Annotated in this window: 107 protein-coding genes and 1 tRNA gene (1 of these 108 running past the window's edge); 62 read left to right on the top strand and 46 right to left on the bottom strand. The window is 39.0% G+C overall.

Annotation, left to right across the window (positions count from 1 at the left end):
- From murD to EWU23_RS12405, 12 genes are all read right to left on the bottom strand, one after another.
- On the bottom strand, positions 1-122 hold the beginning of the coding sequence (murD, locus tag EWU23_RS12460; protein WP_166232685.1) for a UDP-N-acetylmuramoyl-L-alanine--D-glutamate ligase. It extends 1,213 nt beyond the left edge of the window; the window shows 122 of its 1,335 coding nt (coding positions 1-122); the start codon lies at positions 120-122; its stop codon lies beyond the left edge, outside the window.
- Between the two features lie 259 nt (positions 123-381).
- Positions 382-1,215: a translation elongation factor Ts gene (gene tsf / locus EWU23_RS12455; protein ID WP_166232683.1), complete on the bottom strand. Its 834-nt coding sequence runs from the start codon at positions 1,213-1,215 to the stop codon at positions 382-384.
- 13 nt (positions 1,216-1,228) lie between these two features.
- Positions 1,229-2,038, bottom strand: a complete 810-nt coding sequence (rpsB, locus tag EWU23_RS12450) for a 30S ribosomal protein S2 (protein WP_166232681.1) — start codon at positions 2,036-2,038, stop codon at positions 1,229-1,231.
- A gap of 81 nt (positions 2,039-2,119) precedes the next feature.
- Positions 2,120-2,509 carry a 30S ribosomal protein S9 gene (gene rpsI / locus EWU23_RS12445; protein WP_109322236.1) on the bottom strand — a complete coding sequence of 130 codons (390 nt, stop codon included), beginning with the start codon at positions 2,507-2,509 and terminating at the stop codon, positions 2,120-2,122.
- Between the two features lie 39 nt (positions 2,510-2,548).
- Positions 2,549-2,992 carry a 50S ribosomal protein L13 gene (rplM, locus tag EWU23_RS12440; protein ID WP_166232679.1) on the bottom strand — a complete coding sequence of 148 codons (444 nt, stop codon included), beginning with the start codon at positions 2,990-2,992 and terminating at the stop codon, positions 2,549-2,551.
- Between the two features lie 227 nt (positions 2,993-3,219).
- A complete protein-coding gene (gene accC, locus EWU23_RS12435) occupies positions 3,220-4,563 on the bottom strand; it encodes an acetyl-CoA carboxylase biotin carboxylase subunit (RefSeq protein WP_166232677.1) in 1,344 nt (447 codons plus the stop codon).
- A 48-nt stretch (positions 4,564-4,611) separates the two neighbouring features.
- Positions 4,612-5,067: an acetyl-CoA carboxylase biotin carboxyl carrier protein gene (gene accB / locus EWU23_RS12430; protein ID WP_166232675.1), complete on the bottom strand. Its 456-nt coding sequence runs from the start codon at positions 5,065-5,067 to the stop codon at positions 4,612-4,614.
- 67 nt (positions 5,068-5,134) lie between these two features.
- Positions 5,135-5,698 (bottom strand): elongation factor P, encoded by a 564-nt coding sequence (efp, locus tag EWU23_RS12425; RefSeq protein ID WP_166232673.1) that lies wholly within the window; start codon positions 5,696-5,698, stop codon positions 5,135-5,137.
- 15 nt (positions 5,699-5,713) lie between these two features.
- On the bottom strand, positions 5,714-6,715 hold the full coding sequence (locus tag EWU23_RS12420) for a beta-ketoacyl-ACP synthase III (RefSeq protein ID WP_166232671.1): 1,002 nt from the start codon (positions 6,713-6,715) through the stop codon (positions 5,714-5,716).
- Positions 6,716-6,739: 24 nt separating this feature from the next.
- A complete protein-coding gene (plsX, locus tag EWU23_RS12415) occupies positions 6,740-7,684 on the bottom strand; it encodes a phosphate acyltransferase PlsX (RefSeq protein WP_166232669.1) in 945 nt (314 codons plus the stop codon).
- A 128-nt stretch (positions 7,685-7,812) separates the two neighbouring features.
- Complete coding sequence (rpmF, locus tag EWU23_RS12410; RefSeq protein ID WP_109322243.1) at positions 7,813-8,001, bottom strand: 50S ribosomal protein L32; 189 nt, start codon at positions 7,999-8,001, stop codon at positions 7,813-7,815.
- A 22-nt stretch (positions 8,002-8,023) separates the two neighbouring features.
- Positions 8,024-8,599 carry a YceD family protein gene (locus EWU23_RS12405; RefSeq protein WP_166232667.1) on the bottom strand — a complete coding sequence of 192 codons (576 nt, stop codon included), beginning with the start codon at positions 8,597-8,599 and terminating at the stop codon, positions 8,024-8,026.
- A 62-nt stretch (positions 8,600-8,661) separates the two neighbouring features.
- Between EWU23_RS12405 and EWU23_RS12400 the strand changes: the two genes are divergently transcribed.
- Together EWU23_RS12400 and EWU23_RS12395 are read left to right on the top strand one after the other, a co-directional pair.
- Positions 8,662-9,297, top strand: coding sequence for a phosphatase PAP2 family protein (locus EWU23_RS12400; protein ID WP_166232665.1), 636 nt, complete (start codon positions 8,662-8,664; stop codon positions 9,295-9,297).
- Complete coding sequence (locus tag EWU23_RS12395; RefSeq protein ID WP_166232663.1) at positions 9,275-10,933, top strand: glycosyltransferase family 39 protein; 1,659 nt, start codon at positions 9,275-9,277, stop codon at positions 10,931-10,933. The genes EWU23_RS12400 and EWU23_RS12395 overlap by 23 nt, the downstream gene beginning before the upstream one ends.
- Here the strand turns inward: EWU23_RS12395 and EWU23_RS12390 are convergent, their stop codons facing one another.
- Entirely contained in the window at positions 10,934-11,353 is a 420-nt protein-coding gene (locus EWU23_RS12390) for a nucleoside-diphosphate kinase (RefSeq protein ID WP_166232661.1), read from the bottom strand.
- 72 nt (positions 11,354-11,425) lie between these two features.
- On the opposite strand from EWU23_RS12390, the gene EWU23_RS12385 reads away from it, so the two are divergent.
- The 10 genes from EWU23_RS12385 (at position 11,426) to EWU23_RS12340 (ending at position 21,886) form a co-directional block, all read left to right on the top strand.
- Positions 11,426-12,454, top strand: a complete 1,029-nt coding sequence (locus tag EWU23_RS12385) for a DHH family phosphoesterase (RefSeq protein ID WP_166232659.1) — start codon at positions 11,426-11,428, stop codon at positions 12,452-12,454.
- Between the two features lie 52 nt (positions 12,455-12,506).
- On the top strand, positions 12,507-13,370 hold the full coding sequence (locus EWU23_RS12380; protein WP_166232657.1) for an FKBP-type peptidyl-prolyl cis-trans isomerase: 864 nt from the start codon (positions 12,507-12,509) through the stop codon (positions 13,368-13,370).
- A gap of 118 nt (positions 13,371-13,488) precedes the next feature.
- Positions 13,489-14,343: an FKBP-type peptidyl-prolyl cis-trans isomerase gene (locus tag EWU23_RS12375; protein ID WP_166232655.1), complete on the top strand. Its 855-nt coding sequence runs from the start codon at positions 13,489-13,491 to the stop codon at positions 14,341-14,343.
- A gap of 5 nt (positions 14,344-14,348) precedes the next feature.
- The gene (locus EWU23_RS12370; protein ID WP_166232653.1) at positions 14,349-15,245 is read left to right on the top strand and encodes an FKBP-type peptidyl-prolyl cis-trans isomerase; all 897 of its coding nucleotides are present in this window, start codon (positions 14,349-14,351) and stop codon (positions 15,243-15,245) included.
- Positions 15,246-15,249: 4 nt separating this feature from the next.
- Positions 15,250-15,849: an RdgB/HAM1 family non-canonical purine NTP pyrophosphatase gene (gene rdgB, locus EWU23_RS12365; protein WP_166232651.1), complete on the top strand. Its 600-nt coding sequence runs from the start codon at positions 15,250-15,252 to the stop codon at positions 15,847-15,849.
- Positions 15,850-15,923: 74 nt separating this feature from the next.
- The gene (locus EWU23_RS12360; protein WP_166232649.1) at positions 15,924-18,446 is read left to right on the top strand and encodes a DUF5686 and carboxypeptidase-like regulatory domain-containing protein; all 2,523 of its coding nucleotides are present in this window, start codon (positions 15,924-15,926) and stop codon (positions 18,444-18,446) included.
- A 134-nt stretch (positions 18,447-18,580) separates the two neighbouring features.
- Positions 18,581-19,225, top strand: coding sequence for a glycerol-3-phosphate 1-O-acyltransferase PlsY (gene plsY, locus EWU23_RS12355; RefSeq protein ID WP_166232647.1), 645 nt, complete (start codon positions 18,581-18,583; stop codon positions 19,223-19,225).
- 54 nt (positions 19,226-19,279) lie between these two features.
- Entirely contained in the window at positions 19,280-20,653 is a 1,374-nt protein-coding gene (locus tag EWU23_RS12350) for a dipeptidase (protein ID WP_166232645.1), read from the top strand.
- Entirely contained in the window at positions 20,653-21,480 is an 828-nt protein-coding gene (gene murQ / locus EWU23_RS12345) for an N-acetylmuramic acid 6-phosphate etherase (protein ID WP_166232643.1), read from the top strand. The genes EWU23_RS12350 and murQ overlap by 1 nt, the downstream gene beginning before the upstream one ends.
- An 85-nt stretch (positions 21,481-21,565) precedes the next feature.
- The gene (locus EWU23_RS12340; RefSeq protein ID WP_166232641.1) at positions 21,566-21,886 is read left to right on the top strand and encodes a c-type cytochrome; all 321 of its coding nucleotides are present in this window, start codon (positions 21,566-21,568) and stop codon (positions 21,884-21,886) included.
- Positions 21,887-21,937: 51 nt separating this feature from the next.
- Here EWU23_RS12340 and EWU23_RS12335 read toward each other — a convergent pair whose 3' ends face one another.
- Together EWU23_RS12335 and yihA are read right to left on the bottom strand one after the other, a co-directional pair.
- Entirely contained in the window at positions 21,938-22,450 is a 513-nt protein-coding gene (locus tag EWU23_RS12335) for a DUF5606 family protein (protein ID WP_166232639.1), read from the bottom strand.
- Positions 22,451-22,479: 29 nt separating this feature from the next.
- Positions 22,480-23,097 (bottom strand): ribosome biogenesis GTP-binding protein YihA/YsxC, encoded by a 618-nt coding sequence (gene yihA, locus EWU23_RS12330; RefSeq protein ID WP_166232637.1) that lies wholly within the window; start codon positions 23,095-23,097, stop codon positions 22,480-22,482.
- Positions 23,098-23,704: 607 nt separating this feature from the next.
- Here yihA and EWU23_RS14180 point away from each other — a divergent pair.
- Entirely contained in the window at positions 23,705-23,839 is a 135-nt protein-coding gene (locus EWU23_RS14180) for a hypothetical protein (protein WP_262886095.1), read from the top strand.
- 373 nt (positions 23,840-24,212) lie between these two features.
- On the top strand, positions 24,213-25,244 hold the full coding sequence (gene hemE, locus EWU23_RS12325) for a uroporphyrinogen decarboxylase (RefSeq protein WP_166232635.1): 1,032 nt from the start codon (positions 24,213-24,215) through the stop codon (positions 25,242-25,244).
- A 398-nt stretch (positions 25,245-25,642) separates the two neighbouring features.
- On the opposite strand, the gene guaB is transcribed toward hemE, so the two are convergent.
- On the bottom strand, positions 25,643-27,112 hold the full coding sequence (guaB, locus tag EWU23_RS12320) for an IMP dehydrogenase (RefSeq protein ID WP_166232633.1): 1,470 nt from the start codon (positions 27,110-27,112) through the stop codon (positions 25,643-25,645).
- Between the two features lie 96 nt (positions 27,113-27,208).
- Between guaB and EWU23_RS12315 the strand changes: the two genes are divergently transcribed.
- From EWU23_RS12315 to EWU23_RS12250, 14 genes are all read left to right on the top strand, one after another.
- The gene (locus tag EWU23_RS12315) at positions 27,209-28,213 is read left to right on the top strand and encodes an FAD:protein FMN transferase (RefSeq protein WP_166232631.1); all 1,005 of its coding nucleotides are present in this window, start codon (positions 27,209-27,211) and stop codon (positions 28,211-28,213) included.
- 13 nt (positions 28,214-28,226) lie between these two features.
- A complete protein-coding gene (locus EWU23_RS12310) occupies positions 28,227-29,189 on the top strand; it encodes a formylglycine-generating enzyme family protein (protein WP_166232629.1) in 963 nt (320 codons plus the stop codon).
- Between the two features lie 22 nt (positions 29,190-29,211).
- The gene (locus tag EWU23_RS12305) at positions 29,212-30,561 is read left to right on the top strand and encodes a Gfo/Idh/MocA family protein (protein WP_166232626.1); all 1,350 of its coding nucleotides are present in this window, start codon (positions 29,212-29,214) and stop codon (positions 30,559-30,561) included.
- Positions 30,562-30,626: 65 nt separating this feature from the next.
- Complete coding sequence (locus EWU23_RS12300; protein WP_109322263.1) at positions 30,627-30,995, top strand: NADH-quinone oxidoreductase subunit A; 369 nt, start codon at positions 30,627-30,629, stop codon at positions 30,993-30,995.
- Between the two features lie 49 nt (positions 30,996-31,044).
- A complete protein-coding gene (locus tag EWU23_RS12295; protein ID WP_109322264.1) occupies positions 31,045-31,593 on the top strand; it encodes an NADH-quinone oxidoreductase subunit B in 549 nt (182 codons plus the stop codon).
- Positions 31,594-31,604: 11 nt separating this feature from the next.
- A complete protein-coding gene (locus tag EWU23_RS12290; RefSeq protein WP_166232624.1) occupies positions 31,605-32,114 on the top strand; it encodes an NADH-quinone oxidoreductase subunit C in 510 nt (169 codons plus the stop codon).
- Positions 32,115-32,135: 21 nt separating this feature from the next.
- Entirely contained in the window at positions 32,136-33,371 is a 1,236-nt protein-coding gene (locus EWU23_RS12285) for an NADH-quinone oxidoreductase subunit D (RefSeq protein ID WP_166232623.1), read from the top strand.
- 3 nt (positions 33,372-33,374) lie between these two features.
- Positions 33,375-33,869: an NADH-quinone oxidoreductase subunit NuoE family protein gene (locus tag EWU23_RS12280; protein WP_166232621.1), complete on the top strand. Its 495-nt coding sequence runs from the start codon at positions 33,375-33,377 to the stop codon at positions 33,867-33,869.
- A 6-nt stretch (positions 33,870-33,875) separates the two neighbouring features.
- Positions 33,876-35,216: an NADH-quinone oxidoreductase subunit NuoF gene (gene nuoF / locus EWU23_RS12275; protein ID WP_166232619.1), complete on the top strand. Its 1,341-nt coding sequence runs from the start codon at positions 33,876-33,878 to the stop codon at positions 35,214-35,216.
- A complete protein-coding gene (locus EWU23_RS12270; protein ID WP_166232616.1) occupies positions 35,216-36,379 on the top strand; it encodes a glycosyltransferase in 1,164 nt (387 codons plus the stop codon). The genes nuoF and EWU23_RS12270 overlap by 1 nt, the downstream gene beginning before the upstream one ends.
- A 40-nt stretch (positions 36,380-36,419) precedes the next feature.
- Complete coding sequence (locus tag EWU23_RS12265; protein ID WP_166232614.1) at positions 36,420-37,451, top strand: 2Fe-2S iron-sulfur cluster-binding protein; 1,032 nt, start codon at positions 36,420-36,422, stop codon at positions 37,449-37,451.
- Positions 37,452-37,453: 2 nt separating this feature from the next.
- Entirely contained in the window at positions 37,454-38,578 is a 1,125-nt protein-coding gene (gene nuoH / locus EWU23_RS12260; protein ID WP_166232612.1) for an NADH-quinone oxidoreductase subunit NuoH, read from the top strand.
- A 4-nt stretch (positions 38,579-38,582) separates the two neighbouring features.
- Positions 38,583-39,101, top strand: a complete 519-nt coding sequence (locus tag EWU23_RS12255; protein ID WP_166232610.1) for a NuoI/complex I 23 kDa subunit family protein — start codon at positions 38,583-38,585, stop codon at positions 39,099-39,101.
- Positions 39,102-39,109: 8 nt separating this feature from the next.
- Positions 39,110-39,625: an NADH-quinone oxidoreductase subunit J family protein gene (locus tag EWU23_RS12250; RefSeq protein ID WP_166232608.1), complete on the top strand. Its 516-nt coding sequence runs from the start codon at positions 39,110-39,112 to the stop codon at positions 39,623-39,625.
- Positions 39,626-39,720: 95 nt separating this feature from the next.
- Here the strand turns inward: EWU23_RS12250 and EWU23_RS12245 are convergent, their stop codons facing one another.
- Complete coding sequence (locus EWU23_RS12245; protein WP_166232606.1) at positions 39,721-40,395, bottom strand: hypothetical protein; 675 nt, start codon at positions 40,393-40,395, stop codon at positions 39,721-39,723.
- A 231-nt stretch (positions 40,396-40,626) separates the two neighbouring features.
- Between EWU23_RS12245 and EWU23_RS12240 the strand changes: the two genes are divergently transcribed.
- Positions 40,627-41,688, top strand: coding sequence for a sensor histidine kinase (locus tag EWU23_RS12240; protein WP_166232604.1), 1,062 nt, complete (start codon positions 40,627-40,629; stop codon positions 41,686-41,688).
- 3 nt (positions 41,689-41,691) lie between these two features.
- Positions 41,692-42,435 (top strand): LytR/AlgR family response regulator transcription factor, encoded by a 744-nt coding sequence (locus tag EWU23_RS12235; RefSeq protein ID WP_166232602.1) that lies wholly within the window; start codon positions 41,692-41,694, stop codon positions 42,433-42,435.
- Here EWU23_RS12235 and EWU23_RS12230 read toward each other — a convergent pair whose 3' ends face one another.
- From EWU23_RS12230 to EWU23_RS12195, 8 genes are all read right to left on the bottom strand, one after another.
- A complete protein-coding gene (locus EWU23_RS12230) occupies positions 42,436-44,445 on the bottom strand; it encodes a TonB-dependent receptor (protein WP_166232600.1) in 2,010 nt (669 codons plus the stop codon).
- A complete protein-coding gene (locus EWU23_RS12225) occupies positions 44,445-45,209 on the bottom strand; it encodes a hypothetical protein (RefSeq protein ID WP_166232598.1) in 765 nt (254 codons plus the stop codon). Before EWU23_RS12225 ends, EWU23_RS12230 begins: the two co-directional genes overlap by 1 nt.
- 22 nt (positions 45,210-45,231) lie before the next feature.
- The gene (locus EWU23_RS12220; RefSeq protein WP_166232596.1) at positions 45,232-45,996 is read right to left on the bottom strand and encodes a glycosyltransferase family 2 protein; all 765 of its coding nucleotides are present in this window, start codon (positions 45,994-45,996) and stop codon (positions 45,232-45,234) included.
- A 1-nt stretch (position 45,997) separates the two neighbouring features.
- A complete protein-coding gene (locus tag EWU23_RS12215; RefSeq protein WP_166232594.1) occupies positions 45,998-47,269 on the bottom strand; it encodes a glycosyltransferase in 1,272 nt (423 codons plus the stop codon).
- Entirely contained in the window at positions 47,266-48,369 is a 1,104-nt protein-coding gene (gene wecB / locus EWU23_RS12210) for a non-hydrolyzing UDP-N-acetylglucosamine 2-epimerase (protein ID WP_166232592.1), read from the bottom strand. The genes EWU23_RS12215 and wecB overlap by 4 nt, the downstream gene beginning before the upstream one ends.
- 27 nt (positions 48,370-48,396) lie before the next feature.
- Entirely contained in the window at positions 48,397-49,620 is a 1,224-nt protein-coding gene (locus EWU23_RS12205) for a glycosyltransferase family 4 protein (RefSeq protein WP_166232590.1), read from the bottom strand.
- Entirely contained in the window at positions 49,617-51,113 is a 1,497-nt protein-coding gene (locus EWU23_RS12200; protein WP_166232588.1) for a polysaccharide biosynthesis C-terminal domain-containing protein, read from the bottom strand. Before EWU23_RS12200 ends, EWU23_RS12205 begins: the two co-directional genes overlap by 4 nt.
- Before the next feature lie 61 nt (positions 51,114-51,174).
- Positions 51,175-52,278, bottom strand: a complete 1,104-nt coding sequence (locus EWU23_RS12195; protein WP_166232586.1) for a glycosyltransferase — start codon at positions 52,276-52,278, stop codon at positions 51,175-51,177.
- A gap of 108 nt (positions 52,279-52,386) precedes the next feature.
- Between EWU23_RS12195 and EWU23_RS12190 the strand changes: the two genes are divergently transcribed.
- Positions 52,387-53,319 (top strand): NAD-dependent epimerase/dehydratase family protein, encoded by a 933-nt coding sequence (locus tag EWU23_RS12190; protein WP_166232584.1) that lies wholly within the window; start codon positions 52,387-52,389, stop codon positions 53,317-53,319.
- A gap of 481 nt (positions 53,320-53,800) precedes the next feature.
- Here EWU23_RS12190 and EWU23_RS12185 read toward each other — a convergent pair whose 3' ends face one another.
- Together EWU23_RS12185 and EWU23_RS12180 are read right to left on the bottom strand one after the other, a co-directional pair.
- Positions 53,801-54,502, bottom strand: a complete 702-nt coding sequence (locus EWU23_RS12185; protein WP_166232582.1) for a class I SAM-dependent methyltransferase — start codon at positions 54,500-54,502, stop codon at positions 53,801-53,803.
- A gap of 2 nt (positions 54,503-54,504) precedes the next feature.
- Positions 54,505-55,617, bottom strand: a complete 1,113-nt coding sequence (locus tag EWU23_RS12180; protein ID WP_166232580.1) for a hypothetical protein — start codon at positions 55,615-55,617, stop codon at positions 54,505-54,507.
- 93 nt (positions 55,618-55,710) lie between these two features.
- On the opposite strand from EWU23_RS12180, the gene EWU23_RS12175 reads away from it, so the two are divergent.
- From EWU23_RS12175 to EWU23_RS12150, 6 genes are read left to right on the top strand one after another with little or no spacing between them, the layout of a single operon-like run.
- Positions 55,711-56,952 (top strand): M16 family metallopeptidase, encoded by a 1,242-nt coding sequence (locus EWU23_RS12175; RefSeq protein WP_166232578.1) that lies wholly within the window; start codon positions 55,711-55,713, stop codon positions 56,950-56,952.
- A 2-nt stretch (positions 56,953-56,954) separates the two neighbouring features.
- Positions 56,955-57,434 (top strand): 2-C-methyl-D-erythritol 2,4-cyclodiphosphate synthase, encoded by a 480-nt coding sequence (gene ispF, locus EWU23_RS12170; protein ID WP_166232576.1) that lies wholly within the window; start codon positions 56,955-56,957, stop codon positions 57,432-57,434.
- A gap of 3 nt (positions 57,435-57,437) precedes the next feature.
- Positions 57,438-59,687: a RelA/SpoT family protein gene (locus tag EWU23_RS12165; RefSeq protein WP_166232574.1), complete on the top strand. Its 2,250-nt coding sequence runs from the start codon at positions 57,438-57,440 to the stop codon at positions 59,685-59,687.
- 49 nt (positions 59,688-59,736) lie between these two features.
- On the top strand, positions 59,737-60,222 hold the full coding sequence (locus EWU23_RS12160; RefSeq protein ID WP_109322291.1) for a Fur family transcriptional regulator: 486 nt from the start codon (positions 59,737-59,739) through the stop codon (positions 60,220-60,222).
- Between the two features lie 21 nt (positions 60,223-60,243).
- The gene (locus EWU23_RS12155; protein WP_166232572.1) at positions 60,244-61,524 is read left to right on the top strand and encodes an adenylosuccinate synthase; all 1,281 of its coding nucleotides are present in this window, start codon (positions 60,244-60,246) and stop codon (positions 61,522-61,524) included.
- Positions 61,525-61,528: 4 nt separating this feature from the next.
- Positions 61,529-62,176 carry a hypothetical protein gene (locus EWU23_RS12150; RefSeq protein WP_166232570.1) on the top strand — a complete coding sequence of 216 codons (648 nt, stop codon included), beginning with the start codon at positions 61,529-61,531 and terminating at the stop codon, positions 62,174-62,176.
- Between the two features lie 65 nt (positions 62,177-62,241).
- On the opposite strand, the gene tsaD is transcribed toward EWU23_RS12150, so the two are convergent.
- Positions 62,242-63,243: a tRNA (adenosine(37)-N6)-threonylcarbamoyltransferase complex transferase subunit TsaD gene (gene tsaD / locus EWU23_RS12145; RefSeq protein WP_166232568.1), complete on the bottom strand. Its 1,002-nt coding sequence runs from the start codon at positions 63,241-63,243 to the stop codon at positions 62,242-62,244.
- Positions 63,244-63,312: 69 nt separating this feature from the next.
- On the opposite strand from tsaD, the gene EWU23_RS12140 reads away from it, so the two are divergent.
- The 3 genes from EWU23_RS12140 to EWU23_RS12130 all read left to right on the top strand — a co-directional run bounded on the left by EWU23_RS12140 (position 63,313) and on the right by EWU23_RS12130 (position 70,226).
- Entirely contained in the window at positions 63,313-67,776 is a 4,464-nt protein-coding gene (locus tag EWU23_RS12140; RefSeq protein WP_166232566.1) for a translocation/assembly module TamB domain-containing protein, read from the top strand.
- A gap of 588 nt (positions 67,777-68,364) precedes the next feature.
- Positions 68,365-69,510 carry a hypothetical protein gene (locus EWU23_RS12135; RefSeq protein ID WP_166232564.1) on the top strand — a complete coding sequence of 382 codons (1,146 nt, stop codon included), beginning with the start codon at positions 68,365-68,367 and terminating at the stop codon, positions 69,508-69,510.
- A 344-nt stretch (positions 69,511-69,854) separates the two neighbouring features.
- A complete protein-coding gene (locus tag EWU23_RS12130) occupies positions 69,855-70,226 on the top strand; it encodes a CPBP family intramembrane glutamic endopeptidase (protein WP_205753176.1) in 372 nt (123 codons plus the stop codon).
- Positions 70,227-70,539: 313 nt separating this feature from the next.
- Here EWU23_RS12130 and EWU23_RS12125 read toward each other — a convergent pair whose 3' ends face one another.
- Entirely contained in the window at positions 70,540-71,481 is a 942-nt protein-coding gene (locus EWU23_RS12125) for a hypothetical protein (RefSeq protein ID WP_166232560.1), read from the bottom strand.
- A gap of 111 nt (positions 71,482-71,592) precedes the next feature.
- Here EWU23_RS12125 and nadB point away from each other — a divergent pair, with 111 nt between their 5' ends.
- Positions 71,593-73,176 carry an L-aspartate oxidase gene (gene nadB / locus EWU23_RS12120; RefSeq protein ID WP_166232558.1) on the top strand — a complete coding sequence of 528 codons (1,584 nt, stop codon included), beginning with the start codon at positions 71,593-71,595 and terminating at the stop codon, positions 73,174-73,176.
- Here nadB and udk read toward each other — a convergent pair.
- Complete coding sequence (gene udk / locus EWU23_RS12115) at positions 73,162-73,791, bottom strand: uridine kinase (RefSeq protein WP_166232556.1); 630 nt, start codon at positions 73,789-73,791, stop codon at positions 73,162-73,164. The two genes, nadB and udk, sit on opposite strands and share 15 nt — an antisense overlap.
- Before the next feature lie 67 nt (positions 73,792-73,858).
- Positions 73,859-74,395 carry a class I SAM-dependent methyltransferase gene (locus tag EWU23_RS12110; RefSeq protein ID WP_166232554.1) on the bottom strand — a complete coding sequence of 179 codons (537 nt, stop codon included), beginning with the start codon at positions 74,393-74,395 and terminating at the stop codon, positions 73,859-73,861.
- A gap of 784 nt (positions 74,396-75,179) precedes the next feature.
- On the opposite strand from EWU23_RS12110, the gene EWU23_RS12105 reads away from it, so the two are divergent.
- The 7 genes from EWU23_RS12105 (at position 75,180) to EWU23_RS12080 (ending at position 79,108) form a co-directional block, all read left to right on the top strand.
- Complete coding sequence (locus EWU23_RS12105; protein ID WP_166232552.1) at positions 75,180-75,683, top strand: gamma carbonic anhydrase family protein; 504 nt, start codon at positions 75,180-75,182, stop codon at positions 75,681-75,683.
- Positions 75,680-76,156 (top strand): SixA phosphatase family protein, encoded by a 477-nt coding sequence (locus tag EWU23_RS12100; protein ID WP_166232550.1) that lies wholly within the window; start codon positions 75,680-75,682, stop codon positions 76,154-76,156. Before EWU23_RS12105 ends, EWU23_RS12100 begins: the two co-directional genes overlap by 4 nt.
- A complete protein-coding gene (locus EWU23_RS14175; RefSeq protein WP_262495135.1) occupies positions 76,156-76,287 on the top strand; it encodes a hypothetical protein in 132 nt (43 codons plus the stop codon). The genes EWU23_RS12100 and EWU23_RS14175 overlap by 1 nt, the downstream gene beginning before the upstream one ends.
- Positions 76,288-76,440: 153 nt before the next feature.
- A complete protein-coding gene (locus tag EWU23_RS12095; RefSeq protein WP_166232547.1) occupies positions 76,441-77,010 on the top strand; it encodes an SHOCT domain-containing protein in 570 nt (189 codons plus the stop codon).
- Between the two features lie 64 nt (positions 77,011-77,074).
- Entirely contained in the window at positions 77,075-77,317 is a 243-nt protein-coding gene (locus tag EWU23_RS12090) for a hypothetical protein (RefSeq protein ID WP_166232545.1), read from the top strand.
- Between the two features lie 142 nt (positions 77,318-77,459).
- Positions 77,460-78,050 (top strand): hypothetical protein, encoded by a 591-nt coding sequence (locus EWU23_RS12085; protein ID WP_166232543.1) that lies wholly within the window; start codon positions 77,460-77,462, stop codon positions 78,048-78,050.
- Between the two features lie 116 nt (positions 78,051-78,166).
- A complete protein-coding gene (locus EWU23_RS12080) occupies positions 78,167-79,108 on the top strand; it encodes an SPFH domain-containing protein (RefSeq protein WP_166232541.1) in 942 nt (313 codons plus the stop codon).
- A gap of 17 nt (positions 79,109-79,125) precedes the next feature.
- Here EWU23_RS12080 and EWU23_RS12075 read toward each other — a convergent pair whose 3' ends face one another.
- From EWU23_RS12075 to EWU23_RS12045, 7 genes are all read right to left on the bottom strand, one after another.
- Positions 79,126-79,644: a YfiT family bacillithiol transferase gene (locus EWU23_RS12075; protein ID WP_166232539.1), complete on the bottom strand. Its 519-nt coding sequence runs from the start codon at positions 79,642-79,644 to the stop codon at positions 79,126-79,128.
- Positions 79,645-79,648: 4 nt separating this feature from the next.
- On the bottom strand, positions 79,649-81,367 hold the full coding sequence (locus tag EWU23_RS12070; RefSeq protein WP_166232537.1) for a D-alanine--D-alanine ligase family protein: 1,719 nt from the start codon (positions 81,365-81,367) through the stop codon (positions 79,649-79,651).
- Positions 81,368-81,372: 5 nt separating this feature from the next.
- A complete protein-coding gene (locus EWU23_RS12065; RefSeq protein ID WP_166232535.1) occupies positions 81,373-81,627 on the bottom strand; it encodes a NifU family protein in 255 nt (84 codons plus the stop codon).
- 3 nt (positions 81,628-81,630) lie between these two features.
- Positions 81,631-82,713, bottom strand: a complete 1,083-nt coding sequence (locus tag EWU23_RS12060) for an Mrp/NBP35 family ATP-binding protein (RefSeq protein ID WP_166232533.1) — start codon at positions 82,711-82,713, stop codon at positions 81,631-81,633.
- A 63-nt stretch (positions 82,714-82,776) separates the two neighbouring features.
- Positions 82,777-83,748, bottom strand: a complete 972-nt coding sequence (locus tag EWU23_RS12055; RefSeq protein WP_166232531.1) for a GSCFA domain-containing protein — start codon at positions 83,746-83,748, stop codon at positions 82,777-82,779.
- 6 nt (positions 83,749-83,754) lie between these two features.
- Complete coding sequence (locus EWU23_RS12050) at positions 83,755-85,527, bottom strand: DUF885 domain-containing protein (RefSeq protein WP_166232529.1); 1,773 nt, start codon at positions 85,525-85,527, stop codon at positions 83,755-83,757.
- Between the two features lie 29 nt (positions 85,528-85,556).
- On the bottom strand, positions 85,557-87,314 hold the full coding sequence (locus EWU23_RS12045; protein ID WP_166232527.1) for a DUF885 domain-containing protein: 1,758 nt from the start codon (positions 87,312-87,314) through the stop codon (positions 85,557-85,559).
- 259 nt (positions 87,315-87,573) lie between these two features.
- Here EWU23_RS12045 and EWU23_RS12040 point away from each other — a divergent pair, with 259 nt between their 5' ends.
- Entirely contained in the window at positions 87,574-90,213 is a 2,640-nt protein-coding gene (locus tag EWU23_RS12040) for an MGH1-like glycoside hydrolase domain-containing protein (RefSeq protein ID WP_166232525.1), read from the top strand.
- Complete coding sequence (locus EWU23_RS12035) at positions 90,206-90,679, top strand: RidA family protein (protein ID WP_166232523.1); 474 nt, start codon at positions 90,206-90,208, stop codon at positions 90,677-90,679. Before EWU23_RS12040 ends, EWU23_RS12035 begins: the two co-directional genes overlap by 8 nt.
- 162 nt (positions 90,680-90,841) lie before the next feature.
- On the opposite strand, the gene nadA is transcribed toward EWU23_RS12035, so the two are convergent.
- Positions 90,842-91,828, bottom strand: a complete 987-nt coding sequence (gene nadA, locus EWU23_RS12030) for a quinolinate synthase NadA (protein WP_166232521.1) — start codon at positions 91,826-91,828, stop codon at positions 90,842-90,844.
- Positions 91,825-92,685 carry a carboxylating nicotinate-nucleotide diphosphorylase gene (gene nadC / locus EWU23_RS12025; RefSeq protein ID WP_205753175.1) on the bottom strand — a complete coding sequence of 287 codons (861 nt, stop codon included), beginning with the start codon at positions 92,683-92,685 and terminating at the stop codon, positions 91,825-91,827. Before nadC ends, nadA begins: the two co-directional genes overlap by 4 nt.
- A gap of 93 nt (positions 92,686-92,778) precedes the next feature.
- Here nadC and EWU23_RS12020 point away from each other — a divergent pair, with 93 nt between their 5' ends.
- From EWU23_RS12020 to EWU23_RS12005, 4 genes are all read left to right on the top strand, one after another.
- The gene (locus EWU23_RS12020) at positions 92,779-93,132 is read left to right on the top strand and encodes a hypothetical protein (protein ID WP_166232519.1); all 354 of its coding nucleotides are present in this window, start codon (positions 92,779-92,781) and stop codon (positions 93,130-93,132) included.
- 60 nt (positions 93,133-93,192) lie between these two features.
- Positions 93,193-96,120 carry a protein translocase subunit SecDF gene (gene secDF / locus EWU23_RS12015; RefSeq protein WP_166232517.1) on the top strand — a complete coding sequence of 976 codons (2,928 nt, stop codon included), beginning with the start codon at positions 93,193-93,195 and terminating at the stop codon, positions 96,118-96,120.
- Between the two features lie 65 nt (positions 96,121-96,185).
- Positions 96,186-97,664, top strand: coding sequence for an APC family permease (locus EWU23_RS12010; protein ID WP_166232515.1), 1,479 nt, complete (start codon positions 96,186-96,188; stop codon positions 97,662-97,664).
- Between the two features lie 87 nt (positions 97,665-97,751).
- On the top strand, positions 97,752-99,344 hold the full coding sequence (locus EWU23_RS12005; RefSeq protein WP_166232513.1) for a peptide chain release factor 3: 1,593 nt from the start codon (positions 97,752-97,754) through the stop codon (positions 99,342-99,344).
- A 187-nt stretch (positions 99,345-99,531) separates the two neighbouring features.
- Here the strand turns inward: EWU23_RS12005 and EWU23_RS12000 are convergent, their stop codons facing one another.
- Positions 99,532-101,286: a phospho-sugar mutase gene (locus tag EWU23_RS12000; RefSeq protein ID WP_166232511.1), complete on the bottom strand. Its 1,755-nt coding sequence runs from the start codon at positions 101,284-101,286 to the stop codon at positions 99,532-99,534.
- Positions 101,287-101,393: 107 nt separating this feature from the next.
- Between EWU23_RS12000 and EWU23_RS11995 the strand changes: the two genes are divergently transcribed.
- Entirely contained in the window at positions 101,394-103,178 is a 1,785-nt protein-coding gene (locus EWU23_RS11995; RefSeq protein ID WP_166232509.1) for a hypothetical protein, read from the top strand.
- On the opposite strand, the gene dapF is transcribed toward EWU23_RS11995, so the two are convergent.
- On the bottom strand, positions 103,165-103,938 hold the full coding sequence (gene dapF / locus EWU23_RS11990) for a diaminopimelate epimerase (protein WP_166232507.1): 774 nt from the start codon (positions 103,936-103,938) through the stop codon (positions 103,165-103,167). The two genes, EWU23_RS11995 and dapF, sit on opposite strands and share 14 nt — an antisense overlap.
- 119 nt (positions 103,939-104,057) lie before the next feature.
- Positions 104,058-104,576, bottom strand: a complete 519-nt coding sequence (locus EWU23_RS11985) for a DinB family protein (RefSeq protein WP_166232505.1) — start codon at positions 104,574-104,576, stop codon at positions 104,058-104,060.
- A gap of 74 nt (positions 104,577-104,650) precedes the next feature.
- Here EWU23_RS11985 and EWU23_RS11980 point away from each other — a divergent pair.
- The 6 genes from EWU23_RS11980 (at position 104,651) to EWU23_RS11955 (ending at position 111,708) form a co-directional block, all read left to right on the top strand.
- A tRNA-Asp gene (locus EWU23_RS11980) sits at positions 104,651-104,727 on the top strand.
- A 525-nt stretch (positions 104,728-105,252) separates the two neighbouring features.
- Positions 105,253-105,711, top strand: coding sequence for a 5-fold beta-flower protein (locus tag EWU23_RS11975; RefSeq protein WP_166232503.1), 459 nt, complete (start codon positions 105,253-105,255; stop codon positions 105,709-105,711).
- A gap of 910 nt (positions 105,712-106,621) precedes the next feature.
- The gene (locus tag EWU23_RS11970; protein WP_166232501.1) at positions 106,622-107,125 is read left to right on the top strand and encodes a DUF3347 domain-containing protein; all 504 of its coding nucleotides are present in this window, start codon (positions 106,622-106,624) and stop codon (positions 107,123-107,125) included.
- A gap of 14 nt (positions 107,126-107,139) precedes the next feature.
- Positions 107,140-109,368 carry a multicopper oxidase domain-containing protein gene (locus EWU23_RS11965; RefSeq protein WP_166232499.1) on the top strand — a complete coding sequence of 743 codons (2,229 nt, stop codon included), beginning with the start codon at positions 107,140-107,142 and terminating at the stop codon, positions 109,366-109,368.
- Between the two features lie 793 nt (positions 109,369-110,161).
- A complete protein-coding gene (locus EWU23_RS11960; protein ID WP_166232497.1) occupies positions 110,162-110,437 on the top strand; it encodes a helix-turn-helix domain-containing protein in 276 nt (91 codons plus the stop codon).
- A 2-nt stretch (positions 110,438-110,439) separates the two neighbouring features.
- A complete protein-coding gene (locus EWU23_RS11955) occupies positions 110,440-111,708 on the top strand; it encodes a type II toxin-antitoxin system HipA family toxin (protein ID WP_166232495.1) in 1,269 nt (422 codons plus the stop codon).
- Positions 111,709-111,787: 79 nt separating this feature from the next.
- On the opposite strand, the gene EWU23_RS11950 is transcribed toward EWU23_RS11955, so the two are convergent.
- Both EWU23_RS11950 and EWU23_RS11945 read right to left on the bottom strand, forming a co-directional pair.
- Positions 111,788-112,909, bottom strand: a complete 1,122-nt coding sequence (locus tag EWU23_RS11950; protein ID WP_166232493.1) for an AbiH family protein — start codon at positions 112,907-112,909, stop codon at positions 111,788-111,790.
- A 294-nt stretch (positions 112,910-113,203) separates the two neighbouring features.
- Complete coding sequence (locus tag EWU23_RS11945; protein WP_205753174.1) at positions 113,204-113,932, bottom strand: NUDIX hydrolase; 729 nt, start codon at positions 113,930-113,932, stop codon at positions 113,204-113,206.
- A gap of 200 nt (positions 113,933-114,132) precedes the next feature.
- Between EWU23_RS11945 and EWU23_RS11940 the strand changes: the two genes are divergently transcribed.
- Entirely contained in the window at positions 114,133-114,510 is a 378-nt protein-coding gene (locus EWU23_RS11940) for a hypothetical protein (RefSeq protein WP_166232489.1), read from the top strand.
- 45 nt (positions 114,511-114,555) lie between these two features.
- Here the strand turns inward: EWU23_RS11940 and EWU23_RS11935 are convergent, their stop codons facing one another.
- Positions 114,556-115,116, bottom strand: coding sequence for a hypothetical protein (locus EWU23_RS11935; protein ID WP_166232487.1), 561 nt, complete (start codon positions 115,114-115,116; stop codon positions 114,556-114,558).
- Positions 115,117-115,343 lie beyond the last annotated feature (227 nt).

Below are 115,343 nucleotides of genomic sequence, written 5' to 3'. Positions count from 1 at the left end.
TGTTGGTATTCGGGTTTTAATTGCCCCTGGTCAGATAAAAATACGTCGAAGCCTTCATGTTTGGCCAACAGGGCAGCCCCCACGCCACTTTCACCTCCGCCTAGGACTACGATTTTTGACATTCGCTTAAAAAAGAAAGGAAAATTAAAGATATAAACTAATACAAGTTAGAAAATGTCTCGGACTAATGAAAATGCTAGAGCTGACTTCTGGGATAAAAATTGTCATTTTTTTAAATCAGGCAATTCAACGAATTTTGAAGATTCAGCTGGATAAACGTTGAGTAGAATGATGTGTTAATCAATCATTTTTTATGGTAGTAGAGGACAAAAAAAGACCAGCTAATGCAGCTGGTCTTTTGATATTTCGACTGGATTGGAATTAAGCCAAAGCCACACGTTTGAAAGTTGAGATAGTCAAACCTTTTTGAGTTTGCTCTAACAACTGACGAATGTTGATCGAAGAATCTTTCACGAATTGTTGGTTCAATAAAGTAGATTCTCTGTAGAATTTCTCCAATTTACCTACGGCAATTTTCTCCAACATCGCTTCAGGCTTACCTTCTTGACGAGCTTGATCTTTTCCGATTTCGATTTCGCGTTGAATAGTTTCTGCATCAACACCATCTTTATCTAAAGCTACAGGCTTCATCGCAGTGATTTGCATCGCGATATCTTTACCTACTTCTGTTACGTCTGTTCCTTCAACACCTTCAAATGCTACTAAAACACCGATTTTGTTGTTGGAGTGGATGTAAGAAACAATTTTCTCTGCATCAATGTTTTCATAGGCAGCTAGGGTGATTTTTTCACCAATTTTACCTGTTAGTTCAATGATGTGACCTTCTACTGAACGACCATCAGAAAGGGGTTCAGCTAAAAGAGCAGAAGCACTAGGAGCATGTGATTTCACAGCAGCTTCTAAAATGCTTTGAGCTAAGTTATTGAAATCGGGTACTTTAGAAACAGGTTCAGTTTCACAAGCTAATGCGATTAATTTACCATTGGAATGATCGGCTGAAAGAGCTACGAGTACTACTCCCTCGTTGGTTGCATTTTCAGCACGTTTTGCGGCTACCTTTTGACCAGCTTTGCGAAGAAAATCAATGGCTGCTTCAAAATCGCCATCGGCTTCTGTCAAGGCTTTTTTGCAATCCATCATTCCGGCGCCAGTCATTTGGCGTAATTTATTAACGTCTGCGGCTGTAATTGACATTTTATGAATATGTTTATTCTTGTTCTGCTTCTTTTTCGTACTTAGCGGCTACTTTAGCTGCTTCTTGTGATTCCTCATCAGCAATACGCTTAGATTCTTCTTCTTCAGCTAAACGAGCGTCGTCTTTATCTTGTTTTCTTTCAGCTAAACCTTCTTCGATGGCTTTACCAATAGCAGCTGTAATAACCGCGATTGACTTGTAAGCATCATCATTAGCAGGGATAGGGAAATCAACTAAATCTGGGTTGGAGTTGGTATCGCACATAGCGAAAACTGGGATACCCAATTTTTTAGCTTCTTCTACTGCGATGTGCTCACGCTTCACGTCAACAACAAAAAGAGCAGCTGGAAGACGAGTTAATTCAGTGATACCACCTAATACACGCTTCAATTTCTCTTCTTCACGAGTCATCATTAAACGCTCGCGCTTAGCAAGAGTTTTAACGATTACTTCGTCTTTCAACATTTTGTCGATGCTAGACATCTTCTTGATGGACTTACGTACCGTCGCGAAGTTTGTCAACATACCACCTAACCAACGATCCGTTACGTAAGGCATTTTTAATTTATCTGCTTCAGCAGATACCACTTCTTGAGCTTGCTTTTTAGTAGCAACGAACATGATCTTACGACCAGAACGAACGATAGCACGCATGGCTGCAGTAGCTTCGTCTAAACAAGAAAGAGTTTTATTAAGATCGATGATGTGAATCCCGTTCTTCTCCATGAAGATGTAAGGAGCCATTTTAGGGTCCCACTTACGGGTAAGGTGTCCAAAGTGTACACCTGCATCTAATAATTCATTGTAGCTTAATTGTGCCATTTTTTGAGTTTAAGAATGAGGAAAAATGAAAATGTGGAAAAGGCATCGGCAACAGACAAGCCCTTTCCACGCAATTTGGGATTAACGCTTAGAGAATTGGAATCTCTTACGCGCCTTTCTTCTACCTGGTTTCTTACGTTCTACCATGCGTGGATCACGCGTTAGGAAACCTTCTTTTTTCAAAGGGGAACGTAATTCCGAGTCTTGCGTTTGCAATGCACGAGAAATAGCTAAGCGTAAAGCTTCAGCTTGGCCTTTGATTCCACCACCATCTACGTTAGCGGTTACGTCAAAAGAACCTAATGTGTTGGTTAATGCGAAAGGCTGATTAACGACAATCTGAAGAATTTCAGATGGGAAGTAATCAGTCATCGTACGGCCGTTGATTTTAATCTGGCCTTTACCAGGGGTCATTGAAATACGGGCGATTGCCGTCTTTCTTCTACCGATTTTGCTTGTTAATTCTGCCATTTGATTGAGGATTGACCTATTTTTGGGTCATATTGTCCGTTAAAACTTTATTTCTTTTGGTTGTTGAGCTGCATGTGGGTGCTCGGTACCAGCATATACAAATAGGTTAGTGAATAATTCACGTCCTAAACGATTTTTTGGTAACATACCTTTCACCGCAGATTCTATCACACCGCGTGGGTTCTTAACTAACACCTCACGTGGAGTAGCAAAACGCTGTCCACCTGGATATCCTGTGTGACGGATGTACACCTTGTCAGTCATTTTCTTTCCTGTCAAGCGAACTTTCTCCGCATTAATCACAATGACATTATCACCACAATCTACGTGTGGAGTAAATGAAGGCTTGTGTTTGCCACGAATAATTTTTGCGATTTCAGAACATAAACGTCCTAAAATTTGATTTTCAGCATCTACCACCACCCAGTCTTTCTGTACTGTAGCCTTATTGGCGGAGATGGTTTTGTAACTTAAAGTATCCACTATAGTGTTGTTTAACTGTTGAATCGCACCATCAAGACCACGGAATTTGTCTTAAGGATTTGATTATGACCTATTTTGCAACTAAACGGGCATTCAATCGAAAAATGGGAGTGCAAATTTAGAAATTCAAAGACTAATATCCAAGCGACATCTCAAAAAATAATAATATATGTACATAAACAAAAAAGGAGGCACATGCCTCCTTCCTTGAATGACTATTTTCGATCTTATAGATCGCTTAAATCAAAGCTGTCCATAAAGGCAGTCGTGAATTTACCTGATTGAAAACCAGGGTCATCCATCAATTTGATATGGAATGGAATCGTCGTTTTAATTCCTTCAATGACAAACTCTTGTAAAGCCCGTTTCATACGTAACAAGACCTCTTCTCTACTTTGGCCGCTTACAATAACCTTCGCAATCATGGAGTCATAATTGGGAGGAATGGTATAGCCCGAGTAAACATGTGAGTCAATACGTACGCCATGTCCACCAGGTAAATGTAAATTGGTGATTTTACCAGGTGATGGACGGAAGCCATTGGCTGGATCTTCCGCATTAATTCGGCATTCCAAGGCAAATAATTTCGGAAAATAGTTTTGACCCGTAATAGGAATTCCTGCCGCTACTTTGATTTGTTCTTTGATTAAGTCGAAATCCGTTACTTCTTCCGTAATCGGGTGTTCTACTTGAATACGTGTATTCATTTCCATGAAATAGAAGTCGCCATTTTTGTCCACTAAAAACTCAATGGTTCCAGCGCCTTCATATTTAATTGCAGTAGCACCAGCCACAGCAGCGGCTCCCATACGCGTACGTAAATCATCTGTCAAAGCGGGTGAAGGTGTTTCTTCACATAGTTTTTGGTGACGACGTTGGATGGAACAATCACGTTCAGATAAGTGACAAACCGTTCCGAATTTATCTCCAACTACTTGAATTTCAATATGACGAGGTTCCTCCACAAATTTCTCCATGTACATGCCATCGTTACCGAAAGCTGCAGCAGCTTCCATTTTGGCATCATCCCAAAGCTTAGCAAATTCCGATTCTTCACGGATGATACGCATTCCTCGTCCACCGCCTCCCGCCGTAGCTTTGATGATGACCGGATATTTAATTATTTTGGCTAATTCAATTGCTTCTTCAACGGTATCTAATAAACCATCAGAACCCGGAATAACAGGGACACCTGCCTTTTTCATGGTATCTTTGGCCGTAGCTTTATCTCCCATGGAATTGATCATTTCAGCGGATGCACCGATGAACTTGATTCCATGTTCTTCACAAATGCGAGAAAATTCGGCATTTTCTGATAGAAAGCCATAACCTGGGTGAATCGCATCAGCACCAGTAACTTCTGCCGCTGAAATAATGGCTGGAATACTTAAGTAAGATTGTTTACTGGGTGGGGGGCCAATACAAACCGCCTCATCCGCAAAACGAACATGCAAGCTGTCGCGATCTGCGGTGGAAAATACAGCCACCGTTTTGATGCCCATTTCCTTGCAGGTACGAATGATACGAAGGGCTATCTCCCCACGATTCGCAATGAGTATTTTTTTAAACATAGTAATTCTTTTTTGGCGCGCTCCTACCTCGCATGAGGCGAGCGTTCATTATGCTTTTTCTACTAAGAAAAGGGGTTGGTCAAATTCAACAGGTGTGGCATTATCCACTAAAATTTTCACGATTTTACCCGATACTTCCGCATCGATCTCGTTGAATAATTTCATAGCCTCAATCATGCAAACTGTTTTACCAGGTTCGATGCTTGATCCAACTTCTACATAATTACCTTTATCTGGCCCAGGAGCTAAATAAAAGGTTCCAATCATGGGTGATTTAACGGTGTATAAATTGTCTGCCACTGGAGCTGGTGCTGCAGGTGCAGCCGCAGCTACCGCAGCCACTGGTGCTAGTGCAGGCGCTGGAGTATGTACAACGTGTACGCTTGGAGCAGCTTCTCCGTGTTTTTTAACAGAAACTTTTAATCCTTCAGTTTCAATACTTACTTCTGCTAGAGGTGATTTAGCGATATAATCCAGTAATCGCTGTATTTCTTTGGTGTCCATTCTTGATAGTATTAGGTTTACCTGCTTGTACTTATGGTACAAATGTAATAAAAATGAGATAAGCTGTTTATTTTACTCGTTCCGCATACGCGTAAGTACGTGTATCTACTTTGATCACTTCGTCTTGTTCAATAAATATAGGTACGGTGATGGTCGCGCCTGTCTCTACTGTAGCGGGTTTTTTAGGAGAGTTAGCTGTATCTCCACGAACACCTGGTTCCGTGTAAGTTACTTTTAATTCAACGAATGGAGGTAATTCACATGAAATAGCCTCATCATTCTCGGTGTTAATTAAAATTTCTACTTCTTGACCTTCTTTCATCAAATCTGCCATCACCACCAAATTGTCGTTTAACAAGATTTGCTCAAATGATTCATTGTCCATGAAGTTATATCCATATTCATCTTTGTAGATGAATTGAAATTTTCTTCTTTCAACTCGTACTGGGTATATAGTGACTCCTGAGTTGAAGGTATTGTCAATCACTTTACCTGAAGTTAAGGATCTCAATTTCGTACGAACGAAAGCAGGACCTTTACCTGGTTTTACGTGTAAAAATTCGACAATGGAAAATAAGTCATCATTGTATTTGATCACCATTCCATTTTTAATATCTGCTGTAGTTGCCATGTATATAATGTGAAATTATTTCGGATCGTAAGCCCACTTCACATAAGCTGAAGCCCATGTAAAGCCTCCACCGAAAGCTGCTAAAATTAAATTATCTCCTTTTTTTAATTGGTTTTCATAATCCCAAAGGCATAATGGAATAGTTGCTGCCGTGGTATTACCATAGCGCTGTATATTCAACATCACCTTGTCTTCCCCAATGTTCATGCGATTTGCTGTGGCATCGATGATACGCTTATTGGCCTGATGAGGAACCAAAAAGGCAATGTCATCCCCTGTCAAATGGTTTCTTTCCATGATTTCCTCTGATATATCAGCCATGCGGGTAACCGCAAATTTGAAAACAGATTGACCTTCTTGACGAATATAATGTAGTTTTTGGTCGATGGTCTCATGAGTAGGAGGGTAGGCACTTCCCCCACCTTTTTGCATTAAGCTCTCACATCCTTCACCATCCGATTTTAAAATAAAATCCTGTACTCCCGTTCCATCTTCTGTAGGCTCCAACATCACCGCACCAGCACCATCTCCAAAAAGGATACACGTGGTACGATCCGCATAGTCTACGATGGCCGACATTTTATCGGCACCTACCACAATGACTTTCTTATAGCGACCTGATTCGATGAAAGCGGTACCTGTTCCTAAGGCATTTAAAAAACCAGAACAAGCCGCAGCTAAATCGAAGGAAGCAGTCTCACGGATACCCACTGATTTACAAATCAGGTTGGCACAGGAAGGGAAGAAATAATCAGGAGTGACGGTGGCACAAATCAGTAAATCAACATCCTCAGGTTTCGTGTTTGTTTTCTTCAAAAGGTCCGTAACTGCTTTGGCTCCCATATAGGAAGTACCTAAGCCTTCGCCTTTCAGAATTCTACGTTCTTTGATTCCTGTACGAGTGGTAATCCATTCGTCGTTAGTTTCTACTAACTTTTCTAATTCTTCGTTGGTCAGCACATAGTCTGGTACATATCCTGCTACTCCGGTAATGGCTGCGTTTATTTTATGGGTCATGTTTCTTTAACCTAAATCTTTTTTTTATTTGTTCTCGATGATGCCCTTGATTTTCTCGCAGACTTTCGATTCCACAACGGACTTACAAAGTCCAATCATATTTTTAATGGCTATTGGACTGGATGCACCATGTGCGATGATTACATTGCCATTGATTCCAATGATAGGACTACCTCCGTATTTTTCGTAATTGGTGTTTTCGACAAATTCATTGGTCATCCCTTGGTCCTTCATGATGTTATAGATGGATTCACCCATTTTTAACATGATGTTTCCCGTAAAACCGTCCGTCACAATGACGTCTGCTTTTCCCTTGAAGAAATCTTTTCCTTCAATATTACCGATAAAATTAATGCTGGTGTTCGCTTTTAATAAAGCATGGGTCGCTTGGGCTAAAATAGAACCTTTTTGTTCTTCTTCCCCAATGTTGATGAGTCCTACTCGAGGAGATTTGATACCTGTAGTGGCTTCGAAATACACAGAGCCTAATAAGGCAAATTGTTCCAACATTTCTGGTTTACAATCTGCATTGGCTCCAATGTCCAACATGACAGCGTATTTGCCATCTGTTTGAGGAACAAAACCTGCGATAGCGGGTCTTTGGATACCTTCAATGGTTTTCACGGAGAACAAAGAACCTACCATCATGGCGCCAGTATTACCTGCCGAAGCAAAGACATCCGCTTTGCCCTCCTTTAAAAGACCAAACCCAATTCCGATGGAGGAATTGGGTTTTTGGGATAAAGCTCGAGTTGGGTGCTCACCCATTTCAATCACTTGATCTGCGTGAATGATCTGAATTTGCGTTCCCACATATTGATGTTCATCCAAAATGGATTGGATGGTATCTTGGGGACCTACTGCTAGAATTATTTCATTATTGGAAAGACTGGGAAGCGCTAAAAGGATACCCTCTAATACTGCTTTTGGAGCAAAATCTCCACCCATCACGTCGACCGCTATTTTCATCTAATTATGTTTAATTACTAAAGCTTGAGGCAAAAATAGTATTAAATTTAGTCAAAAAATAGCATTTTAACGGGATATTTTCACTTGTAGCAAAAATAAGTTCTTTTCCTTGATAAAGAGAAATAAGACTAAGAAGAATAACCTTCTACGATCATCTTTCCTTTATAGAATAAGTTTCCTTCGTGAACATGTGCACGGTGGAATAAATGAGTTTCTCCAGTTTGGCTATCCACAGATAATTGTCTTGGAGTGCTAAAATCGTGAGAACGTCTTTTGTCACGGCGTGTGGTTGAAATCTTTCTTTTAGGATGTGCCATTGTATGTAAATTGAATTAATTTCTAATTATTGTCTGTTAATTTTTTTAATGCTGCCCAGCGCGGGTCCATACTTTCTTCCTCTGTTTTAGGGATGTCCGTATCTTTTGCGGTGGTATATAAAAATTCATTTTCAGCTGATTCATCTTCCGGTTTAACAAACCGAGGATGCAATTTTTTCATAGGTACTTGTAAGGCTATGAAATCATATAAATCCTGCGATAAATCAAGTTTTGGCTCTTTCCTGTCAATTAAAAACAGATTGTTGCCCAAGTCTTCAAAATGATCCCCGTATTTGTAAATTAACTTTTCCTGAATATCAATGGGGAATTCAAATTCCTCATTGGATCGATCACAAATTAAATTCAAATGGCCTTTGATTTTCATCAAAACCTGAATCATCGTAGCAGATTTATGTAACTCTATTTCTGCCTGAAACTTGCCTTTTTGTACCCATTCCTGCTCAAAAGCCTTTAAAAAATCATCTCCGCCCTCAAAGCTATATCGGTACGATTTGTCTTCTAGGGAAATGATGGGTATCTGATAGGCATCCAATACTTTCATTGTCTCTCGGGTAAAAAGGATTGCAAAATTAGTCATTTTTTTGGAAACAGCAAGGCTATGCTGGAACAATTTGATAAAATCTTACGACCTTTGAATTCATGAATCAAATACCTGCTTCTATCCAATCGTTTATCCGTACTTGGCTGTTCTTCGAAGTCATTGTTTGGATATATGCGCTAGCATTTACTCGTTTTGATCAAATACGCTGGATTAACGAATTTCACCTACCCATTTGGGATCTAGTATTTCGTTTTTTCACCAGTTTAGCCGAAGTCTTTCTGCCTTTATTCTTTGCTGTATTTTTATTCTTTAAACAAAGAAAATGGGTTTTACCTTATTTAGGCTCTTACTTGCTTTCCACCTTGATTACCCAAGCGCTGAAGCATTTTGTCTTTGCTGGGAGCTTGAGACCATTCGCCTATTTTCGAAATGAAAGTTATGACTGGTATACCGTACCTGGAGTATTTATCAATGAATTTAACAGCATGCCATCAGGACATACCGCTGCGGCTTGGTTTATGTTTTTCTGGATGGCTTTAGCTGCCCGAACGGCTCGTTGGGGTATTTTCCTGGCCTGCTTGGCCTCGGGAGTAGCCCTATCTCGGATCTATCTTTTTCAACATTTCCCCATTGATACCGCCGTCGGGGCGATCATCGGTGTGCTGAGTTCTGCCCCCGTGTATTATTTGACCATCTTTAAAAAATCGGCTAATGAGTCCATTCCTTCTGCGTAAACCTTATCTTTTTTGGTTCGTCCTAGGCGCCTTGGTGTATATTCCATTTTTAGGGGCTAGCCATTTATTTGACTGGGATGAAATCAATTTTGCGGAGTCTGCCAGAGAAATGATCAAAACTGGAGACTACCTCAGCGTCCAAATTAATTTTATGCCTTTTTGGGAGAAGCCGCCCTTATTTATATGGCTACAAGCCTTGAGTTTTCAGTTCTTCGGTACTTTTACGGAGAAGGCTTGGACCAGCATGGAATTTGCTGCTCGTTTTCCTAATGCCCTCATTGGTATAGCCACGCTCTTGACTTTGTATCGCTTAGGGGCCAAGCATTTTTCGCCCAAAATGGGACATTTGTGGGCTTTTTCCTACCTCGCTGCCATCACCCCACATGTCTATGCTAGTTCAGGAATCATTGACCCTTTATTTAATCTGTTGATTTTCTTGGGGGTTTATTATTTAATTCAGTCCTTCTGGAAAAATTTTGCGGGTAAAGAATTAGTCATTTCTGCCGTTTTTATTGGATTCGCTTTATTAACCAAAGGACCTGTAGCCTTGTTGATATGGGGATTAACCGCTGTGGTTTATTTTTTACTTCATCGAAAAGAATGGAGCCGACTAGCAGCTTGGTTGAAAGCAATGACTTGGGTAAGTCTCATTGCGATTCTTTTCTTTGCTTCTTGGTATGGAATTATCGCTTTGAAATTCGGCTCGGGAATCATTTCTGACTTTTTTGCGTATCAAATTCGCCTATTAACTACGGGTGATGCGGGTCATGGCCAACCTTTTTATTACCATGCTCTGGTATTATTAGTAGGATGTTTTCCTATTTCCATTTGGGCCATCAGTCCACTGGTCTCGCGGAAATCGGAAGCGAATTTAGCCACGCAGGAAGAGCGAGATTTAAGTGTTTGGTTTCGAATCTTATTTTGGGTGGTTTTGATTTTATTCAGTTTGGTTAAGACCAAAATCGTGCATTATTCCTCCATGTGTTGGATTCCCTTGAGCTTTTTTTCAGCCAGAGTTTTGTACGATTGGGAATTGGGCTTTAGCACTTGGAAAAAATGGTACAGCATTGGACTTCTGGTTATCGGTCTACTGTTCTCCTTCATCTTATCTTTAGTGCCTTATATTGGATCCCATTCTTTTGAATTTATTCCTTTGATTCAAGATGCATTTGTGCAGGGGAATTTGCAGGCACCTGTGTATTGGTCAGGTTTTGAGATTTTGATAGGAATTGTATTTGCTTTGGCTATTATCTATTGGATTGCTAGCAAAGGAGCTGTATCTCCCAAGCGCATGTATGGGTTGATGATTACTGGCATAGCCATTGTTATGATGTATATGGCTTTGGTGGTACCCAAAATTGAAGGCTATACACAGGCTACGGTAATCGACTTTTATGAATCCAAGGTGGGGCAAAAAGTGTATATCGAAACCGTTGGTTTCAAATCATTCGCTCAGCTATTGTATTTCCAAAAATCGAGTGCTTCCCCTGATGGAGAAACACTCTTACGGATTCAACGCGTGGATAGACCCACCTACTTTGTTATGAAAAATGATGTGGATGATGCATTGAAATATCATCCTAATATCACTTTCATGAAAGAAGAAAATGGATTTCTATTTTATAAACACAAATAACTAGGCTAATTCTTTTTCCGTAAAGAAAAATGCTCCTTCAATAGCGGCGTTCTCATCTGAATCAGAACCATGGATGGCATTGGATTCCAATGATCTGGCAAATTGTTTGCGAATGGTGCCTTCCGCTGCTTGAGCAGGGTTGGTGGCACCAATGAGTTGGCGGAAATCTTCTACCGCATTTTCCTTTTCTAAGACCAAAGGAATGATGGCTCCCGAACACATGTAATCACACAAACTTTGAAAGAAAGGTCGCTCCGCATGAACGGCATAAAATTTACCAGCTTCTTCACTACTTAATTGTACTTTTTTAAGAGCGATGATTTTAAATCCAGCCGCTTCAATTTGCTGAATGATGGGTCCTGTGAATCCATCAGCAACAGCATCTGGTTTAATCATGGTAAAGGTGCGATTTGTAGGCATAGTAAAATTTTTATTCAAATTTATCTTTAACTTTGCGAACGCCCAAATTTATTATGGCGCATTATCAATTTTATGTCTTCCATTTCGGCGCTTCAAGCACAATTAACCTCTGGTACTAAGGCAGTCATCACGACGCACTTTAATCCTGATTCAGATGCCATCGGTTCATCACTAGCCTGGCAAAATTATTTAATGCAGCTTGGCATGGACGTGAGCGTCATTGTGCCTTCTGCGGTTTCAGCTAACTTGAAATGGATGCCTGGAGCAGAGCATATTCTCAATTTTGAAGATACTCTACATAAAGTTCAAATAGAGGCCTTGTTGAGGGAGGCTGCATTCGTTTTTTGTTTGGATTTTTCAGGTATGCAACGTTTGCATGGCTTAAGTCATTGGATTAAAGCGGCTCGTGGAACAAAAGTGGTGATAGATCATCATTTGAATCCAGAAGATTTTGCGGATTACTATTACCATCGAACCACTGCTGCCTCTACCTGCGAACTGATTTTTGATTTAATTCAAGAGTGGGGAGATGATGTTCGCATCAATGAAGCCATGGGTTCATGCCTCTATTCGGGTATCATGACCGACACCGGTTCTTTTCGCCACCCGAATACCACGGCACACGTACATGAGGTCGTAGCTCAGCTCATTCAAAAGGGGGTCAATACCAATGCCATACATCGTAACATATTTGATTCTGCCAGTATAGATCGCTTACGTTTTTTAGGACATATATTGGCGAATCGATTGGATTATTTGCCAGCGTACCATTTGTCATTGATGTGGATTACCGAGGAAGATCAAAAACAATTTAATTCACAGGCAGGAGATACGGAGGGAATCGTGAATTATGGTTTGCAGATTGCGGGAGCCATTTGGGCTATCTTATTGATACAGCGGCCGGATGGCATCAAATTGTCGTTCCGTTCCATCGAACCATTTGCCGTAAATGAGTTTGCATCCAGGTATTTTGAAGGGGGTGGTCATAAAAATGCCTCAGGTGGTCGATTTTCTTCTAGCTCCATCGAGGGAGCGAAGGAAAAATTGGAAGAAGTGTTACCTTTGTACCTTTCTGAAATAAATCGAGTTAAAAATTTATAAACGAATCAATCTAAAACAATCCATAACAGACTTCGGTCTCAACAAAACAATCATGCGTAAACAACTCATTGGTCTTTTATCAGCAGTCGTATTTTTGTCTGCATGTAATCAAAACAAAGTCGAGGTTATCGATGGCGTAAAAATTCAATTTCACAGTCATGACGACAAAGCCAAAAAACTGAAAGATGGTGACATCATTACTTTTGGATTAGTGATTAAAAATTCAACGGATTCTGTTTTACAGGATACATATAAAGAAGGAAAACCAGGCAAAGGAATGATCCAAGCGCCTAATAATGCCCCTGGTTCTTTCAAAGGTACTTTTGAAAATGGGTTACGTTTATTGGCATTAGGTGATAGTGCTACTATTTTAGTTCCTATTGATAGTTTAACAAAAAATATTCAAGCTCCACTTCCTCCTTTCTTGAAGCCAGGTTCTGATTTGAAATACACGGTGAAAGTATTGAAAGTACAGTCTCGTGCTGAATTTGAAAAAGAAATGGAAAAAGAAGCTGCTGTTAACAAGCAAGCTGCTGTTGGAAAATTGGCGCAAGAGCCTAAGGTGATTGCTGACTATGTAGCTAAATCGGGTAAGACATTCCAAAAATCGGCTTCAGGTTTATATTATTCAATTCTAAGCCCGGGTGCTGGTGCTTCGGCTAAAATGGGTGAGACTTGGACCGTGAATTACCGTGGTTCTTTCTTAGACGGAAAAGAATTTGATAAAGGTAGTGCTGCTGAAATGCCATTAGGTCAAATGATTCCAGGGTTTAATGAAGCATTAACTTTATTGAAAAAAGGAGGAAAAGGCGTATTTGTGATTCCATCGGCTTTAGGTTACGGAGATCAAGAGCGTGGCCCTATTCCGGCTAACTCTATATTGGTATTTGAAGTTGAGTTATTGAACAAAAAATAAATTTTAAGGGGATTTCGGTCCCCTTTTTTCTTTTTCCATACGAATCCGAAGGCTTATTCGTTTACGTGTGGAATAAAATCGAGTGAATTAGTGAATGTATATGATGATGGTCAATCGAATGTTTGTTAGAATTAGTGCTTTTTTGGCTTTGACTTTGGGTTTGGGGGCTTGTTTAAGCAATGTGGAATTGGTGGATGAAATTAGAGCGAAGGAAAATCAAGCTCAAATAGCTTCTTATTTTTCTAAACAAGGCCAAAGCCCGATTGCCATGGAAAATGGGGCCTATTATGTGGTTACCAAGAGTAATCCCGTAGGCGAGTTAGCGACCAAAGGAGATACGCTTTCGGTGCATTATGAATTTGCTAACTTGGTGACAGGACAAATTTTGGATAGCACAAATCGTAAATTGAATTCGCCTTATGTCTATCGCTATGGTTTTACCAATCCGGTATTTAGTCGTTTAATGGCTTTTGTTCGTGAAGGCGAGCAAGCCGTGATGGCCTTGCCAGGGACGGCTCAAGATTTCCCTGGACTTCCGGCCTATACGCCCATGAAAGTCACTATTAAATACTATAAGGTTCGTTCACAAACGGATAATATCAATGAGTTTATTGCTGAGCGTGGATATAATGTGACAGAAACTACGGAAGAAGGTTTACGCTTTATCCAGTTAGCGAAAGGAACAGGGGATATTCCTGCCACAGGAAAAGTAGTTAAAATTAAATATACAGGTCGTTTCTTGAACGGGTTTGCCTTTGATGGTAATATGTTGAAAACGGATAGCCTTTCCGTTACCATCGGAGGGACACAAACTGTACAAGGTTTTCAAAAAGGGATAGAAAAAATGCGTTTAGGTGAAAAAGCGATTTTAGTGTTTCCTTCCACTTTGGGATATGGTCAATCGGGTTCAGGAAGCATTCCAGGTTATACACCTTTGATGTTTGAAGTTTATTTAGCCAAAATTAATGAGTAGTTACCATGAATAGAAGTACATTTTACCTAAGTTTATTTTTCATCGTTGCACTTTTCGGATTTTCAAGTTGCAATTTCAATGCAATAGACCAACAAGTTGAAAATAACGAAAGTGATATTCAAAAATACATTGCGAGTAATAAGTTAAATGCCCAAAAGACACCTGAAGGCATGTATTATTCCATTCTATCTGCCGGTACTACTGGTAAACAAGCCAATTATACCGACTTAGTTAAGTTTCACTATGTGATGACTTTATTAAATGGATCTAAAGTGGATTCTACTTCTCGTATCTTAAATCAGTCACGGGGCTATGTAATAGGAAGTTTTGAAAGTATTTTTACCCTTCCTCTGCGGTACATGAAAGAAGGCGATAAAGGCGTTTTTATTTTACCAGCTAATTTAGCCTTTGGTGGAAGTTCTTATGGCAATGGGTTAATTCCAGCATTTTCTGTCATTAAAATTGATATTGAATTAATTTCTATTCAAACGGAAAATCAGGTGATCGAAGAAATGAAGAAAACCTATAACGTTAATAATCCTGAAGTGACCGCTACAGGTTTGATCTTCCAAAAAACCATTTCCAATCCTACGGGAAAAGCTTTGACTCCTACTCAGTCCTATTTGGTGAATTATACGGGTCGATTAGGGTATAGCTACTTAAAATTAGACGCCGCAGGCAAGGTTCTTTATGATCCTATTTTTGATTCTCGTACAGGTGCATCCATGTTGGTAGGTGCGGGCCAGTTAATCGCTGGTTTTGATGAGGGAATCATGAAGTTGAAAATGGGTGAAAAGGCCATTATCATTTTGCCTTCTAAATTAGGTTATGGTGCTAACAACCAAGGATCGATTCCTGCCAACTCGCCTTTGTGTTTTGAAATAGAGGTTCCTATTCAATAATTTCATGCTGCCCATATTGTATCTAGCTACACAAAATCTCCATAAAGTGGAAGAGATTGCGGCCTTGTTGAATGGGCAGTTTGAGGTTAGGACAGTTCAAGATTTAGGCTTAGCCGAAGAAATCCCAGAGACAGGAAGCACTTTGGAAGAGAATTCCATGTTGAAAGCTCAATTCATCGCCAATCGCTATCAAGTTACTTGCTTATCCGATGATTCAGGTTTAGAGGTAGAAGCATTAGGGGGAGCTCCAGGTGTTTATTCAGCCAGGTATGCAGGGGAGCCTAAAAATGACCAAAGAAATCTAGATTTGCTGTTACAAAATTTGAGTACAGAAAATCACCGAAAAGCCCGATTTGTGACAGTTTTAACCTATCATACCCAAGGTGAGTATGTTCAGTTTGAGGGTGAAATTCAGGGCAATATTACCCTAGAAGCTAGAGGGACATCAGGTTTTGGGTATGATCCCGTCTTTCAACCCGAAGGCTCTACTAGGACATTTGCTGAAATGACCTTAGCTGAAAAAAATCAAATGGCTCATCGAGCCCGTGCTTTGCAAAAATTCAAAAGATTTGTCGACGAAATTGGAAAATCTCACGACAAATAGTGGTATTGTTCCAATCAATCTGTATTTTTGTTTAAGTGTGCTAATTAGCTTTAACCTTGTTCAACGGTAGATTAATGAATTGGAAAAGTCGTGTTTTTTTGGCTCTACTAATTCTGTTGGTGGGTGTACATTGGGCTCAAGCTCAATATGTGATCAAAGGTAGAGTAACTGATGCTTCTAATGGAGATCCAGTACCCTTCGCCTCGGTAGGCTTGGTGGGTCTAAATTTAGGGACAACCACTAATTTTCAAGGAGAATATACCTTTCATTCCAAAGTGTTGACGGATTCCCTTTTTGTGTCCTTTGTTGGATATAAAAAACGGGTCAAATTCATTGACAAAAAGAAAGCATTTCAAGAAGTTGATTTTCAAATGGATCCTGCCCAAAGGGCCTTGCAAGAGGTTATTGTGTACTCAGGAGAGAATCCAGCCTTTAAAATATTGCGTCAAGTGGTTAAGCAACGTGACGTGAATGATCGTAATAAATTATCAGCCTACGAGTATGATTCTTATACCAAAATGGAATTGGATGTGGATAACATCTCAGAGAAATTGAGGAATTCAAAAATCATGAGGGAGATTGAATCTTCCATCAAAAAGTTCGAGAAAGAAGCCGGAGAAGATGGAAAGCCTGTTATTCCGACTTACATTTCCGAATCCATTAGTAAATTTTATTATCGGGAGTCTCCAAAACGGAAGAAGGAGAAAATCATCAAGACCAATATAAAGGGTGTTGGTGTACAGGATGGAGGCTTTATTTCCCAATTGGTAGGCGGGAACTTGATTGCCAATTATAATTTTTACCAAAATTATGTGCCCTTTTTTGGTAAAGATTTTGCCAGCCCTATAGGGGATAATTGGAAAGGAAATTACAAGTTTTTTCTGGGGGATACTGTAAATGTCGACGGTCATGTTTGCTATCAGTTGGATTTTGATCCAAAAAATGCGCAGGACCTTGTTTTTACTGGTCAAATGTGGATAGATACCACCAGTTTTGCTTTGGTTCAAATAGATGCAGCCATCGACAAGCAGGCAAATTTGAATTTCATTGATAAGATTAAAATATCTCAGGAATTAGAGCAGGTGACAGATGGGGCTTGGTTGCCTTCCCGTACCCGTTTTTTAATTGATATTGAAGAGCTGACTAAAGGCTCGGCTGGAATGTTGTTGAAGATGTATATTTCCAATAAAGGTTTTGTCGTGAATCGACCTAAACCTTTGGAATTTTACGATTTAACCTCCGAAGTAGCCGAGGATGCCAAGGAGCCTGATCCTGAGTTTTGGAAATATGCTCGCTACGAGCCATTAAGTCGGCAAGATTTAACGGCCTTTGCTTTGATTGATTCGGTGAAGAATCTACCAATCGTTCGGACCTATGTGGAAATTGCGGAGATAGCTTTAAGTGGTTATAAGAAATTCAATGATATTGAAGTGGGGCCTTATTTGAGCAGTATTGCTGTGAATCGATTGGAAGGAGCTCGTTTTAGATTGGGGTTTCGAACAAACTCTAATTTTGATAAGCATTGGATTTTACGAGGCAATGTGGGTTTTGGAACTAGAGATTTAGTTCCAAAATATTCGATCGAAGTCAATTATCTGTTTTCAAAGGCCAAGTGGACCATAGCTGGTTTGAGACATTCCTATGATATAGAACGGGTCGGTTTAACTCCCGAGTTGATTGGAGATAATCGCTTATTTTATGCATTCACTCGTTGGGGGGCCTTTTCTGGAGCCTTTTTTAGAAGAGAAAGTGAAGCCTTTTTCAGTACAGAAGTGACCAAAGGATTGAGTTTTACAGCTCAAATGAATACACGTTCTTTTGATCCATTATTTAGATTCCAATATCGTTTGAACCCTGAGTTAGGGAATGCTTCTCCGGTACAGGATTATTACCAGGAATCCTTCGTCACCTTAGAGGCTAGATTTGCCAAAGGAGAGACCTTTATTATGAATGGTAATGAGCGTATTACTCTGGCTACCAAACGAATTCCTGTGGTGACATTCCGCTATCAGCGTGGATTCAAAGGCTTTTTGGGAGGCGATTTTAATTATGAACGTTTTACGTTGAAAGCCTATCAAACATTTAGACTAGGAACCTTTGGTCGGTCTGATTATACACTTTCTTTGGGGTATACACCATCCAATTTACCTGCACCCTTATTATTTCCTCATTTAGGCAATGAGACCTTGTTTTTTGTGAGAAGTGCCTTCTCTACCATGAATTATTTTGAGTTTGTGAGTGATCAATTCGTCTCCTTGCAATACAATCATAATTTTGAAGGTTTATTGTTCAATCGAATACCATTAATCAAGAAATTGAAATGGCGATTTATTGCCAGCGGGAATTTATTGTGGGGGAGTCAAAGAAAGGAAAATAAGGACATCATGAAGGATGTTAATAATCCATTGAAATCAAAGTTTTTAGATATGTATTCCTTTGATTCTTTAAACCCCAATGTACCCTATGCGGAAGTGGGTTATGGGATCGATAATATTTTTAAATTATTCAGGATTCAAGCATTCCATCGACTGTCATATATGGATCATGGTTCACCCAAAGCTTTTCGCTTGATGGCCTCGGTTAATTTCTCATTTTAGGCTTTTTTGGTATATTATTAAGATGAAAATTTAAACATTTCAAGAATGTTTTTAATCTTCTTGATTTTGGGTTTAAGCCCCCCTATATTTGGGTTCAGCGCCTTTTTTAAATTATGGTGACCTTTAATATTATTATGATTTTAATTCTCATTGGACTTTGTTTATTGAGCTATATTTTGGGCTCAATTCCAACGGCCATTTGGTATGGTGAAGCCTATCATGGGGTAGATATCCGTACCTTAGGAAGTGGGAATGCTGGCGCCACAAATACATTTCGAGTGCTAGGTAAAAAGGCGGGTAGTATCGTGCTATTTGTGGATGCCTTTAAAGGTTTTTTAGCGACTTCCCTTTCGACTTTTTTGTTTTACCTTCATTTGATTGATTGGCAAACCTGTGTGTCATTAAAAATCGTATTTGGTTTTTTGGCTGTCTTGGGTCATTTATTACCTGTCTTTTGTGATTTTAAGGGAGGAAAGGGAGTCGCTACTTTGATGGGGATGGTTTTGGCCTTACATCCAGAAGCCGCCCTAGTCAGTATAGCTGTGTTTTTATTGGTATTCTATCTTTCTAATTACGTCTCTTTAGGGTCCATGGTGGCTTCTTTGGTTTTTCCATTCTTGATGGTCTTTAAGGTCTTTGGAGATGAATTCCCTATTTTGATATACTTTGGTTTTATTGTCGCCTTTTTGGTGATTTTTATGCACCGTAAGAATATTGCCCGCATCCTTCAAGGAACAGAAAATCGGATGTATCTAATCCCTCGAAAGAAACAATCCTAAGTCGTTTTTTTTTATCTTTGTGTGTGGATGATTTAATCCCATTCGCCTTTTGATATGAAAAAAACACAAGCTTATATTCAAGCTAATCAACAACGATTTTTAGAAGAATTACTCGATTTATTACGTATTCCATCCATTTCTGCGGACCCTACTTATGCGGGTGATGTACGAAGAGCAGCGGAATTTATAGCCAATAATTTACGCCAATCCGGTGCGGAGCATGTTCGCTTGGAAGAAACGGCCGGTTTTCCCGTAGTTTATGGAGAAAAAATCATTGATACTAAGGCTCCCACCGTATTGGTTTATGGGCACTATGATGTGCAGCCAGCGGATCCTTTGGATTTATGGGAAAGTCCTCCTTTTGAGCCAGTTATAAAAGACGAAATTATTTATGCCCGTGGGTCATGTGACGATAAAGGTCAGGTTTTCATGCACGTGAAGGCCTTTGAAGCCATGTTAGCCACGGACTCTTTACCCTGTAATATCAAGTTTATGATTGAAGGGGAAGAAGAGATAGGGTCCAATAATTTGGCCATTTTTGTTGCTAATAATAAGGAGTTGCTTCAAGCGGATGTTATTTTGATTTCAGATACATCCATCATAGCTAATGATGTTCCATCCATAGATGTAGGTTTACGAGGATTAAGTTATTTAGAAGTAACGGTGCAAGGCCCCAACCGCGACTTACATTCAGGCGTTTATGGCGGAGCAGTAGCTAATCCGATCAATATACTTTGTGAGATGATTTCATCCATGCACGATGAATTTAATCAAATCACCATACCAGGTTTTTACGAAGCAGTTCAGGAATTGAGCGCCTCAGATAGAGCAGCTATGGCGCAGACTCCATTTGATTTGGAGGCATATCAAAAGGATTTGGGAATAGCTTCTGTACATGGAGAAAAAGGGTATTCGACTTTAGAAAGAGCATCTATTCGTCCTACATTGGATGTTAACGGAATTTGGGGTGGATACATAGGAGAAGGAGCTAAAACCGTATTGCCATCTTTGGCTCATGCCAAGATTTCCATGCGTTTGGTACCTAATCAAAGTTCAGAAAAAATCACACAGTTATTTACGGAGCATTTTAAGTCCATTGCTCCCAAAGGCGTGAAGGTGACTGTTACGCCGCATCATGGAGGTGAGGCCTATGTGATGCCTACGGATACAATCGCCTTTCAAGCGGCTTCCAAAGCCCTAACAGAGACATTTGGTAAGGAACCCGTGCCGACACGCGGCGGGGGAAGTATACCAGTACCTACTGTTTTTGAAAGGGAATTGGGAATTAAGTCGGTTTTGATGGGATTTGGTTTAGATTCGGATGCGATACATTCACCCAATGAGCATTTTGGTTTGTTTAATTTTTACAAAGGGATAGAAACAATTCCTCACTTTTTTAAACATTTTTACGCACTTTCTACGAAATAATGGCCGAGAATTTAAGTAAGCTAGCAACCGAATCTGACTCCAATTATTTGGATTTGGATAAACAATCCGTGGATACGATTCTACGACAAATCAATGCCGAAGATAAGACAGTACCCTATTCGGTAGAAAAGGTGATTCCTCAAATAGAAAAAGTAGTAGAGCAAGTAGTGGCTCGTATGGAAAAGGGGGGAAGGTTATTTTATATTGGTGCCGGTACTAGTGGTCGATTGGGAGTCGTAGATGCCTCAGAGTGTCCGCCAACCTATGGAGTTCCCCATGATTGGGTGATAGGCTTGATTGCGGGAGGAGATGGAGCTATTCGGAAGGCAGTAGAAAATGCTGAAGATGACGAACAACAGGCTTGGTTGGATATGAAAGCCTATGATATTGATAAAAACGATGTGGTGATTGGTATTGCAGCTTCGGGTAGGACTCCCTATGTCATTGGAGGTTTGCGAGATGCCAATGCCCATGGTGTTTTAACGGCATGTATTGTATGTAATGCAGGAAGTGCCATTGCCCAAGTGGCTCAATATCCGATTGAAGTGGTGGTAGGGTCCGAATATGTCACTGGAAGTACCCGTATGAAATCAGGAACGGCACAGAAATTGGTATTGAACATGATTTCAACGGCTGTTATGATTCGTTTGGGAAGGGTAAGAGGAAATAAAATGGTGGATATGGCGTTAAGTAACCACAAATTGGTATTACGAGCCATTCGGATGGTGAAGGAAGCCACAGGTGTATCGGAAGATAAAGCTTCGGAATTGTTGGATCAACATGGAAGTGTTAGAGCCGCGGTGGATGCATTTCACGCTTCTATTTAATAAAAAGGGAGAAATATGCGTAGGAGCATATAGAAAATAACGTTTTAATCCCTTATTTTGCGTTTAATTAAAACATTCAATCAAAATGAAAAAAATATCTAAATTTATTTTGGCTGTAACATTAGGAACATTTGCATTCCAAGCCAATGCCGAGGATTTTCCTGCTGATATCAAGCCATTAATGCAAAAATATACTTGCTTTGCTTGCCATAAGGTAGATGCGCGTTTAGTTGGACCCGCTTACATGGATGTAGCTAAGAAAAAGTATAGCAATGCAAAAATTGTTGAATTAATTGCGAATCCAAAGCCTGAGAATTGGCCAGGTTACCCACCGATGATGGCATTGAAAAATGTGCCCAAAGCGGATGCGATGAAAATTGCTTCTTGGATCAACTCATTGAAATAAAAAAAAATCCCGAGTTAATCGGGATTTTTTTTTGATTATAGATAAAGCGACTTATTTAGTCGCTTTTGCTTTTTTAGGAGCTTTAGCTACTTTTTCTTCTTTCGCCACTTTGGGTGCTTTAGCTACTTTTTCAGCCTTGGGTTCTTCTGCAGCAGGGGCTGTTTGGAACATATCAGGTGTATTGTTGACTAAAATCAAATACCAAGAAAGGATTTTTTTGATATCCGAGGCATACACTCGATCGGAATCGTAGTTTGGGACGATACTGGCTAATAAACCAAATAATTCCGAATCACTGGCCTTTTTAGGTTCAATATTCAATGAACCTTGACAAACGGAATGAATCAATTGAAATAAGTCACCTAATGGCAAAGTGCTGTCTTGGTGATCATCTAGGTAAAGGGAAATATCTTTTAAAACCGAGATACGTGTTTGACCGCTAACAACCGACTTTTGCTTTAGAGCATCTAATGTTTCTACAATAACCCCAGTACGTGTGGGTTTTAATACTCTAAATAATCCGCTTTTGCCTGAGATGTGGGCAATTTCATTTAATAATTCCATGTGTGATGTTTAATTCGGTCGCAAAAATATTAAGATTTCCTTGATTTATAGGGAGATGAGTCAATTAATTCCTGAATGCTGGCCAAGATTTCTTCTCTTCCCTGGTGTTTTTCGGCAGAAGTGATGAACAATCTTGGCAAAGCTTCCCAAGATTGCAGTAAGAAATCTTGGTAATGTTTGAAATTATCATCCACCTGTTTTTGAGATAATTTATCAGCCTTAGTGAACACTAGGTAAAAGGGGATTTGCTCTTCCGCCATTCTTTCCATGAAGGCAATATCCACCGGTTGCGGCTTCAACCGTAAGTCGACCAGCAAAAATAAACATGTTAGGCTTTTACGGTTGATCAGATAATCCAAAATCATTTTTTCGAATTCCTTTCTTTTTTCTTTACTCACTTGAGCGTATCCATAACCGGGTAAATCCACTAAATACCAGTTGTCATTAATCAAAAAGTGATTGATTAATTGCGTTTTACCTGGAGTTTGAGAGGTTTTAGCTAGTTTTTTATGAAAGGTGATGGAGTTGATTAAGGAAGATTTACCCACATTAGAACGGCCAATGAAGGCAAATTCGGGGAATTTGTCGGGTGGACATTTTAAGTAATCGGTATTACTCGTGATGAATTGTGCACTAATTACTTGCATAGGGTAAAAATTAAAGAGCTACAAAGATACGAGGTTATTAGTAGTTATTAGGGATTAGATATTATTTACGGCCTCGTGAAATCAATAATTTCGAAATCCTAGTCAAGGAAGTTGACCGTGCTGTATCACTCTATAATCGAGAAAAGCCTAAGTAATTGATGTTCCGTAAAATTGAATAGTTTAGTGATTTATTTACTAACTACATTTTTTTACTAATACTTTCTTTTTTTCATAAAAAGAAAATCCTAGTGAAATGATGAAACAATAAAATTTTGGTTTATTCAGTTTCCTTTTATTATTAACATTGTTAGAATAATGCTTTTCATGGTATTTCTTTTTTTTCATAAAAAAAGAAACAAAAAAAACAGAAGGGATACGGTTAATCCAAGACGAATTCTGCTTTGCAGAACCGATTGTCACTCCGCTTACGCACATGGCCTATGCGCTGGGTCAAATATCGGCCTTCCGCTTCGCTCCAATCTTTCGTTGGGATTAACCTAGAAATGAAGAATGTCGAATTTTCTTAAGAAAGAGAACCCCGTCGTCCAGCTCCAGCGAAATGTGATGAACGCAGGGGTAGACGAGGTTTTGACCCTGAGCATGGGCGATGCGCGTTGGCGTCAAAAATATAGGCGATAGCGGAGAGAATCACATTTCGCTGGAGCTGGACGACAAAAAAGAAGTTTTTTTGTTTCTTTTTTTTTCAAAAAAAGAAAATCCTAGTGAAATGATGAAACAATAAAGGTTTGGCTTATTTTGTTTCCTTTTATCAGTATCATTGTTGGAATAATACTTTTCATGGTATTTCTTTTTTTATAAAAAAGAAACAAAAAAACGGAAGGAATACGGTTAATCCAAGAAGAATTCAGCTTTGCGGAACCGATTGTCACTTCGCTTACGGCTTTAATCTTTGACGATTACGCACATGGCCTATGCGCTGGGTCAAATATCCGCCTTCCGCTTCGCTCCAATCTTTCGTTGGGATTAACCTAATTAAGAAACATGTAGAATCCAAAAATAGACAAAACGGTCAACGTCATTCAGGCATTCACAATTTATAATTTACCATTTATCATTTAGCATTTCTTCCCTACCTTTGTGGCTAGAATAATCATATGGAAGTTTTACGAAATGATCGCCTGATTAGGGCTGCAAAAGGATTACCTGTTGATAGAATCCCTGTATGGGTGATGCGTCAAGCGGGAAGGATTTTACCTGAATATCGAGAAGTGAGGGCCAAAGCAGGTTCTTTCATTGGTTTGGCTACGCATCCAGAATGGGCAGCCGAGGTGACAATTCAGCCAGTAGATCGATTCGACGTAGATGCTGCCATCATATTTTCGGATATATTGGTTGTGCCTGAAGCCATGGGTTTACCCTATGTCATGGAAGAGCAAAAAGGTCCTATTTTTCCTCGGGTTATTCGCTCTCAGGCAGATGTAGCAGCTTTGAAAACGGCCATTCCTGAAGAAGATTTAGCTTATGTATTGGATGCTATCAAAATAGTCAAGCGGGACTTAGCAGGCAAAATACCTTTAATAGGCTTTGCGGGAGCCCCGTTTACTATATTTTGTTACATGGTGGAAGGCAAAGGCTCAAAAACGTTTTCCCAGGCTAAGAAAATGTTATATGCTGATCCAGCATTAGCTCACGCTTTATTGCAAAAGATAACGGATTCGACCATTGCCTATTTGAAAGCTCAAGTGGCAGTAGGAGCCAATTTGATTCAGGTATTTGATTCATGGGCAGGTATATTGTCTCCGGCCCAGTATAGTGCTTTTTCTACTCCATACCTCAAGCAAATTTGTGATGCTTTGACGGAGGTTCCTGTTACCTTATTTGCTAAAGGAGCATTTTTTGCTAGAGAGGAAATGGCTCAATTAAACTGTGCTACCATAGGATTGGATTGGAATATGGATATTCAGGAATCTAGAAAGCTGGTCGGGCCCAATAGAACCCTTCAGGGTAATTTAGATCCATGTGCTCTTTATGGAGATTTTAAAACGGTGGAAACTGAGACGAAAAAGATGATTGATCAATTTGGCACTCAGCGTTATATTGCCAATTTAGGCCATGGTGTTTATCCCGATATTCACCCAGATAAGGTGAAATGTTTTGTGGATACGGTACATAATTATCCTGTATAAGAGTTAGGCTATATACCTTCAAAGAAAAAAGCTCTGGATTTAAATCCAGAGCTTGTTGTTTATTCCAGGCGATCAAGGATTTAAACCATCTACCATAGGGTACAGAATTTCAGTTATTTTCTATTAACAAGCTCTGGATTTAAATCCAGAGCTTGTTGTTTATTCCAGGCGATCAAGGATTTAAACCATCTACCATAGGGTACAGAATTTCAGTTATTTTCTATTAACAAGCTCTGGATTTAAATCCAGAGCTTGTTGTTTATTTAATGCGATCAAGGATTTAAACCATCTACCATAGGGTACAGAATTTCAGTTATTTTCTATTATTAAGCTCTGGATTTAAATCCAGAGCTTGTTTGATTATGACAATCATGGTTTTAAATCCAGAGCTTGTTGTTTTATTTAGCACTATAGTTTGGTGCTTCCTTGGAAATGCTAACATCATGTGGGTGACTTTCTTTCACTCCTGCAGAAGTGATTTTGACAAATTTTGCTTGTTGCATATCAGTGATGGTCCCTGCTCCACAATAGCCCATTCCTGCTTTCAAACCACCCACCATTTGGTATAAAATTTCAGTCACCGAACCTTTAAATGGTACACGGCCAACGATTCCTTCCGGAACTAATTTTTTAATATCATCTTCCGCATCTTGGAAATAGCGATCCTTAGACCCATCTTCCATGGCTTCTAATGAACCCATTCCGCGGTAAGATTTAAATTTACGTCCTTCCAAAATAATCATTTCACCTGGGGCCTCATCGGTACCAGCTAATAATGAACCAATCATCACGGTACTAGCTCCACCTGCGATGGCTTTGGCTATATCTCCAGAAAAACGAATTCCTCCATCTGCTATTAAAGGGACATTGTAAGGTTCTAAGGCCTTTGCCGCCTCGTAAACTGCCGTTAATTGGGGCATTCCCACACCCGCAATAATACGTGTTGTGCAAATACTTCCTGGTCCCACACCTACCTTTACGGCATCGGCTCCTGCTTCTGCTAAAGCTTTAGCCGCTTCGCCAGTGGCAATATTTCCAACAATCACATCCAAGCTTGGGTATGAAGTTTTCACTGCTTTTAAGGCATCTATCACTCCTTTGGAATGTCCATGGGCGGTATCAATACTGATAACGTCTACGCCTACTTGAACTAAAGCTTGAACACGATCTAGTAAATCATGTGTTACTCCCACGGCTGCACCTACCCGTAAGCGTCCCAAAGGATCTTTGGATGCTAAAGGGTGGCTTTTGCGTTTTAAAATATCTTTATACGTAATTAATCCAATCAATCGACCATTCTTGTCGATGATGGGTAATTTTTCAATTTTATGCTCTTGTAAAATACTTTCAGCCGCTTCCATGCTGATTCCTTCATTGGCTGTAATCAGGTTCACCTTAGTCATGATTTCATGTACCGGTCTGGCCGTTTCTTTTTGGAAACGTAAATCCCGGTTTGTCAAAATCCCTACTAAAATTCCTTGTGTATTAATGACTGGTATACCCCCGATTTTGAATTCCTTCATGATGCGCTGTGCGTCACCTAAAGTTTGAGTATCATGTAAGGTGATCGGATCAATGATCATTCCTGATTCGGAGCGCTTCACTTTACGAACTTGCGCTGCTTGCTGCTGAATCGTCATGTTTTTATGAATGATTCCGATACCTCCTTCTTGCGCCAAAGCGATCGCTAAATCGGCTTCCGTCACAGTATCCATGGCGGCAGAAACAATCGGGATATTCAAACTGATGTTTTTGGTCAATCTAGTTTGAGTCTTCACATCACGTGGTAAGACTTCAGAATAGGCAGGAAGCAACAGGACGTCGTCGTAGGTAAGTGCTTCGAAAAGAAATTTGGATGAATCAAGCATGGCAAATAAATTGAATGGGAATTGGATTTATCGGATGAAGGCGAACCGTACCCTTATTTGCCAGACAAAATTACAATAATTTTTCGTAATATTTGAATGATGAATAAAAAATCCCTTCTCATCACGGTCTGTTTACTTTGTTGTGGCTTTTTAACCCAAGCCCAATGGATCAAATACCGATTTGAAACTGCCCGAATGGGATCTCCATTTCGCATTATTGTTTCTTGCCAAGATTCTGTGGGTTTATCTCAAACTATTCAAAAGGCCCAAGCTTTGGCGGAGAATTTGGAAATGCAACTGAGTGATTATCAGGCAAATTCTGATTTAAGTCAGGTGAATCACAGGGCTGGCACAGGTCAATTTTATACCATTCAAGAACCCTTTCGCGCTATTTTGAAAGAATCTTTGTTGGCCTATCGCCAGAGTGGAGGCGACCTCAATATATTCATTGGGAGATTAGTGGCAGCCTGGAGAATTGCTCGCAAGACCCAATTAATGCCAGAACAGGAATTGCTTCAAAAATGGGTGAAGGCATTGCAAAGTCCTTGTTTGGAATTTAATGCCGATAGTAGTGCTATTCGATTGCTCAATTCTGCCTGTCAATTGGATGTAGGATCGATAGGAAAAGGTTTTGTAGCCCAACGAGTTTTGGATTATTTAGTGAAATCCGGATATCCATATGCTTTGGTCGATGCAGGAGGTAAAGTAAGTGCTAGCCAAGTGAATCCGCAGGGAGATGCTTGGAAAGTGGGTTTGGAATTGCCTAATTCCAAAAAAGTATCGACCGATTTTTTGGAAATCAAACATCAGTCGATTGCCAGTTCTGGTAAAACATATCAACAAGTAGAAATTGCCGGTAAAAATTATTCTCATGTCCTAGATCCCCAAACTGGTATAGGTTTAGAACATGCTCGTTCGGCTACTGCCATAGCACCTGATGGAGCCAGAGCCGATTGGATAGCGACAGCCGCCACCATCATGGAATTGGAGGAATTAAAAGTCATGCTTCAACGCTTTCCCCAAGTGCAGGTTCTTGTATGGGAATACCAAAGAGGGAAATTGGAAATATTATTGAATCATGGTATCTTGAAAGTCGAATAGAATTAATGCAAGAATGAATAGAAAAATACATGTAATAGTACTTGCCTGCTGTGTTGGGATATGTCAGATAGGATGGGGGCAAACATTAAAATCTTACCGACAAGTCATCCCTAATTCTACTGTGGCTTTTGATATGCAGGCCATCCCTTCAGGAACCTTGTTTTTGGGTAGCCCTAATGCTGAAGTGGGTAGAAATGCCGATGAGGGTCCCCAACAAAAAATCAATTTGGAAGCTTTTTGGATGGGAAAAACTGAAGTGACCTATGATGAATACCAATTGTTTTTTGAGGAAGATCGTGATCCAGCACCTAAGCCAGCCAAAGAAGGCCCAGATGCCATTACTCGCCCTAGTCCTCCCTACATTGATTTTACTTTAGGTATGGGTAAAGTGGGAGGTTATCCTGCCAACTCCATGCAGCATTTCGCTGCTCTCATGTATTGTAAATGGTTATATGCCAAAACCCAAATATTTTACCGTTTGCCTACGGAAGCAGAATGGGAATATGCTTGTAAGGCTGGCGGCAAAGGCGCTTATTCTTCCCTGAATGTAAATGAAAAACTAGAGGATTATGCTTGGATTGCTACTAATTCGGGAGATAAGTATCACTTGGTGGCCCAGAAGAAACCCAATGCCTGGGGATTGTATGATATGTTAGGAAATGTCCATGAATGGGTATTGGATCAGTATGAACCGACCTATTCAAGCAATAAACAAGCTCATCATGCGATCTTTAAGGATAAATATGCTGATGCCGTGGTGAGAGGTGGCAGTTATCGAGATGAGGTCAAAATGGCCAGAAGCGCGAGTAGGTTAGCCGCGGACCCAGTTTGGAACAGAAGAGATCCACAAGAACCTAAGAGTAAATGGTGGAATGCCGATGCGCCTTTTGTGGGCTTCCGGATCATGCGACCTGTTAAGCAACCCAGTCCTGAAGAAGTTCGGGCCTTTTTTGATCAGTATTTAAAAGATTATTAACCTTCAAAATATACCTAATAACATGAAAAATTCACGTAGAGAATTTATAGTGCAGTCGAGCCTTGGAGCTGGAGCACTACTAGCCGCCCCGCTAGTTGCCCAAGCTAACCCTAGAGTAAGTTTCAGTCAGAGTAATGTGGGTGATACCTTAAAAGTAGCCTTGATTGGATGTGGTGGTAGAGGTACAGGAGCTATTATTCAGGCTTTAAGTACGAAAGAAAATATTCAATTGGTAGCTATGGCTGATGCTTTCAAAGATCGATTGGATGATTGCTATAAAAGTGTCATGAATTCCCGGGCCAAAGATACTTCTGCCAAAGCCGTTCAGGTAAATCAGAAAGTCAATGTACCTGAAGATCATAAATTTGTTGGTTTTGATGGCTACAAACAAGCCATGGCATTGGCAGATGTGGTGATTTTAACGACGCCTCCAGGTTTTCGTCCCTATCATTTTGAGGAGGCGGTTCGCTTAGGTAAGCAGATATTCATGGAAAAACCGGTGGCAACTGATCCTGCGGGTATCCAACGGGTGTTAGCTGCTGCGAAAATAGCCAAAGAGAAAAAATTGAATGTGGTGGTGGGTTTACAGCGTCACTATCAAAATTCGTACCGTGATTTGATGAAACGGGTGCAGGATGGTCAAATTGGTGATGTGGTTTCGGCCTCATGTTGGTGGAATAATGATGGAGTTTGGGTTAAGCCTCGTAAGGAGGGTCAGACAGAAATGGAATATCAAATGAGAAACTGGTATTACTTTAACTGGATTTGCGGTGACCATATTACGGAACAGCATATTCACAATATTGATGTGATCAACTGGGCGAAAAACGGGTATCCCGTACGAGCTAGAGGAACAGGTGGTAGAGAAGTGAGAAAAGGAAAAGAGTATGGCGAGATTTTTGATCACCATATCGTTGAATTTGAATATGCTGATGGAACGATATTGAATAGTCAATGCCGTCATATTCCAGGAACCTGGACTAAAGTAGATGAGCATTTGATTGGAACCAAGGGTAAAGTGCTTTTTGATTCAGCTAAAATTTTGGATTTAAAGGGGAATGTGAATTATGCTTTTGATAAAAAGACAAAAGAGAATAATCCATATCAAACTGAGCATGATGAATTGTGGGCTACTGTGGCAGCGGGAGAATACAAATTTGCAGATGCTGAAAATGGGGCATATTCCACTATGACTTCTATTTTAGGAAGGATGGCTACCTATTCTGGACAGATTATTGAATGGGACAAAGCAATTAACTCAGGTATTAATATTGCACCGAGCCGCTTTGCTTGGGATGCAGATATGCCATTGAAGCCAGATGCGAATGGTTTGTACCCAGTAGCAGTGCCAGGAAAAACCAAGTATTTTTAATAAAATAATCTTCAAAATTAGATTTTAGTGAGTAAATTGCCGCTTCAAATTTAGCGAAGTACAAGATGAACTATCAACCTCAAGATTTTTTACCCATTTTCGTTCAATTAGCAGCGGCTTTGGCTTTTATCGTACTGGTTATGGTCCTTACGCATGCTTTAGGTCCCAAACGCCATTCTGCGAAAAAAGATGATTCATTTGAGTGTGGTATTGAGTCCATCGGAGATGCGCGTACACCTATTTCGGTGAAGTATTTCTTGGTGGCTATCTTGTTTGTTTTGTTTGATTTGGAGATTGTATTTATGTACCCTTGGGCAGTGAATTTTAAGCAATTGGCATGGAACGGTTTTTATGAAATGATCGTCTTCATGGGCTTATTATTAGCTGGATTTATCTACGTAATTAAAAAAGGTATTTTAACCTGGGAAAAATAAACTTTTAGCTTTTTGCTTGGTTTATTTTTAATAGAAAAGAAGATTATATATGAGTGATGCAAAAATTAATATCGTAGAAGCGCCGGCAGGTTTAGAGGGTCAGGGATTTTTTGCTACCAGTTTAGATTCATTAGTAGGGATGGCTAGAGCGAATTCGCTCTGGCCATTACCTTTTGCTACATCTTGCTGCGGTATTGAATTCATGTCAACCATGGCTTCTCACTATGACATTGGTCGTTTTGGTGCAGAGCGTTTAAGTTTTTCTGCGCGCCAAGCCGATGTGTTGATGGTCATGGGTACGATAGCTAAGAAAATGGCTCCTGTAGTGAAGCAAGTGTATTTGCAAATGGCTGAGCCTCGTTGGGTTTTATCCGTGGGCGCTTGTGCTTGTTCTGGAGGTATTTTTGATACTTACTCGGTATTGCAAGGAATTGATCGCATCATTCCTGTGGATGTATATGTGCCAGGCTGTCCCCCACGTCCAGAGCAAATTTTGGATGGTTTTATGCAAATTCAGGAGCTGGCAAAAAATGAGTCTATTCGTCGTAGAAACCAACCCGAGTATAAGGCTTTGTTGGAATCTTATGGTATTGAATAAGTAAATCGAGCATGGAAAACGTGAGTAATCAACAAATTATAGATGCCTTACAAGGGCAATTCGGTGAAGAGGCCATGTATGGAATCGCTGAATCCCATGGAATCTTACAAGTAACTACTGAAGTGGAACACATCGTTCCGATGCTTCATTTTCTATACCAACATCCGGTATTGAAATTTCAATTTTTGACAGATTTAGGTGGAATTCATTTCCCTGAGGCGAAAGGACAAGAATTGGGAGTTATATATCATTTGCACAGCTTAGAGAACAATGTGCGTTTGTGGATCAAAATTTATGTACCTATTGAAAAGCCAGAAGTTCCTACCGTGACAGGTTTGTTTGCTACCGCCAACTGGATGGAGCGTGAAGCCTTTGATTTTTACGGCATTATTTTTGAAGGTCACCCGAATTTGATCCGTATTTTGAACGTAGAGGACATGGATTACCATCCGATGCGTAAGGAATATCCATTGGAGGATGCCACCCGTCACGATAAAATAGATGAATTATTTGGTAGATAAACTACCTTCAACGAGCGAAACATGTCTGAAGTAGCATTAGTAAATAACCCCAACGTAGGTCTAGATAAGACGCCTAAAAGCGGTCCTTATGTGAACGAGTTGACCACCCTGAACTTAGGGCCTACACACCCAGCCACGCATGGTATTTTTCAAAATATCTTGACGATGGACGGGGAAACCATTGTGGATGCAGAACAAACGGTGGGATATATTCACCGCGCATTTGAAAAGATTGCAGAACGTCGTCCATTCTATCAAATTACCACCTTAACTGACCGTATGAATTACTGTTCAGCACCAATCAACAATATGGGCTGGCACATGACGGTAGAGAAATTATTAGGGATTGAAGTTCCTAAACGGGCACAATACATTCGTGTCATCATGATGGAGTTGGCTCGTTTGGCTGATCATATTATTTGTAACTCTATCTTAGCAGTAGATACGGGAGCTTTGACAGGTTTCTTGTATGTATACCAATGGAGAGAGTTTATTTATGAAATTTATGAAGAGCTTTGTGGGGCTCGTTTAACGACCAATATGGGTCGCTTTGGTGGTATGGAAAGGGATTTGAGCCCTGTAGCCATCGAGAAAATCAAGAAATTATTGGCCGAATTACCAGCTGCTTTGAAAGAATTTGAAAGTATGGTGGTTCGCAACCGCATATTCATGGATCGTACTCAAAACGTGGGCGCTATTTCAGCGGAACGTGCTTTGAACTACGGTTTTACAGGCCCTAATTTACGAGCCGCTGGTGTGGATTATGATGTTCGGTCATTAAATCCATATTCGTCCTATGAGGATTTTGATTTTGAAATTCCGGTAGGCACCAAAGGAGATACGTACGATCGTTTTTTAGTTCGTGAAGAGGAAATGTGGCAGAGTTTGCGCATCATTCAGCAGGCGATGGATAATTTGCCTGAAGGACCTTATCATGCAGATGCACCGCACTATTACTTGCCACCTAAGCAAGAGGTTTACCGAAATATGGAAGCATTGATTTACCATTTCAAAATTGTGATGGGAGAAATAGATGCACCGGTAGGTGAGGTCTACCACTCGGTAGAGGGAGGTAATGGAGAATTAGGATTCTATTTGGTTTCGGATGGAGGACGTACACCGTATCGTTTGAAATTCCGTAGACCGGGATATATATATTACCAAGCATTCCCAGAGATGATCAAAGGTTCGACCTTATCTGATGCCATTGTGACAATGTCATCGATGAACGTGATTGCAGGTGAGTTAGATACATAATACATGGAAGGTAAGAATAACATAGTTTTTCCAGCAGAAACGCTGGATTTAGTGAAGAAAATCATCGCTCGTTACCCAGAAGGGAAACAGAAATCGGCACTTTTGCCCATTTTACATGTAGCCCAAGCTGAATGGAAATGGTGCAGTTCAGAAGTGATGGATTATGTGGCTTCTTTGTTGTCCATAAAGCCTATTGAGGTGTATGAAGTGGCTAGTTTTTATACCATGTTCCATTTGGAACCAGTAGGAGAACATGTCATTGAGTATTGCCGGACGGGCCCTTGTTGCTTGATGGGTGGAGTAGAAGTATATGACCACTTAAAAAAGCGTTTGGGCGTGGAAACAGGAGGAACTTCCGCTGATGGCAAGTTCACGGTGAAAGAAGTGGAGTGTTTGGCAGCTTGTGGCTGGGGACCTGTATTTCAGATTCGTGAGAAGTTTTACATGCACTTGACCAAGGAGAAGGTAGATCAAATCATTGATGAATTAGGAAAATAAGCGAGGATGAAGATATTAACCGAACATATTGAGGTACCAGGAATAGAAACGATTGATGTGTATCGTAAGCATGGTGGGTACCAAGCGGTAGAAAAAGCATTGAAAAAAATGACTCCTGATGAAGTTACTGAAGAAGTAAAAAAATCGGGATTGCGTGGTCGTGGAGGTGCAGGATTCCCTGTCGGAATGAAGTGGTCATTTTTGGCGAAACCAGAAGGCGTGCCTCGTTATTTGGTATGTAATGCCGATGAATCCGAGCCAGGTACGTTCAAAGATCATTATTTGATGTGGAAATCACCTCATACCTTAATCGAAGGAATGATTGTTTCTAGCTTTGCATTGGGTGCTAATACATCTTACATCTACGTTCGTGGAGAGTTGATGTATGTGATTCATATTTTAGAAAAAGCCATCCAAGAAGCTTATGATAAAGGTTTATTGGGTAAAAATATTTTAGGCTCAGGCTATGATTTGGACTTATATGTTCAGTCCGGCGGTGGTGCTTATATCTGTGGTGAGGAAACAGCTTTATTGGAGTCTTTGGAAGGTAAACGAGGTAATCCTCGTAATAAGCCTCCATTCCCAGCGGTGAAAGGTCTGTGGCAATGCCCTACCGTGGTAAACAATGTGGAGTCTATTGCAGCTACTTCATGGATTGTGAATAACGGTGGTGATGCGTATGCGCAGATTGGCGTAGGAAGAAGTACAGGTACTAAATTGATTTCAGCTTCAGGGCATATTCGCAAGCCTGGGGTGTATGAAATTCCATTAGGAATTACCGTGGAGGATTTCATTTATTCCGATGAATGGTGTGGTGGTATTCGGGATGGGCATAAATTAAAAGCCGTAGTGGCAGGAGGTTCTTCGGTGCCTATTTTGCCTGCGGAGATGATTTTAACCACTGCCACAGGTGAAAAGCGATTGATGACTTATGAGTCTTTATCAGATGGTGGATTTGCTACAGGAACGATGTTAGGTTCAGGAGGATTTATCGTGATGGATGAAACGACTTGCATTGTGCATAATACCTTGACCTTTGCCCGTTTTTATCACCATGAATCTTGTGGCCAATGTTCTCCTTGTAGAGAAGGTACGGGCTGGATGGATAAAGTCATCAAGCGTATAGAATTAGGCCAAGGCCGAAAAGAAGATATTGATTTGTTAGTGGATGTGGCTAAGAAAATTGAAGGGAATACCATTTGTCCATTAGGTGATGCGGCTGCTTGGCCAGTATCAGCGGCAATTCGTCATTTTAGAGATGAGTTTGAATGGCATATTGAACATCCTGAATTAGCGACTCAACCCGGTGCTGTTTACATGCGTCCAGGTGCTAGCTGGTCTAATTAATGATGGGAGCCAAAATTCTTTTTGTAGGGCATGATGCCAACCGTGCAGGAGCACAATTGGTTTTATTGCATTGGCTTAAGGAAAATGCGGCGAATGGTCATAAAGGCTATTTGTTATTAGAAAAGGGAGGAGATTTACTAGCCAGCTACCGTAAGTATGCGGAAGTTTGGGTTTGGAGGAGAGAGCATAACAAGTCTAGAAATATATTTAAGAAAATACCTTTTCTCAAAAGAGAGGAAAGTTCACCAGATCGGGAACCCAACAAAGCAGAAATTCAGTCGATGTTGAGCGAATTTCGCCAACAAAAGTTTGATTTGATTTTAGGAAATACGGTGGCATCATTATCCTTGATGCAACAGTTAACTTCCTTAAAAATAGCTTTTGGCGCTTATGTACATGAATTGAAATTTTCTTGCGAGACCTATGCCTCGGAAAAAGATATGCAGTTTTTGGCACAAAAAGTGAAGCATGTGTATGCGGTTTCAGAACAAGTGAGGTTATTATTGAAGGAGAAATACGAGATTCCAAGCGATAAATTGGCCCTTTTGCCTCCGGTAGCTGAATTGGCAAAAGCTAAATCAAGCTCTTCCGAGCAAGTTCGGGAACAGTTGAATATCCCTGCTTCAAGTCCTATGGTTTTGGGCTGTGGATTGGCAGAATGGAGAAAAGGAACGGATGTGTTTATTCGAGTAGCCAGACAGGTGATTCGTTTGAAACCTGAGGTTCATTTTGTCTGGTTAGGCATGGGTGATAACCTGTATTCGGCGGAGCTCATAGAAGAGAAAGAGAAATGGGATGTGGGTGCACAAGTGCATTTAATTCCTGCCAAAGCAGATACTAGAGCCTATTTTGAGGCCATGGATTTGTTTTTCCTATCTTCTCGCGAAGATCCTTTTCCTTTGGTGATGTTAGAAGCGGGCCACCAAGCGAAACCTGTGTTAGGGTTTCAGGAGAGTGGAGGCATTGCTGACTTCACACAGGGTTTAGCGGACTTGTTAGTGGATTATATGGATGAAGGCCAAATGGCTGATTTAATCATACATTGGCTGAAAGCCTCGGAGACTGATCGAACAGCCATAGGTGAAAAATTGAAAATTAGATCTACCCAATATACCGTGAAAGCGTTTATGGAGCGATGGGCTGAACTAGAAAAAGATCTTTAATTGAACATGGATCAAGGGCCAAAACCCTTAAAAATAGAAAATGAAAGTAACAATTGATAACATCACTTTAGAGGTAGAACCAGGTACTACCATCATGCAGGCAGCAAGGATGATTGGTCCAGAGATTGCTCCGCCTGCTATGTGTTACTATGAGCCTTTGAAAGGAACAGGGGGTAAATGCCGCGGTTGCTTAGTGAAAGTAACGGCTGGTTCTGAAAAGGACCCTCGTCCTATGCCTAAATTAGTTCCTTCTTGTATCACAACGGTTCAAGATGGAATGATTGTGGAAAATACCATCAATGAGCAGGTATTGGAGACTAGAAAAGGTATTGTGGAGTTTTTATTGTTAAATCACCCATTGGATTGCCCTGTTTGTGATCAAGCTGGAGAATGTCATTTACAAGATTTCTCTTTCGAGCATGGAGTTTCTTCCACGCGTACAGTCGAAGATAGAAATACGTTTGAGCCTGTAGATTTAGGCCCTTACATCAAACTGAACATGAATCGTTGTATTCTATGTTACCGTTGTGTGTATGCCGCAGATCAGTTGACCGAAGGCCGTGTCCATGGTGTAATGCACCGTGGTGACCACGCAGAGATTAGTACCTACATTGAAAAGGCTATTGACAATGATTTTTCGGGAAATGTAATTGATGTGTGCCCAGTAGGAGCATTAACGGATAGAACCTACCGATTCAAGAGTCGTGTTTGGTTCTCCAAACCTGAAGATGCGCATTGCGACTGCGACAAATGCTCTGGAAATGTGACTTTATGGTATCGGGGAGATGAAGTGATACGGGTAACGGGACGTAAAAATGAGTGGGGAGAAGTGAAGGAATTCATTTGTAATACTTGTCGTTTCGAGCGTAAAAAAACCTCGGATTGGGTGATTGAAGGACCCACTAAAATAGCGCGTCATTCGGTTATTTCAGCCAATAAATACGGAGCTAATTTGATTCAACCATCCTTCTCAATCAAACAAGCGGCTTTGGCTTATAAGCTGATTGATGATGATCGTGATCGTAGTTTTTTACCTGCTAAAAAGAGTCTTCCCAGTTCAGAAAAGAAATAATTATGGAATTACTTAATACCGTTTTTATAGCAAAAGCCATTATTGTAGGAGTCGTATTTGCGATTACCTTGGGGATTGCTGCTTATTCAACTTATTTTGAACGAAAGATTGCCGCGTTCATGCAGGACCGTATTGGTCCAGATCGTGCAGGACCTTTTGGTATTTTGCAGCCTTTGGCAGATGCCGTGAAGATGTTCATGAAGGAAGATTTTATTCCAGCAAATTCCAATAAATGGTTGTTCATCGCTGGACCTTGTTTATCCATGCTAACTGCCTTGATGACCTCAGCGGTGGTTCCTTTTGGTGATTCGGTAACCATTGGAGGAGCTACTTTTGATTTACAAGGTATTGATGTGAACATCGGTATTTTGTGGGTATTCGGAATAGTATCTTTAGGGGTTTATGGCATCATGATTGGTGGCTGGGCTTCTAATAATAAATTTGCTCTTTTAGGAGCTATTCGTGCTGCATCTCAAAACATTTCTTATGAATTGGCCATGGGAATGGCCATCATCACTATTTTGATGATTACGGGTTCTTTATCGACAAAACAGATTGTAGAAGTGCAACAAAATGGACATTGGAATATTTTCTATCAGCCTTTAGGATTCCTAATTTTTATTATTTGTGCCTTTGCTGAGTGTAATCGTACGCCATTTGATTTACCAGAATGTGAGACAGAATTAATTGGGGGCTACCATACCGAGTATTCATCCATGAAATTAGGGTTTTACTTATTTGCTGAGTATATCAACATGTTCATTTCAGGAGCGGTGATGGCAACTTTATATTTTGGGGGTTATGATTATCCAGGCGTCGAGTTCGTTACTCAGCAGTTTGGAAGTAATGTGGCCAGTTTTGTGGGTGTGGGTGCTTTGATTGGCAAGTCCTTAGGTTTTGTATTTGTATTCATGTGGGTACGTTGGACCATCCCAAGATTCCGTTATGACCAATTGATGAACTTAGGTTGGACAGGTTTGATTCCATTAGCCATGTACAATGTGGTTGTCACAGGCTTTGGTATTTTGGTAGGAAAACCATTTATGGTATCCATCGCTGGATTGGTGGTGTTAATCGCGGCTTTGTTCGTGTATGATCAATTATTAGTAAAGAAAAAAATAGCTTAGGTATATGAAATTAAGCAATAAAACCAAGGTGTTGGAGCAAGGGGAAATGACCCTAGCTGAGCGCATGTACTTACCTGCCATTGTAGGGGGTATGGCCACTACCTTAAAACACTTCTTTTCGAAGCCTGTAACAATTCGTTATCCTGAGCAAACACGCTATTTAGGTCCAGTGTACCGTGGCCAACATATTTTAAAGCGTGATGAGGCAGGAGCAGAGCGTTGTACCGCTTGTGGACTTTGCGCTGTGGCTTGTCCAGCGGAAGCTATTTCTATGGTAGCAGAGGAAAGAAAAGCAGGAGAGGAAACGTTATACCGAGAGGAGAAATATGCCAAAGTATATGAGGTCAATATGCTGCGTTGTATTTTCTGTGGCTTATGTGAAGAAGCTTGTCCTAAAGAGGCTATTTTCTTACGGCATGACACGATGGTACCCGTATTCCATCAACGTGATGAGGTAATTTGGGGTAAAGATAAATTAGTTGAAAAAATGGATCATCGCTATTTACGCGATGGTTGGAAATAAATAGGATTATGGAGATTTCTAATATTTGGTACTTTTTATCGGCCTTGACTTTATTGAGTGCGCTGATGGTGATTATTTCTAAAAATCCCATCCACAGCGTCTTATATTTAGTATTTACCTTTTTCTGTATTTCAGCTCATTATGTTTTGCTGAACGCTCAGTTTTTGATGGCGGTAAACATCATCGTCTATGCAGGAGCCATCATGGTATTATTCTTGTTTGTGATTATGATGTTTGATTTAAAGAAAAACATACCTGAATCCAAGAGTTCATTAACCAAATTAGCGGGTTCCGTAGTGGCAGGGACCTTATTGGTGATCCTTATTGCGATCATTCGTAAAAATACCATTCCTGGTCCTGCCTTGGAGAAATTTAACTCACAGACAGGTATGGTCGAAAACCTAGGTCAAGTACTATACGGAGAGTTTTTACTTCCATTTGAATTGGTTTCGATCTTGTTCTTTGTAGCCATGGTAGGTGCAGTGCTGTTAGGTAAAAGGGAAGCAGGAGAGAGAAACTTTTAAGAAATATATTGACACTGAGTCAACCTATTTTAGGACGGGACACACGATAAAAAAAGGCGAACCATTGGTTCGCCTTTTTTTGTACAGAGAGCAGATTATTTTTTACTGGGAATCTTATGATTAAAGAATCCCACTTTTAATCCTATTTGACCCGAAAGTCCAGATAGTTCTGGTAGCTCGTCATTTCCAATTGCTAATCGGTAATTAGCTCCAGCAAATAAACGAATGTATTTATGCACATTTAATTCAGCATTGATTCCAGGTTGTAAGCCAAAAGCATTTCGTCCATTTCTCCAATAAAAATTATCAAATCGTCCACCCGAGCCAGACATGCTAGCTAAGATAGTTTCGTCTTGATACCGAATTACTCCAATCATCAACGGAAAACTTAAATGAACTAATTTATTTGCATTGGGTGTGTAAGCCAAGGATAAAGCGGAGAAATTTTGTCTTAAATCATTGGAATAAATTTCATTTCTGTGGCGCATACTTCCTAAAAAGCTAGCACCAATTTCCCATTTGTTGTTGAGATGCAAGGCCAATATACCACCTTGCTGAGGGCCCAATTGTCCAAATTGGACAAGGGGTGAAAAGGATAAACCAAAACTTTTAATTTTAGGAGAGGAGCCTCCTTTAAATAAAGTTTTGCTTTCGGATGCATCTTTGCTTTCTTTTCTATCTTGTGCAGATAGAGTTGTTTGAGCCAAGACAATATTTGATAGGAATAGGGAGAAACAGAATAGTAAGGGGCGGATTGAATAAAGTTTCATATAATGGTGGTTTGTAATGATGGAACGAAAGTAGAAAGCATTTTTGATCTAAAATTTTATATTCGATTAGCCTAGATGAAAGGAGGATGTATACCCCTATTTTGTCGATAAGTGTGGATATTTTCTTTAGAAGTCGAAATTCGTTTATTCGTCGATGCATTTTACTTGGTAGAAGAGTGGATTTCTAATTTGATGCAGATTGGCTAGCTTTGTAAGGAATATATCACGATTATGTGGAAGGCTTTATTACAACCTAAATCTCAACGAACTTTTAAAATACTCTTCAACCTCATTTTATGGGGCTTGTGGATAGGTTTACCCTTATTAAGTCCTGTGCACCAGTCGCACTCCAATGATCATCCTCACCCGCATCAAAACCCGGAATTCACAGAGCATATTTGGGTGGAAATTTGCACCGTAGTGCCCTTGTTCTATACCATTACTTTAGTGTTGATACCCGTTGTATTTAGGCAAGGCGGCGTGTTCTCCTACATCGTATCCGTTATTTTATTAGTGATTTCCTTTTGGTTTATTCAGTATTTCGTCATGGCTTATGTATTGCCTTTTGACGATAGGGCTTTGGAATGGCCAACTTTGAAGGGCTTTTTTCCTTTGATCATGATTACTGGAATTGCCTCTACTTATGGTTTGTTATTGGAATTCATTACCATTGAAGCGAGAAATGAAGAGTCGAAAAATGAGCAAATGAAGTCGGAATTATCTTTTCTACGGTCTCAAATTTCCCCCCATTTTATCTTCAATGTGTTAAATAGTATCGTGTATTTGATACGTACCAAAGCCGATAAACAAGCCGAGGATGTCACTATTCGGTTGTCGAATTTAATGCGCTATATGTTGTATGATTCGGATCAATCCATGATACCATTGAACAAGGAATTGGAGTACTTAAAGAATTACATTGATTTGCAAAAAATGCGTTTTGATGATGATGTGAAGATTGAGTTTGAGGTAATTGGAAAAGTGAATAATTGCATCATTGAACCGATGCTATTGATTCCTTTTGTAGAAAATGCTTTTAAACATGGGGTTGGATTTGTGGTTGACCCTGTAATCAAAATTAGTTTTGGGATTGAAGATGGTATTTTGGATTTTAAAGTAGAAAATAAAAAAGGAGATCATGATCCCAATGTAAAGGATGAGAGTTCAGGCATAGGTTTGAAAAATGTTCGTCGACGTTTGGAATTACTCTATCAAGGAAGACATGTGTTAGTCATTGAGGATTTAGAAAAGGACTTTAAAGTTGGACTAAGGTTGAAATTGCATAAATTATAAGCTATGGAAAAGTTACATTGTATTGTTGTCGATGATGAAAACATGGGCAGAAAGTTATTGGAAGAGAATGTCAGACAATTGCCTTTCTTGCATTTGGTGGCATCATGCAAAAATGCCTTTGAAGCGATGGAAGTTTTACAAACGCAAACCGTTGATTTAATCTTTCTGGATATCCAAATGCCGGGTATGTTAGGTACTCAGTTTTTACAAACATTGAAAGAAAAGCCTTTAACCATACTTGTCACAGCCTATGATCATTATGCCGTGGAGAGTTATGAGTTGGACGTGGTCGATTATTTGATGAAACCAGTTAGTATTGAGCGATTTAGTTTAGCAGCGCATAAGGCTTTGGAGTTATTTCAAAGTAAGAAAAGTAAATTAGAAACTAGTCCTAAAGCTGCCAGTCCCGAGCTTCCTCAAGAGGATTTCTTTTTTGTGAATGTAGAGTATGCTTTGGTTCGTATTTCTATCCCTCAAATCACGCATATCGAAGGATTGAAAGACTACGTGAAAATCTATTTGGAAGGTGAGAAAAGGCCTATCTTGACGAAGCTAACCATGAAGTCCATTGAAGCAAAAGTGGCCAATCATCAATTTATGCGCGTTCACAAGTCCTTTATTGTCAACATGAGGAAAATTGAGTCCATCAAACAGCAACGAATCAAAATAGGTACTTTTGAGATACCTGTAAGTGATTCACATGCTAGTGAATTAATGGAGAAGTTGAATTTTACTCGTCCGTCTTAATTAAAAGAAGTTCAATGTAAGGCCTCCTGAGAAATTTCTTCCAGGTGATGCATTGTAATACCTGGCACCTATCGCATTTAAGTCGGGCCCAGCGCTGTACTTTTCATTTCCGATGTTATCAGCGGCTAGCCATAATTCCCAGGTGTATTTAGTCCTGTTTTTTCGGTAGGAGATCTTACTATTCCAAACTCGACTGGAAGGAAGGATGTCTGTATTGGCGTCGTTCAGATATACATAGTCAGTCATTAAGAATTGCTGATTCCAGCTTAAACCGGGTAATAATTTCCAAACAAAAAGTAGGGATTGTTGGAATGGACTGGTTCCTGTTAAGAAATTGCCGTTAAAACTTTTTCCTGCGCTACTGTAATCGGTGAATCTAAAGTTTTGCCAAGTGGTCGCAGAAAGTACTTGCAGGTAAGAGGATGCAGTCCATTGTAAACTTAATTCCATCCCTTGTTGGGTCGTTTTTCCTACATTGTCATAAAAATCAGCTCCGTCGGCGGCTCTTCTCAATACAATGGTTTCGTCCAAATTGAATTGGTATAGACTTAGATCCCAAGTTAAATTAGAGGAAGGAATCCATCCTCGATAACTAAGTTCATAATTCCAGCCTTTTTCTGCTCTCAACGAACGATTGATGACATTGGTTGAAGGTCTGATTTCAGCTATGCTAGGAGGAGAAAATCCATGAGCTACTTTGGCTACAATATGCTGATTAGCTCCCAATTTTCTTACAATGGCTAATCTTGGAGAAAAAATACCTTCGCTGGATTGGAATTCGGTCCAGAGTTTATTGTAACTACCTGCTAAAGTAAAAGCCCAGTTTTTTATGCCATCATATTCCAACTGGGTGAAAATACCACCTTGTTGTACCCGGGTATTTTGCTCAAATTGTAAGGTATCTTTCACTCCTTTTCGATTGCCATAAGTTCGGCTATCAAATTGCCCCACTTGAAATTCATATCCCAAATCCCAAGTAAATTGTCCTTTTCCAGCTGCTTGTTTATAATGAATGACACCTCGGTTATTTAGGTTGGGCTCTTCCCTAAACTCATAATTTCGAATGGTTGGGTTTTCTATGCTATTCACTTGGACTGCGTGAATCGCATCCCAAGCCCAGTTCGAATTCCAAGCATTGGAGATATGAGCACCTACAAAATAACTTTTCAACTTAAACGTAGCCATTTGTTCTACGGCTCCTTTGTTGATTCCTGCCGCTGGCCTGGCTTGAGTAGGGTTTTCTTGGTATTGCTTTAAGGTTAATCCACCTGGAGTTTGATAGGCTAAATCTCCATAATAGGCAATTAAATTAATCGCACCTGTGGTACCAAAACTTTTATTCCACTCATAAGAAAACCATTGCTTTTTCATGGCAGATTGATCTCGGTATCCTTTTTGTTGCCAAAATGAGGTATAAAAGCGGTGGGAGCTTGTTGGCTTTCCCAATCGGATATCCCACGATTGTTTGTATCCACCTAAGGAATGAACAATTTCTTGATGCTGAACTGAAGGGGCACGGTATGCCTGACTAGAAAGTAGCAAGACACCACCAGTTCCTGCTCCATAAAGACCACCGCTAGGTCCTTTGGAAACTACCACTTGTTGAAATTGCTCAGGATCTAATAAGGAAAAATAGGAATTATTTCCCGCATCAGTAAAGGACATTTGGTTCCAATATATTTTTACGTTTCGGACTCCAAAGGGAGCACGAAGCGAGCTACCGCGGATGGCTAAACGATAACTACCTGGTGAGCGTTCTTCCATACGAATACCTGCTTGGGAATTTAATGCGGGTAAAAAACTTAGGGCATTGCCTACTAGAAGTTTACTGGAATCTAGTAGTACAATGGCATCTGGAGAGCGAAGTGGATTGCGTTTCTTTTCAAAGGCTTGAACTTCTACATTCGCTAATGTTTTATTCGAAAATTCATCCTTGGTTTGTGACCAAGCAAGTGTAGGGATAAGCAAAAAAATACAAATCCTGGTGATAGAAGCAATGAGTAATTTCATTAAAAATAATAGGTAAGGTAGGCAGAAAGAAAATGTACGCTCGAAGCAGGGATCGATTTAGAATTTGGATTCGAGGAAGAGCCCAAGTTAAGCAATTCATACATGAATGTTGCCCCGATTTGTTGGCGTTTATATTCTATTTTTCCTTTGAATGAAAAGTCATTTTCCGTACTTAAGGTTTGAAAGGGGACACCGACATATCGACCAAACAAAGTTACTTCCCGAATGATAGGTTCAAATACTTGTGCAGAAAAAGTGAAGGCATTTTTACCAGGAATTTTTACTCCAAAACCTGCAGTAATGCCATGTAAGCTGTATTTTTCTTCTTCAATGTATTTATAGGAAGGAGTAGAAATTTTTCTAGCCAAAGATTTGCTATAAATACTCAGCATGGGATAGAAGAATGGATCTACTTTTTTGGCTTTATGTTGCCATTTTATGCCTAATTCAGCTTCACCACCTCGGTAGGCAGATTCTAAATCATTTAAATTAGTTGGGGCATTTTGCGGTTCAATAAAGCTATAATTGGCTAAGTCTACAGGAGAATGATGCGTGTTTCCATAGGTTTTTAAGCGAAGGAAAAATAGTTTATTGGAATTGGGCTTTTGAAAGGTGATTTGAGTGGAGAAATCAATGGTTTGTTGATTTTCATACCACATGACATAGCTACTTCCCACACTGGTTTCTAATTTGAACTTTTGCCCCCAACTGATGGGTCCGGAAAAAAGTAAAAATAGTAGTAGTAAGTAGCTTAGTTTTTTCATATTCCTGTAAAATTAAAAAAGATTACCAGTATTTACCTCTTTTTTGCCAGGTAAAAAGTAGGCCTCTAGTGATGATAATCAGGTGGTTAAAGCAAGTGGTAAAAAAACCAAAATGCTTACTTAGTATTTGAAATCTTTCTTTCCAAGTCGTTTTTAGATTTTTAACGGAAGCTCCACCCATTAAATACCGACAAATGGGATATTGGGTCTTTTGGATATGCTGAGCCAATTTCAAACAATTGATTTCCCAATCAATATCGGAACTCATCCGATAGTCCATGGAAAAAGCTGGGGCTAGCTCCCTTTTTGCAATGAAAGATTGATGGCAAACCAGCATTCCTTTGTCAAAATCTTTCCAAGTCAAGTGCTCGGGAAGAGGATGAGGACTAACTTCCGAACGTAAGCCAATAGCCTTTCCAGCAGGATTCACAAATATGGCATCTCCATATAGTACGTCGGGATTATTTTTTAAGTCGATGAGTATTTGTCTAAGGGTATCTGGACCAGCAAAAGTGTCACCTGCATTTAAAAAATACAGGTATTTGCCTGTGGCCAATTTCATTCCTTTGTTCATGGCATCATATATGCCTTTATCTGGCTCAGATACAATATAGGCTATCTGCGTGGCATAAGCTTGTACTAGCTCCAAGGTGCGATCACGGGAGCCCCCATCCATGATGATGACTTCAAAGTCCTGCTCATCCTGAGAAAAAATGCTGCGTAAAGTATTTTCAATGTAGGCTTCCGCTTGGTAAGTGACCGTGATGATACTGAGAAGTTTCGACATACTATAGGCAAGTTTGATAGAACAGTAGGTGTTTTTGTGCAATGATAGAGGCCTCGTAATGAGATGCTACTTTTTTTCTTGCCTCCAGGCCTAGGGCTTGGGAACGTGGAAGTATATAAGAAATACCCTGGCAAAGGTCTGCTGCTTGAAGTTTCTGAGCTACATATCCATTGCTTTGATGATCAATCATTTCGGGGATTCCACCCACTTGAAAACCTAGACACGGAGTTCCACAAGCCATGGCTTCCATGATGGTATTAGGTAAGTTTTCTTCTAAAGAAGGGGTAATAAACATATCAGAGGCCTGATAAGCCAAAATCATAGTTGCCACATCTTGCACCTTGCCTAAGGTATGGATGTGCAATGCCAAAGATTGCATGATATCTGGATCTGAAATTTCACCTACAATCAAAAGTTCGGTTTGTTGTGCTAAGTCAGGATGCTCTTCCGCCCATTGTTGTAAAGCGGTTTTTAAATAAGAAAAGCCTTTTTCAGGGGCAGAAACACGCATGGCTACAAACAATAAATACTGTTTATCGGGATGGAGTCCCAAAGAAATTTTGGCTTGAGTAGCATCACCCGGTTGGAAGATTTCTATGTCAATGGCGTTGGCGATAGTTTTTATGTTGGCGCCCTGTAAAATACTACTTGATTTAGCCCGATTACCCAGCCAATCAGAGCAAGTGATGATATGTAAATTGGGATAATGAAACTGCTTGAATTTTTGGACCCATAATTGATTTGACAAATCCTGAGGTTCTGGTTTAGCTAAAAACTTACAATTTCCACAAGCCTGTTCATAGCCTAGGCAAGTTCCACTATGATGACATCCACCCGTGAATGTCCACATGTCGTGCAGTGTCCAGAAAACGGGCTTATTCAACAGCAAGAGTTTTTCTATTGTATGAATGGAGAGAAATCCGAAATTGACCCAATGTACATGAATGATATCAGCCTCTTGGACGGCTGGGTGCTGGGATATATCTTGGCCAAAAATGCCAGGATTAAATAGGAATCGAATGGATTTATCTCGTTCAAATCTGGCAAAATAGAGTCTTTCTGCCACGAACCGAAGGAAGGCCAGCCACTTTTTCCAAGGAGAGGAAGCGAGAGAAATACTAGCATCTTCACCCGACTTCTCTTGAACTAACAGTTTAACGTGATGCCCTGCTTTCTCTAAAGCATCACGGAGTCGACCGCAGGCAATCGCCGCTCCACCATTGTGATTATGGTAAGAGAGTAAAACGATTTTCAAGGGTCTATCTAGGCTCATGAATGAGGGAACAATTGGTGAATAATGGCGGCAATTCTGTCGGCTGTATTTCCATCCCAAAGAGGAGGTACTTCCCCTTTTTTGACTTCACCATTCAAAATGGCAAGTAAGGCGGCATAGGTTTTTTTAGGATCTAAATCTGCCAATAATTGGTTGGTTCCTAAAGTAACGGTGATCGGCCTTTCTGTACTATCTCGGAATGTTAAGCAAGGAATACCTAAGTAAGTAGTTTCTTCTTGGATTCCCCCCGAATCCGTTAAGATAGCGGAGGCATTGGACATCAATTGAATGAATTCCAAATAACCCAAAGGCTCCGTTAATATTAAATTCGGAATTTGATTCAGTCGATTCGTTAACTGAAATTTATCGATATGGGCTCTCGTTCTTGGGTGGATAGGGAATACCACCTTGGTTTGAGAAGTACTTAATTCTAATAATTCCAAGATGGAATGAAGCCCTTGTTCGGTATCTACATTGGCTGGACGGTGCATGGTCACCACGATAAATTGCTTGGGTTGAACCTGCAAATCCACCATAATGGTACTCTGTTTGGCCTTTTCACGGTAGCGCTCTAGGGAATCTATCATGACATTTCCCACAAAGAATACTTTTTCGGGAGCCACACCTTCATGTTTAAGGTGTTGCATGCCACTCTCTTCTGTGACAAAAAGGTAATTAGCTACGGAGTCCGTTAAAATTCGATTAATCTCTTCAGGCATTTTGCGGTCGCCACTGCGTAAACCAGCTTCTACATGGGCGATAGGGATATCCATTTTGATGGCCACCAAGGTGCATGCTAGGGTAGAGGTTACATCGCCCACCACAATAATCAAATCCGGTTTTTCGGCTTGAACGATGGGTTCAAAAGCCAACATGATTTTGGCGGTAACTTCAGATTGTGTACCACCTCCAATACCTAAGAAAAAGTCGGGTTTAGGAAGTTCTAATTGAGTGAAAAATACATCACTCATTTTGGCATCAAAATGCTGACCAGTATGTACAATTTTGGATTCCCAACCTTCCATTTGTTGGATGGCACGGTGTAGAGGTGCTACTTTCATGAAATTAGGTCTGGCACCTACTATTTGTAATACTTTCATTTTTTTGTTGTGTATTAGATGAATTTCTTACCGCTTATTTTGATGATTGATGGCAAATTTAAAAGCCTCCATATAATTAGTTAAAACCGTATGGATATTGATTTCTTGTTCAATAATCTTTTTGGAAGCTAATCCCATGGCTGTGATTTTTTCGGGATTTTGGAATAAGTCAGCGATCACTTCCACTAGGCTTTTCAATGAACCGGATTCAAAATATCGACCATTGATGCCTTCCTTGACTAACCTTTTTTCTGTGCCATCGGCCACCGAACAAACCACGGGCTTGCCAAAACACATGGCCTCATTGATGGATAAACCTCCCATGCCTGCCAGGACATAAATGCCAGATGCTAAGGTGATTTTACCTAATTCTTGCATATCATATATTCCTCCCCAAAAGTGAATATACTCATTTGCATCTAAGCTTTCGGCCAGTTGTTTTAGGGAGACTAATTCAGGGCCATCACCTACAATGTGCAATTCTGTCTGTGGAAATTGAGCCTTAAGTTGTACTGTTGCATGAATTAATAAGTCGACCTGCTTCCACTTCACTAACCTGCCTACATGCAATAATCGATATGGATGCATTTCCGGTAATCCTTCCTTTTCTATGGCCGCGTATTGCTGGGCTATGTAATCGGTATCTGGAGAATTGGCGGTTACAAAGACTTTTTCTGTGGGTACCCCATAGCTAGCATGGATTTGCTTGGCTTCATCTAAATAATTGATGTGGGCATCTACCAGATTAACAAAACGTTTCCGACTTTCCCTCACCATCCAATATTTTAAGTAAGCAAGGGGCGATGGACTTTTCTGATGTTGTTGGTTATTTTCGGTAATTCCTCCTCCCCGTAAATAGTAATCAATGGCTTCAGGGTAGCTTGGAACCTGAAAAGGAATTTCTTTGGAAATCAGCGCTACATGTTGCTGGCGTAAAAAGCGATACCAAGTGGGATAAAAAACATAAGCCAGTTGGTATGGCCAATTGACCATCAATACATCAGGTTTTTCTTGAAGAATTAAATCCTTTAAGCTCTTAAAGAACTTTTTACCATAGTACGTTGTGTACTCTTCCGCATAAATCACTTTGAATTCTATGCCACTTTTACTTTCAAATACCCCTGCACCTAAGGTGGCACCATTGCCTGATGGAACTACGACCACTACCTCCACGCCAAATTCATGCTGAAGTTTATTCAGCACCAAATTATAATAATGAGGAAGGCCTCCGGCCAAGGACATTAATTTCATTTTTTCCAATAATTTTTAATCAATTGGTTTATATCTGGAGATAAATTAAATTTCCAGGCGGCCAATAAAAACAAGGTACTAACACTGATGGTCTTTAAGCTTAAGTTGAAAAACCAGCTCATCCATTTTCCCCCACCAATGATAGGTAACTGATTGACTAACAGGTAAATAATTCCGCTAACCACTAGAATACCTAAGGTGCGTATTTCAAAGGGTTGTAGGCCCATTTTGGCCCAAATGAACAGGTATTTGAGGGCATTGTAAATAAATAAAGCCAATAGGCTAGCAAAGGCTGCCCCATTAAATGAATAAAGTGGGATAAATATTAGATTTCCAATAACCACAATGCTCGCCAAAATGATGTAAAAAAGTAAGTCGTAGCGGTAAAATTTGGAATTAATTAAAATTTCCGAATTTAAGCCTGTGCCCATGTCTATGATTTTACTAATACCCACCATCAAGACAACCCACTTTCCTGTTTCATATACCTCACTTCTAGGGATGATTTGGTAGATTTGATCCAGATTAACCCATACCAATAGAAATAAAAAGCAACCCACTAAGAGTAAGTTCAAAGACGATTTCTTGTAAATTTCTTCTATTTGGCTGCTATCATTGCGCTTCCAAGCTTGGGCTAGTAAAGGGGTAGAAATAGCTGCAATGACATTCCTCGGAATCGCAATCATCAAAGCCATTCGGGAGTTGATGTCAAAAATGGCTGTGGTACCTAAACCTCCAGCGTAGGCAGGTAACATGATTTTTTCTACATGTTGAATCAAGGTAAAACTAGCACCTGCCAATATAACCCAAGCCCCGTAGCCCATCATTTCTTTGAAAATAGGTTTTCTCAAAAAGGAAAAATCCATTTTGGTATAAAAACGTTTTAACTGTTTAATGTAGAGTAAAAGCGCCACAACGGCTAGGATATAGGAAACGGTAATACCTTGAACTAATTGATGGAAATTTAGAAAGCCCCATCCATAAGCCACAATCAACAAGGCATTGGCGATTCGTAAATAGAGCTCTCGAATGATGGCTGGTACTACGATGCGTAAATGTACTCGGGCATAGGATTCTAATACACTCATGTATAGAAAACTAGCCGTTAAGGGTATGATGTAATAAAAATAAGTCGGGAGTAAAGGAGAGTTTTCAGCATAAAATTGATTGAAAACTCCCCTAAGCGCGATATAGCCCAAACTAAATAAGCTCAGTCCTACCAATGGAGAAAGCAGCAAAAAAGTAAAAAAACCACCATGCTGATTTTCCGGATTATCGAAATGAGGAAAAAAGCGAACGGCAATATGGGGTATACCAAAATGGGTAAAAGAGGAAAAAATCAAGGGAATGCTGACTAAAGCACCGGCTATCAAACCAACCTCGGCTTGGCTAAGAAATTTATTGTAGAGAAAAATGACATTGAACGTCCCGATGGCCGTACCTAAGTAGGTAACAATTGAGCCTTTTAAACTTTGTCGGATGACGATCCCCATGCGATTTTTTTAGAATAATCAACAAATTTACACAATTGCCTTCATTGAACGAATTCAAATTTTAGGACAATAATTGTTTGATGCTTTGACTTAATTTCCCCACTTCATAATGCTCCTGCATATGCTTTCTTGCGGCTATTCCCATTTGTTGACATAATTCAGCATCCGAAGCCAAGCGAATCAAGGCATTTCCCATGGCTTCTACATCATGCTCATCCACTAAAATACCTGTTACTTCTTCTATTACAGCTTCTGGAATTCCGGCATGTCGGGTAGATATAATGGCCAAACCCGTGGCTGATGCTTCTAAAATGGCTACTGGTGTACCCTCAGAATCTCCAGAAGGGGTAACAATGGAATGCTGGATGAAGGTGTCAGATGCTTGCAATAAAGGCAAATATTCCGCTGGCGATTTAGCTCCTAAAAAATGGATGTTCTTTTCCAGATGCTGAGCTGAGACATAGTCTTTGGCTTCTTGCCATAGTGGACCATCGCCGACCATATTGAATTGAGCGTCAGGAAATTGTTTCAGCAGTATTTCAAAGGATTTGATGCTTAGCAAAGAGCCTTTTTTGGCTGCAAAGCGCGCTACTGAAATGAGCTGGAAAGCAGCAGATTTTTTCTTTTGGCTTGCTGGGTAAAATTGATTCAGATCTACCCCACAAGGAATGACATGTAGATTGGGCAAAGGCCCACAGATCTTTTCCAAGGTCGGTTTCATGGCAGAGGCTACCACAATAATGGCCTTGGCTTTAGGTAATATCTGGACATACCTAGCACCGTAGTCTTCCAAGGTTTTGGTTTCATTGGCATCAAAACCTAAAAAGACAATTCCAAAGGGAATATTTTCGGCCTGACAAGCTTCAAAAATATGTGTACCTAATGGGCCATAATTGGCTAAAAATGCTTCTATTTGATTATTTTGGAGGTATTTTCTTAGGAAATACGTGTAAATCTTTTGGTATAAATCAGGTAAAAGTCGACGGAGACTACCTCTAACCACAAGCTGATTCAAAGGGAAGGGGTAAATGGAGCCACCGTTGTACAATCGACTCGGCTGCCAACCTTCATATAGAACCGTGTGTGGTTGAAGCTGTTTGATTTGCTCATCAATGAAGGTTTCAGAATAAGAAAAGTAATTGGATCGAGCAATAAGAAGCTTCATCGAATGGGGTTCGAGGTGAATGAATTAACGAAAATACGAAATTATTTTAAAGCCTTCCCGACTAGGTTAATCAAATCTTAGCTCTATTTTTGCAAGGCATTTACAGGTATGGAAAAAATATTACTCATTGGTGGAGCAGGCTTTTTAGGATTGAATTGGATTCAATTTCTAGAAAATCAAGTGGCTAGCCGAGATGTAGCATTGACCGTCCTATCGAGGCATCATCATGCCGACTTAGCTCTATTTCCTCAGGTGAAATTTATACAAGGAGATTATGGTGACCTCGATGTATTGAATCGTTTATTTCAGGAAGAAAAGTTTACTCAGGTTTTTCATTTTGCTAGTACCATTGTTCCTGCCACTTCTACCCAAAATGTATCTGAAGATCTAGAGGCCAATTTGAATCCTACGATTCAACTATTGGAGGTAATGAAGCAACATGATTGTCGCTTCTTAGTTTATTTTTCTTCTGGTGGTGCGGTGTATGGACATGCCGGATTTGAGGCTTTGAATGAAAATCAGGCCTGTCGACCTATTTCTTCTTATGGCATTATCAAATTGGCCGTGGAGCATTACATTCAGCTTTATTCCAAAATCCATCAGATTGATTATTTGATTTTGCGCTTGTCGAACCCTTTTGGGTATTTCCATCATTCAGATCAACAAGGAGTCATCAATATTGCTTTACGGAAGGCATTGCGTGGAGAGACTTTTACGGTCTGGGGAGATGGTAGCCAAACGAAAGATTATATTTTTGCCGAGGATATCGCCAAGGCTATATTTCAACTGTGGCAGTCTGGCCACAAAAATGATACCATCAATATTGGATATGGTTCAGCTATCTCTTTATTGACTATTTTAGAGAAGATTAAAAGCCTAATTCCTGGTTTTCAGGTTGTTTTTAAAGAAGCAAAACCTACCGACGTACCCCACGTCTGCCTAGATATCCAAAAACTAGAATCCCTCATTTCATTTGAAAAAACGCCATTTGATGAAGCGCTGGAAAGAACGTGGAAATGGGAAGAAGGAAATGGTAAATGATGAATTATAAATTATAAATGGATGTAGCATTCTACATTCTAAACCCTAATCACTAATATTGCCGCTTCGTTCATCACCTTTCGCTCGTGCTGACCGACGGTATTTTCTATCTAAAATTCTACATTTTTCATTCTACATTGAACGGTTAATCCGAACGAAAGATTGGAACGGAGCTTGAGCGAAGCGGCAGGCGGATATTTGACCCTGCGCATAGGCCATGTGTGTGAGCGTCAAAGATTAAAGCCGTAAGCGGAGAGACAATCGGTTCCGCATAGCGGAATTCGTCTTAGGATTAACCGTATTTCTTCTGTTTTTTTTGTTTCTTTTTTTATGAAAAAAAAGAAATACCATGGAAGTTTTGATACAGCAAAATTAATAATTACTATAAGCTATTAATAAACCGCAATTCAACCTATATCAGGACAAGACATTCTTCATTCTACATTGAAAGTCTAATCCCAATCAAAGATTGAAAATGAATCTATAATTTCTTCGCAACTAAAATAAACGTACAAGCATCCTCTCTCCTGGATTTGTTACCAGCGATTTTGTCGAAGAAGATGATGAAAGGTTGTAAGAGCATGGACCAAAGAGGACGGATGGCTTTTGGGAATTTGAATAAAAGGCCATCTTGGAATAATTGCAGTCCCATGGAAGAGCGAGAAAGAATTCCTTCGAAATAAACAATTTCAAATCCAGCTTCTTTGACAATCTTTTGTAAACCCGTGGAGGTCCACCGCCAGAAGTCGGTAGGGTCTGGATGAAACATCCAATACCCGTGAGTGGAAAGAATCAATTTGCCATCTTTTTGTAAGATTCGACAAGCCTCGTTTAAATAGGATTTGGGATCCTCTACATGTTCTAATACTTGAGTGGATAAGACAAAGCCTACGCTTTCATCGGGCATATCAATGATACCTTTGGGATCTACCACCACATCGGCTTTGGTGTTGATGGCCAAATCTAAACCAATGTATTGTTCCACAAAGGGACCAAATAGAGGTTCGTAGGGCTTATTGCCACAGCCATAATCTGCCAGTAATTGGTGAGGGGAGTTTTTGACAAATAGTTCGATGACTCTTTCTAATTGCTTTCTCAATTGAATTAGATAATAATAGCGAGCCGACATTCTTCCCCAAATTTTGGGATAAAGACGTTCCACTCCTGCTTCTCTACTTTCCATAATTACAATAGTTTGGATAAGCGATGGTACTCATCCTGCGAATTTTTATATTCAATAAATTCCTTAGATAGGTGCAAATATTTTTTTGCTTTGGCCTTTTGGCCCGACTTATGAGCAATCCGACATAAGCCTAAATAAGCTAATCCACGGATATCTTTGGTAAACCTTTCTTCAAAAGGATAAGCCAAGGCTTTCAAATAATGTGCTTCAGCCTGAGCCCATTTTCTTTTACCAATTTCATCCGCCATACCTTTAAACACACAGACAGCGCCTGTGTAATAGGGTATTTTAAATTTCTCTAATTTCTCGTTGTAGATTTCTCCATCCTCGAAATTGCTGGTCAATGCCAATAGTTCTGCTCTTTGAAGTAAAAATAGATGATTACCCGGAAAATCCTCCAATAGCGATTGATTGAGAGCTAAGGCTTTTGCGGGTGCCCCTTCGTATTTGTTATATACATATCCCAAATAAAAACGCCCTTCATTTTTTACGAAAATCGTTTTACGTGTACTTTGCTCTAAGAAACTCAATCCAGCCCGCTTATTCCCATCTTCAAAAAAGACCATCAAAGGCTTAATCACTGGATGTAATTCTGGGTAAACAATGCGGTAATAATTATATATACCAGCTGAATACAAAAATTCCGGTTGTTTGTCGGTGTTTTTTAGGGCAATTTTCAAGAAAGAATAGGACTTGCGTGTATAAGATACGGCCTTCATGAAATTTTGATTATCTGCCTCATATGCGGCTAAAAAACCGGTGGAAGAGATGCAGAAGAAGACAGCTTCCAAATCATTTTCATTTTTTTCGTAGGCGGCTTCTGCCAATTCAAAACTTCTTTCTAAATAAGCCAAATAGGCCTTACTTTGATTGAGATGATCTTTTAAGGGGAAGTATTGTTTTTCCCATTGCATGGCCAACAATAAATAACTACTAGGGTGCTTGGGATATTTTGTTTTTAAAGCATTGAATACCTCTGTAGCTTCTTTGAACTCGTGGTTATACATGTGATTCAAGCCGTTTGAAATCCATTCCTTAGCTTGATTGTCCGCTAATATTTGTCCAGAAATACTCCAGGACCAGAGACAAAGAAGGACTGTAAAAATTCGCCGCATATACGCTCATTTGAATTGCAAAAATACGTAAGTACTGTGGTTTTTGGGCCTAATTTTTTACTTTTGTTTCTATTTAATAATTAAACTTCCCGAATGATTTCATTTCAAGAATTTACCTTAGACAACGGCTTACGTGTGATCGTACATGAAGACCCCAGCACTACACTAGCAGTGATGGATGTGATTTACGATGTTGGCTCTCGAGATGAAGACCCTATCCGAACAGGATTCGCTCATTTATTTGAGCATCTGATGTTTGGAGGTTCGGAAAATATACCCAATTACGACAGTCCTTTGCAACGAGTGGGAGGCGAAAATAATGCATTTACCACGCCCGATTTGACGAATTATTACATCAGTTTGCCATACCAAAACCTGGAAACAGCTTTTTGGTTGGAGTCTGATCGCATGAAGCAGTTGGCTTTTAACCCCAATTCCCTGGAAGTTCAAAGAAAAGTGGTCATAGAAGAATTCAAACAGCGCTATTTAAATCAACCTTATGGTGATTTATGGTTGAAGTTTAGACCTTTGATTTACCAACAACATCCTTACCGATGGGCCACCATTGGGGCAGATATTCAGCATATAGAGGAAGCGACTTTAGAAGACGTAAAGGCATTCTTTTATCAACATTATGTACCTGCCAATGCGGTATTGGTCGTGGCAGGTAGAGTGAAATTGGATGAGGTAAAAGTCTTAGCCGAAAAATGGTTTGGACCTATCCCAGGTGGTGTGAAGCCGGTGCGTCAATTGATACAGGAAGAGGTGCAGCAAGAAGATCGTAAGATGGAAATTACAGCCAATGTGCCTTCTGATAGAATTTATAAAGCCTACCCCATGGTTGGGCGCTATCAACCTGGTTTTCATGCCATAGATATGTTGGCAGATTTGATGGGTAGGGGAGAATCCTCTTATTTATATGAGCATTTGGTTCATAATGAGCGTATTTTTGACTCCTTAAACGCATATCAAATGGGCTCCGTCGATCCGGGTATTTTGGTGATTCAAGGACAAGTAAGTGAAGGAGTGGACATAGAAGCCGCGGATCAGGCTTTGGAAAAGGTTATCCAGGAATTTGTTCAATCAGGAATCGTAGAAAAAGCGTTACAAAAAGTAAAAAATCAAGCGGAGGCCAGTTTAGTATTTATGGAAGTAGAGGTCTTGAACCGCGCTATGAATCTAGCCACGGCCGCCAATGCAGGCGACCCTGATGGAGTAAATACCGAAGCCGAAAAAATCCAAGCCGTTTCTTTGTCTGAAGTACAATCTTGGGCAAAACGCTTGTTTATTGATGGGAAAACGAATACCTTATGGTATAGGAAGGAAATGAATTAATCATGAAGATACGCGTAGGACAGGGATATGATGTGCATCGCTGGGTTGAGGGTAGACCCTGTATTTTAGGGGGTATTGAAATTGATTCAGTGAAAGGCCCCTTAGGTCATTCAGATGCTGACTTAGTATGTCATGTGATTTGTGATGCCTTATTAGGAGCGGCCAACCTACGTAATATCGGTTTTCATTTTTCAGATAAAGATCCTCAATGGAAAGGTGTTTCCTCCATTGCCTTATTGACTCGCGTACTAGAAATGATTCGAGAAAAGGGATGGGAAGTGGGCAATGTTGATGTGACGATCGTTTTGGATCAGCCTCATTTAAATCCACACATACCTGCCATGCAGGCCAACTTGGCCCACGTGATGGCAGTGGAATTGGATCAAATAACCTTAAAAGCAACCACCTCAGAGGGGATGGGTTTTGTTGGAAGAGGAGAAGGAATATCGGCCATGGCAGTGGCTCTAATTACTGCTGAGTAAGCTATGCCTATCAATTTAGAAAAAGAGCGATTAGAGATTTTAAAAAGGTACCGCAAGTTGCTGCGGACCGCCAAACCCTTTTTAAAAGATGATGATGCCAAGCAAATCAAAAAAGCATTCTTGATTTCCGCGGAGGCGCATAAAGAGATGCGTAGAAAATCAGGGGAGCCTTATATCTACCACCCTTTGGCTGTAGCTCAGATATGTGTCGAAGAGATTGGCCTAGGGACCACTTCCATTGTCTCTGCTTTGTTGCATGATGTGGTGGAAGATACGGATACCACTTTAGTCGATATCGAGAAAGATTTTGGTTCCAAGATAGCCTCCATCATTGATGGGCTTACCAAGATTTCTGGGACATTTGAATATGGAACATCCCAGCAAGCGGAAAACTTCCGAAAAATGCTGTTGACCCTATCCGATGATATCCGAGTGATCTTAATCAAGCTAGCTGACCGTTTGCATAATATGCGAACTCTATCTAGCATGGCCAAGGAAAAGCAATTGAAAATAGCTTCGGAAACGATTTATTTATACGCTCCTTTGGCACACCGTTTAGGTTTAAATGCCATCAAAACGGAATTGGAAGATTTGGGTTTGAAATATACCGAACCTGAAGCATTCAAAGAGATAGCCAATAAATTGACAGTAAATAAGCGTAACCGCGAAAGCTTTGTCGATCATTTCATCCGTCCTATCAAAAAATCTCTGGATGAATTGCATTTGAATTATACCATCAAAGGCAGGCCAAAGTCGATTTATTCTATTTACAATAAGATCAAAAGCAGCAATACCCCATTTGACAAAATCTATGATTTATTTGCCGTCAGGGTGGTGATTGATGTGCCTTTGGAAAGAGAAAAAGCAGATTGCTGGGAAGTTTATTCCATCGTGACTGATCACTATCGTCCTAATCCAAGTCGATTGAAAGACTGGGTGTCTACCCCTAAATCCAATGGATATGAATCATTGCACACCACGGTGATGAGTTTGCCTTATGGCAACGACAAAGAGGGGCGCTGGGTGGAAGTCCAGATCCGTACCAAAAGGATGGATGAGATTGCCGAGAAAGGGGTAGCAGCACACTTTAAATATAAGGGGACCGACACCCGCACAAGTCAAGCATTTGAGTCTTGGTTGAGTCAAGTCCGTGAAGCCTTGGAAACCAACGACAAGAGCCAGTCGGCCGTGGAATTGGTGGATGATATCAAAAACTCCTTGTATCATGAGGAGGTCTTTGTATTTACTCCAAAAGGGAAATTGGTGGTCTTGCAAGTGGGTTCCACAGCACTGGATTTTGCTTTTGACATTCACTCGGAAGTAGGAGCGAAGTGTATTGGTGCCAAAGTTGGAGGAAAATTAGTGCCTTTGTCGCACAAGTTGAGCAATGGTGATCAAATTGAAATCTTAACATCTTCTAAGCAAAAACCATCGGAAGACTGGTTACGCATTGTAACCACAACCAAAGCAAAGGCTAGGATTAAAGATTTTATCAAGGAAGAGAATAAATCGCACGTCATTAAAGGGCGTGATATGATTGAGCACCGATTGAAAATTTTGGGTTACCCAAGTTTGACTTTGGAGATTACCAATCAACTACGTGCTTATTACAATGCCAAGGATGCCAATGATCTTTTCTATCGTTTTGGAAAGGGATATGTCGCCATAGAGCAGTTAAAACATTGGAAGTCCGACAAAGAAATGCACGAGCGGAAGCAGGCAGAAAAGGCAATCCAAGTTCCTATAGTAGATAATAAGAGTTTCACCAAAGAAATGAAACGTGTACAGCATGACCGTAAGGATGCTGATATTTTGTTGATTGGGGAAGATATGGACAAGGTGGATTATACCTTGGCTAAATGCTGTAACCCCATCTCAGGTGATGATGTGTTTGGTTTTGTGACCATCAATGAAGGGATTAAAATTCACAGAACCAATTGCCCTAACTCCCCCGAATTATTATCGAGACACGGTGACCGAGTGATCAAAGCACAATGGGCTAGTCAAATAGCCATGTCATTTGTGGTAGATTTGGTGATTCGAGGAATTGATCGGGTAGGTTTAGTGAATGATGTGACTCGGGTAATTTCCAATGAACTCAAAGTGAACATTACAGCATTGAATATCGGGGTGAAAGATGGACTTTTTGAAGGTCGAATTTCCCTAATGATTCAAGATACGGATCACTTGGTCGCCCTAGTAGGGGAATTGGAACGAGTGGCAGGAGTAATTGAGGTTGCTAGGGAAGAATAATAGCTTTTTTCAGTTTTTATAGCTTATTTTACGTCGTTTTTTTCGCTAAATGTCCACAGAAATAGATAAGTTCGATTCGGTTAAGAAAATTTTCACAGCCTACTTGGAAAACAAGGGTCTGCGCAAGACACCCGAGCGATTTGCAATCTTGGAGGAGATTTATTTGCGCGACGATCATTTTGATGTGGAGGAGTTGTATATCTCCATGAAAAACAAGAAATACCAGGTTTCCCGTGCCACCGTATATAATACATTGGATGTATTGGTAGAATGTGATTTGGTGGTGAAACACCAATTTGGACGTAATCAGGCACAGTTTGAGAAGTCTTATGGACGTAGGCAGCATGATCATTTAATTTGTACAGATTGTCACAAAGTGACGGAGTTCTGTGATCCACGCGTTCAAACCATCCAAAGTTTAGTAGGAGAAATGCTGCATTTTAATGTGATGCACCATTCTTTGATTTTCTACGGATCATGTACCAACAAGAATTGTGAACACCGAGCTAATTTCCAGGCGAGGTCTCAAGAATAAAAGATTTTAACACTAGTTTTTATGGCAGTTGATGTATTATTAGGCTTACAGTGGGGTGATGAGGGGAAAGGTAAAATTGTAGACGTTTTAGCACCTCGTTATCAGGTTGTGGCAAGATTTCAAGGAGGACCTAATGCAGGTCATACATTGGAATTTGATGGTTTTAAGCATGTTTTGCATCAGATTCCATCGGGTATTTTCCGTCAGGAAGTGCAGAATATCATTGGTAATGGCGTGGTGTTAGACCCCATCATTTTCAAGAAAGAGATAGAAGGATTGGCGCATTTTAACTTGGATTTGCAGAAAAACTTAGAGATTTCTAAGAAAGCATCCATCATTTTACCAACTCACCGTTTATTGGATGCCGCTTACGAGCTGGCCAAAGGAAAAGAAAAAATTGGTTCTACCTTAAAAGGTATCGGGCCAACCTATACGGATAAAATTTCTCGTCAGGGATTACGTGTAGGTGATATGATTTCGCCTAATTTCCCAGAAAAATACAAAACCTTAGTGGATCGCCATAAAGCGATTTTGGATGTATATAAATACGAATACGATTTGGCTGAGGCTGAAGCTGCCTTTTTTGAAGCAGTAGAATTCATGAAACAATTTGCCTTAGTGGATTCGGAGTATTCAGTGAATAATGCCATTAATTTAGGTAAGACTATTTTAGCCGAAGGAGCTCAAGGTTCTTTATTGGATGTGGACTTTGGTTCTTATCCATTTGTTACTTCTTCCAATACCATTTCCGCGGGTGCTTGTACGGGCTTAGGTGTTGCTCCTAAAAACATTGGAGAAGTATTCGGTATTTTTAAGGCTTATGCTACGCGTGTCGGTTCAGGTCCTTTCCCTACCGAACTAGAAGATGAAGTTGGAGAAGCCATGCGCCAAGAAGGTCGTGAATTTGGTTCTACGACTGGTCGTCCTCGTCGTTGTGGTTGGATTGATTTACCTGCTTTAAAATATGCCATGATGATCAATGGGGTGACTCAATTGATTATGATGAAGGCTGACGTCTTGAATATCTTTGAAGAGATTCTGGTTTGTACTGCCTATGAAATGCCGGATGGCACTGTTACCGATCAAATCCCATTTGAGATAACCGATATTAAAGTAAAACCCATTTATGCAAGTCTACCAGGATGGCATTGCAGTTTAGAAGGAATGCGTGATTTTAACGAATTACCTGCTGAACTGACCAATTACATTGCCTTTTTAGAGAAGCATTTGAACTTACCGATCAACTTCATTTCAACAGGCCCAGATCGTGAGGCTTGTGTTTTGAGAGGATCATTGGCATAACAAGATGATGGCTTCGGATCGAATTGATTTGGCAGAATTGTATAAGTTCGATGAGATTTACTGGATTCCAGCAGATCGGCCTGCCATTCCATCCGAAGCTCCTTTTACGCCCAGAGAAACACCACAATCCACTTTGGAAGTGGAGCTTCCCTCCGCGAAAACGTCTGTGGTAGAGGGAAAAGTCAGTATACCTGTACAAGAAAAACCTAGTGCCCCTTCCGGACCAGGCTTACAAGCCAGCCTCATAGATGAAGTAAAGTCAATAGAACCCAAGGTTCTCCAAGAGTTACCCATAGTCACGTGTCGACTGGTCGTTGTGGGTAAGATTAATCCTACTGAAAAAGAAAGGTTGCAATTGGTATTATCGGCGGCTCCAGTTTCTCTTCAACCTAGTGATTGGCAGGTTTTAGAACCTACGGATTCCTTTTCTTTAAGCGAATTTGTAGAAGGCACTCAAGCGCAAATCTATGTATTCCTAGGTGACCAAATCCCAGCTTGGAAAGAACAATTGCCAGAAGGTAAAATCAGCCAAATCGGAAATAATGCTATCTATTACTTCCCTCGATATATCTCTAGTTTAAAAGATTCCGAAAAACCGTTGAAATTGGCGTTTTGGAATAGCGTGAAGGAAATTATAAATTATAATTTATAAATTATAAATGGGGTTTCTGTAAACGTCATTCAGGCATTCACAATTTATAACCTATAATTTATAATTTATTTCATGTCCATCCTCGGCAGTGGACTCACGTCTTGACCACAGAAAATACCGGCCTCTGCTTTGAAGTGACCAGCCATGGCAATCATGCCTGCGTTATCTGTACAATATGAAAAAGCAGGAATAAATACATCCCAGTTTTGCTGAGCACCCAGTTCCTGAATTCCATTTCTTAGTCCCGAATTGGCGGCAACGCCCCCGGCTATAGCTATCTGTTGACAGTTCTTTTCTTTCATCGCTTTTTTCACTTTGCGAAGCAACATGTCGATCAAGGTCTTCTGTACCGAAGCACAAATGTCCGTTTTGTTTTCCTCAATGAACTGTGGATTATTTTTTTGTTCTTTTTGTAAAAAATAAAGAATAGCCGTTTTGATTCCGGAGAAAGAAAAGTCTAAACCGGGCATTTCTCCCAAAGGAAAAGGGAACCGATTGGGATTACCTTCCTTCGCCAATTTATCAATCATGGGGCCACCCGGATAGGGGAGTCCTATGAGTTTGGCCGTCTTATCAAAAGCCTCTCCCACGGCATCATCTTGAGTTTCTCCAATGACCTCCATTTCTAATGGACTTTTCACCCAAACGAGTTGAGTATGTCCACCACTGACCGTCAAACAAAGGAATGGAAAGCGCGGTTTGGGGTCCTCAATAAAGTGGGCCAATACGTGAGCTTCCATGTGGTTTACTTCAATGAGCGGAATGTGTAAACTCAAAGCCAAAGCCTTGGCAAATGAGGTGCCAATTAATAGCGCTCCCAATAAACCTGGGCCACGCGTAAAGGCAATGGCATTCAGTTCATTTTTGTTTATATTTGCTTTTTGCAGTGCTTCGTGAACGACTGGAATGATGGATTTTTGATGAGCTCTGCTGGCCAATTCCGGGACTACTCCACCCCATTGGGTATGGATTAGTTGAGTGGATACAATGTTCGACCGAAGTTCACCGTTTACCATAATGGCAGCGGAGGTTTCGTCGCAAGAAGATTCAATAGCCAGTAGATTCATATCGGATAAAAACTCTGCAAAAATAAGGCAAAATATGCCGTAATCGTTGGTTTTTCTGGAAAAGAAAATATGATTAAAGCAACCAAAATCTTCACTAAATCCATTCTTTACGGTTTGGTAGGGATTTTTTTGTTGTTTTTTATGGTGGTCTTATTGCTTCGTGTACCCGCTAATCAAACCTTACTAGCCCAGTATTTTGCCCCCAAAATGGAGAAAGCCATTGGCTATCCACTCACGGTTCGCGCCATCCAACTGAAGTTTTTTGATGAAATAAGTTTTTGGGGTTTGCGCGTCAAAGACCCTTGGGGCAAGGAAATGATCCATATTGAACGATTGGATGTTAATTTTAATTTGTCCGATATATTGTTCAAAGGAAGCAACCCTCACCTAGATTATGCCCGCTTATATCAACCCAAAGTTCATTTGATTTTTGAAAAAAAATCAGGAAAAATGAATTTGGATGAATTTATTGTTCGAATTGATCATTGGTTAAATCCGGGGCCTAGTGTGGCAGGACCTAGTTCAAAATTTGAAATATTAGATGCCGAAGTAGTGGATGGTTCTTTTATGTTGGATGATCAACAAATTAAGAGCGAAGCTACGGCTAGGCATTTCGATTTGAATCACCTGATTTTTACGCACATCAATGCCAAGGTTAAGAATTTTTATGTGCAGGGAGATACACTGGGTTTACAGACTATTGGGCTTAAAGCATTGGATCCTGTCAGTGGATTGAATATCAAGGCTTTGGATACTAAATTCATGTATGCCGACAAGCAAATGCGCTTTGATCAGTTGAATTTATTCTTCAATGATTCCCAAATTAAAAATCAAATCGTTTTCGATTATTCCAGTACTAAGGACTTCAAGTTTTGGAACAAAAAAGTCAGCATGAAAGCCCATTTTGACAATAGCCTTATTCGTGGTGAAGACTTGGGAAGGTTTGTGGAGGATATGTACCAATACAAAGGTATGTACAAATTGAAAGGCAATTTAGAGGGTCCCGTTGCCCGTTTAAATCTCCAGAATTTTGAGATGGCATTTGGTAGCAAAAGTGTGCTGCGTGGGGATTTTAGTTTCAAGGGTTTACCTGAAATTGACAAAACGGTGATGAATTTTGACATGGTGAATTCCCAATTTCACCCACAAGATTTACAAGTCTTTTTGTCGAAATCTGCCGTAGAAAAAATGAATATTTTGGGTCCCGTTTCTTTTGGCGGGAAATTCTCAGGAACGAATAAAGATTTCAACACATCCGGTAAATTAAACACGGGTTTAGGTTATTTGGAAGGAGATGTGACAATGAATCTGAATGATTCTATGGCCTTTTCTAAATACCAAGGTAAACTGAAATTGAAAAAATTTAAGCTGGGTAAATTGTTTAGTTTGGAAGAGTATTTGGGAACAGTTGATTTGGAAGCTCAAGTTAAAGGATCAGGCTTTTCAAGTAATTCTGCCAAAGTGGATTTTGATGGCCAAGTTTCTGAAATCAATATCAAACATTATGCTTACCGTAGAGTAAGTTTGAAAGGGAATTTGCAGCGTCAACTTTTCAAGGGATTAGTCTCTGTCAAGGATAGCAATTTACTAGCTCAAATGAGTGGTGAAATCAATTTAAGGCAGGAAAAACCCCTGTATAATTTGGAAGGACGCATTGACCATGTTGATTTGGGAAGATTGCGGATTACGGATACTCCTATGCAGTTAGTCAGTGACTTTCAAGTCAATATCGCCATGAATGATTTGGATGATTTAGAGGGGAAAGCCACTTTTTCTGAAGCCATTTTAGGGACGCCTAAGAAGATGGATTTGCCCATACATTTGTTGACTTTTAGTTCGGATTTAAAAGGGGCAAAGCGTCGCTATCGCTTAAATTCTGATTTGATTTCCGTGGAGGCTGAGGGGGATTTTGTCCCTTCGCAATTGCAAAAAGATTTAGGTCAATTGTGGGAAGAATACACCTTGTATTTCACCAAAAACGAGAGTGAGAGAGCAGCTTACTATGCCGCCAAAACACATGAGACAAGTCGGAAATATGTGTCCGATTTTACGGTCATTTGCCATGATGCAAAACCTATTTTAACTCGCTGGTTTCCTACTATCGACTTAGCCAAGAACACGGTTTTTTCAGGAAGTGTTAATAAAGGACGATCCGTTTCTCTGAGTTTGGAGTCCTATCCAGATACTTTGGTTTTAGGTGGTTATAAGTTTTATCAGTCCATTTTTTCCTTCCAAAGTTCTAAGTTTTTAGGAGGGCCAGAGGTTTCCAGTAGCTTGGTTTTTCAATCTAGAAGGCAGCATTTGAACTTTTTGACTCCTACGGAAAATTTGAAATTGGATGGTCTTTGGGATCAAGATCGTATCAACTTTGAGTTGGATTTTAAGCAACAAGGAGATGACAATGCTGCGCATTTGGGAGGTGTTTGGCGCTTTGAAAAAGATGGTTTATCGCTTCGTTTTAAGGATACTTACTTACGTATTTTAGGACAAGATTGGGCGGTAGACCCAGAGAATAAAATATCCATTCAAGGCAAGGAGTTGCATGCCGAACATTTCTTGATTTCGAATCAAAAACAGTCTATTGCTTTGCAAGGAAGCTTATCCATGGACTCCACAGAGACCTTACGCCTAAGGGCTAATAAGTTTCAATTAGGCACCTTAGCACCATTGTTTTCCTTGAAAGTACAAGGAGAGTTGAATGCTGAAATCAACATTCAAGATTGGTATCAGCATACCCGTTTAGATACTTGGCTACTGGTAGATTCCCTACATCTGAATACGTTTTACATAGGTAACTTGCAAGGCGTAGGAACCTACAATGCGGATTTGAAAACGATGGATTTGAACTACCATTTAAATCGTTTGGGCGAGTCCGTAGTGGAGGTAGATGGGACCTATAAACCCTTTGAAACGAGAAATAAGCTGGATATCACAGCGGAGTTGAATAAGACCAACCTCAGTATATTGGAGCCCTTTACCCAAGGCGTATTTTCTGGATTAGCAGGAGATGCATCGGGTAAATTAAAGGTTAGAGGAACCTTAAATGATCCGGATATAGAAGGGAAAATAGTGCTTCAGAAAGCTAAATTATTCTTCGATTACCTAAAAACTAGCATGGCTTTTTCAGATACAGTGGAGTTTAAAACCCGACAAATCATTGGTCGAAATTGGAAGATTTCAGACCCAGAGGGTAATTCGGCCAAGCTGAATGCCAACTTTGTTTTTCCCGTAGGTAGCCCATTTGAAATGAATATTGAGGCTACGTTAAATCGTTTCAAATTGTTGAATACTCAGCGTGATCCTACTTCCTTTTATTATGGGACAGGTTATACCTCTGGGCCTATTTCCATCCATGGAGCATTGCATGATTTATTGATTACCGCTCACTTGAAAAGTGAAAAAGGTACTAGATTGTATATTCCTTTAGACCGCGAAAGTAGCACGGAAAACGAGGAGGATTATGAGTTTTTTAGTAAGTCCTTGCAGGTAGATATTAATGCGGTGAACCAGCAACTGACTTCCAAATTAAAGGAGGGTGGTATCAGTTTAGATTTGGATTTGGCCTTCACTCCTGAAGCTTATGGCGAGGTGCAAATCGATAAAAAGAAGGGGGATTTGATGCGGATTTATGGTACAGGAAATATCAATATGACCTTGGACAAAAAGGGGCAGTTTAGAATGATTGGCGACTATGCCATTGACCAAGGGGACTATACTTTTACCCTGCAAAATTTAATCAATAAGCGATTTGCCATTCAGCGAGGCTCTAAGATTTCTTGGACAGGCGATCCTTTGGAGGCCAATGTGAATATCAAAGCCATCTATACCCAGTACGCCTCTCTATTCCCGATATTATTGGATACGACGAATAAATCCAACTTACCTGAGTTCAAAAGACGCTATCCTGTGGATGTGACCATCAGCTTGCAAAATCGCTTATTATCACCCAATATTTCCTTTGATATAGGCATACGGGATTATCCCAAAGATGTTCACTTAAATGGTGCCGTTACGGCCTTTACCAATCGCATTAAGACGGATGAGCAGGAGCTAACCCGACAAGTTTCCAATGTCCTATTGTTCGGACAATTGGTCTCACCCTTTGGAGGCAGTGGTATTGCCTTGGGTAGTTTAGTAGGTAATTTTACCGAAATGCTTTCTAATCAATTGAGTAATTTGGCCTCTCAAATCAATAAGGATTTGAACATCGATGTGTATTTAGGAGGTGGGAATTTGAATCAAGATATCTTATCTAATTTACAATTACGGGCTTCGTATAATGTGAATGACCGCTTACGCATTACCCGAAGTGGGGGCTTCACTGATGCCCGAAATCAGACGAGTCCTTTGATCTTACTGGGCGACTGGGCCTTGGAATATTTTGTGAAACGAGATGGATCTCTTCGCTTAAAGACCTATAACCGCAACGTGCAAACCACCCTTCTTGGGTCTTTAAACTCCTACCAAATTAATCAAACGATAGGAGCTAGTTTGTTGTATAACCGAAGCTTTAATAAGCTATTTGGGAAGTGAAATTAATGTAGAATGGAGAATTAGGAATGGAATCCATTTATCATTTATAATTCATCATTTACAATTTCCTTTCCGCCTTTGCTGAACGATAAAAAAAAGAAAGGCCTAAGTATATGCTGAAACGAAGTGTTATTTTGAAACAACAAGAAAGAGTCCTACAAAATAGCTTTACCGAAGATTTAATTCATATGGTATTTCTTTTTTTTATAAAAAAAGAAACAAAATAAACAGAGGAAATATGGTTAATCCTAAGACGAATTCTGCTTCTCAGAACCGATTGTCTCTTCGCTTACAGCTTTAATCTTTGACGCCATCGTACATGGCCTATGCGCAGGGTCAAATATCCGCCTGCCGCTTCGCTCAAGCTTCGTTCCAATCTTTCGTTAGGATTAACCGTTCAATGTAGAATGTAGAAAATGTGATGTATCGTTTTTTGAACCGCTGTTCGACATATGTTATGTCGAACTACAAATCAACGGGTTCTACAATCCCACCAATTGTAACTTAAAACATCCTATATACTCTGATTAAAGCGAATCGAAGATACTTTTTATCAACAATTCGACATGCCATTTAGAACATGTCGAATTGCTTAATTCAACAAAAGCAGATTCAAGAATTAAAGCTCTAAGGTCTTCAATAATTAGAGCATTGGGAAATAAAAGTAGTAGTCCTCTTTATAATAAAATTTCAATTGGAGAGGATACTTCAAATTTGACTTTTAAGCCTTTTTCTGATGCACTTTTGAGTTCGGGGTTATTACCAAAAGTTTCTGGAAATAAATTTTCTGAGGAGTCTCACAAATATTCAATGTATAATCCATTAAATCTAAATCATTTGGAAGAAATGGATCGTGCAAAAGGAAATATTGAAAAACTAATATCATTGAGCTATGATTTTGTTGAGACTAATTATAGTGAAATTTATAACAAAGAGAAATATTTCATATTGTCTAATAGGGGGACTTATGCTTTTATATGTCTAATAGGGAGTTTGAATACATATTTAATTGATTCAGGCAAAATTTCAAGAGAATCTTCACCAGAAGAAAGATTTAATTTTATTAAATATTATTTAGGTATACTATGTGAACAAATTTTAAATCTAAGTCCAGAAGAAGAGAAAAGGCAATTAGAGTTATTAGGAGCGGGAGCAAATGTAAAATGGTTACGTTTTTTTCAAAGTTTAGTAAACAAAGTAGAGCAGTTGTATAGTCCTAAAGATCTTGAAGATTGGAAAGAAAGACAAAATGATGATCTTCAAAATCATGGCAGAAAATTGGGTGTTGAAATTGAAAAATTCATTAAAAAGTCAACTTTAAGTAAGTTACAAGCATTATTTGGTGAGAATTGGGAATTAGAAATAGGTAGTATAAAACGGGAATGTGTTGAACGAGCACTACAAGAGGATGAAAGAAATTATAAAGAAGGAATTTCAAAAGAGGCTGTTGATTGGAAGGACATGTTTAATATAAATGATTATAAAACAATTATAGAAAAGAACTGGATTAAAAAACCAGATATTTCAACAAATGAATTTGTAACATTCGAAAAAGAATTTTCAATTGATATAAGTAAAGGGTTTAATAGTAAAAGTGAAAAACTTCAATGGATTTCAAATTTTAATTCTTATAGAAATTTATGGGCACATGAAGGAACAAAGGAAAAAAGATTAAATAAGGAAGAAGTGGTTTTTTTAGAATTTATTCATTCTAAATTTTACAAGAAATCATAACTTGCTATATTTTATTTACACACTTTTCGAGTGGTGCCTCAAAAAAAGAAAAGCCTTAGGAATTGAATTTCCTTCATATGGAAGGTGCATTATTTTTTAACCCATGACATTTTTTAATACAAATTTCTTGAGTTTTCGCAAGTTTTTTTAAGAATAATTAGTCAATATTTAAGCCAGATTTAGCTTTTATGTTGAAGAATAAATTGTATCAATGGGTGGAGATATATCAAGGTAAGCCATTGTATGGGCTAAGGATTTGGTTTATTCTTACCTATTTTTCCCCTCTACATTTTCTAATTTCTGGATCCATTTTATTTTACCTTGAGTTCGTACTGAGGTATCGAATGAATAGTTTTTTTGCTCTATATAAGTTGGATTCAGCTTTCTTGTTGTTAAGTGTATTTGTTGGACCTTTTATAGAAACTTGGTTATGTCAATGGTTAATTATTAACGTTTGTCAACGTATATTTTCTACGTTCTCTGAACGTATATGTGGAATATTATCCATCGGTATTTCAAGCATCATGTTTGCTGCAGCTCATTATTTCAATGATCCTTATTATCCTTTTTTGGTATTTGATTCAGGTATCGTATTAGCTATGGTTTATTATTTTACCAAAAAGGAATTTGATGCTAACAAGGCTTTTATTTTGACTTTTTTAATCCATGCTTGTTGGAATTTAATTCCCACTAGTATACATTTCTTATTCATATGAGTACTTCGTTCATCCAATTATTAGGTCTATTCCCTGCTGTAGTTTTATCCTTTATTGTGCTGTATTTAATGGCACTGGTTATAGCTACAATTGTCACATTAAAATCAAGGTATTATTCCCCCATTGATAAATTGATTCGTATTGTGCTAGCACTAAACGCACCATTTTTAGGGATTATCCTGGTGTTTTACGAACAGCATTATGGAAAGTTATAAACCCCCATTCTACATTTTACACTTTTCATTCTACATTAAAAAAAGGAACCACTCGCGCAGTTCCTTCATTTAATGTATAATTACTAATACCTATTTTCCTATTTCACCTCAAATCCACCCGTTCCAATCGCGAAGCCTTCTGAATATAATTCAATGGTATATTTACCTGGTTTATAAGCCACACCACCACGAGAATAGAACACATCGACTGTCTGGTTATTGTTGGAATAGGTCACCACTTGCTTAGCCGTATAGACCATTTCTTTTCCATCATGAGTAAACTTGCCTGATCCTGCAGCCTCGTCAGATACGATAGCTCCTTCGGCATCTAATACACGAACGAAAACGGTTTTGTTTTCTAATTTAGTAATTGGGTTGCTAGCTAAGTTGAACGTGATTTTCAACTTCTCAATTTTCTTACCATTGAAACGAGATTTCTCAGCTTCTTTACCTTTACTACTAACCGACAATACACGTAAGCTTTGTGCTTTTAGTGCAGCGGCAATACTTACTTTTCTGGCTAATTCCTTGTTCTTTTCCGTTACTTCAGATAAAGTATCTACTAAGGTTTTGTTCTCCGTTTTAAGGCCCGTATTTTCGGTATTCAAGGTTTGGTTTTGAGTTGTCAACACTTGGTTGTTCTCCGTCAAAATACCATTTTGCTTTTTCAATTCTATAATGTCTGCATCTTTCTGCGTCAATACTAAATCGTATTCTTTGATTTTCGCATCGTAAGAGGCAATGGTGGCGTGGTTCGCTTTCTTCAAAGAGCTTTTATCTTGCTCTAATTGGACCTTCAATGCTTCTAAATCACTTACTTGCCCACCTAATGCTTTGATTTCTTCAATCTTGGCATCCAATTGAGTAGAAATGGAATCCAATTTCATGCGCGTATTCGCTAATTCAGTGGCTTTTTCTTCAATATTGACGGCCTGTTCTTGTGTCAATTGGTTGGAACGAAAATATAAGACGCCAAGCACAGCAGTTAATACAGCCAATACAATCAAGGCAATCTTTGAGGTGTTGTTGGAGGTTTCCATTTGCTTCAAATGTTTATTTAAGGGTTTAATTCCTCGCAAATTTAACATTAATATTCAATATTTTCTTTTAAATAGGCTTTTGGTTAATTTGCGCCTCTGAAAGACATGAATATGCCTACGTATGACTTTATTGTGGTGGGTTCTGGAATCGCTGGTTTATCCTACACAGTTAAGGTAGCCCAATACTTCCAGGATAAACAAATCCCCATCAAAATTGCTTTAATTACCAAAACGGTTGCCGAAGAAACCAATACCAAATACGCTCAAGGTGGAATTGCCGCCGTTTGGGATAATCAAGATTCTTTCGAGAAACACATACATGATACCTTAGTAGCTGGCGACTTTGAAAGCGATCCTAAGGTGGTGGAATTGGTGGTAAAAGAAGCTCCTGAGCGGCTGAAAGAGTTAATTTCATACGGAACCGACTTTGACCGTAAATCAGATGGAAGTTTTGATTTAGTCAAAGAAGGGGGACACTCCGATAAGCGCATTTTACATTACAAAGATTCCACAGGCAATGAAATAGAGCGGGCTTTATTGGAAAAAGTCAAGTCTTTTGCCTCAGTGGATTTTTTCACGCATTATTTTGCTGTTGATCTTATTACCCAACATCATTTAGGGGATAAGGTGACCAAAGATACCCCCCATAAAAAATGTTTTGGGGTATATGTCTTAAATAAGAAAACCAAAAAAGTAGAAACCTTTATTGGGAAAACGACCTTAATGGCCACCGGAGGGATTGGTCAAGTATATCAATCTACCACCAACCCGACCATTGCCACTGGAGATGGGATAGCGATGGCTTATCGGGCTAAAGGTTTTGTGAAAGGGATGCAATACATCCAGTTTCATCCAACGGCTTTGTATCAACCAGGGAAAAAACCTAATTTCTTGATATCGGAAGCTGTCCGTGGACATGGCGGGATATTGAAAAATCTGGATGGATCAACCTTCATGGAAAAGTACGATGAACGTCTTTCTTTAGCCCCTCGGGATATTGTGGCTAGGGCCATCGATTCAGAAATGAAGAAAAATGGTACTGATCATGTTTACTTAGATACTCGGCATATTCCCAAAGAAGAAATAATCGCTCATTTTCCTATGATTTACCACTATTGTTTGGATCATCTGGGGATAGATATGTCGCAAGAAATGATTCCTGTGGTACCATGCCAGCATTATTTATGTGGTGGGATCATTGTTAATGAATATAGCCAAACCAATATCGAGCACCTATATGCCGCTGGAGAATGTTCGCATACAGGTTTGCATGGTGCCAACCGTTTAGCCTCTAATTCCCTATTAGAAGCCATTGTATATGCACATCGCGCCTTTGAAAAATCCATTGGTGAATTCGGTACACAAACCATCCCAGCAGGTATACCTCATTGGAATGACGATGGTACCCGAAATCCAGAGGAAATGGTTTTGGTGACAGAGATGACTCGAGAACTGGAGTCGATCATGAGTAATTACGTAGGAATTGTCCGTACGGATCGACGTTTAAAACGGGCTTATGACCGTTTAGAGTTAATCTATTTGGAACACGAAGAATTGTACAAACAATCCAAAATCACAGTGCCACTGTGTGAATTAAGAAACATGATTAATGTGGCTTATTTGATCATCAAGCATGCTCGTGCGCAAAGAGAAAATAAGGGATTGCACTATAATTTGGACTTACTTAGTGCGTGATTTTAGGTAGTGAACAATCACTTCAAGTCCTTTTTCAAAATGGATATTGTTCGGGATAACAATGTCGCAGCTCTTTTTATGTGGGCGAATGAATTCTTCATAAGTCGGTTTTACGTGGTATTTCCAGCGGTACATCACATCCTGTAAATCATACCCTCTTTCTTCGTTATCCCGCTTGATTCGACGTTTCAATTTAATTTTGTTTTGTGCGTCAATGAATATTTTCAAGTCCAACAGTTTGGCTACTTCCGGAAAATGGAAAACAAAAATGCCTTCTACTACCAAAATTTTGCGTGGGTAAAAATGTAGGATATTGGGGATCTTAGTCGAGTTATTGAAGGTGTATTCTTCCCGTGTCACAATTTCGCCTGACCGCAGTTTCTCTACGTCTTTGGCAAAAGCTTCATCATCAATGGCACCTGGTAAATCAAAATTCTCAATACCATTTTCGTCTTTGGTTTGGTCTTGCTTGGGACGGTAATAATTATCTTGAGATAAAAGACAGATTTCTTCGGAAGGGAACTGGGCCATGAGTTTTTGCAAAAACAGCGTTTTTCCTGAGGCACTTCCACCGGTGATTCCGATGATATAGGGTCTTTCGTTGGTTGGGGTCATTGATGTAGCGAATTCGAATACAAATTTGCGAAAAGCATTTAATTATACCTCAAAAAAAGACAGGTTTTCAGCGATTTACGTATTTTAAGTAAAAGGTCTGCTTCTCCTTGACTAGTTTTTGACTGATTTGAAATTGTATTCGAGCCATTTGAAGGTCTATTTCTTCTTGAAAGTACAGGTCTTTGGCACATCCTTCATGGATACGACGATGATTAAGGGACAATTCTTCCTCTAATAAAATCCATCCGCCGGGTTTTACTATACGTTTCAAAGCTGGAAGAATTTCTTCCAAAGGGGTTAATTCATGCCAGGCATTGAATACGAAAATACCATCAATGCTTTGGGGGGCAATGGGAAGCTGAGCAATGGGTTTATGGAAAATTTGGACTTGAATGGAAAAGGATAAGGATTGTTTTTTTTCGAAGTAATCAATACTTTCTTGTACCGCTTCCATGCTCAATATTTGGGTATTGGGGTCAACAAGAATGATTTCCCGACAAGGCCGATGCAGCAAGAGATTTACTTCCCACCAAGCAGACCCACAACCTAAGGAAAGTAAGGTGTCAGATGGCTTCCAGGAAAAATGCTCGAACAATTGTTTCATGCATCAAAGAAAAGGAAAATAATTAGTAGTTATTGTGGAAATGTAGAATGTAGAAATATAGTGATTAGGGTTTAGTTATTAGGGATTAGGGGGAATTTAGATTGTAGAATGGCGCCACATTCATTTATACTTTATAATTTCCTTTTCAATCTTTTGTTGGGATCAACCTAGTATTGTAAAATGTAGAATACCTTGTCCTGATATAGGTTGAAAGTTGGGTTTATTAATAATTCATTGTAAATATAAATTAAGCTGCATATAAATCAACTGGCTTTTTCATTTTTAAAGCTAAATGTGGTCTTGTCCTGAAATAGGTTGACTTTGGGTTTATTAATAATACATCTTAAATAAAAATTTAGCAGTTTCAAAACCTCCAAAGTCTTTCTTTTTATAAAAATTAAAGGCCATGGTAAATGGTGTGATTATAGTTCTTTTGAATCAGCTCATAAATAACATCACTTAAAATCCAATTTTACGGTATTTCTTTTTTTTAAAAAAAAGAAATACCTAAGTAATCGCATTAAAGTAGAGTGCGATATAAAATAACATGTATTGCTTCAATAAATACATATCGGAAAATCCAAAATATTAATGTTCGATAACTACCAGCTGAGTCGTCCTAAAAACTGTCAACCTATATCAGGACAAGACAGAATCTCAACCGTTAGACGACCTAAAGGGTTTTTCCTATTTTCAAATAACAGAAAATACTAAAGGAAATGGAAAGACAGAAATTAATCAGTAATTTTCGGAAGTAGCTATATTTAAACCTACATAATCTCCTATGGCGATATTCATTGCACCAACAGCCTCAGTAATGGGCAGAGTTTTTATTTCACCCGACGTGTCGATTTGGTATGGAGCTGTCATCCGAGCAGATGTAGAAGAAATTCATTTGGGGGAAGGTTGTAATGTGCAGGATAATGCCGTATTACATGCTGATGAGGGAGATAAAACCATTTTGGGGAAATTTGTGACCGTTGGACATTCGGCTATTGTACATGGAGCAGAAGTAGGAGAGGGGAGTTTGATAGGCATGCATGCCACAGTCTTAAACCGGGCTAAAATAGGTAAGTACTGTTTGATTGGGGCACATGCCTTGGTGACGGAAGGGATGGAAATACCCGATTATTCTTTAGTCTTAGGGACACCTGCCAAAGTGGTAAAAACACTGAATGAATCGCAGATAGAGCGATTAAAATACGGTCCACCCCATTACATTAACATGGGAGAAAAACATGCGAAAGGCGAATATCCACTCATCACTCAAGCAGATTTTGAATCATGATTGATCTCATATTAATACGTCATGCTCATTCAGGACCCTACGATCAGCCCGACAAAGAGCGTCCATTATCCTTGCAAGGAATGGAGGAGGTTAGTTTATTGGCCCAAAAGTTCAAATCGGTTCATTTACCTTCTGGTTTGTGGTTATGTTCGGATACCAAAAGAACCATGGAAACAGCCACTGCCTTGCGAAGTGAACTGGGGATTGTGGGACCATTGAATTTGGATGCTTGTTGGTATCAAGCCTCTGGCCCAGATTATGTCAACATGATAGAAAAGCAAAGTAGACCGGTGATTTATTTGGTGGCACATAACCCTTCTATTTCTTATGTGGCATCCTATTATTCTGGGACTTTGATTCAAATGGAAACGGGTGGCTGTTGTTATTTGCGTTTTCAGTATGCAGACTCACCTGTTGAGTTAAGTAAAGGAGCGGGTGATCTAGTCTTTCATTTTAATCCACAGGTGGTATAATGAATAAAAATCAGAAAATTTTCCGTTGGGTACTCATTCTGTTCACGCTATTGATGGTGGCCTTAGCGATTGATATGGCTAAAAATACCACGGCTCCTTGGAATAAGAAGAAGGTAGAGAAGGGGAGGTAGGGATTTTGTTTAGTGATTGTAAGCATTGTCTAATTTGTTCATAATTTACTTGGTTAAAACTTAATAAAAATCTGTAAATGGAAATAAAATACTAGAAGTAGATTTTTATAAATCATTTTTAAATAGATTTGGGAAACATCTAAAATATATTTAATGAAAATGACTTTTAAATTTCTGCTGTTAGCAATATTCATTTTTTTGACTTCTTTTAATTCATTTGCTCAAGAAACAGAATTGCCCAAAATTGAAAATGACACTTTGTATACTTTAAGTGGATATAAAATTTATGAAGGCCAAGACTTAAAATTAGGTTCGGGATCATTACCCAATGGAGATTTTAAGTACATTACAATTTCGACTACATCATGGTTGACGGCAGGAGCTCCTTCACAAGGTGCTGTTGGAAGAAAGTGGAATGGACATCTTTTTAAAGTTAAAAAATTCAGAAAAGAAGGAACGAAAAAAAGAGGTTTTACTTATTACCTTATATTAGGGGGAGGTAATATAGTTAATTATGAATGTGATATAGAAAGTGCAATTGCATTTGGGGAGGTAGTAGTTCCAGAAAAATATAGACCAAATAAATCAAATGGAACTGTTGTTGAAATTAAGCATGAATTAAGCATTGGTGATGAATTAGCTAAACTCAAAAAGCTTCTGGATGATGGAGTTTTAACAAAGGAGGAATATGATGCTCTTAAGAAAAAATTACTTTCAAAGTAAGTGCGCTTTACTTTGACAAAAGTATTTACAAACAAATGCAAATATATTTTATCTGATTGATTATATGCCAACACCAAAATTCTTTGTAAGACAGTATCAAGACAAAAGTGGAAGAACTTATATGGTGCATCGATATTGGGATAACCATTTGAATAATTATGAATATCAAGTATATGAACTTAAAATGGCTAAGCCAATAGCAAGATTATTGGGTTCCCCTGAATTATCAAATACTCGTCAAATGTGCGACTGGGTTTGGAAAAATGTTGAATCTATCGATGGTGATTATATTGAAGGCAAAGATTAGAAATCTCATATGACAAAAAAATGGGGTTGAAAATTCACTAAACGTAAAAGAAATTTGATTTTCTAGTTATTCTGATTTTTACACGAGTTTTAGACTTGTTATATATATTGTATCAATATGTCAATTAAATTATAAATTAGATATGAAAATAAGTTACAAGTTTTTAAGCATTATACTGATTTCAATAATAATTTACAGCTGTAATGAATCTAAAATTATTAAGAGAAAAGAAATCAAACTTGAAGTATTTTTAAATGGATTTTTCGAAAGCAACCCTAATTGGAATCAAAATGATATTATTCATAAAGAGATAAATGAAAAGTTTAAAATAGAGATACAAAATCAAATTGAAAACGGGATTCTCGAGGATTTCCCACTTGAACTGGGGGAAATAAATGAGTATGAAAAAGGGAAATATGCCGCTATATTCATTTCGCATTATATCAAAAGTGATTCTTTGGATTTTAATAATATTTTACAAAATACAAATTTTGATATAATTGGTCTGATATCTCCAGAGAAAATTAAAATGATTCAGAATGGGAAAACCTATTTGGTTAAAGGAAAATTTAAAAAATTTTTAAAAGGGGATTTTAAAAATTATGTAAATGGAATGGTCTATACTCCTTCTGTAGAAGTTTCTGAAGATATCCTTAGTAAGGATAGAAAAGTAGCCGATTTAGGAATTATTTTGATGGAAATAAAGGAAATTGTAGAAACGAGAAAATTATAAAAAGCCACTCGCCCATCTCCCTAACCCCAAAACCATTCATCATTTATTGCCCAGTATCATCGGGGAAAATCCCTAGTTTAAGCTGTTTTTGTAAATTATAATCCCCCTAAATAACCATGACTACTTTACTCATTTTTGGAATCATTGGCATCGTGCTGATATTCTTTAGTTTAGTGACTGTCCAACAAGGTAATATTGCCGTTATATCCATGTTTGGTAAGTACCAGCGCATCCTTCATCCAGGTTTGAACTTTAAAATTCCGCTGATAGAAAGTGTCTACAAAGTCATTTCTATCCAAAATCGCTCCATAGAATTGGAATTTCAGGCGATCACCATTGACCAAGCCAATGTGTACTTTAAATCCATGTTGCTGTATTCGGTCATCAACCAAGAAGAAGAAACCATCAAAAATGTGGCCTATAAATTCATTGATGCCCAAAGCCTCATGCAAACTTTGGTCAGAACGGTAGAAGGCTCCATTCGTTCCTTTGTGGCCACTAAACGTCAAAGTGAAATCTTAAGTTTACGCAAGGAAATTGTTTCTTATGTGAAAGACCAAATCGACCAAGTCATGGAAGAATGGGGCTATCACTTACAAGATTTACAATTAAATGACATCACTTTTGACGAGGTCATTCTAAAATCCATGAGCCAAGTCGTAGCTTCCAATAACTTAAAAGCCGCTGCTGAAAATGAAGGTCAAGCCCTATTGATTACCAAAACTAAAGCGGCTGAGGCAGAAGGTAATGCCATCAAAATTTCTGCCAATGCGGAGCGAGAAGCAGCTCAATTGCGTGGTCAAGGTGTTGCCCTTTTCCGTCAAGAAGTAGCCAAAGGGATGACGGATGCCGCCCGAGAAATGCAGCAGGCAAATTTAGATACTTCGGTGATTTTGTTTTCCATGTGGACGGAAGCCATCAAACAATTTGGAGAGCAGTCGAACGGAAACGTGATTTTCTTAGATGGTTCTGCCGATAATATGCAAAGAACCATGCAGCAAATGATGAGTGTCAACCAGTTGCAAACTATCAAACAAAACAAAAAGAAAGAGAGTTAATACGCTCTTTCTTTTCGCTATTTCACCGATAAAACATGTGCCAAATGATGGTCGCAATGCCAAGCGTAGATACCCAAGGCTCGGTCTAATGGATAGGTAATGCCTCTTTCTGGGTTGATATAGGCCTTTTTCCAATCAGATTCTTGTAAGGTGTTTAATAAATACACCCAACGTAAGTGAACGTATTTGATTCCTTCCAAGGACCATTCGATGGGAGCTTCGTTACCATCTGGTAAATTCGCCCAATCTGCTTCTGAGTATGGTTTGATGATAGGATTTTCTTCCGTTAGCGCCAATTTGAATCGAATAAATGAATTCATGTGGCTGTCATTGACGTGATGAATCACTTGACGCGCTGTCCATCCACCAAGACGGTAATGTTTCGCTAAGGTTTCATCCGACATGCTAGCTACTGCTTGTTTTAGTTTTTCTGGAAATTCAGCTAATGTCTGTATCCAAGCTTTTCGAATTTCTGGAGTGATCGTTTCAGGAGCTGCAAATTTTCCAATGGGATATTGCAATGGGTTGATTTCCATAAGATTAAGCCGTTTTAATGTTGGTGTAAAACTCCGTAATTTCCTGTGCTAATTGATGCGTTTGTGCGATCAATGGATGTACTCCTTTGGAGATAGATTCCAGCATTTCTGCAGCAGAATCTTTGTTCCATTGAGCAATATTGATTGTAATCAAAATTTCCCCTTCTTCTAAAATAACAGGTGTTTGAACCTGAAAAGCTTGTTTGCCTGAAGCTGATAAAGCATGCGCTTGTTTTTTTACTGCTTCAAAACTGGCTTCTAGTTCAGTCGAATTATTTCCTCTAATTTCTAAGATAATTTTCTCTTGTTGTCTTTGTGCCTCTAGTTCTGATTTGATTTCCGAATCCAGTGCTTCCAACTGCTTGCGAATGGCATGGTAATTCTTACCTGTGCGCATTCTCTCTCGTAAGGATTGACGAATGAAATAAGTGATCGAATCGGTTATTGTCAAACCAATTTCGGCCATTTGTTTGAAAATCAATGAGCTAGGCGACATGCCCGGAATGGTATTCGGGTCATGTAAAACCACGACACCATCATCAGACAAGAACCCATCAATTCGGGTACATACCCCAAAGCCTAAATCATTGAATGCCTGACAAACCATTTTTTGGATTTGCTGCAAGTCAGCTAAGCTAGCATCCATAGGAATGCGTTTGCGCGTAGCTTTCGATTTGTATTTGGCATTGAAATCAAACACTTCTACGGATTCATCGATGACAATTTCGGTAGGAGGTAAGGCAACGGTTCGTCCTTTGGGACTTTGAATGACGCCGCAACTGAATTCATTTCCATGGACAAAAGATTCCAATAAAATGGCATCTTCCGAATGGATAGAATGTATGCTTGCCTTGGTGACACTTAATTTGAAATACTCTTGCAAACTGGCGAGTAAATCGGCAGGATGCTGATAGTTTTGGTGATTAAATCGAACAGGGAAACCTATTCCTTCGTCTAGGTTCACCATTTTTTGTAATAAAACTAATTTATCTTCTTCCGTCAAATTCAACCAATCTTCTCGGTAAATCTCTTGGATAAATAAGCATTTCTTGATGGCATTGTCGAAATCCTCCAAAGAGTCTTTTTTGACAAAGGCTAAACCAATGGAAGAGCCTTGGTGGGGAGCTTTGGCTACAAAAGGAATACCAATTTCTTTTTTTACTTGTTCAAAAAGTGTTTCTCTACCGTATTTCTCGTAGTCTTCTCGCTGAAGGACAAAGTACTTTTTGTCCAATCCAACACTCTTTTTTAGCCAATCATTTTGTTTGGCTTTGTCGATACCAATGGAAGACCCCAATAATCCAGGTCCTGAATAAGGCATGCCAAACCATTCCAATAATCCTTGAATACTGCCATCTTCAGCAGCAGGCCCATGCATGGCTAGGAATGCAAAATCAAAGTACTGAGAGAATTCATGAGGCTGTATAAGCTGCCCAATTTCCGAAATAATTTGTTGGTATGCTGGTTGCGATAAATCCCTCAAAGATTCAATATACACCGAGAAAATATCGTCTTGAAATCGTTTAGGAGGGAAAAAATCCCGAATAGAGCTGGCATGAATCAGTTCTTCTTGGATCAAAATGAAATTCCCCAAACTATCCACAAAAACAGGTACAGGCTGAAAAAGGGCTTTATTGATGTGTGCCATGGCAGTTTTTCCACCAGCAAAACTAATTTCACGTTCACGAGCCGGCCCCCCAAAAAATATACCAATGCGCATCATGCAACTTAAGATTGTACGGTTTGACTTAACTCTTCTACGAATGTGATTTCGGGAACTTCTCGGCGAATGGCCTCTTCTACACCGGCTTTAAATGTCATGGCAGACATGTTGCAAGACTTGCAGGCACCTAGTAAATTAAGCTTTAGGCGATTGTCTTCCGTAATCTCAATGATTTCCACATTTCCACCGTCGGCAATGAGGTAGGGCCGTATGGAATCAAGGGCTGCTTGTACTTTCGAGTATAGAGGATGGTTTTCCATGGATTATTGACGTGGCGTAGAAGCGTTTCTAATAGCAATTTGTTGGGCTAAATTAGCGGCAATGGTCGCAAATGCCGTGGCACTTGGACCTTCTGTGGCTGCAATAGGCTTTCCTTCATCCCCCGCTTCACGGATGGCTTGAATTAAAGGAACTTCTCCTAAGAAGGGTACTTTATATTTTTCTGCCAATTTTTTACCTCCATCTTTACCAAATAAATAATACTTATTATCAGGTAATTCAGCCGGTGTAAAATAGGCCATATTTTCTACTAAACCTAAAATGGGTACATTGATGCCTGCTTGGTTGAAAAATTGCAAACCTTTGGTGGCATCCGAAAGGGCTACTTTTTGTGGCGTGGTAACAATCACCGCACCTGTCAATTTAATCAATTGCACCAAGGTTAAGTGAATGTCAGAAGTTCCTGGAGGAAGGTCAATCAATAAATAATCTAGTTCATCCCAGTTCGTATCTCCAAAAAACTGGCGTAAAGCCTGAGTCATCATGGGACCTCGCCAAGGCACCGGACTATCACTAGGGGCTAAGAAGCCCATGGAAATCATCTTAATGCCATATTGCATGATGGGTTGAATACGGTTTTTACCGTTAACCTCTTGAACCAATGGCTGTAATTCCTCCGCACCGAACATCACAGGTATGGAGGGTCCTGAAATATCTGCATCTAAAATTCCGACCTTAGCACCGCTTTGTTTTAATGCCATAGCCAGGTTGGCCGTTACCGTTGATTTACCTACTCCTCCTTTACCAGAAGCTATAGCAATCACATTTTTTACACCGGGAATCAATGGGTCGGAAGAAGTTAAACTAGTCACTTCTGCCGTCATGTTGATGGTTATTTTTAGGTCAGGATGCACCAAACGGTGGATCGCTTCCTCACAATCTTGTCTGATTTTTTCTTTTAAAGGGCAGGCAGGAGTAGTTAACACTACGGTGAAACGAACTTCACCAATGCCTAATTCCACATCTTTAATCATGCCCAAAGTGACCAAATCTTTTTTCAAATCGGGTTCTTGAACGGTACTTAAGGCACCTAAAATGATTTCTTTACTTACGCTTAATTCTCCCATGAATGCTTTATCTCTATCAAACCTCAAATATAAGGTATTTTCACCTTTGTTTGCCTTTCAAAATTAACTAATTGATAAAATTCGAGCTTGGATGGCTTGTACTATTTTGCTCGTATCATAGCTGAGGGAAGGGCTTGAAAATTCGATTTTATATTGTTCTAAACTTTGTACATAAAGTGCTTTTTTGGCTGGGTGAAATTGATGATGTATGGTTTGGAATGCGGCTTTCCATTTTTTCTCAATGCTCAATAATTCCTTACTGAAATAGCTTTCTGTGAATTTTTGCCAAATGTATTCCTCTGCCATGTCATTGGGATGAATCATGTCAGCAGCATAAAATCGATAATCACGTAATTCATCCATCATGATTTCATAAGCAGGGAAATAGTCTACTTGAGGATGCTTATTTTTCAAGGCTTCAGCGGCCAAACGAAGCAGGGCTTTTGAGACAGCATTTTCTGGTATGCCGTCTTTGGTATGGCGGACTGGGGAAACTGTCAATATGATGCGGAGCTCAGGGTTTTTCTTGCTTATTTTTTGAATAAACTCCTGGTAAGGGGTGATGATTTCATCCAGGGTGGATATTCGTTTTTCAAAGGAATTTGCCGCTTGTTTATGGCAATTGGCAATGGGTCTTTTTAATTTTTTATCCCAATAGTAATAGGCTGTTCCCCAAGTAATGAGTAAAAACTGGCTTTGGCCCAAGCTTTTTTTAACGATCTGTTGTCGCTGCTGAATCAGCTCCATCAAATCAGAAGGGTCAGTGGCACATAGACTAGAATGATAATCTGGGTGTAACCATATTCCCTGCTGATTGACTAATTCTATCGGAGAAAGCTTGTCTGTTTGAAGGGCTTTTAGGATAGCATTAGGATGAAAAAGAGTTCCAAAAGGTTGGTTGATGATATTTATAGGTAAATTTTCCATCCTTTTGCCCATGTTTTCGGCAAAGCATGAGCCTATACTGAGTGCTTGCGTATCAGGCTCCCATTTATGGGAGGATTCTGGGATGGAAAATGAAGTAGTAAACAGCATGAATGATTATTGCTTTTGTACCCAACGATCCATTTTAGCCTCTAACACCTCTAAGGGCATATTACCGTCCTTAAGTATTTCATCATGAAATTTCGCTAGATTAAATTTATCCGCCAATTGGGTTTTAGCTTTTTCTCTAATTTCTCGGATTTTTAAGGCGCCTATTTTATAGCTTAAAGCTTGAGCTGGAATGACCATATAACGTTCTATTTCTGCTGTAGCGCCTTGCATACTGATCTGTTCATTCGCCATCATGTAGTCAATCGCTTCTTCTCGAGTCATTTTTTTAGCATGAATTCCAACATCTACTACTAGTCGGATAGCTCGGTGCATTTCATCTCCTAAAGCACCCATGTACTGATAAGGGTCTGTATAAAGGCCTAATTCTTTTCCTAGACTTTCGGTATACAAGGCCCATCCTTCTGCATAAGCTGAATTGCCCCCAAATCTTCGGTATTTAGGGATTGATTTATTTTCTTGTTGTAAACTAATTTGATAGTGATGACCAGGAATGGCTTCGTGTAAAAATAAGCTTTCCATCCCACTGGAGTAGTTGAAATTTTTGGCATCTAATATGGGAACATAAAAGATACCTGGACGAGTCCCATCTTCTGAACCTGCGAAATATTCGGCACTAGCGCTGGCGGCTCTGAATGCTTCAGTTTGCCTGATTTCAAAGGGCGTCTTAGGTTTGTTAGCAAACATTTCCATCAATTTAGGCTCCATTTTTTTATGAATAGCATGGAAGGCAGCCAATACTTCTTCTGGTTTTTGGTATGGATAAAATTTTGGATCATTTTTCATGTACTCAAAAAATGCAGGTAAATCGCCTTTGAACCCAACGGTGTTTTTGATTCGAATCATTTCAGATTGAATACGTTTGACTTCCTTCAAACCCATTTGGTAGATTTCTTCCGCAGGTTTTTTTGTTGTGGTCATTGTTTCAATCAAATAGGTATAATAAGCTTGCCCGTCTGGCACTTCACTGATCCCAGCGCTTGTTCGAGCTACAGGCAAATATTCCTTTTTTAAGAATGCTGCTATTCTTTCGTAGGCGGGAATTACTTGATTTTGAATGACTAAGGTATAAGCTGCCGTTAACCTTTTTTTATCTTCAGCTGAGAAGTTTTTGGGAAGATTGGTAATAGGTCCATAAAAGGTACTTTTAGTGATGTCTTTGGTCGCAAAGGATTCCAATTGACCAATCATTTTTTCCACTAAAATTTTAGGCAATACAAATTTGTTGGCCATTCCCTTTCTAAAATAGGTTTGAGTGCTATCTAAATAAACAGCGCCTAATTCCATTCTTTTCAGCCAATTATCATAATCTTTCACGTTCTTGAACGGCTGTATGACAGAGCCGCTGCCTAATTGTGCGAAAATTAAATGGAAGCTATAAAATTGATTTAGTGGTATGTAGTTATCTTTAAAGCCCAATCCCTTCAAGTTTAGGTTTAATTCTCGTTTCAGAATATCAAAGGTGAGTTGATCATTATCATTCAATGTTTCACGATCAATTCCCTCCAGTTGTACTAATGTTTTTTGATAAAGGTCTTTTAGTTTGGCACGGTGACTGTCTGTGAAATCAAAAGTTAATTGATCATTGTAACGATTGTCGCCGTTTACCGTGGCATTGACAGGGTTTAGTTTTAGTTGATCTTCATAGTATGTATCAACTAATTTTCCAAGGGCATCATGGCTGGGCATCGTTGCCGTATTTTCTTTGTTTTGGCAGCCCCAAAATAGGAACAATGCCAGTAAAGTGATTAATTTTTTCATTGAATTATGGTTTATTTTTTTTGATTACTTTATTGTTTATTGGCCCAGCGATCCATTTTTTCTGATAGTAGATCTAATGGTAAGCGCCCATCTTTTAGGAGTTCATCATGAAATTGACTGAGGTTGAATTTTTTACCCAGTTTTTTCTCGATGCGCGCTCTAATTTCTTTGATTTTCAATTCACCAATTTTGTAGGAAAGGGCTTGTCCTGTATAGGTCATATAGCGCTCAATTTCGGCGGTGGCTTTTTGAAGACTAATGGGTTCATTGGCCATCATGTATTCAATCGCTTCTTCTCGGCTCATGTTTTTGGAATGGATACCGGTATCCACTACCAAACGAATGGCACGGTGAATTTCGTGTCCTAAAGCTCCCATATATTGGTATGGATCAGTATATAAACCTAAGTCTTTCCCTAGACTTTCTGCATATAAACCCCAGCCTTCACCATAAGCAGCATTGAATCCAAAGCGGCGAAAGGCTGGGATGCTGGCATTTTCTCTTTGCAAGCTCACTTGATAATGGTGGCCTGGAATGGCTTCATGGAGGAATAAGCTTTCCATCCCACTATTGTTGAATTTAGTAGCATCCAAAATAGGCACATAAAAAATGCCCGGTCTAGATCCATCCGCTAAACCCGGATTGTATTGAGCAGCGGCACTGGCAGCACGGAAAGCCTCGGTTGCTCGCACCTCAAATCGGGTTTTAGGGATCACACCAAACATGCCTTTTACCTTATTTTCCATTCTCCGATAAATGGCATAAAAGCCCTCAATAACCTCAGCTTCCGTTTTGAAAGGCATAAATTGTGGATCGTTTTCTATAAAATGAAAGAATGCTTTTAGGTCGCCAGAAAAGCCCACCGACTTTTTGGTTTTTTCCATCTCTTCTTGAATGCGTTTCACTTCTTTCAGTCCTATGGCATGGATTTCGTTGGCCGACATGTTGGTCGTGGTCATTTGTCGGATTTTGTATTGATAAAACCTTGCAGCATTGGGTAGTCCTTGTGCACCAGATGTAGCACGGGCTTTCGGTAAATATTCGTTTTTGATAAAAACAGCTAATCGACGGTAGGCAGGAATGATTTCCTGCTGAATAATGGATGAATAGGATGTAATAAATTGATTTTTTTCTGCTGGGCTAAAACTCGCTGGGAAGTTTTTCAAAGGTCCATAAAAAGTACTTTGGGTGATATCTGATTTGTCAAAGGATTCTAATTGTCCGATTAATTTAAGGACCAAAGCTTTGGGCAAAACATAATTTGCCTTTAACCCTTTTTTGAAATAGACGATACTACTGTCTAAACAAGCGGCGCCTAAATGCATTCTTTTTTCCCAATTGGCATAGTCTTTGACGGTTTTAAAGGGTTGAACAACCGATCCAGAGCCTAATTGGGCAAAGGTTAAATGAAATCCTTGAAATTGATTGAGAGGGATGTGATTTTCTGGGAATGTTAATCCTTCTAGGTTTAGTTCCAGCGCATTTTTTAGAATTTCATAACTCAGTCGGTCGTTTTCATTCAAGTCCTTTACTGGGATACTTTTTAAGCTGGCTAAAGTCTTTAGCGAAAATGCTTTTTGTTTAGCCCGATAATCGTCCGTAAAATCAAAAGTCAATTGATCATTGAATCGATTATCTCCATTTTGAGTGGCGGAAATGGGATTCATTTGAATTTGATTTTCATAGAATGAATCTGTCAATTGGTTTAAAGCAACATTAGGAGCCTGAGCTAAAGATTGAAAACAGACTAAAGTTGTTAGGGAAAGGAAGAGGAAATATTTTTTCATGTTGCTGATGGAAGGATTGGTAAGCTGAAACCAAAGAAATGAATCAATTTTGATATTACGAATTAAAATCAAGCCATTTGATTAGCAATATATTCATTTTTGGAAGAATTTAAGGTAGGATTTAAACCTGTTTATGGACTAATTTCAATCTTCAATAGTATTTTTCAGCGGTAGTTTTGAATTCGTCTTGGTTTCTATTTCGAATCTGCCTGAAATCAATAACTTTGCGATTTGCATTTATTCATACAAATTAAAGGATATGTCGGAACTAGGAGCGGAGCGTGCACGATTAAAAACTCGGAATGATAATAAAGGTTGGAAGAAGTGGGGACCATATTTAACAGAAAGACAATGGGGTACGGTACGTGAGGATTATTCAGCTCATGGAAATGCTTGGGACTCCATCACTCACGACATGGCGCGTTCCAAAGCCTACCGTTGGGGGGAGGAAGGTATAGGAGGAATCTCTGATAATAAGCAGCATGTTTGCTTTGCTTTTTCCTTTTGGAACCATAAAGATCATATTTTAAAGGAACGTTTTTTTGGTCTAACTGGTGGGGAATCTAACCACGGGGAGGATGTGAAAGAATTGTATTATTACGAGGATTCTACCCCAACGCATTCCTATATGCGCATGAGCTATAAGTACCCTCATCAAGCTTTTCCTTATCAAAAACTGATTGATGAAAGTAAAAAGAGGACACGTTTAGAGCCTGAATACGAGTTATTGGATACGGGTATTTTTGATCGAAATGAATATTTTGATATCAAAATGGAGTATGCCAAAGGGGATGAACAAGATATATTAATTCAAGTAACCGTAGAAAATAGAGCGAAAGTAGCTGCTCCCATTACGGTTTTGCCAACCATTTGGTATCGAAATACGTGGTGTTGGGGCTATGAGAATTACAAATACAAACCCTTATTGACGGGTGTTGGACATTCTTTTATCGAAGTGGATCATCGGGCAGTGGGTCGTTTTAAGCTGTATGCGGAGAATGCCGATGAGTTTTTATTTTGTGATAATGAAACCAATTTCCGTCGCTTGCATGATTCTCCCAATTTGAGTCATTTTGTGAAAGATGGAATCAATGATTATATCGTCAATAAGGCCAAGAATACCATCAATCCTAATAATATAGGAAGTAAGGCGGCCGTTCGTTTTTCGGCAAAAATCCCTGCTGGGGGTAAAAAGGTATTTCGACTACGATTGACGAGCCAATCCATGCATCATCCTTTTGAAGATTTTGATGCTGTTTATTCAGCCAGAATTAAGGAAGCCAATGACTTTTATGATGATATGCATGGCAATGTGAAGGAGGAAAAGTTGCGTGATATTCAACGTCAATCCTATTCAGGTATGCTTTGGACGAAGCAATGGTATTATTATAATGTATTTGAATGGATCAAGGGAGATCCTTCCATGCCACCACCTCATCCGAGTAGAAAGGTGGGGAGGAATAGTACTTGGCGACATATGTATGCGGCCAATATTTTATCTATGCCAGATAAATGGGAGTATCCTTGGTTTGCGGCCTGGGATTTGGCATTTCATACCTTGCCATTGGCTAGGTTAGATCCAGATTTTGCGAAACGTCAATTGGCGGTTATCCTGCGGGAATACTACATGCATCCCAATGGTCAAATTCCAGCCTATGAATGGTCATTTTCGGATGTTAATCCGCCAGTACATGCTTGGGCGACCTGGAAAGTGTATGAGATTGATAAGCAGATGAATGGAGGCAAGGGTGACCTTACCTTTTTGGAAAGAATATTCCATAAACTTTTGTTGAACTTCACATGGTGGGTAAACCTGAAGGATGAAGGAGGAAATAATATTTTTGGTGGAGGTTTTCTGGGGATGGATAATATCGGGGTTTTTGACCGTTCCTCGACCTTGCCTACGGGGGGGCACTTGGAGCAAGCAGATGGGACGGGATGGATGGCGATGTATAGTTTAAATATGCTCCGCATAGCCTGTGAAATTTCTATTGAAAAGCCTGTGTATCAAGACATGGCTTCCAAATTTTTTGAGCACTTTTTGCACATTGCAGGAGCGATGCAGACCATTGGAGGAGATAAATTGAATTTGTGGGATGAGGATGATCAGTTCTACTATGATATGTTGCACAAAGAAGATGGCAGCCTGATGTTGTTGAAATTGCGTTCCATGGTGGGCTTGATTCCTTTGTTTGCGGTGGAGGTATTGACTTCTGATATGTTGGAAAAACTGCCTCAGTTTAAAAGAAGGGTGGAATGGGTATTGAATAACCGACCGGATTTGGCCAATTTGATTTCTCGTTGGTATGAACCTGGCAAAGGAGAAAGTCGATTATTGTCGATTTTGCGGGGTCATCGGATGAAAATGATCATGAAGCGGATGTTTGATGAAACGGAGTTTTTATCCGATTTTGGCATTCGTACTTTGTCTAAATACCATCAAGAACACCCGTATAAATTCATTTATGATGGAGGAACGATTCAGGTGAATTATGATCCAGCGGAATCGACAGGAGATATGTTTGGTGGAAATTCCAATTGGCGAGGTCCTATTTGGTTCCCGATGAATTTCTTGATTATTGATTCTTTAAGAAAGTTCTCCGATTATTATGGAACGGATTATGAAGTCGAGTTTCCTACGAACTCTGGCGTGATGGTCAATATCAAGGATGCGGCAGAGGGTGTTTCTAAGCGTTTATTGGATTTATTTATTCCGAATAAAGAAGGTAGGATACCGATGTATGGTACTTATGAAAAGATGCAGGAGGACGAGAATTTTAGGGATTCTATGTTGTTTTTTGAGTATTTCGATGGAGATACAGGAAAAGGTTTAGGAGCCAGTCATCAGACAGGATGGACAGGATTAATTTCAGAAATAATACATCAATTATATGGATAAGCGTACACCAGAAGAAAATTTTGCTGCCTTGAATTTGGCATTACCACCAGCACCAAGCCCATTGGGTGTTTATAAGCCAGGGCTTCAAATGGGCGAATTATATTATGTTTCCGGTCACGGACCTGTTCAAACCAATGGTCAGTTGATTATTGGTCGGATAGGTGATGCATTCACGATGGAAGAGGGGAAACAGGCAGCTCAACAGGTTGGATTGACTATTTTGGCCACATTAAAGGCACAATTAGGGAGTTTGGATCGAGTAAAACGGGTAGTGAAGGTGCTGGGTATGGTCAATTGTACTTCCGATTTTGAGCGTCATCCCTATATCATCAATGGATGTAGCGAGTTATTTGCTAAGGTATGGGGAGAGGAAATGGGGATTGGTGTTCGTAGCGCAGTGGGGATGGGCACTTTGCCTGATAATATACCTGTGGAAATAGAGGCCTTGTTTGAATTACATCAATAAACTGATTTTTATTATCAGTTTAGATTTGTCAACTTTGTCAAAGTTGACAAATCTAGGGGGAAAACGGTAATTGAATGAATCGGAAGGAGTTGTACGCAATAGGCTTTAATCGCTCAAAACCAATCCCTTAACCTAGATCCACCAAGCTCATTCTTTCAATCATTACTTAGAAATCTCCAACATGGCTTTCAAGGCTTTATAAGCTGGAATTCGAATTTCTTCACTCAAATGAATCTCGGGAAGTTCATAATACAAGGCATTGTACAATTTTTCCAAGGTATTCATTTTCATATAAGGACATTCGCTGCAAGCACAAGAGTTTTGCTCATTGGCAGGAGCGGGAATTAAATGCTTATTCGGGACAGCCTTCTTCATTTTATGTAAAATACCTGCTTCTGTGGCTACAATGAAGGTTTGTCGGTCTGATTTTTCTACATAATTCAACAGTGCTGTTGTACTCCCCACATAATCAGCTTCCCGCAAAATCATCTCTTTACATTCAGGATGGGCAATCAATAATGCATCTGGGAACTCTATGCGCAATTGCTTCAATTTGTCGAGCGAGATATCAATATGCACCATACAAGCGCCTTCCCACAAAATCAATTCTCGCCCTGTTTTATGGGCTACGTATCTTCCCAAATTCGCATCTGGGGCAAAAATGATTTCCTGATCTTTGGGAATAGATTCTACCACTTGTATAGCATTGGATGACGTACAAATAATGTCCGTCATAGCTTTAATTTCGGCAGAGCAATTGATATAACTCACTACCACGGCATTCGGATGCTTGGCTTTTAATGCAGCGAATTCTTCTACAGGTACCGAATCAGCTAAGGAACAGCCTGCATTGAAGTCAGGAACTACGACTTTTTTACTTGGATTTAAAATCTTGGCAGTTTCCCCCATGAAATGAACTCCACAAAAAACGATTAAATCGGCCGTTGTTTTTTCAGCAGCTTGAGACAAACCTAAGCTATCTCCCACAAAATCAGCCAATTCTTGAATTTCCCCATCCACATAGTAATGAGCCAAAATCACGGCATTTTTTTCTGCTTTTAATTTTTTGATGGCTTCAATCAATTCGGGTCCCTTGGGTGCGGATCTACTGATATAACCAACTTCTGCTGCTTCTTCCTTTAAATTCATGCTTTTTTTGCTTTTAAGCTAAGATCTAAACTCTTGATTTGATGGGTTAGTGCTCCCATGGATATATAATCAACGCCCGTTTCGCCATAGGCTCGCAACGTTTTTTCTGTAATTCCTCCAGAAGCTTCAGTAATGAATCTTCCATTGATTTTTCGAATCGCATCTCGGAGACGATCCGGACTGAAGTTATCCAACATGATACGTTGCACCCCTCCAATCGCCAGTACCTCGTCTAATTCCGACTCATTTCTAACTTCGATTTCAATGGCCAATCCCAATTGATGCTTTTGGTTATAGGCAATCGCTTGTTCTAATGCCACTTTGATTCCACCTGCATAATCTACATGGTTATCTTTAATCAAGATCATATCATATAGCGCAAAACGGTGATTCACGGCTCCTCCTATTTTACAAGCCCATTTTTCAGCTATTCTGAAATTGGGTGTTGTTTTGCGCGTATCCAATAATTGACTGCGCGTACCTTCCAGTAGGTTTACCATACGTTTGGTATAGGTAGCTATTCCCGACATTCTTTGCATGCAGTTTAAGACTAAACGCTCGGCTTTTAGAATCGATTGAGCATTTCCTTGTACTTCTAATACGATTTGCCCATGCTGGATACTTGCCCCATCTGTCATAAAGGTTTGCACTTGTAAAGATGGATCAACTTCTTCAAATATCTGAAGAGCCATTTCTACGCCTGCTAAAATACCTTCATCCTTGACCAATAATTGAGCTTTTCCTTGGGCATCTTGATTCACTGTGGCCAAAGAAGTATAATCTCCTGGGCCAACATCCTCCTTCAAGGCTGCTTGAATAAAGGAATGAATGTGAATAGGATCCAGGTATGCCAACATGCTCATGGGTTTTGATTGGCAAATTTACAAATTTTAATCTTATCCTGCGGGAAATGGAATTGTAAAAAAAATATCCTATTTTTGCTCCCCATCATGCAAAAGAAGGTCAACTTTTTTCAATTGTTTTTATTCCTACCGGTCTTATTTTGGTTGGTAGCGAATCCTATTTCTCTGTTTTCTGCAGAAAATAAAGTCGTAAAAACGGATAAAAAGTATCCAGCAAGCAAAAAAGAGTCAATTCCTGAAACGATTGTAAAAGCTGAACAACCTGTATATCAGGTTAGTAGTAATTTGCAATTGGATTTTCCAACGGATTGGGCCTTTCAGCAAATCAGTATTCCTAGTTTTCAGGAAACCCTACATGCCTTTAAATTACCTATTACTCTGCCACGTGCTCAAATACTGAGCATACTATTTACCCAATTTATAGCCACTCTGGCCCCTTGAGAATTGTCTGAAAATTTGGACAATTATATTCTTATTTTATTTCATTTTTAATTTACAATCATGCGTTACAAAAGTGCCATTATATGGCTGTCTACGATTATTTCAGCCCTATGTATCTTTTTCCTTTCCTTTACTTGGAAAGCGAATCAATTACGAGATCAAGCAATTTCTTATGCGACTACCAAAGACGGTAAGTATGATCCAGCCAAACGTTTACATTTCATTGATTCTCTTTGGAAGCAACCTGTTTATTTAGGTTATACGTTTCAAGAAGTGACTCAATATGCCTTACAAAAAGGTCTTGACTTAGAAGGAGGTTTGCATGCCGTATTGGAAGTTTCACCGGATGAAATTTTACGTGCACTTTCAGGAAAGAGTAATGACCCAACCTTTGAGAAGGCCATTGCAGAAGCCACTAAGCAACAAGTAAATTCAACTCTCCCTTTCAATGAGTTGTTTTATGCTGCTTTTGCTAAAATTGCTCCTAACCAAAGTTTAGCATCTGTTTTTGCTAACTCGGTTAACCGTGGTAAAATCAGTTCTACATCATCGGATTCTCAAGTGAAAAAAGTCATTAATTCGGAAATTGATGGTGCTGTGGATCGTGTGTATAAAATTATTCAAGCACGTATTGACAAATTTGGTGTAGCTAACCCGAATATTCAACGTTTGCCAGGTTCTAACCGTATTCAGGTAGAATTACCAGGTGTGGATAATCCAGAGCGTGCTCGCAAATTATTATCAGGAGCAGCTAAATTGGAGTTTATTGAGTGCTATGAATTGAACGAATACGGGGCTGGCTTAAATGCACTAGGAGCTTTATTAGAGCAAGAAACAAAAGCACCTGTGGCAGCAGCTAGCACCCCTGCAGCAGCAAGTAAAGATACTTCAGCTAATGCATTGGCTTCACAATTAACATCTGCTCCTAAAGCGGATTCTGGAAAAGCGAAGGCTGATACCGCAGCAGGAAATGCTTTAACCAAATTATTTGTTCAAATGGGAAATGGTGTTGGTGTGTATCGTAAAGATACCGCTCGTGTGAATGCTTTATTCCGTCGTGCAGAGGTTAAAAGTTTCTTCCCAGCTAATTTAACATTTGCTTGGTCTGCTAAAGGTACTCCTGCTACCAATGGAGATGAAATTTTGAGTTTAGAAGCCTTGAAAAAAGGAGAAGGACAATCTGCTCCATTAGAAGGAGATGTGATTACGGATGCAGCTCAAGATTTTGATCAAACAGGTCGTGCGGAAGTAACCATGTCCATGAATGGAACAGGTGCTCGTATTTGGAAAAACTTAACTGGCGCTAATGTGGGCCGTCGTATTGCCATCGTTTTAGATGGTTATGTATATTCTGCACCAGTGATTAATGGGGAGATTCCTGGTGGGCGTTCTTCCATCTCAGGAAACTTTACAGTAGAAGAAGCAAAAGACTTAGCCAATGTATTGAAAGCAGGTAAATTACCAGCTCCAACCCGTATTGTGGAAGATGCATTTATAGGTCCATCTTTAGGAAATGAAGCAATTGACCAAGGGTATTTATCCATGGTATTAGGTTTATTGTTGGTGATCATCTTCATGGTGGGTTATTATGGTACTCCAGGTTGGATGGCTAACTTATCCTTGTTCTTCAACTTATTCTTCATTGCAGGAGTGTTGGTTCAAATCCAAGCTTCCTTGACTTTACCAGGTATTGCCGGTATCGTGTTGACTTTAGGTATGGCAGTAGATGCTAACGTGTTGATCAATGAGCGTATTCGAGAAGAATTGCGAAAAGGCAAAGGCTTGTTAGAAGCTATTAACTTAGGTTATGAGAAAGCATTAAGTGCGATTTTGGATGGTAACATTACTACGGTTTTAGTGGGTGTTATTTTGATTATTTTCGGTTCAGGTTCTGTCAAAGGATTTGGAGTAACACTTTGTATTGGTTTGGTTACTTCGGTATTTACTGCGGTATACTTATCGCATATTTTCATCGATTGGATGGCTAAACGTGCGATTAAAGCAGGTAAAGAAAAAGAAATGACTTTTGAGACCTTTATTTCAAAGGACTTATTTAGAGGCATGAATTTTGATTTCATCGGAAAGCGTAAATATTCATACTGGATTTCATGGGGTTTAATTACGGCTGGAGCTATAGTCTTGTTTATGCAAGGTGGATTCAACTTAGGTGTTGACTTCAAAGGAGGCCGTTCTTATGTAGTTGAGTTCTCTAAGCCGGTAGAAGCAGGTTCAGTGAAAGAAGCATTGAAAGATGATTTCAATGGTGTTGGTTCAGAAGTAAAGACCTATAATGGTCAAACTAAATTGAAGGTGACTACTTCTTATTTGGTTGAAGATGAATCTATCCAAGCGAATCAAACGGTGAGAACTGCTTTGGAAAAGGGATTGAGCGAGTTTTCCGCAAGCAATCCTAAGATTTTATCTGAATCTAAAGTTGGGGCAACGGTAGCGGATGATATTTTGACTCAATCATTTATGTCTATTTTCTATGCATTGATCGCCATCTTCGTTTACATCTTGATACGTTTCCGCAAATGGCAGTACTCGTTAGGAGGTATCATCGCCTTGTTACACGATACTTTAGTCGTATTAGGTATGGTCGGTATCGTTCGTTTGTTTGGATTTGAATTGGAGGTAGACCAAGTATTCATTGCGGCGATTTTGACAGTTATTGGTTATTCCATCAATGATACCGTGGTTGTATTTGACCGTATTCGTGAGGAAATTGGGGTAAACCCTGATATGGGTAATAAGCCATTGATGATTAAAACCATCAATGAATCCATTAACCATACGATGTCGCGTACGGTAATGACAGCTACCACCGTATTCTTAGTAGTAACAGTCTTGTTATTCTTCGGTGGGGAAGTATTAAGAGGTTTCTCTTTCGCCATGTTTATTGGTGTTGTATTTGGTGCATATTCTTCTATATTTGTAGCTGCACCTATTGTAATCGACTTAGGTACGTCGAAAAAAGAAAAGAAATAAATTCATTAGGCCGGTGCAAAAAATGCACCGGCTTTTTAATGATTTCCATTTAAAAATTTGATGCTATGAGCAACAGTATTTGGAGAAAGAAACCGTTGGAAGCCTATGCTGCTGATGTAAAAAACAATCAATTAAAACGTGTTCTTGGAAAATGGGCTTTGACCTCCTTAGGTATTGGAGCCGTTATTGGTGGAGGTATTTTTACCTTAACGGGAATTGCTGCCCATGATTGGGCTGGTCCAGCTTTGGCATTATCCTTTGTGATGGCAGGTGTTGCCTGTACGTTTGCAGCATTATGTTATGCTGAATTTGCTTCGATTTTGCCTGTAGAGGGCTCTGCTTATGCCTATTCATATGGTACAGTGGGGGAATTTTTTGCTTGGTTCATAGGTTGGAACCTGATATTGGAATACATGATGGGAGCTACTACGGTGGCTGTGGCCTGGTCTGGGTACTTTGAAAAACTATTACATCTCTTCAACATTAACTTACCGATTTATCTCACCAATGACCCTATTACGGCAGCAGAAAAAGCTGAAAAGCTTCGTGCAGCTGGAGAAGTGGTACCCGATTTTGCTTTTGCTTTTAATTTACCCGCTTTCTTAATTGTTTGGGGAGTTACTTGGGTATTAGTGAAAGGGATCAAAGAAGCTGCTAGCACCAATAACTTAATCGTTATTATGAAAGTGGCAGCCGTTATTTTTGTTATTGTCGTGGGTGCTTTTTATGTGGATACCGCAAATTGGCATCCATTTATTCCAGAAGCAGTGATTGATGATTCAGGAGCTCAGCATTATGGATTCAATGGTGTGGTTACAGCTGCAAGTATTATTTTCTTTGCCTACATCGGTTTTGATGCAGTTTCTACGCAAGCAGGAGAGGCCATCAATCCAACCAAAGATATTCCATTTGCCATTATTGCTTCTTTATTGATTTGTACCTTATTGTACATTTTGGTATCCTTGGTATTAACAGGTATGGTGAAATATGATACTTTGGATTTGAAAGCACCAGTAGCTTCCGCCTTTGAAGGTGCCGGTTTACCAATCGCCATGTACATTGTTACTATAGCAGCTACAGCAGGCTTAACTTCGGTGATGCTGGTGATGATGTTATCTCAAACACGCATCTTTTTGGGTATGGCCAAAGACGGTTTATTACCAAAAGGATTATTTGGTGCGATTCACCCGAAATTCAAAACACCTTGGAAAAGTACGATTTTCGTAGGAGGAATTGTTTCTGTCGTTTCGGCGCTAACTCCTATTGATAAAGTGTCAGAAATGTGTAGTTCGGGAACCTTGTTAGCCTTCGCTATGATTTGCGGAGCGGTATGGTTATTGCGTGTTCGCGAGCCTAATATTGAACGCCCTTTCCGTGCTCCATGGTTGCCATTTGTGGCCACTGCGGGTATCTTGTGTAACCTGTATTTGATGTGGGGATTACGCACCGAAACCAAATTGTCTTTTTTAATTTGGGGAACTTTGGGTATCATCGTTTACTTTGCTTACAGTAGAAAGCATAGTAATTTGAATCAAAAGAACTAAGTCATTTGACAGGTAATATTTGGCACCCCAATTGGGTGCCATTTTTTTTTGCTGTACTTTTGCATCTTGATTTAAAATATTCATTGAATGAGTAAGCTCGCAGCCGAAATTGCCAAAAGAAGAACCTTTGGAATTATCTCTCACCCCGATGCCGGGAAGACTACCTTAACGGAAAAATTGCTTCTTTTTGGAGGAGCAATTCAGACGGCTGGTGCAGTAAAGTCCAATAAAATTAAGAAAGGGGCAACTTCCGACTTCATGGAAATTGAACGTCAAAGAGGTATTTCCGTGGCTACCTCCGTGATGACATTTGATTACCAAGGGGTGAAAATCAATATTTTGGATACTCCTGGTCACAAGGACTTTGCCGAAGATACCTATAGAACCCTAACGGCGGTAGACTCCGTTATATTGGTGATTGACTGTGTGAAAGGGGTAGAGGAACAAACGGAGCGCTTGATGGAGGTTTGTCGGATGCGTAAAACACCTGTGATTATTTTTATCAACAAAATGGACCGTGAAGGTCGAAATCCTTTTGATTTATTGGATGAATTGGAACAAAAACTCTCCATTAGTGTACGTCCATTAACTTGGCCGATCAATATGGGTTCTAATTTCAAAGGAGTATACCATTTATTGGATCGTTCATTGAATTTGTTTTCTGCCAATAAAACGAAGATTGAAAAAAATGTAGTAGCGGTGGATATTCATACGCCAGAATTAGATGCTCGAGTAGGGGAAAAGGATGCGGCTCAATTACGAGAAGATGTGGATTTGATCGAAGGAGTCTATGAACCATTTGACCGAGCCGAGTATTTGTCTGGAGAAATTGCCCCCGTATTTTTTGGTTCAGCAGTCAATAATTTTGGTATACAGGAATTGCTAGATACGTTTACCAAGATTGCTCCACCTACGCAGGCACGTGGTACAGATGTGCGTGTAGTGGAGCCATCAGAAAAGAAATTTACAGGTTTTGTATTTAAGATACATGCCAATTTAGATCCGAAACATCGAGATAGAATTGCCTTTTTGCGCATTTGTTCGGGTGTATTTCAACGAAATACCTTTTATCAACACATCCGTTTGAAAAAGAATGTCCGCTTTGCCAATCCATATAATTTTATGGCTCAGGAGAAGGAAGTGATTGAAGAAGGATTCCCAGGAGATGTGATTGGATTATACGATACGGGAAACTTTAAAATTGGTGATACTTTAACAGAAGGAGAGGTACTGAACTACCAAGGTATTCCCAACTTCTCTCCAGAGATTTTCAAGGAATTGATCAATTTAGACCCGATGAAGGCCAAACAATTGGAAAAGGGAATTGATCAATTGACGGATGAAGGGGTAGCTCAGTTATTCCTCCAACCCCAATTAGGTAATCGTAAAATTGTAGGAACCGTAGGGGACTTGCAATACGAAGTTATTCAATATCGTTTGGAACATGAGTACGGCGCCAAATGTCGTTTTGATGGCATGCAGGTTAGTAAAGCTTGCTGGATTACTTCAGATGATTCTAAGAAACTACAAGAATTTGTTCGTTTGAAAGGACAAAATATTGCTCAGGATAAAGATGGTAACTACGTGTTTTTAGCAGAGTCCGACTGGATTTTGCGCATGAACCAAACGAATAACCCGGAGATTGAATTCCATTTTACTTCGGAGTTCAAATTAGCTTAATATCAATTTCTTGGACAATATATTTTGTTCGAAAAACGTTACAACGCTCAACGCTGTCAAGGTTTGGAACCTTGCCAGCGTTAGGAAAAAGAGCGTTGAATTCCAAGAAAAATCAAAAAACCCAGACAATTCTGCCTGGGTTTTTTGATACCAAAATATTGCGTCATTTTTCAATGACACCATGCCACTATTTAAGACCTAAATCCTCCTGAATGGTTTTGACTTTTTCTTGCAAGGCAGTAAAAGTAGCATCAAAGTCGGCAGCGGAGGCCAAAGGGGCATTGACCGACACATAGAACTTGATTTTAGGCTCCGTACCCGACGGCCTTGCCGAAACTTTCGATCCATCTGCTAAGATTAATTGAATTACATTGGATGCTTCAATACCTCTACCCTCAACAATAGGACTAACTTGTCCAGTCGTCAAATCGGTGGATTGTAAGCCCTCATAATCCAATACCTTCACTGGTTTGCTTCCAGCTACGCTGGCAGGTACATTGGAACGAAGATTAATCATCATTTGCTTGATTTCCTCAGCTCCCGCCTTTCCCTTTTTAGTTAAAGAAATTAAACCCTCATAATAGAAATTATTCTCGATATACATTTCCGCCAAAAAGTCGAAAAGTGATTTGCCCTGATCTTTCGCATAAGCGGTTAATTCTGCGATCATGGCACATGATGCCACCGCATCTTTATCCCGCACTGCATCTCCAATTAAATAGCCATAAGACTCCTCTCCACCACCAATAAACTTCTCCTTACCTTCTAATTCACGAATTACTTGAGCGATGTACTTGAATCCCGTTAAGGTATTATAGCAGGGTACCCCTTGTTGAGCACACATTTTATCAATCAAATCAGTGGTCACAATGGTTTTAGCCACAAATTCCTTACCGGTTAATCGACCTAGTTTTTTGTCGACCTTCAATAAATAATACAAAATCAAACTCGCCATTTGATTCCCATTCAATAACTGCCATTCACCACTTGGGCTTTTCACGGCAGCCCCAACGCGGTCAGCATCTGGGTCCGTAGCAATCACCAAATCCGCGTCCAAAGCCTTTGCCTGATCTAAGGCCAAAGTCATGGCTTCTTTTTCTTCCGGATTCGGATATATTACCGTAGGGAAATTTCCATTGGGTTCCGCTTGCTCCTTGACCACATGAACCGAAGTAAAACCTAACAGCGCAAGTGCCTTGGGTACCAAAGTGATCCCCGTTCCATGAATTGGAGAAAAGACAATTTTTAAGTCTTTTTGGCGCTGTATTACCTCCGGCTGACGACAATTGGCTTGAATGGTCTTTAGGTATTCTGAGTCAATTTGTTCATCCAAAACATGTAAAAGAGCATCGTTCCCCTGGAACTTAATATCATCCACCGAAAGAATGGCATTCACTTCTGCCACAATGTTTTTATCATGTGGTGCCACCACCTGCGAACCGTCAGACCAATAGGCTTTATAGCCATTGTATTCTTTCGGATTATGGGACGCAGTAATCACTATGCCAGCATGGCAACTTAAATGACGCACCGCAAAGGATAATTGAGGTGTTGGGCGAAGCGCTGGAAATAAATATACTTCGATACCATTGGCCGTGAAAATATCGGCGGCAATCCGACAAAATTCCGGAGAATTATTCCTAGAATCATGAGCAATGGCTACTTTGATTTTCTGATTGCCTAAAACGGTTAATAAATAATTCGCAAAGCCTTGGGTAGCTGCACCTACCGTATAACGGTTCATACGATTGCATCCGACGCCCATTTCGCCTCTCATTCCTCCCGTACCAAACTCCAAGGATTTATAAAAGGAATCGGTTAAGGTAATTTGATCTTCTTGATCAATTAGTTGTTGGATTTGAGATTTTGTTTCTGCATCATAGGCTCCAGAAAGCCATTGATTCACATTTTGTTGAGTGGTATTGTCAAGGTGTAATGCCATAGGGTTAATTTTCAAATAGGGCTGTCAAATTATTTGCTTACTTTTGTGGATATACGAACACATTGCCTCTAAATTAGAAAATTTTCGCAAGAATTATAATTGGATTGATGAACTTGTTTAGCCAGCGGCATTTTTATTTTTTTCTTTCTCTGGCTCCCGCTATTTTCTTCTATTTCTTTCTTCAGAAATTTGGAATAAATGCTCCCTTTGCTGATGACTGGAGTGCCATCAATGGCTTCATCATTCGCTTTTTTCACGGAGATGATAGCTTTTTAGAAAAAATAGTTTTGTTGGCTTCCCAGTGTAACGAACACAGGGAGGGTTATTTGTCGATCATCAGTTTAATTCAATACCTGATCTCGGGTCATATCAATTACATGACCTTGAATTTGATTGGAGCTGGGGCCACTCTAGGTGTTCATGTCTTATTGAATGGCTATTTACATCGTTATCAATTGCCTCATTGGTGGATTATTCCACTGGCATTTATTTGGTATAATGCAGCCTATTTTCACAATATATTTTGGCCTGTTTGTGCCTTGCAACATAATAGTATTGTGTTTTTCATCTTGGCAGTGCTGTATGTTTTGGATGGAAAAGGAAAACAATCCACCCAATTTATATGGGCCATTTTACTGGCTTTTATAGCTGTTTTTACCAGTGGAAATGGGTTTCTATTGTTTGTGGCCGCTTTCCCCATTCTGAAAAACTACAGATGGACTTACTGGGTCATGTGGTCGACTGCTGGAGTTGCCTTTTTCAGCTTGTACATGTGGGGGTATCAGCATCCATTTCAACGGGGACATTTGACGGATAATTTGTATTTGATAGGGTCCATCGTTCAAATATTTTTCGTTTACCTAGGATCTTTTGTGGGAGTGTTTTTTTCTACAAGTTCAGCGTTTCGGATTGAATTAAGCTTGGGCTTGGGAATAGGGGTGTTTTTGGCATGGTGTATTTTTGTATTTCAACATATATACCAAATAATCCGCCAAAAATCTTCCTTAGATTTTATGCTTTCTATTCAATTGTTTATCCTTGCTACAGCACTTATTTATTCCGTCGGTCGTGCCAATTTACCGATAGAATTTGTGTTTGAAAGTCGATATGCCATTAATAGTACCTTGTTTTTGATGAGCTTGTGTATGATGCTTTGGCATGCATTTCCAGGCATTAAAACGTGGAGAGCTTGGGGATTTGTGGGTTTTTCTATCCTATATTTTGCCCTATCTTATTGGAATAATTTGTTGGCTGTAATCAATTTCACCAGTGCTCAATCAGCGGCCATCATTAAACATAGCATTCAACACCGGGAGCATTATTACTTTCGAGATTCATTAGGTCAAAAGGCTGATTTGGGTGCTCCTGATTTGAAAGAATTGTCGCAATTAGGTGGGCCAATTGTGGACTTTACGGCTGAATTACCAGCCTCTGTCAAATATGCCAATGATGTTGTTTCTTTGACTTTCAAGAAAGGATTTTTTGCCTTAGATAGTCGCGAGGCTCGTTTAGAGAAAGATTTTCAAGCAGATTTGCCTAGTATTCCATTATCTACTTCGGGTAAAGATTTGTTGAAGTTTAGTCTAGAAAAAAATGGATTAAGGTACATGGGAGAAAAGACCCGGGCAAGAATGTCCTATGGATCGGATGGGATGTATGTGGTCTTTGAAAATGCCAAAAAAGAAAATTGGGTATTCAGTTTGTATTTTATGGAGTTGGATCGTGCCCGACAAATCAAGTTTCACGATGCCATTTATGTACGAAAAGCCGAAGGAATATTGCCTTTCATTTACCTGCCTGATGGTGATTACCGAGTGAAAATAATGAGGGTGGAAGACAACCAAACCCATTTAGTGGGTGTTTTGCCCCATATTCCAGTTAAAGGGATGTGATTTCCCCTTCAAACACCCGTACAGCCGGCCCAATTAAATAGACATCATAAAAGCCTGTTTGGGCATTTCCTTTAAACTCAATGGATAGATTTCCTCCGATGGTTTGGATAGCCACGGGACTTGTTAATCCATGAATGGCATTGGCTACAAGAGCTGCCGCTGTCACGCCCGTTCCACAGGAATAGGTTTCATCCTCAACCCCTCGTTCATAGGTACGAACAAACAGACCTTGTTGGAGTAATTCCACAAAATTAACATTGGTACCCCCGCGACTTTTGAACGTATCGGAATAGCGGATTTGGGCACCTGTTTGTTTGACATCTTCGGATTGAACTTGGGAAGTAAAACGTACTAGATGGGGAGAGCCTGTCTGGGCAAAATAGTCAGAAGAAACAGATTCGATCTCGGCCACATTTTGCATGTGTAAAGAGATTTTATCTGGATCAATGTGGGCTTGGTGTTCGCCGTCAATGGCAATAAATGTGGTGAAATCTTGTACAATACTTAGGTCAGCGGCAAAACGTACGAGACAACGCCCACCATTACCGCACATGCTTCCTTCGGTGCCATCAGAATTATAATAGACCATACGGAAATCATAACCCTCGGCTTTTTGCAGCAGCATGAGTCCATCTGCCCCAATACCAAATCGACGGTGGCATAAATGGGCAATCTCCTTCTGACCGAGATGGAATGTTCCTTCTCTGTCATCGATGATCACAAAATCATTTCCTGTGCCTTGGTATTTGTAGAATTTCATGGGGACAAAGATAGGGAAATTCAATGTAGAATGTAGAATGAGGAATGTAGAATAATTGTATCAATAATCAATCAATAACCGTTCAAACAACTTTAATTATACACGTTAAATTCTACATTCTACATAGTATATCGCTCCTCAATCACCCGCAAATGATGTTTTTCATGGCCAGCGATCATCCAAGAAATGGCACGGACAGATACGGAGTTACCATTAGCTTTGCCCATGGTATTCCACTGATCTGGTGAAAAGGACTGAAATAAGGCAGTGGTAGCTTGACGGGTCAATCGATATTGTTGGAGGATTAGATCGGGGTTTTGGTTTTCATAATGCGCATTTTCCAAATAAACGTTTTCATCAAAACCAGGAAGGGATTGTTGCTCTCCGCGACTGATGCATAAAGTTCGGTAAGATAAGATGCGTTCGGTGTCAACCATGTGACCTAAAAGCTGTTGCAAAGTCCATTTTTCTGGAGCATAGGCATAGGCCCATTTGTCGGGACTAAGGTTTTGGTAGAGGGATTGAATTATTTTTGATTGATTATCGAGTACCTCGAATAGATTTTCGGTTGACTCAAAATTCAGATATTCAGCGAAGTAGCTTGTTTTTGGGTATTCGTAAGAGGCGGGAGGGAACATATTTTTTAGGTTTTTTTTGCTTCGGCATTTGTTTGAAAGGATAAATTAGCTAATTTTGTGCCACATTACAAGACGGTCCGGTAGTTCAGTTGGTTAGAATACATGCCTGTCACGCATGGGGTCGCGGGTTCGAGTCCCGTCCGGACCGCCAACACAAAGAAAAGCTTCAGAGAAATCTGAGGCTTTTTTGTTTTATGGCAATTGGTGATTTTACTAATTCGCGATTCGACATCTTCCGCAGGGTCATCTCGAACAGCAATAGAAATTGGGAGTCCTCAAACTAAATCAAGTAGATAAGAATTGGGCTCCCGATGATCAATAAAACAATACGGGTAATTTCATTCACTCAAAACTTCCTGGTAATATTTACAAATTTAATGATTACCAGAAAAAGGTACCCTTACCCGTGGTGCCGGGAGTCGGTGGTATCCCGACTTAAAAGAGACATAAAACCTTAGTCCTATAATTACTTTCAAATTCGTGATTGAAATTTTGGGACACTTTTTTGATAAAATTAACCTTTTACACAAAGGCTTGAAATTTAAAATGATTAATTCTCTTTGGATAAAAAACTTTCCATAATAAATAAACACTTCAATCTATTCTACAAATATTAAATAGTATTATATTTGTTTAAGACAGCATTTATATTTTTAACATTAAAACACTAAGTATCATGAGAAATTTCACAGTTTATTTAGCCGTATTAGCCATTTGTCTTTTTGTGTTCTCTTCAGTGGCTCAAGTACCCAAGGACAGCAAAGGTCACATTATTTTAAACTCAAAAGGGGATGTTTATTTTGATGGAGTAAAAACAGGAACGGTTTCTAAGGATCGAATTATTCGAGATTCAAAAGGAAAAAAACTCGGTTTTGTCAATTCAAATGGTATTTTGTCAAATGAAAAAGGAGAGTTAATGGGTAAATTGGGTAAGGATGGCAAAACATATTTTGATGCAAATGATAATATATTGTTTACGATTGAAGATTATGATAAAGAAACTTGTAATATTAAAGATAGTAAGGGTATTGTAATTGGAAACGTTCATAAGTCGTTAAAAGGAGTCGCTTGTGCATTGCATTGTTTTCAAAATCAAATGGATATGAAAAAACATGAAAAGCATAGTAATCATTAATTGAACTAGATACTATTTAAGTATCCTTAAGTCGTGGATAATTTAGAATTTACAATAGAAACTTTGTGTTTTATTGTAATTGAAAAGTACAAATTGAACAAAATTTAAAATAGTATCTTCACTTTAAATAAAATGAAGATACTATTTTAAATAGTTAAAGTAAGATTTTGGGTGGTTCTAAAACCGGAGTAGAACTATGTAATTTAGTACAATTAGACTTGCCAATTTAATAATTATTTTGTTACTGTGTTTGACGATTTGGATCGATTACATTAAAGTTCGATTCGCAGTATTCATGCCTCAGGAACCGCTGAAATAAAAAAAGTCCCTGATTTTGAACTGCACCCAATTGTTTGGACAAAATTAAACAATTGATTTTAGATAATGAGCTCGGTATTGTGAACTGCACCCAAAAAGTTAGACAACTTTTTGGGTGCAGTTCATTTTCAGAGACTTTTTTATTTCAGTGAGTTGAGATTATGGAAATTTGAATTATATAATCTTTATTTTTTATCAGTAATATTTTGAATTTTACTCAAATTGAAATTTGAGCTTTTACAATTGTAGAATAAAGTTGTTTAAATAGATCAAATTCAAATCAATATTATAAAAGGTCAAAGCTTATTCAATCAAATGGCTGTATCAACCTGCCAAAAGGTATTGGGTATGATATTATTAAAAGTGGAGATATTGAATAATTGTATTTAAATAAATGGTTTGATATGACGCTTAATCTTCAAATAGTGTTATCCATTTTTTTTCTCAACCTTGAATTGCATATCTTTTATAAATTATTTTGACTTAACGATGTGTATATTTAGATCAGATACTCACCTATATATGGTAAAGAACCAATTAATTAGGATCCCTGTATATTACTCGAATATCTTTACTTTGTAAAAATAAATAAATGATGAAATCTACTAAATTATTAATGGCAACTGCCATTCTCCTATTTGCATTCAATTTGAGTGCTCAAACTAATTCAAATATTACTAAAGTGTTCAATTCTTATATTGCATTAAAGGACGCACTTGTTAAAACCGATGGTGTAAATGCTTCAGTATTAGCCAAAGATTTACTTACATCAATAGATGCTGTAAAAATGAATGAATTGGATGTAACTACGCACACTCAATGGATGAAAGTGGTTAATGAGTTAATAGAAGATGCAGAACATATTAATGAAACAAAAGAAATTTCACATCAAAGAGATCATTTTATGACACTGTCAAAGAACTTGTATTCTATAATCAAAGTTTCAAAAATTGGAACTCCTGTATTTTATCAATTTTGTCCAATGGCCAATAAAGGAAAAGGCGCAAATTGGTTAAGTGTAGAGAATAAAATCAAAAACCCATATTACGGTAATCAAATGTTGTCTTGTGGTAGAGTAGTGGAAACTATTCAATAAAAAGAAGTAACATAATGATATTACCAATAGTAAGGGCATCCTGTTTCTTATACTTTTTTGTTTTGCTGTCCATTGAAATAAATGCACAGAAATTGGTTCGTTATGATTTATTTGTAAGAGATACAACTGTAAATTTTACCGGTAAATTCAAAAGAGCTATTTCCGTAAATGGGCAAATTCCCATGCCAACATTAACCTTCACTCAAGGAGATACAGCTGAAATTCACGTACACAATGAATTGAAAGAGTCGACCTCATTACATTGGCACGGACTTATATTGCCCAATAAAGAAGATGGCGTTCCTTATTTAACTCAAATGCCTATACAGCCAGGTACAACTCACATATATAAATTTCCAATTGCACAATATGGCACTCATTGGTATCATAGTCATTCTGGTTTGCAAGAGCAAATTGGTATGTATGGATCTATGATTTTAAATAAGAAAGAAGATGATCCAACTTTTAGAAAAGGGATAGACGACTTACCAACCGTTCCAGTTGTAATTAGTGAATGGACTGATTATAACCCGTATAATGTGCATCGCATGTTACACAATGCGACAGATTGGTTTGCCATTAAAAAAGGGGCAACTCAAAGTTATGCTGAAGCAATTAGAGAAGGTCATTTGAAAACAAAAGTCAAGAATGAATTCAAGAGAATGTTAGCAATGGATGTGAGTGACGTTTATTATGATAAATTCTTATTGAATGGTAATCAAGAAAGTCAATTAACTCAATTTAAAGCTGGGCAAAAAGTAAGATTAAAAATTTCAAACGGGGGAGCATCAACTTATTTTTGGTTAAACTACGGAGGTGGAAAGTTTCAAGTTGTTGCCAATGACGGCAATGATGTAGAACCTGTTGAAGTGGATAGATTAATTATAGCTGTTTCCGAAACCTATGATATTGTAGTAATGGTTCCTGAGAATAATCAATCCTTTGCTTTTCAAGCTACTTCAGAAGATAGAATCAATCGAAGCTTATTGTATATTGGAGAAGGTGCAAAACAAGACATGGCACCATTATCCAGGTTGAAATACTTTGAGGGAATGAAAATGATGAACTCCATGATGAAAATGAATGGAGATTTAGATGACATGGGTATGAATATGAGTTTAAATCAAATGGATATGAATGTGGTGATGTATCCTGAGATTACTGGTCCAAGCAATACAACTTTAAAAAGCAATTCCGAAAATCAATATAATAGTAATGCACTTTCAGACATTGTCACATTAAATTATTCAATGTTAAAATCTCCCCATAATACTAGTTTGCCGAAAAATGTACCCGTGAAAATTTTAAAGTTTGAATTAACAGGCAATATGAATAGGTATGTTTGGAGCATGGACAACAAAGTTATTTCTGAAGCTGATAAGATCTTGATTAAGAAGGGTGAAAACGTTAGAATGATTATTTACAATGGATCCATGATGAGGCATCCAATGCATTTACATGGCCATGACTTTAGAGTGCTTAATGGTCAAGGTGAAAATGCTCCGTTAAAAAATATCATTGATATTATGCCAATGGAGACGGACACGCTAGAATTTAATGCCAATATGGAAGGAGATTGGTTTTTTCACTGCCATATACTATACCACATGATGAGTGGGATGGGCAGAGTGTTTACATACCAAAATCAAAGCCCAAACCCATTAATACCCAACCCGAAATTAGCTCAAAGGAAGTTGTTTGGCGAGGATCGAAAGATTCATTTCATGGCTGAGAACGACTTTGCTAATAACGGTAATGATGGAATGGTTATGATTCAAAATACAAGATGGAGTATTGGATCTGAATGGAGATTAGGATATGATAATATGCACGGATATGAATCTGAGACACATATAGGTAGATACATTGGAAAAATGCAGTGGCTAATGCCTTTTATTGGATTTGATTGGAGATACAGGAAATTACATAATGGTGAATCTGAGAAAAATCTATTTGGACAAATTAATTCCAAAGACGAAAGAAGACAATTAAGTTTAGGTGTTGCTTATGTTCTACCAATGTTAGTAACTTTCCAAACTGAGATTTATCAAGACGGCAACCTAAGATTACAATTAATGAGAGAGGATATACCATTATCAAAACGAATGAGAGGAGAATTTATGGTGAATACAGACAGAGAGTTTATGATTGGTGCTAGGTATATTTTCAATAAGAATATGGGAATAAGATCACATTATGATAGTGACATGGGGTATGGAGTCGGATTTTATTTAAATTATTAAAAGTGATATTATGATTATTCCATTTAAAGTAACTTGAGTGGACTTAGTTATTTTAACTTCCTTTAATTTAAACTTAGGGCCAAACAATAAATTCCACAAGTAATAGGGTAGAGTGGCACTAAAATCGAAGCAGAACCACCCAATTTGATACAATTTCGATTCGATTAAGCAATATAATACCTATACTATTTCTATTAGGGGGAGATTTATACTAGATTGGAAGTGTAAATAGTTAATTATGAGAACATTAATCAAATTTTCGTTTGTATTATTCCTTATTTCTTTTTCTGATGAATCTTTTGCAAAAGGGAAATTAACCGTTGTTGAAAATTATGTTTATCTGTGTAATGGACCTAGTTCAAAAGTTTATCATAGATCAGAAAACTGCAAAGGTTTAAATAGATGTTCCACTCAAATCTCCAAAGTACTTCTAACTTTTGCCCAAAATAAAGGAAGAAGAGCGTGTAAGATTGAGTTTTAAATTGGGTCAATGCAATACTCCATAAACTTTCAAAGTTGAAATTGCTGGCTATTCTGCAACTTCCGCAGGGCGATGTTGAATCATTTGATCTATGTTTGAGATAACCTTTCGAAATATCTTGAACTACGGAAAGGTATTAACTTGCATAATTAAAAATGATAATAATTGTTAATTATATGATACATTATTTGTCATAATGGATAAAAATAAATAATATATTATACTATTTATTTGATGATATGTTTAAATTGAATATTTAAACATACATTTACTGATGAATTTATACAATATGTATATTTTAATTATCAAATTATGGATAAGGTATTATTTAATGTGATTAAAATAAGTGATGTCAAAGATCAATTGGGTCAATGGTGTAAATCATTACGAAAACAACAGGGTTTATCTCAAGAAGAATTGGGGAAACAATTGAATTTATCCAGATTAACCATCCAGCACTTAGAATCAGGTCGAAACTCCACCTTAGATACCTTATTGAAGGTGTTAAATCATTTTCAAGAAATGGATGAGTTGTATCAGTATATCCAGGCGAAATCAGTCAGCCAATCACCTAAATCCTTGTACTAGTCATGGGAACGGAATTATTGATTGAAATATGGTGCTGGGGAGAAGAGATTGGTAAGCTTGGATACGATGAAGAGCATCGGAATGCTTATTTTCAGTATCATCCAAAATTTCTTCAGTCAGCTCATTTTGCCCATATATTTCCACTATTGATCAAAAAGACGGAAGTAGTTCAAGTGTTTAAGCAATTTGAAGGGAATACCTTTCGAGGTTTGCCACCTATGATTGCGGACTCCTTGCCCGACATGTTTGGAAATCTGCTTTTCAATAAGTGGATGGAATCAAAGAGTCAGGGATTATCGAAAATTGGTCCATTGGAGCAATTAACCTATTTGGCCAATCGAGGTATGGGTGCCTTGGAATTTAAACCTGCGAAAAAGTTACCTTCTCGTGTGACATTCCAATTGGATGAAGTAGTGGAGGTCTTGAAAAAAGTGCTGGATAATAAGGCTAGTACATCTGCTGAGAACTTGGACCATGAGGCATTATTGACCATTTTTAAAATAGGCACCTCGGCGGGTGGTATTAGACCCAAAATCTTAATTTCAGAACATAAAAAATCACAGAAAATCATTCCGGGAGATCTAGAAATATCAGATTCGTATCATCATTATTTGGTCAAATTGACGCTAGAAGATCCATCTGATTTGGATTATTATCGAGCTAAGATTGAATATGCATATTATTTGACGGCCCGACAATGCGGAATCCACATGATGGATTCAAAACTCATTGACGATAAACATTTTGCGACATTGCGTTTTGACCGAGTCGGTGGTAGAAAAATTCATGTGCTGTCGGCTTCTGGCCTAACGGGTTGGGATTTTCTGGATAGTTCCGTGTCTAGTTATGAAAACTTGTTTGACCTGGCGCTGTATTTGAAAATTCCTCAGGCTGAAATTGATGAGCTGTTTCAAAGAATGGTCTTTAATCTGGTCTTTTTTAATATTGATGATCATTTAAAAAATCATTCCTTTTGTTATGATGCTGACAAAGACCATTGGCATTTGGCACCTGCCTATGATGTTACCTATTCTGCCTCCTTGAAACTTAACCGTCTCAAGACCAATCGAGCCTTGTCGGTCAACCATAAACGGAATCAGATTACTAAGCAGGATATTATGCTGTTGGCCGATAAATATGCCATCAAATCACCCGAAAAGTCCATTCAACACATTCAGCAAGCCATTCCTTTTCTCCTTCAGCAAATGAGAGAATTATCCATTCCCGATACTATTTGCGCTAAAATCCAGCAGGATTTGGGTGAGTTTTGATGGGATTTAAGGATAAATATATAAGTCTTGTAAATTTAATAATTTCAATAGGTTTATAACATCCAGATTTATTGGAATACTAAATAGAATTGAACTGTGGTATATTATACCGAGAATCAAATGGAATCATTTTCTGCCTTAATAAAGGCTTATTTGAAAAATGTCTAGAAACAGCTATGCTTTTTTGAAAATAATCTTCTGGGTCTTTAAAGTAAAATATTTTAATTGAGATACAGTTTTCATTTTCAAAAACAGTTTTAAGAAGGGTTCTATCAGATAATCCACATGAATGACCAACAATGGCAACTTCATATTTATTATCAGCCATAAACTTATCCAATTCAAGGTAATTATTCGATTTAAAGTAATAAAATGATTTAATATGTTTTAAGGATTGATTGTGATCCTCATCCTCTATTTCTTGATATTTAGGGTGTGAATCATCTCCATATCCAAATATAATAGGGTTATTGGGAGATCCTACTTTTCCATGAATATTAAGAATATCAAAATTTGCTCTTAAGTTCATTAAAACTTTTTCTAAGCTATTGGTGTAGTTGAAATTTAAAAATCGAATTTTAGAAGGGTTGGGGATTTGATTCTTTTTATGAATAATTAAGTTGTTTCTAGAGTCATCTTTTTCAATCATTTTGTCATTAAGCAATGACATGTTACTATTGACATTAAAAAATGGATTAAACTTTGAATTGACTTTTGAAATATATGATTCTAATTCTGTGGATAGTTCTTCGAACTCATTATTGAGTAATTCAATTTTTGAATAATTTCTATTTATAAGAGGAAGTTTTTTAACTTCTTCAATTTTCGATAGCAGTAAGTTGAAATATAAAGATTCAATATCTACCCAGTTTAATGAATTTTGTTTTTCCAAAATCAACTTTAGTAATTCACTTTTTATATTAAAAGTGAATCGATGTTTGCAGTTTTCAATTAGCTCAGAAGTACTTTTAAATCTATTCAAAAAATCATCAATTTGTGATATATATACCTGATTAGCAATGATTTTAATTAGAAATGAATCTTTAGACTTTTCAGATTTAATAGATTCTTTTAGTTTTTCTTTAAAAAAATCTAAAATAAAGTCACTGTATGAAGTTGGTAATCCCCAGGCTAAATCAAATCCGTTTCCAATGATAACTATTCTGTTGTATTGATAATCTTCTAATTCTGATTGTTGCATATAAAATGAAATTTGATAATCATAAGATAGCTTATTTTAGAAATAAATATTACAACTATCCTCATTCCCCACAAAAAAAGCCCCAGAATCCTAGAGCTTTTTAATCAACAAGCTTATTATTCAAATTATATAAACAACATGATCAAAGTGAGGACGATACCTGCCAAAGTGAAGTATAATCCTTTTTTGAAGATGGCTGTTTTGGGTAAAAACATCCAAAAGAAGAAAATTACAATAAGGCAGTTTTGTCATGGAAATTAATGCTTCGTTAACGAATGAAAATATTGGATAGTATCAAATTTCTTTGAATTTATACAAATAGGGAGCTTTGTTGGCTGCTCCAGTAAATTGTTTTTCTAATCGATCGAGAATGTTTAAATCCAGCATCATTTTTTGGAAATTGTTTCTGCGGAAAGGTTTATCAAAAATCGTTTCGTATAATTTTTGTAGCTCTTTCATCGTAAAAGTCTCAGGTAAGAGATTATACCCGACCAAATGATCATCAAAATTAGCCCGCAAAGCTTGAAGTGCCTTGGCAATGATCTCCTTTCCATCCAGCAACAAATTAGGGAGCTGATTGATATCCACCCATTCCATTCTCTCGTCAATAGGTGTTGTTTGAGGTTTTACTTTTTTGATGTCTACCAGGGCATAATAACCAATGGATACGAATCGACGAACAAACCAGTCGTATTCTTCCTTAGAGCCTTGTAATTGAGGGTTTTGTGCTAAGAGAGAACTCATAAATTCAGCATTGTTTCGGTTGGCATTACCAAATACATGAAACTGCTCCAAATAGATGTCCTTCATCTGAGTTCGGTCTTCCAGTATGCGTTTTGCTGCTTGGTCCACATCCTCATGTTGGTAGATAAATCCACTGGGTAATCCCCAGAAATCACCTTGGAAATTTAGTTTAGGTACAAGGACATTCAATGTTCCGTTTTGGTAGCCAAAAATGACACAATCAATCGACAATTGCGCGATATAATTCTGCGTACTTATTCCTTTATAGCTTTCAGACATAGGCTCATCCATTGTTAATCAAATGTAATAAATTATTGTCTAAAAAATAGACAATGTTAAAATTGTTTCTATATTTGAGCACAAATTAGAGATAATTCCTTGGGAATCAGCAAAGGGATGAAATCTAATGTATAGTGCTTAACTCCAGTAAGAAATCAAATGGAATTGTAAATAATTGTTACATCTAAATAATCCAACCAATGAAAAAAGTAAGTATGTTTTTTGCCGTGTTAGCTTTCCTTGTAAGCTTTCAAAGTTTTTCTACATCAACCATAGCTCCTGATTTTTTTGCAGGTAAGTGGGAATTGGTCATAGTAGGAACTCCCAATGGAGATGCCAAAATGATCAGTGAAATTAAGCGAGTAGATGGTAAATTGACCGCGCTATTGAAAGATCCACAAGGACAAAACCCAGATATGAATGCAAGTGTGGAAGAAAAGGAAAATCAGATTTTAGTGTTTTTCCAAGCACAGGGTATGGATATCACCATGACTTTAAATAAAGTAGATGATGATAATATGAAAGGTGATATTTTGAGTGGCATGTTTGAAGCCAAAGCTAAACGTATCAAAGAATAAGTTGATAAGTATGTAGAGATAAAGGGGCTTTAGGCCCCTTTGTTTTTAAAAACTCCAACGGCCCCTCAACATTCCCATATCACCGATATGTGTATTATTTAGGAAAAAGTTTTGGACTATAATATCTAAGTCGATCTGAGAACTTAGGCTATATCGAATACTCGGTATAGCAATGAACAAATTCAAACGAGGAGAGTAAACGGTGCTCATAGAAACACTTAGGAGCGGACTAATTTCTTTGCTGAACATGAACAAGAAATTGTACTTGGCGGGCATTAAGTTTTTGGCAGAGAAGTTTAGGTTGACCTGAGGCCAAACCAAGACACTTTCATTCAAGCCTTCACTATTATATAGAAAGCCAGCGTTTAGATACCATCCTTTGGGAAACATATAATCCAGACCTGATGAAATATTGATTTGTCCATCAGAAAAATACTGCGCTTCTCCTTTAAACCCAGCGTCTTTAATATTGCCTGCCCAGCCTAGTCCCCAAGTACCTAATCCTCGGTAAGATCCTGCAATGAATTGAAAATCATAGTTCCATTGATTGATGAAATATTTAAGTGCAAAAATGTCTTTTCGATCAAAAGACCGACTGTAGACCATTTCTACATGCGAAAAATCCGAAATAGCATATTGAGTCTTGATTGCATCTGAGCCGGGTCTTTCTTCGTAATCAACATCTAAGAAATTATAGGTATTGAATCAATACTGTCCTAAACGTTTTTGATTTCCGTAAAACTACTTGATTGCTATGAAATTGGAGGTATTTTATTGTTTTTAAAAAAGTAACCCCTGTACATATTTATCGTTTGGTTCTTTTGGGGGTTCAC

Origin of the sequence: Aquirufa beregesia (genome assembly GCF_011090385.1) — a bacterium.
GTDB classification, from domain to species: Bacteria; Bacteroidota; Bacteroidia; order Cytophagales; family Spirosomataceae; genus Aquirufa; species Aquirufa beregesia.
Note: the sequence above shows the minus strand (reverse complement) of the source record. Positions and strands in the feature narration are given on the sequence as shown.

Excerpts from the sequence above, each read along its gene's own strand:
- tsf (WP_166232683.1), bottom strand. The coding sequence starts at position 1,215 with ATGTCAATTACAGCCGCAGACGTTAATAAATTACGCCAAATGACTGGC.
- rpsB (WP_166232681.1), bottom strand. The coding sequence starts at position 2,038 with ATGGCACAATTAAGCTACAATGAATTATTAGATGCAGGTGTACACTTT.
- rpsI (WP_109322236.1), bottom strand. The coding sequence starts at position 2,509 with ATGGCAGAATTAACAAGCAAAATCGGTAGAAGAAAGACGGCAATCGCC.
- accC (WP_166232677.1), bottom strand. The coding sequence starts at position 4,563 with ATGTTTAAAAAAATACTCATTGCGAATCGTGGGGAGATAGCCCTTCGT.
- accB (WP_166232675.1), bottom strand. The coding sequence starts at position 5,067 with ATGGACACCAAAGAAATACAGCGATTACTGGATTATATCGCTAAATCA.
- efp (WP_166232673.1), bottom strand. The coding sequence starts at position 5,698 with ATGGCAACTACAGCAGATATTAAAAATGGAATGGTGATCAAATACAAT.
- EWU23_RS12420 (WP_166232671.1), bottom strand. The coding sequence starts at position 6,715 with ATGACCCATAAAATAAACGCAGCCATTACCGGAGTAGCAGGATATGTA.
- plsX (WP_166232669.1), bottom strand. The coding sequence starts at position 7,684 with ATGAAAATAGCGGTCGACGTGATGGGTGGAGATTTTGCTCCAAAAGCA.
- rpmF (WP_109322243.1), bottom strand. The coding sequence starts at position 8,001 with ATGGCACATCCTAAAAGAAAGATTTCAACCACACGCCGTGACAAAAGA.
- EWU23_RS12405 (WP_166232667.1), bottom strand. The coding sequence starts at position 8,599 with ATGACTAATTTTGCAATCCTTTTTACCCGAGAGACAATGAAAGTATTG.
- EWU23_RS12400 (WP_166232665.1), top strand. The coding sequence starts at position 8,662 with ATGAATCAAATACCTGCTTCTATCCAATCGTTTATCCGTACTTGGCTG.
- EWU23_RS12395 (WP_166232663.1), top strand. The coding sequence starts at position 9,275 with ATGAGTCCATTCCTTCTGCGTAAACCTTATCTTTTTTGGTTCGTCCTA.
- EWU23_RS12390 (WP_166232661.1), bottom strand. The coding sequence starts at position 11,353 with ATGCCTACAAATCGCACCTTTACCATGATTAAACCAGATGCTGTTGCT.
- EWU23_RS12385 (WP_166232659.1), top strand. The coding sequence starts at position 11,426 with ATGTCTTCCATTTCGGCGCTTCAAGCACAATTAACCTCTGGTACTAAG.
- EWU23_RS12380 (WP_166232657.1), top strand. The coding sequence starts at position 12,507 with ATGCGTAAACAACTCATTGGTCTTTTATCAGCAGTCGTATTTTTGTCT.
- EWU23_RS12375 (WP_166232655.1), top strand. The coding sequence starts at position 13,489 with ATGTTTGTTAGAATTAGTGCTTTTTTGGCTTTGACTTTGGGTTTGGGG.
- EWU23_RS12370 (WP_166232653.1), top strand. The coding sequence starts at position 14,349 with ATGAATAGAAGTACATTTTACCTAAGTTTATTTTTCATCGTTGCACTT.
- rdgB (WP_166232651.1), top strand. The coding sequence starts at position 15,250 with ATGCTGCCCATATTGTATCTAGCTACACAAAATCTCCATAAAGTGGAA.
- EWU23_RS12360 (WP_166232649.1), top strand. The coding sequence starts at position 15,924 with ATGAATTGGAAAAGTCGTGTTTTTTTGGCTCTACTAATTCTGTTGGTG.
- plsY (WP_166232647.1), top strand. The coding sequence starts at position 18,581 with ATGATTTTAATTCTCATTGGACTTTGTTTATTGAGCTATATTTTGGGC.
- EWU23_RS12350 (WP_166232645.1), top strand. The coding sequence starts at position 19,280 with ATGAAAAAAACACAAGCTTATATTCAAGCTAATCAACAACGATTTTTA.
- murQ (WP_166232643.1), top strand. The coding sequence starts at position 20,653 with ATGGCCGAGAATTTAAGTAAGCTAGCAACCGAATCTGACTCCAATTAT.
- EWU23_RS12340 (WP_166232641.1), top strand. The coding sequence starts at position 21,566 with ATGAAAAAAATATCTAAATTTATTTTGGCTGTAACATTAGGAACATTT.
- EWU23_RS12335 (WP_166232639.1), bottom strand. The coding sequence starts at position 22,450 with ATGGAATTATTAAATGAAATTGCCCACATCTCAGGCAAAAGCGGATTA.
- yihA (WP_166232637.1), bottom strand. The coding sequence starts at position 23,097 with ATGCAAGTAATTAGTGCACAATTCATCACGAGTAATACCGATTACTTA.
- EWU23_RS14180 (WP_262886095.1), top strand. The coding sequence starts at position 23,705 with ATGCGCGTTGGCGTCAAAAATATAGGCGATAGCGGAGAGAATCACATT.
- hemE (WP_166232635.1), top strand. The coding sequence starts at position 24,213 with ATGGAAGTTTTACGAAATGATCGCCTGATTAGGGCTGCAAAAGGATTA.
- guaB (WP_166232633.1), bottom strand. The coding sequence starts at position 27,112 with ATGCTTGATTCATCCAAATTTCTTTTCGAAGCACTTACCTACGACGAC.
- EWU23_RS12315 (WP_166232631.1), top strand. The coding sequence starts at position 27,209 with ATGATGAATAAAAAATCCCTTCTCATCACGGTCTGTTTACTTTGTTGT.
- EWU23_RS12310 (WP_166232629.1), top strand. The coding sequence starts at position 28,227 with ATGAATAGAAAAATACATGTAATAGTACTTGCCTGCTGTGTTGGGATA.
- EWU23_RS12305 (WP_166232626.1), top strand. The coding sequence starts at position 29,212 with ATGAAAAATTCACGTAGAGAATTTATAGTGCAGTCGAGCCTTGGAGCT.
- EWU23_RS12300 (WP_109322263.1), top strand. The coding sequence starts at position 30,627 with ATGAACTATCAACCTCAAGATTTTTTACCCATTTTCGTTCAATTAGCA.
- EWU23_RS12295 (WP_109322264.1), top strand. The coding sequence starts at position 31,045 with ATGAGTGATGCAAAAATTAATATCGTAGAAGCGCCGGCAGGTTTAGAG.
- EWU23_RS12290 (WP_166232624.1), top strand. The coding sequence starts at position 31,605 with ATGGAAAACGTGAGTAATCAACAAATTATAGATGCCTTACAAGGGCAA.
- EWU23_RS12285 (WP_166232623.1), top strand. The coding sequence starts at position 32,136 with ATGTCTGAAGTAGCATTAGTAAATAACCCCAACGTAGGTCTAGATAAG.
- EWU23_RS12280 (WP_166232621.1), top strand. The coding sequence starts at position 33,375 with ATGGAAGGTAAGAATAACATAGTTTTTCCAGCAGAAACGCTGGATTTA.
- nuoF (WP_166232619.1), top strand. The coding sequence starts at position 33,876 with ATGAAGATATTAACCGAACATATTGAGGTACCAGGAATAGAAACGATT.
- EWU23_RS12270 (WP_166232616.1), top strand. The coding sequence starts at position 35,216 with ATGATGGGAGCCAAAATTCTTTTTGTAGGGCATGATGCCAACCGTGCA.
- EWU23_RS12265 (WP_166232614.1), top strand. The coding sequence starts at position 36,420 with ATGAAAGTAACAATTGATAACATCACTTTAGAGGTAGAACCAGGTACT.
- nuoH (WP_166232612.1), top strand. The coding sequence starts at position 37,454 with ATGGAATTACTTAATACCGTTTTTATAGCAAAAGCCATTATTGTAGGA.
- EWU23_RS12255 (WP_166232610.1), top strand. The coding sequence starts at position 38,583 with ATGAAATTAAGCAATAAAACCAAGGTGTTGGAGCAAGGGGAAATGACC.
- EWU23_RS12250 (WP_166232608.1), top strand. The coding sequence starts at position 39,110 with ATGGAGATTTCTAATATTTGGTACTTTTTATCGGCCTTGACTTTATTG.
- EWU23_RS12245 (WP_166232606.1), bottom strand. The coding sequence starts at position 40,395 with ATGAAACTTTATTCAATCCGCCCCTTACTATTCTGTTTCTCCCTATTC.
- EWU23_RS12240 (WP_166232604.1), top strand. The coding sequence starts at position 40,627 with ATGTGGAAGGCTTTATTACAACCTAAATCTCAACGAACTTTTAAAATA.
- EWU23_RS12235 (WP_166232602.1), top strand. The coding sequence starts at position 41,692 with ATGGAAAAGTTACATTGTATTGTTGTCGATGATGAAAACATGGGCAGA.
- EWU23_RS12230 (WP_166232600.1), bottom strand. The coding sequence starts at position 44,445 with ATGAAATTACTCATTGCTTCTATCACCAGGATTTGTATTTTTTTGCTT.
- EWU23_RS12225 (WP_166232598.1), bottom strand. The coding sequence starts at position 45,209 with ATGAAAAAACTAAGCTACTTACTACTACTATTTTTACTTTTTTCCGGA.
- EWU23_RS12220 (WP_166232596.1), bottom strand. The coding sequence starts at position 45,996 with ATGTCGAAACTTCTCAGTATCATCACGGTCACTTACCAAGCGGAAGCC.
- EWU23_RS12215 (WP_166232594.1), bottom strand. The coding sequence starts at position 47,269 with ATGAGCCTAGATAGACCCTTGAAAATCGTTTTACTCTCTTACCATAAT.
- wecB (WP_166232592.1), bottom strand. The coding sequence starts at position 48,369 with ATGAAAGTATTACAAATAGTAGGTGCCAGACCTAATTTCATGAAAGTA.
- EWU23_RS12205 (WP_166232590.1), bottom strand. The coding sequence starts at position 49,620 with ATGAAATTAATGTCCTTGGCCGGAGGCCTTCCTCATTATTATAATTTG.
- EWU23_RS12200 (WP_166232588.1), bottom strand. The coding sequence starts at position 51,113 with ATGGGGATCGTCATCCGACAAAGTTTAAAAGGCTCAATTGTTACCTAC.
- EWU23_RS12195 (WP_166232586.1), bottom strand. The coding sequence starts at position 52,278 with ATGAAGCTTCTTATTGCTCGATCCAATTACTTTTCTTATTCTGAAACC.
- EWU23_RS12190 (WP_166232584.1), top strand. The coding sequence starts at position 52,387 with ATGGAAAAAATATTACTCATTGGTGGAGCAGGCTTTTTAGGATTGAAT.
- EWU23_RS12185 (WP_166232582.1), bottom strand. The coding sequence starts at position 54,502 with ATGGAAAGTAGAGAAGCAGGAGTGGAACGTCTTTATCCCAAAATTTGG.
- EWU23_RS12180 (WP_166232580.1), bottom strand. The coding sequence starts at position 55,617 with ATGCGGCGAATTTTTACAGTCCTTCTTTGTCTCTGGTCCTGGAGTATT.
- EWU23_RS12175 (WP_166232578.1), top strand. The coding sequence starts at position 55,711 with ATGATTTCATTTCAAGAATTTACCTTAGACAACGGCTTACGTGTGATC.
- ispF (WP_166232576.1), top strand. The coding sequence starts at position 56,955 with ATGAAGATACGCGTAGGACAGGGATATGATGTGCATCGCTGGGTTGAG.
- EWU23_RS12165 (WP_166232574.1), top strand. The coding sequence starts at position 57,438 with ATGCCTATCAATTTAGAAAAAGAGCGATTAGAGATTTTAAAAAGGTAC.
- EWU23_RS12160 (WP_109322291.1), top strand. The coding sequence starts at position 59,737 with ATGTCCACAGAAATAGATAAGTTCGATTCGGTTAAGAAAATTTTCACA.
- EWU23_RS12155 (WP_166232572.1), top strand. The coding sequence starts at position 60,244 with ATGGCAGTTGATGTATTATTAGGCTTACAGTGGGGTGATGAGGGGAAA.
- EWU23_RS12150 (WP_166232570.1), top strand. The coding sequence starts at position 61,529 with ATGATGGCTTCGGATCGAATTGATTTGGCAGAATTGTATAAGTTCGAT.
- tsaD (WP_166232568.1), bottom strand. The coding sequence starts at position 63,243 with ATGAATCTACTGGCTATTGAATCTTCTTGCGACGAAACCTCCGCTGCC.
- EWU23_RS12140 (WP_166232566.1), top strand. The coding sequence starts at position 63,313 with ATGATTAAAGCAACCAAAATCTTCACTAAATCCATTCTTTACGGTTTG.
- EWU23_RS12130 (WP_205753176.1), top strand. The coding sequence starts at position 69,855 with ATGAATAGTTTTTTTGCTCTATATAAGTTGGATTCAGCTTTCTTGTTG.
- EWU23_RS12125 (WP_166232560.1), bottom strand. The coding sequence starts at position 71,481 with ATGGAAACCTCCAACAACACCTCAAAGATTGCCTTGATTGTATTGGCT.
- nadB (WP_166232558.1), top strand. The coding sequence starts at position 71,593 with ATGCCTACGTATGACTTTATTGTGGTGGGTTCTGGAATCGCTGGTTTA.
- udk (WP_166232556.1), bottom strand. The coding sequence starts at position 73,791 with ATGACCCCAACCAACGAAAGACCCTATATCATCGGAATCACCGGTGGA.
- EWU23_RS12110 (WP_166232554.1), bottom strand. The coding sequence starts at position 74,395 with ATGAAACAATTGTTCGAGCATTTTTCCTGGAAGCCATCTGACACCTTA.
- EWU23_RS12105 (WP_166232552.1), top strand. The coding sequence starts at position 75,180 with ATGGCGATATTCATTGCACCAACAGCCTCAGTAATGGGCAGAGTTTTT.
- EWU23_RS12100 (WP_166232550.1), top strand. The coding sequence starts at position 75,680 with ATGATTGATCTCATATTAATACGTCATGCTCATTCAGGACCCTACGAT.
- EWU23_RS14175 (WP_262495135.1), top strand. The coding sequence starts at position 76,156 with ATGAATAAAAATCAGAAAATTTTCCGTTGGGTACTCATTCTGTTCACG.
- EWU23_RS12095 (WP_166232547.1), top strand. The coding sequence starts at position 76,441 with ATGAAAATGACTTTTAAATTTCTGCTGTTAGCAATATTCATTTTTTTG.
- EWU23_RS12090 (WP_166232545.1), top strand. The coding sequence starts at position 77,075 with ATGCCAACACCAAAATTCTTTGTAAGACAGTATCAAGACAAAAGTGGA.
- EWU23_RS12085 (WP_166232543.1), top strand. The coding sequence starts at position 77,460 with ATGAAAATAAGTTACAAGTTTTTAAGCATTATACTGATTTCAATAATA.
- EWU23_RS12080 (WP_166232541.1), top strand. The coding sequence starts at position 78,167 with ATGACTACTTTACTCATTTTTGGAATCATTGGCATCGTGCTGATATTC.
- EWU23_RS12075 (WP_166232539.1), bottom strand. The coding sequence starts at position 79,644 with ATGGAAATCAACCCATTGCAATATCCCATTGGAAAATTTGCAGCTCCT.
- EWU23_RS12070 (WP_166232537.1), bottom strand. The coding sequence starts at position 81,367 with ATGATGCGCATTGGTATATTTTTTGGGGGGCCGGCTCGTGAACGTGAA.
- EWU23_RS12065 (WP_166232535.1), bottom strand. The coding sequence starts at position 81,627 with ATGGAAAACCATCCTCTATACTCGAAAGTACAAGCAGCCCTTGATTCC.
- EWU23_RS12060 (WP_166232533.1), bottom strand. The coding sequence starts at position 82,713 with ATGGGAGAATTAAGCGTAAGTAAAGAAATCATTTTAGGTGCCTTAAGT.
- EWU23_RS12055 (WP_166232531.1), bottom strand. The coding sequence starts at position 83,748 with ATGCTGTTTACTACTTCATTTTCCATCCCAGAATCCTCCCATAAATGG.
- EWU23_RS12050 (WP_166232529.1), bottom strand. The coding sequence starts at position 85,527 with ATGAAAAAATTAATCACTTTACTGGCATTGTTCCTATTTTGGGGCTGC.
- EWU23_RS12045 (WP_166232527.1), bottom strand. The coding sequence starts at position 87,314 with ATGAAAAAATATTTCCTCTTCCTTTCCCTAACAACTTTAGTCTGTTTT.
- EWU23_RS12040 (WP_166232525.1), top strand. The coding sequence starts at position 87,574 with ATGTCGGAACTAGGAGCGGAGCGTGCACGATTAAAAACTCGGAATGAT.
- EWU23_RS12035 (WP_166232523.1), top strand. The coding sequence starts at position 90,206 with ATGGATAAGCGTACACCAGAAGAAAATTTTGCTGCCTTGAATTTGGCA.
- nadA (WP_166232521.1), bottom strand. The coding sequence starts at position 91,828 with ATGAATTTAAAGGAAGAAGCAGCAGAAGTTGGTTATATCAGTAGATCC.
- nadC (WP_205753175.1), bottom strand. The coding sequence starts at position 92,685 with ATGTTGGCATACCTGGATCCTATTCACATTCATTCCTTTATTCAAGCA.
- EWU23_RS12020 (WP_166232519.1), top strand. The coding sequence starts at position 92,779 with ATGCAAAAGAAGGTCAACTTTTTTCAATTGTTTTTATTCCTACCGGTC.
- secDF (WP_166232517.1), top strand. The coding sequence starts at position 93,193 with ATGCGTTACAAAAGTGCCATTATATGGCTGTCTACGATTATTTCAGCC.
- EWU23_RS12010 (WP_166232515.1), top strand. The coding sequence starts at position 96,186 with ATGAGCAACAGTATTTGGAGAAAGAAACCGTTGGAAGCCTATGCTGCT.
- EWU23_RS12005 (WP_166232513.1), top strand. The coding sequence starts at position 97,752 with ATGAGTAAGCTCGCAGCCGAAATTGCCAAAAGAAGAACCTTTGGAATT.
- EWU23_RS12000 (WP_166232511.1), bottom strand. The coding sequence starts at position 101,286 with ATGGCATTACACCTTGACAATACCACTCAACAAAATGTGAATCAATGG.
- EWU23_RS11995 (WP_166232509.1), top strand. The coding sequence starts at position 101,394 with ATGAACTTGTTTAGCCAGCGGCATTTTTATTTTTTTCTTTCTCTGGCT.
- dapF (WP_166232507.1), bottom strand. The coding sequence starts at position 103,938 with ATGAAATTCTACAAATACCAAGGCACAGGAAATGATTTTGTGATCATC.
- EWU23_RS11985 (WP_166232505.1), bottom strand. The coding sequence starts at position 104,576 with ATGTTCCCTCCCGCCTCTTACGAATACCCAAAAACAAGCTACTTCGCT.
- EWU23_RS11975 (WP_166232503.1), top strand. The coding sequence starts at position 105,253 with ATGAGAAATTTCACAGTTTATTTAGCCGTATTAGCCATTTGTCTTTTT.
- EWU23_RS11970 (WP_166232501.1), top strand. The coding sequence starts at position 106,622 with ATGATGAAATCTACTAAATTATTAATGGCAACTGCCATTCTCCTATTT.
- EWU23_RS11965 (WP_166232499.1), top strand. The coding sequence starts at position 107,140 with ATGATATTACCAATAGTAAGGGCATCCTGTTTCTTATACTTTTTTGTT.
- EWU23_RS11960 (WP_166232497.1), top strand. The coding sequence starts at position 110,162 with ATGGATAAGGTATTATTTAATGTGATTAAAATAAGTGATGTCAAAGAT.
- EWU23_RS11955 (WP_166232495.1), top strand. The coding sequence starts at position 110,440 with ATGGGAACGGAATTATTGATTGAAATATGGTGCTGGGGAGAAGAGATT.
- EWU23_RS11950 (WP_166232493.1), bottom strand. The coding sequence starts at position 112,909 with ATGCAACAATCAGAATTAGAAGATTATCAATACAACAGAATAGTTATC.
- EWU23_RS11945 (WP_205753174.1), bottom strand. The coding sequence starts at position 113,932 with ATGTCTGAAAGCTATAAAGGAATAAGTACGCAGAATTATATCGCGCAA.
- EWU23_RS11940 (WP_166232489.1), top strand. The coding sequence starts at position 114,133 with ATGAAAAAAGTAAGTATGTTTTTTGCCGTGTTAGCTTTCCTTGTAAGC.
- EWU23_RS11935 (WP_166232487.1), bottom strand. The coding sequence starts at position 115,116 with ATGGTCTACAGTCGGTCTTTTGATCGAAAAGACATTTTTGCACTTAAA.